Below are 109,911 nucleotides of genomic sequence, written 5' to 3'. Positions count from 1 at the left end.
TCCCCTTGCCCTTGAGGCGGAACTGGCGGCCGTTCTGGGTGCCCTCGGTCACTTTCACCTTGGTCTGGCTGCCGTCCAGCGTGGTCACCTCGAAGGAGCCGCCAAGGGCGGCCGTTGTCATCGAGATCGGCACCTTGCAGTAGAGGTCGGCGCCATCGCGCTGGAAGAATTCATGCGGTTTGACCGCCAGAAAAATATAGAGGTCGCCTGACGGGCCGCCGCGCAAGCCGGCCTCGCCCTCATTGGCAAGCCGGATCCGGGTGCCGTCCTCGATGCCGGCCGGGATGTTGACCGACAGCGAGCGTTCTTCGGTGACGCGGCCCTGGCCGGCGCATTTCGGGCACGGGTCCTTGATAGTCTGGCCGCGGCCCTGGCATTGCGGGCAGGTGCGCTCGATCGAGAAGAAGCCTTGCGTGGCGCGGACCTTGCCGTGGCCATGGCACATCGAGCAGGTCACCGGCTGGGTACCGGGCTTGGCGCCGGTCCCGGAGCATTCCGTGCATGAGATCGAGGCCGGCACGCGGATCTGCGCGGTCTTGCCGGTAAAGGCCTCTTCAAGAGAAATTTCCATGTTGTAGCGCAGATCGGCGCCGCGCTCGCGACCGCCCGACGAACGGCGCTGCCGCCCGCCCATCATGTCGCCGAATATGTCTTCGAAAATGTCGGCGAAACCACCGGCGCCGAAGCCGTGCGCGCCGCCATTCATGCCCTGTTCGAAGGCGGCATGACCGAAACGGTCATAGGCCGCGCGCTTCTGCGGGTCCTTCAGCGTCTCGTAGGCTTCGTTGATTTCCTTGAACTTGTGCTCGCAGGCATGGTCGCCTGGATTGCGGTCGGGATGGAACTGCATGGCGAGCTTGCGGAAAGCGCTCTTGAGCTCCTTCTCGTCGGCGCCCTTTTGTACGCCCAGCGTCTCGTAGAAATCAGCTTTCATCTTTTCCCGCAGTCCGGATGCTCAACGTCTTGATGCATGTTGCGTCGTTTGCCGGCACGTTGCCTCGATTTAGGAGCGGTGCTGCCCGGATGCTAGGGGCCGGCGCGGACTTGTTCGTGTTTTTCGGCGACTTTTTCGGCAGGACCCGCACTTTTTTCAGCGAGGGTTGCAAAAAAGCCCGGCTTTGCGCCGGGCTTTCAGCTTTATCTTGCCGTCAACCGGTTCAGGCCGACTTCTTCTTGTCGTCGTCTTCGTCGATTTCTTCGAAATCGGCGTCGACCACGTCGCTATCCTTGGCGGCGTCCGCCTTGGCGTCGGCTTCCGCTGCTTCCTTCTGCGAGGCCTCGTACATGGCCTGGCCGAGCTTCATCGAAGCTTCGGCAAGCGCCTGCGACTTGGCCTCGATGTCGGCGGCGTCATCGCCTTCGGCAGCAGCCTTCAGCGCCGCGATCGCATCCGATATCGCCGTGCGCTCGGTTTCCGAAACCTTGTCGCCATACTCCTTCAGCGACTTCTCCGAGGAATGCACCAGCGCCTCGGCCTGGTTGCGGGCCTCGACCACGGCGCGACGCTTCTTGTCGGCGTCGGCATTGGCCTCGGCGTCCTTGACCATCTTCTCGATGTCGGCGTCCGAAAGACCACCCGAAGCCTGGATGCGGATCTGGTGCTCCTTGCCGGTGCCCTTGTCCTTGGCCGAGACGTTGACGATGCCGTTGGCGTCGATGTCGAAGGTGACCTCGATCTGCGGCACGCCGCGCGGGGCCGGCGGAATGCCGACCAGGTCGAACTGGCCGAGCGCCTTGTTGTCGGCGGCCATTTCGCGCTCGCCCTGGAAGACGCGGATGGTCACGGCCGACTGGCTGTCCTCGGCGGTCGAGAACACCTGGCTCTTCTTGGTCGGGATCGTGGTGTTGCGCTCGATCAGGCGGGTGAACACGCCGCCCAGCGTCTCGATGCCGAGCGAAAGTGGCGTCACGTCGAGAAGCAGCACGTCCTTGACGTCGCCCTGCAGCACGCCGGCCTGGATGGCGGCGCCGAGAGCGACGACCTCATCCGGGTTGACGCCCTTGTGCGGCTCCTTGCCGAAGAACTGCTTCACGATTTCCTGGATCTTGGGCATGCGGGTCATGCCGCCGACCAGGACCACCTCGTCGATCTCGCCAGCCTTCAGGCCGGCATCCTTGAGCGCCGCCTTGCAGGGGTCGATGGTCCGCTGGACGAGGTCGTCAACCAGCTGCTCGAACTTGGCGCGCGTCAGCTTCAGCGTCAGGTGCTTCGGGCCGGTCGCGTCGGCGGTGATGAAGGGCAGATTGATTTCGGTCTGCGTCGTCGACGACAGCTCGATCTTGGCCTTTTCAGCCGCCTCCTTGAGGCGCTGCAAAGCGAGCTTGTCGTTCTTCAGGTCGATGCCCTGTTCCTTCTTGAACTCGGCCGCCAGGTACTCGACCAGGCGCATGTCGAAATCCTCGCCGCCGAGGAAGGTGTCGCCATTGGTCGACTTGACCTCGAAAACGCCGTCGCCGATTTCGAGCACCGAAATGTCGAACGTGCCGCCGCCAAGGTCATAGACGGCAATGGTCTTGCCATCCTTCTTGTCGAGGCCGTAGGCGAGCGCGGCTGCCGTCGGCTCGTTGATGATGCGCAGCACTTCGAGGCCTGCGATCTTGCCGGCATCCTTGGTGGCCTGGCGCTGGGCGTCGTTGAAATAGGCCGGAACGGTGATGACCGCCTTCTCGACCTTCTCGCCGAGATAGGCTTCCGCCGTTTCCTTCATCTTCTGCAGGATCATGGCCGAGATCTGGCTGGGCGACTGCTTCTTGCCGCCGGCCTCGACCCAGGCATCGCCATTGTCGCCCTTGACGATCTTGTAGGGGACAAGCTTCTTGTCCTTCTCCGTCACCGGATCGTCATAGCGGCGGCCGATCAGGCGCTTGACCGCGAAGATGGTGTTTTCTGGATTGGTGACCGCCTGGCGCTTGGCCGGCTGGCCGACGAGACGTTCGCCGTCGCCACTGATGGCGACGATGGAAGGCGTCGTGCGCGCGCCTTCCGCATTCTCAATCACCTTGGGTTCCTTGCCATCCATGATGGCGATGCAGGAGTTGGTGGTGCCGAGATCGATACCGATTACTTTTGCCATTTTTCTAGTCTCTCCGCTAAGCAGGCTCTCAGGACCCGTAAGGCGTTCCGACGAAAGCCCCTGTTCACAAGAAATCCCGTTTGGCGACCGGTGTTCCGCCGCCGCAGGGCTGGCGCGTATATAAGAACAGGCGGCATCGGGCGCAAGCATTCTGCGCATGGCGTCCACTATGCGCCAAATCGACCCCTTATAGGGGCGGAAGCGGCCGAGCGGACAGCATTGTGGACGAAAAGGCCGCTTCTCATCGTTTTTGCCGCGGCTATAGTGCCATATCGTTTGGGGACCTGGATGATGCGTTGGATTTTTGGGCGATTGCTCGCTCTTTTTGCCGTTGCCAGCCTCGCATGGGCAGCTTGCCCGCCGGCGCAGGCAGTCGAATTCAAGACCATCACCATCAAGGTCGGGTATGGCGCAGGCGGCGGCTACGACCAGACATCCAGGCTGATTGCCCGTCATCTCGGCCGGTTTCTGCCCGGAAATCCCAGCATCATCGTGCAGAATGTGCCGGGTGGCGGCAGTCTCAAGCTCACCAAGATGCTTGTCGGCAGCGAACCGGCCGACGGCAGCGTTATCGGCTCGGTCAGCGAAGCGATGTTCTACGCCCCGATCCTTGATCCCGAGAATGCCAGTTTCGACCCGCTCGCCCTGCAGTGGATCGGTTCGCTGGTCGACGACCCGGCCTATTGCCTGACCAGCAAGCAATCCGGCATCGACACGATGGAAAAGTTCCTGCAGGCGGATTTCCTGATCGGCGCGACAGGCAAGAACAGCACCACCTACATCTTCGCCGCACTGGCCAAGAATGGCATGAAGGCCAGATACAAGATCGTCACCGGCTTCGACGGCACCGCCGACATCGAACTGGCCATGCAGCGCGGCGAGATCGCCGGCATGTGCGGGGTATCGAGCTCCCTGCTCAGGAATGATCGCGCCGCGATCAATATCATCGGCACCTTCGGGCAGGGCGGTTTCGGCGCGACGCCGAGCATTTCGGCAACCATCGCCGACCCGACGGCACGTCAGGCGGCCGATCTCATCGAATCGGCGCTCCACATTCACCATCCGCTCGTCGCCCCGCCCGGCGTGCCGAAAGAGACCGTCGACGCGCTGCGCAAGGCCTATTCCGCGATGGTCGTGGACGCCGATTTTCTCGCCGATGCCACGAAGCTTGGCGACCTCACCCTCAACCCGACATCCGGCGAAGCGATCAGCCAGTTGGTCGCGCAACAGCTGAAAGCCGCGCCTGCGGTCTTCGCCGCTGCCCGGGAACTCGTGAAATAGGCCTCCAGTGGATCTGATCCTTGTCGCCATTGCGGAGATGGCGCAGCCATTCCGCATGCTCATGCTGGTTACCGGCGTGTTCGCCGGCCTCGTTGTCGGTGTCGTGCCGGGCATTGGCGGCCTGTTCGCCATGGCCCTGCTGATCCCGATGACCTACAATATGGACCCCTATTCCGCCTTCGCGCTGTTGCTCGGCATGGGCTCTGTCACCACCACATCGGACACCATTCCGGCGATCCTGTTCGGCGTTCCGGGCACGGTTGGTGCCGCGGCGACCGTGCTCGACGGCCACGCCATGGCCAAGAAGGGCGAAGCGGCGCGGGCCTTCGGCGCCTCCTATTCGGCCTCGATGATCGGCGGCGTGTTCGGCGCGCTGGTGCTGGCCGCGGCAATTCCGGTCATGCGCCCGCTGGTGCTCTACCTGAAGACGCCGGATTTCTTCGCCATTTGCGCCTTCGGCCTTTCGATCGTCGCCATTCTCGCCGGCAGCCAGCCCTTGAAGGGCTTGGCGGCGGCGATGCTCGGCATGCTCGCCTCCTTCATCGGCATCGACAGCATTGCCGGGGTCGAGCGCTGGAGTTTCGGCCAGGTCTACCTCTGGGACGGCTTGCCGATTTCGCTGGTCTTCCTCGGCCTGTTCGGGCTGCCCGAACTTGCCTCGCTGCTGCTGCGCGGCTCCATCCAGGGCAATGCCGAGCGGCCGACCTATGCCGGCATGTGGCAAGGCATCAGGGATACGCTGCGCGAATGGCCATTGGTGCTCCGCTGCAGCGCTATTGGCTCGCTGCTCGGCGCCGCGCCCGGAATCGGCATCGCCGTGCTCGACTGGATCGCCTACGGCCATGCCTCGCGCCGGCCGGGTTCGGGTCCGAAATTCGGCCAGGGCAATGTACGTGGCGTCATTGCACCGGAAAGTGCCAACAACGCCAAGGAAGGCGGCTCCCTCATCCCGACCATCGCCTTCGGCGTGCCGGGATCGGCTTCGATGAGCATCCTGCTCGGCGCCTTTGTCATCCACGGCCTTGTCCCCGGCCCCGACATGCTCGGCAAGAACGCCGCGATCACCGTTTCGATGGTGCTGTCAATCGCCGTCGCCAACATCGTCGGCGCCGTTACCTGCCTGCTGTTGACCAGGCAGCTGGCGCGTATCGCGCAAGTATCGGCAGCGATCCTTGTGCCGCTGGTGGTCACCTTTATCGTCGTCGGCGCTTACCAGACCAATATGAGCGCCTTCGACTTCCTGCTGGTGATGCTGGTCGGCGCGATCGGCATGGCGATGAAGGAGCTCAACTGGCCGCGCTCGGCCTTTTCGCTCGGCTTCGTGCTCGGCCCCAGCCTCGAAAACTACTTCTTCCTCGCCTACCAGATTTCCGGCTGGGCCTGGCTGAAGCAGCCTCTGGTGCTCATCCTGCTCGGCCTCGCCATTGCCGGCGTGGTCAGGCAGACCGTGTCCTGGATCAAGGCCCGCGGTGATGCCGGCGCCTTGCCGCCGGCGCTGCCCGATATCGCTGCCAGTGGCGCATTGACGCTGCTTGGCGCGGCGGCCCTGGTCACCGCACTCCTCGATTTCCCCTTCGAAGCCGCCGTCTTCCCGGCCATCACGGCCGGCCTTCTGACGCTGTTTTCTCTTCTGACAACCATCCAGACCGTGCTGCGCTGGCGAAGGCCAGCCTCTGCCTACAGAGCCGATATGACGTCGGCCGGCGAATGGCAGCCTTCCGATGGGCCGGCGATGAAGGGCAATCTCACCGTGCTTGGCCTCTGCCTGGCGCTCGCCTTTCTGGTCCTGCTGGCGGGCCATCTCGCCGCCACCTTCGTCTTTGTTGCCGGCGGCATCTGGATGCTGGGATCGCGGTCGCCGAAAATGGCGCTGGCTGTTGCCGCGGGCACGACGCTTTGCATTTATGCGGTGTTCGATCTCCTGGCGTCGCAGCCCTGGCCGACGCCCTGGCTGGCCGGTCCTTTCAAACCCTTCTGAGGAACAACCGCCGCTCATGCAGGTGGCGAAGCGGCGAGCCTTAACCTGTTGAAGCAAAAACGCTAAGGTTTGGCGGCGGCCGGCGACAGCGTTTCGACAAGGCGGCGGCGCAGCAGCTTGCCATTGTCGCTGTAGGGCAGCGACGTTACCAGCCTGACCTCGCGCGGCCGCCGGTCGGGCGAGATGTTGGCGCGCAGGAAGGCCTCGAATTCGGCAACACTTCCCTGGTCGGAGACGATGAAGGCGGCGATCTCCTGGCCCATCGTCGCATCGGGAAAGCCGGCGACCGCGACATCCCTGACCTTGGGATGGGCGCGGATCAGCTTTTCCAGTTCCTGCGGCGCGACATTGACGCCGCCGCGCACGATCATATCGGCCTCGCGGTCGACGATGGTCAGGAAGCCGTCCTCGTCGAGGAAGCCGATGTCGCCGGGAATGCCCCAGCCGTCGCCCATCACCTTGGGGTCGACAAACGGCTTGTTGCCGGCCGACACCACCGCCGAAACCATGGTCGACGTCCAGGCCTTGATCAGTCCGCTCTCGCCCTTGCCGAGCACGCGCCCGCCCGCATCGAGAATTTCGACACGCACATCGGCAAACGGACGCCCGGCGGTGCTGGGCTTGGCCAGCACGTCGGCGCCGGACAGCGTGGTGATGCCGCCGGTCAGGCTCGACGCATAATTGATGCGATATCCCGGCGAAAGATTGCGGTAGGCCGCCAGCTTGTCTTCGACGGTTGCCGGTCCGCCGATGCTGAAAAGCACCGCCAGGTCCGGCAGCAACCGGGTCGAGCGTTCGCCCACTTCGCGCACCAGCCGCGTAATCACCGGCGGCGGCAATGCCGATCCGCTGGCCTGGAACGACAGCAGACCCTCGATCAGTTCCGACGGCGTGAACAGCGGCGGAAAGAAGTTGATCGTCCCGCCATGGCGCAGATAGCTGAACACCTGATGGCGCGTCGCCGAATAGGACATCACCATCGGGGTTAGCAGGCGCATGACCGTCCCGTTCAGCCCACGCCGGTGCGACGTGGCGCGTCCGGCAAGCGCCTCATGCGATTGCAGATAGCCTTTTGGGTCACCGGTCGTGCCCGACGAGAACATCAGGAAGGCCGGGTTGGTGTCGTCGCCAACTGGACCGGCATACGGCACGGGCGAGGCGTGCTTCCAATCCTGCTGGAAAGCGACACCCGGATAGACATCGTCACCGGGTGGGCTGCGGCTTTCGAGGATCAGCGTCAGGACGAAGTCATGCGCAAACTGCGCCCGCTGGCTGCGCGGCGCGCGAAAGTCGGCAATCGAAACTGTGGCGCCGAGCTTCCAGCAGGCCAGGATCGACAGCACCACGTCTATGTTGCCGATCATGGCCAGGCCGACGCGCTCGCCGGAGCGAATACCGAGTGCGCTGAAATTGGCGGCGAGATGGTCGATCTGGATCAGGGCCTGCGCATAGGTGATCTGGTCGCGGCCACTGACCATTGCAACGCGGTCGCCATGGCCGGCGAAGGCGGCCAGTACGTCGCGGCCAAAACCCATCTAGCGGACCGGCATTGCGGCCGGCGCGCGCCTGGCGTCGAGGAAGGCGATGATGGCGGCGTCGATCGCATCCATGTTGGCGGCGCGGAACTTGTCATGCGTGCCCGGCATGACGACCGTCTCCACCCGCGTGTTCTCGCTCGCCCAGTCTTTGTACTGCTCGACCGTGGTGGCGCTCCATTCCGAGCTTGCGATGACCAGCATGTCGCACGGGTAGGACGACGGTGAAAAACCCGCAGCAGCGCGCACCAGCATGCTCTTGAAGGCTTTCTGCCTGGTGTGGCGCCCGAGCCTGGACTGCCCAAGCCCGACCGCCGCCAGGCCATCGCGCAACAGCCGCCAGTAGACGACCTTGCGGGTGATTTGGCGGCGCCTTTGCACGGTCATGCGGTTGTCCGCCATCGGCTTCAGCCAGGCCGAACCCAGCGGCGGCGGGTCGATCAGAAGCAAAGCCGGCCGCTGGCCGGTCGCCTCGAAGGTCAGCCGCCCGACTTCGATCGCCAGCAGCCCGCCAAGGCAGATGCCGCCGATGACGCGTGGGTGCTGGCCGGTGGCCGAGCTCAGCCCGTCGAAATAATTGGCGCCGATCTCTTCGACGCTGTCATACGGCGTCTCGCCGGGCTCAAGTCCCATGCCGCGCACAGCGATGACGGAATAGCGCTGCTTCAGCACCTTGCCGAAACGGTTGGCAAACAGCGCCGAACCGGAAATGCCATGGATCATGGCGATCGGCTCCTGGCCGTGGCTGCCGGAAACCTGCACCGCCAGCCGCCGCGCTGGATGCTCGGGCAGCTGTGCGGCAATCAGCCTGCCGAGTTCGCGCGGCGTCGGCGCTTCGAGCAGCACCGAGGTCTGCAGCTTCACGCCGAACCGGCTTTGCACCCCAAGAACAAGGGTTTCGGCGGCCAGCGAATCGCCGCCGAGATCAAAGAAATTGTCATCGAGGCCGACCGCGGCCAGCTGCAGCTCTTGCGCAAAGATGCCGGCGATCGCCTGCGCCGGCCCGCTGCCCAGCGCGGTTCGGTCTGCCCGGACGGCGTTATGCATGTTCATCGGTAAGCCCTTGAACCGATGGAATTGCCGTTTCCGGCAACAGGGCATCCTCCTGAATGCCTGTCCGCTTTTAACCCACAGCCTATGCGTTGAACAAGTAGCCTAGCCCTGCGTAATACCGGCAGGCGCCCGTCCGAAGGCCTGCGCGCACAGCGCCTGCAGCTTTGGAAAGACACGGCTACCGCCGGCAATCACCTGCGTGCCGTGGCTGAGCACCGTCCTGGGGTCCGGCTTCAGCACCGTGCCGCCGGCCTCTTCCACCAACAGCATGCCGGCCAGGCAGTCCCACGCATTCATGTGCTCCTCGACATAACCGAGCAGCCGCCCGGATGCCGCATAGGCCAGCATCAGCGCGCCCGAAGCATTGCGGAAGAAGACGCCGCCTTCTGCCATGATCAAGCCGACGAGCACCGCGACATGTCTGGTCTCGGCGCGGTTCGACAGCCCGGTCCCGACCGATCCATCGCTCAAGCCGGCCGTGCTGGCCTTGATCGGCCGGCCGTTGACGTAGGCGCCGCCGCCGCGGCGGCCGTGGAAGGTCTCGCCGGTCGACGGCTCGTGGATGACGCCGACGACGGCCTCGCCGTCCTTGGCGCAGGCGATCACCACGCACCAGGCCGGAATGCCACGCACGAAGTTGGCGGTGCCATCGATGGGGTCGATGACCCAGACATGGCCGGTCGATCCGGCTACCGCTTCATGTTCTTCGCCGACGATGCCGTCCTGCGGATAGGCGGCGGCGATCGCGGCGCGGATGAACAGCTCCACCTCGCGGTCGCCATCCGAAACCAGGTCCTGATGGCCCTTGCTCTCGATAGTCAGGTTTTCAAGGTCGCGAAAATATTTCAGCCCGAGCTCGCCGGCGCGGCGCGCCAGATCGATGGCAAAATGCATGCGCTGGTCGAGATCATGGGTCACGGCAGGGCTCTTGGCTGAGGAAGGCGTCTGCCCTTAGCAGACGCGCATCTCAGGCAAAAGCCTCGCGAGCAGCTCACGCCGCCTGCGACAGCGATTTATGCGCCTCGGCCAGGATCTCGAACGAGCGCACGCGGGCTGCATGGTCGAAAATCTGCGCCGTCACCATCAGTTCGTCGGCGCCGGTGCGGCGCACGAAGGCGTCGATGCCTTGCCGGACGGTTTCGGGCGAGCCGACGACGGCGCAGGACAGCGCCTGGCCGAGCATGGATTTCGCCATCGGCTCCAGCGTCTGGTCATAGCCCTCGACTGGCGGCGGCAAACGGCCCGGCCGCCCGGTGCGCAGATTGACGAAGGCCTGCTGCAGCGAGGTGAACAGCAGGTTTGCCTCGGCATCGGAGGGTGCTGCAAAGACGTTGAGGCCGAGCATGACATAGGGCTTGTCCAGCTGTTCCGAGGGCTGGAAGCGCGAGCGGTAGATCTCAAGCGCATGGTCGAGCTCGGCCGGCGCGAAATGCGAGGCAAACGCGTAAGGCAGGCCAAGCATGGCGGCGAGCTGCGCGCCATACAGGCTTGAGCCGAGAATCCAGACCGGCACCTTTTGGCCCTCGCCGGGCACCGCGTGGATGCGTTGGCCCTCTTCGGCCGGCCGGAAATAGCCCATCAGCTCGACGACATCCTGGGGGAAATTATCTGACGCCTCGAGATTGCGGCGCAGTGCGCGCGCCGTGCCCATGTCGGTGCCGGGCGCGCGGCCGAGGCCGAGATCGATGCGGCCGGGGTGCAGTGCCGCCAGCGTGCCGAACTGCTCGGCAATGACGAGCGGCGCATGGTTGGGCAGCATGATGCCGCCGGCGCCGACGCGGATGGTCTTGGTGCCGCCGGCGACATGGGCGATGACGACGGCGGTCGCCGCACTGGCGATGCCCGGCATGTTGTGATGCTCGGCCAACCAGTAGCGCTTGTAGCCCAGACGCTCGGCATGGCGGGCAAGGTCAAGCGAATTGGCCAGCGATTGCGAGGCGTTGCTGCCTTCGACGATCGGCGACAGGTCGAGTACGGAAAGAGCGGTCATGGGCCTCAAGCCTTTACGATGTTCAGCTGCCTGACCTTGGTTTCGAAGGCGGCGCGGTCGGGGATGATGATGTCGAGCTGGCTTTCCAGAATGTCGGCAAATTCGGTGGCCGTCTCGATCTCGCGGTGCTCCGTGCGGCCGCCCAGGTGATGCGTCGACAGGCGGTTGTTGCGCAACGCATAGCGCCGGTCGGGCATGGCCCGCGCCGCAACGACGGAGGACAGGAAGTGCGAACTCGGATTGGTCGACAAATAGTAGTTGGCGACTGCGTAATCGACGTCATAGGCCGGCTGCATGTCGAAGCGGTAGAGTGAGTGCCAGTCGCCGCCGATATTGGCCTGAACCCGGAAATTGTCGGATGTCTCGATGATCCGGAATGCTTCGTGCGGGGTCCGTTGTTCGAGGCCCGGCTCGAGCAACAGCGGCGCAGTCATCGTCAGCCCGCCAAAGCCGACATCGACAATGTAGGTCCGGCCGTCGAGCTCGATCCGCAGCAGCATGTGGCTGCGCGCGGTGATGGCATCGTCGGGCAAGCCCCGCAGAACCCGCGCGGCGAGGCCGCTGACCTCGAAGCCCAGCACCTGCAGCGCATGCATGAAAATCAGATTGTGTTCGAAGCAGTAGCCGCCACGGCGGCGCACGAGAATCTTGTCCTGCAGCGAAGCAGGATCGAGCTTCACCGCGATGCCCAGCAACGGATCCATGTTCTCGAACGGGATGGCTTGCGGGTGGAGGAGGTGCAGCGCCTTCAACGTATCCAGCGACGCATCCCGCGAACCGGCATAGCCGATGCGGTGGAAATAGGCATCGAGGTCGAAGGAGGCATCGGTCATGGCAGGGTCCGGCTTGACCGGCTCGATATAGGCACTCGATCGAAAGACGACAAACAAGACATGACAGGCAGACGCGACGAGCGATGTACTTGTCTTATGTCTTGCCGTTCTCCTCGACCGCTTCGTCCTCCACCACGACCGCCGTCTGCTGTGCGGCAAGGAAATTGCCGACATGGCTGAGACCTTCGAAGTGATCGCAGAACACCTTGACGACGACCAGCAGCGGCACCGCCATCAGCGCACCGACAAAGCCCCACAGCCAGGACCAGAAGGCGATGGCGATGAAGATCGCCACCGCGTTGATCTCCAGCCGCCGGCCGACCACCATCGGCGTCACGAACTGGCCCTCGACAATGTCGCACAACAGCACGAAGGCCGGCGCCAAAAGGGCGTAGGAGATCGAGTCAAAGCTGATCAGCGCGATGACGCTCACCAGCACGATGGTGATCAACGCGCCGACATAGGGCAGGAAATTGAGCAGCGCCGCCATCGTTCCCCAGACCAGCGGGTTGGGCATGCCGAGCCCCCACAGGCCGAGACCGATCACTGTGCCGAGGCCGGTATTGATGACGGCAACGGTGAGCAGATAGTGCGAGATTTCGCGCTCGACGTCATAGACGACGCGCAGCGCCCGCTTCTTTTCGCTGAGCCGGGCGAAGGACTGGATGATCTTTTCATAAAACATCGTGCCGGACGCCAGCAGAAACAGCGACAGCACGAAGATGATGGTGATGCTGGTGGCGGCCGACAGGATGTTGTCCGCGGCCGACGACAGCATGCCGGACTGCGCCACCGCAACCTTCTGCACATCGGCTTCCTGCGAGGTCTGGGTCAGCCCTTCCAGCTCATGCGCAATCTGCATGATCCTCTCGAACGGGCGGCGGAACTGCGCCAACCGCTCGCTCAGCTGCTGGCCGATGGCCGATGTGTTGTTGATGAGGTCAATAACCGGACCACTGAGCAGATAGCCGGCGGTGGCAAAGATACAGACAGAAAGCACCACCAGCAGCGTCGCCGACACCACTTCGGGCACGCCGTGCTTGCGCAGGAAGCGCACGATCGGCGTCAGCGTCAGCGTCAGCAGGAAGGCGAGTATGACCGGCATGAAGAAGGCGCGGGCAAAATAAAGCGCATAGATCGCCATGAACAGGAAGATGCCGATAAGCAGCGTCCGCATCAGGTGCGTATCCGCGCGGGCAACAGCGCGCGGATCTTCGCCGTCGACAGCACCAGCGCCCGAAGCGGCGGGTTCGGCTTTCATAGGGTTCCCTCGCCGGGCAAGCCGCAATTGGCGCAGCCCCTCAACGGAAACGTGCCGGTGGCGTCAAAGTTCCTTTGCCGGCGCGCCTCGCGCTTTTTGGGTTTCTACGGGACTGGCTGCCTCAAGCGGCCGGCGCAACGGCGGCGGCCTTCGCAGCCTCCTTGCGCACGATCGGCGCCACCTTGGTGCCGTAAAGCTCGATCGCCTTCATGATCTTGGCGTGCGGCATGGTGCCGATCGCCATCTGCAGCAGGAAGCGGTCGTTGTTGAAGATCTTGTGCTGGGCGACGATTTTTTCCACCACCTGCTCGGGGTTGCCGACGAACAGCGCGCCGTTCGGGCCGCGCGACTGGTCGAAATGCGCCCGCGAAGTTGGGCCCCAGCCGCGCTCGCGGCCGATGCGGTTCATCACTTCGGCCTGCGGACCGTAGAAATCGTCGGCCGCCTGTTCGGTCGTCTCGGCAATGAAGCCGTGCACGTTGATGCTGGTGGCGAGTGCCTTCGGGTCAGTGCCGGCTCGCTTGGCGGCCTCGCGATAAATGTCGAACAGCGGCGCGAAGCGCGCCGGCTCACCGCCGATGATGGCCAGCGCCAGCGGCAGGCCGAGCACACCGGCGCGGGCGGCAGACTGCGGCGTGCCGCCGATGGCGATCCAGATCGGCAGTTTGTCCTGCAGCGGCCGCGGATAGACGCCGCGGTCATTGATCGCCGCGCGCAGATTGCCGGACCAGGTGACCTTGACGCTGTCACGGATGGCCAGGAGAAGGTCGAGCTTCTCGCCGAACAATTCGTCATAGTCTTCGAGATTGTAGCCGAACAGCGGGAAGGATTCGATGAACGAGCCGCGCCCGGCCATGATCTCGGCCCGACCGCCCGACAGAAGGTCGAGCGTCGCGAACTGCTGGAAGACGCGCACCGGATCGTCGGAGGACAGCACGGTGACCGCGCTGGTCAGCTTGATGCGCTTGGTGCGTTCGGCGGCGGCCGCAAGCGCCACCACCGGCGCGGATGCGGCGTAGTCCGGGCGGTGATGTTCGCCGAGACCGAAGACGTCGAGGCCGACCTGGTCGGCCAGCTCGATCTCTTCGATCAGGTTGCGCAGCCGCTCGTGCGGCCCGACGGCGCCGGGGCCGGGCTCGGGGGTGACGTCCGCAAAGGTATAGAGGCCGAGTTCCATGATCTGTCATCCAATGGTTGGGTTTTGCGGCTAGAGGTAGCGACCAAGCCGCTCTGCCGCCAGAGGGGCGGATGGTGAACAGTGCACGTCGGTTTCAGCCTGCTCCTGTCGGCTTTGGTCAGCAGAAGCGCGTCTCTTGGCTGCAACAGCATAGAATTTCATGGCTGGCATACCGTTTTGGCGCTTGAACTCTCGGTTTTCGCGCGTATGTAAGCGTCGCGAATTGACTTCAGGGAAGTGGACTTGGCTATCTACAGGGAAAAAGACATTTTCGAGCGGCGCAACGCCGCGAACGAGGCAAAGAAGGCGCTTCTGGAGCGCTTCAAGTCAAAGCCGGCGGCTGATGATCCTGCGGTTCTGGCCAAACAGGCCGAACGCAAGGCGATTCTGGCGGCTCGCGAAATACGCGAGGCCGAAAAGGCCAGACTGAAGCAGGAAAAGCTGGCACGCGAAGCGGTCGAACGGGCCGAGCGCGAGGCAGCAGCCGAAGCGGCGCGTATTGCGGCCGAAGAGGCAGCGCAGGCTGAAGCGAAGATCAAGGAAGCCGAAGAAAACGAGCGCATCGCCCGTTTGCTGGCCGACGAAGCCGAACGCAAGGCCAAGCGCGACGCACGCTATGCGGCGCGCAAGCAGCGCACCGGCAGGACGCCTCCGGGCTTCTCCGCCCGCTAACCGCTTCGATCGGAACGATCGGACATCAGGGCCGCCTTCAGCGGCCCTGAACGTGTTTGTGCGCGTAAACAAAGAGGGTCAGGCGGCGAGCTTCAGCCCCATAATGCCGCAGACGATGAGCGCAATGCAGCCGAGCCTGATCGCGGTTGCCGGTTCGCCCAGCAGCCAGATGCCGAGCAGCGCTGTGCCGACCGTGCCGATGCCGGTCCACACAGCATAGGCCGTGCCGACGGGCAGCGTCTTCAGCGCCAGGCCGAGCAGGCCCAGGCTGACGATCATCGAGGCGACGGTAAGCACCGTCGGCAGCGGCTTCGAGAAGCCGTCAGTGTATTTGAGGCCGATCGCCCAGCCGATCTCGAACAGGCCGGCGAAAAACAGAAAAATCCACGACATCGGAATGCACTCCGTTCCACGAGGATGGCGGGTCGTCCCGGCCGGTTTTGGGGGAAGGCGCGAGGTCGTCCTCGCCGCCTCGATACAGGAGGCTTCGCCTGCCGATCAACAAAACACCGGCAGCATTGTTCATGCCGCCGGTGTCAAAATCTGCGCCGAAACGGTTTGCCCGGACTTCAATGGTCCAAGGCGGGCTTACCTGTCCTTGAGCCTTATGGCCTTGACGGGCGGCGCCTTGAGCGCCGGAGCAGCGGCAGGCTTCTTGGCGTCCTTCTTCGGCTTGCGGGCTTCCTTGCCTGCCTTCATCGCACCTTTAGCCATGATTCGGTCCTCCAATGGTGGGACACCAAGTGAAACAAGAGAAACGCCGGACTGCAAGGGGTCTGGCGCCTGTCGCCAGCGCCAGCAGTCTGCTTTCAACCGGTTTCTAATTTGCTCGTAAACCATGCCGGTCCATGCCATGGTTGTCTTCGCACTGCAGCATCGGCCATGCCTTCGCCCGGCGATGATCAGGCAGTCCGGTCAGGACGACAATGCGAATCCGCATCGGCAGCGAGATGAGTTTCGATTTTCCGCAGGAAACGCCGCTGATCGCGATGCTCAACGTCCACTATTCCCGAGCCTCCGATCTCGAGCGCCCGGACTTCCTCACCTCCAACCCGGCCGTTCCGATCCAGAGCTACCGCGACAGTTTCGGCAACTGGTGCAACCGCTTCGTCGCCCCGCCCGGCCGCTTTACCTTCGGCACCGATTCCGTGATCCGCGACCCCGGCACCTTCGAGATGGGCGACCTGATGGCCTGGCAGCACGAGGTGCGCGACCTGCCGTCGGAGACGCTGCTGTTTCTATTGCCCAGCCGCTTTTGCGAGAGCGATCTCCTGGCCAACGAAGCCTGGCGGCTGTTTGGGCACACGCCGCTCGGCATTGCCCGCGTCCAGGCGGTCTGCGACTTCGTCCACAACCACATCGTCTTCAGCTATGGCAATGCGCGGCCGACGCGCACGGCGGCCGAAGCCTATCGCGAGCAAAGCGGCGTCTGCCGCGACTTTGCCCACCTCGCCGTCACCTTCTGCCGTGCGCTCAACATCCCGACCCGCTACTGCACCGGCTACATCAGCGACATCGGCCTGCCCAAACCCTGGGCGAGCATGGATTTCGCGGCCTGGATGGAGGTCTATCTCGGCGGTCGCTGGCATGTCTTCGATCCGCGCAACAATTCCCCGCGCATCGGCCGCATCCTGATCGCCTCGGGCCGCGATGCCGCCGACGTGCCGCTGACCCATATCTTCGGTCCGGGCACGCTGGCCGGCTTCAAGGTGTGGACGGACGAGATCATCGAATAGGGCGTCTTTTCCGCGAGCGAGCTTCAAGAACCTGAACGACCGAGCGATTGGTGCGTTGTGATGCCTGTGGAGCTTCGGCTGCAGGGCCGTTACATTGGGTGGCTTGGAGGGCAAGACAGCATGGCAGCGCATGGCGGGTCGAAGACGGTCATCTACGCGGCGCTCGCCGGGAATCTCGCCATTGCACTGACCAAATTCGTCGCCGCCTTCTTCACCGGGAGCTCGGCGATGCTGTCGGAAGGTGTCCACTCGCTGGTCGACACCGGCAATGGCGGGCTGCTGCTCTACGGCATGCACCGCGCCGCCCGCCCGCCGGACCGCACGCACCCGCTCGGCCATGGCCGCGAACTGTATTTCTGGAGTTTCATTGTCGCCCTGCTGGTCTTTGCGCTCGGCGCCGGCGTGTCCTTCTACGAAGGCGTCGTCCACATCATGTCGCCCGAACCGGTCGCCAATCCCAGGATCAACTATATCGTGCTTGGGCTCTCGATGCTGTTCGAGGGCAGCTCGTGGTATGTGGCGCTGAAGGAGTTCCGCCGGGAGAAGGGCAAGCAGGGCTGGCTGCAGGCCGTGCAATCGAGCAAGGATCCGAGCGTCTACACGATCCTGTTCGAGGACAGCGCCGCCCTCCTCGGTCTCGTCGTCGCCTTTGCCGGTATCCTGGCGGCGGAACTCCTCGATATGCCCGAGCTCGACGGTGCCGCCTCGATCGGCATCGCGGTGATCCTCGGCGCCACCGCCATCTTCCTCGCTCGTGAAAGCAAGGGCCTGCTCATCGGCGAGCCGGCCTCGGCCGAAGTCCAGGCCAAGGTGCTGGCCATCGCCCAGCGGGATCCGGCGGTGCAACGCGCCAACGGCGTTCTCACCGTCCATCTCGGCCCGCAAGAGATCGTCGCCGGCCTCAGCATCGAGTTCGAGGACCATCTGACGGCGCCCGAGATCGAAGCCTGCGTCGAGCGCCTGGAGGCACTGCTGAAGAAAGACATGCCGGAGATCACCAGGCTGTTCGTCAAGCCGCAGACGACGGGAACCTGGGAACACCGGCGCAAGGCGGTCGAAGCTGCATCGAACTAGTGCTGGACCAGAAGTCCACCGTTGCCTCATCGCCTGGTCCCGCTAAGATCAGTCGACGGATTTCGGAGGAGCAGCCATGAGAATCGATGGTGGGTGTCATTGCGGCGCCATTACTTATGAAGCAGAGGTCGACCCGGAAAAGACCTCCATCTGTCATTGCACCGACTGCCAGCAACTGACCGGCACTGCCTTTCGTGTCACCGTTCCCGCGCCTGAGGATCACTACAGGATCACCAAGGGCACGCCGAAGGTCTATATCAAGACAGGATCCAGCGGCGCCAAGCGCGCCCAGGCCTTTTGCGGCGAGTGCGGTTCGCACCTTTACGCGACGTCGGTTGGCGACGGCCCCAAGGTTTATGGGATAAGGGCGGGGACCGCGCGGCAACGCGAGGATCTGGTTCCGACACAACAGAAATGGCACCGGTCGGCCCTGCACTGGCTTCCGGAATTCGAGGGCATAGGCATCGTAGAGGAGCAATAGCACCTGCCTGTCTGTCTAACGCGACCAAACCAGACGATTATGTGCTAGGCTCGCGGCCCATCAGACCGCTTGGCGGGTGAAAGCGATGCTGGAACCAGACAAGATTTTTGCCGGCTCGATTCCGGAAAATTACGACCGCTATATGGTGCCGTTGATTTTCGAGCCGTTCGCCGCCGATATGGCACGGCGGGCAGCGTCTTTGTCGCCCGGCGCCGTCCTGGAAGTCGCCGCCGGCACCGGGGTCGTCACCCGCGCATTGGCGCCAAAACTGTCTCCTGGCGCAAGCTATGTCGTGACCGATCTCAACCAGCCAATGCTCGACTTTGCCGCTTCGCGGCAAGCTCCCGACAGTCGCATCCAATGGCGTCAGGCGCATGCTCTGGCGTTGCCGTTTGAAGATGCGACCTTCGATCTTATTTGCTGCCAGTTCGGCGCGATGTTCTTTCCCGACCGCACCGCCGGTTATCGCGAAGCAAGGCGGGTCCTGAAGCCCGGAGGCCATTTCCTGTTCAACGTGTGGGATCGCATCGAGGAGAATGTATTTGCCAATGATGTGACGAACGCTCTTGCGGAGATCTTTCCGAACGATCCGCCGCGCTTTCTCGCCCGCACGCCACATGGCTACCATGACACGGCCCTGATCCGCAGCGAGCTGGAAGGCGCAGGTTTCTCCCGTGTGGCGATCGAGACGAGGGCCGAACAAAGCCGTGCATCGTCGCCGCGGCTTCCGGCGGTTGCCTATTGCCAGGGGACGGTTCTTCGCACCGAGATCGAGGCCAGGGATGCAGGAAAACTGCAAGCCGCAACCGACCATGCCGCAGCCGTGATTGCAGCCAGACATGGCAGCGGCGAGGTTGCGGCCAAAATTCAGGCGCACGTAATCGTGGCTACGGTCTAGAGCAGGCTCTAGAGTAATTCCAGGAAAAGTGTGTAGCGCTTTCCCTTGAGGAATTGCGCAAAAACAAAAGAGTTAGAGCGGGTCCGCGATTCCGTGAAACGCTGAACCGCTCTAATCGTCGCCTTCGACAACACGTAGCCTGAGCTGGCCCGTCTTGGAATCCGCCACCCGCACCCCGGCTTCGGCCTTGGCGGGTCCGCCGCCGCGCACTTCAGCTTCGCTTTCGCCAAACTCCAGCGCCTCGATCTTCTGGCCGCGCCTGGTCACTTTCGATGTCGACACCAGTATCTCGTCAATATCCTTGGCCGACTGGCCAAAGTGCGTCTGCAGCCGCCGCACGCGTTCGTCGACGCGCGCGACGTCTTCCATAAGCCGGATGACCTCGCCCTGGATAAGATGCGCCTGTTCGCGCATGCGGGCATCCTTGAGGATCGCCTGGATGACCTGGATCGACAGCATCAGCAACGACGGCGAAACGATGATGACCCGGGCGCGGTGCGCCTTCTGGATGAGGGCGTCGAAATTCTCGTGGATTTCGGCGAACACCGATTCCGACGGCACGAACATGAAGGCGGTGTCCTGCGTCTCGCCCTGAATCAAATATTTCTCCGAGATATCGCGGACATGGATCTCGATGTCGCGGCGGAAGGCCTGGGCGGCGACCTTTTGCAGTTCGGCGCCATCGGCGGCGCGAATGGCATTCCAGGCTTCCAGCGGAAACTTGGCGTCGATGGCGAGCGAGGGCGCGCCGTTGGGCATCCGCACCAGGCAGTCGGGCCGGCTGCCATTCGACAGCGTTGCCTGGAATTCATAGGCGCCCATCGGCAGGCCGTCGGCGACAATCGCTTCCATGCGCGACTGACCGAAGGCGCCGCGTGTCTGCTTGTTGGACAGGATCGCCTGCAACTGCACGACCTGGCCGGCCAGCGACTGGATGTTGCCTTGCGCGGTGTCGATGACGGCCAGCCTTTCCTGCAGTTTCGCCAGGCTTTCATGCGTCGATTTGGTCTGCTCTGTCATGGTCTGGCCGAGGCGGCCGGTCATGGCGTCGAGCCGCTGGCCGATCGACTGGTTGAGTTCGGCCTGCCTTGCGCCGAACACATCGGCGATGGCGCTCATGCGGCCCTGCATCTCGGCCTGGCTTTGCAATATGCCGGCCATCCGCGCCTCGGCGTCGCGGGCGTGGTCTGTGGCCTCAGCGGCAGCGATGGTCCGCGCCCTGGCCGACCGCCACAGGGCGACGACCAGCGCCAGAAAAAGGCCGAGAAACACGATCGCGCCGAGCGCCAGCGCATGGCCGAGCGTGATCGTCGTGGCGCCGAGCCGGGCGACGGGCTCGGAAAGGATGGTGCTCAGGTCGTTCATCCCTACAGCATAGCCGATTCGCCGCCCTGGCACAGATCAAAACGTGAACGGGCGCCAACCGCACCGGTTGACGCTTTTCCTGCGACGTTTTAGGTGAGACGCCATGTCGATCAAGCCGCTTATCATGCTCCCCGATCCCATCCTGCGCCAGGTTTCCAAGCCGCTCGAACGCGTCGATGCGCCTTTGCGCAAACTCGCCGACGATATGCTGGCCACGATGTATGAAGCGCCCGGCATCGGGCTGGCCGCAATCCAGATCGGCGAGCCGCTGCGCATGCTGGTCATCGACCTCGCCAAGGAAGACGAGGCGCCGGCGCCGCATGTCTTCATCAATCCCGAAGTCCTCGAAAGCGCCGACGCGCGCTCGGTCTACGAGGAAGGATGCCTGTCGATCCCGGACTACTACGCCGAGGTCGAGCGCCCGGCTTCGGTGCGGGTGAAATATCTCGACCGCGATGGCAAGCTGCAGGAGATCGAGGCCGAAGGCCTGATGGCGACCTGCCTGCAGCACGAGATCGACCACCTCAACGGCGTGCTGTTCATCGACCACATCTCGAAGCTGAAGCGCGACATGGTGGTGAAGAAGTTCAAGAAGCTCGCCAAGGACAAGGCGCCGGGCAAGCTGGTGGGATAGGGCATGGCCCTTCGCGTCATCTTCATGGGCACGCCGGAGTTTTCGCTGCCGGTGCTGCGTGCGATCGCCGAGGCCGGCCATGAGATAGCCGCCGTCTACACCCAGCCGCCGCGCGCTGCAGGCCGCCGCGGGATGGAGCTGACGCCGTCGCCGGTGCAGCGCGAGGCCGAGCGACTGGGCATCGATGTGCGCACGCCGACGTCGCTGAAAGGCGAGGCTGAGCAGGCTGCATTCGCCGCCTTGCAGGCGGATGTCGCCGTGGTCGTCGCCTATGGCCTGCTGTTGCCGAAGCCCGTTCTCGAGGCACCGCGGCTTGGCTGCCTTAACGGCCACGCCTCGCTTTTGCCGCGCTGGCGGGGCGCCGCTCCCATCCAGCGCGCCATCATGGCTGGCGACGTGGAAACCGGCATGATGGTGATGCGCATGGAAGAAGGCCTCGACACGGGTCCGGTGGGATTGGTTGAAAAATGCGCCATCGGACCCGATATGACGGCCGGCGACCTGCACGATCAGCTGATGCACATTGCTGCCACACTGATGGTGGAAGCGTTGTCCCGAATTGAGACGGCAACGCTGGCATTCACCTTGCAAGCTGTGGATGGGGTGACCTACGCCCGAAAAATCGACAAATCGGAGACCCGCGTGGACTGGACGCGGCCGGCTGTCGAGGTCCACAATCACCTTCGTGGCCTGTCGCCCTTTCCCGGGGCTTGGTCCGAGATTGAAATTGGCGGCCGTGCGGAGCGGCTGAAACTGCTTCGCTCGACGCCTTCTGAAGGCATGGGCGAGTCGGGAGGAATTCTCGATGATCGGCTGACGGTCGCCTGCGGGACAGGCGCCATCAGGCTGGTCGAAGTTCAACGGGCGGGCGGAAGGCCCGCTGCCGCGCAGGAGTTTCTGCGCGGGGCCAAGATCGAAAAAGGAATGAAATTCTCATGAGCATGATGTCGATACGCGCGGCAACGCCGCGGGATCGCGAGGCTATACGCCTCGTCGAGGAACACGCATTCGGCCAGCAGGCGGAGGCCGGTCTGGTCGACGCGCTGGTCACCGGCGGCGACGCCGTTGTCGAGCTGGTGGCGGAAGAAGACGGCCAGGTGGTCGGCCACATCCTGTTTTCCAGGCTGTTTGTCCAGAACGGCGGCAAGCAGTTTGCAGCCGTGGCGCTGGCGCCCTTGGCGGTGGAACCTTCGTTCCATGGCTCCGGCATTGGCGGTGCGCTGATTCGCGAGGCGCATATCCGCCTCAGGGATGCCGGCGAGACGCTCGCCGTGGTGCTGGGCGATCCGGCCTATTACGGCCGCTTCGGCTACAGCCATGCGCGCGCCGATAACTTCGAGAGCGAATACCAGGGTGAGGCGCTGCAGGCGCTGGCCTGGGGCGACGCACCCGAAAAAGGCAGACTGGTCTACGCCCAGGCCTTTACCGCACTCGCCGCCTGAACGGCGGATGTCGATCGCTTATGCCGCGTTTTCGTCTCGATATCGAATATGACGGCAGCCTCTTCGCCGGCTGGCAACACCAGGCGGATCAGCCATCGGTGCAGCAGGCGATAGAGCAGGCGATCGAGAAATTCAGCGGCGAGGCGGTGCGGTTGCGCGCCGCCGGCCGCACCGACGCCGGCGTGCATGCGACCGCGCAGGTAGCGCATGTCGACCTCAACAAGGCGTGGCCAAACGACAAGGTGCGCGACGCCATCAACGCGCATCTGCAGGCGGTGGGCGCGCACGTCGCCATCTTGCAGGCGAGGGTTGTCTCAGACGAGTTCGACGCCCGTTTCTCGGCCACCGGACGGCACTATCTCTACCGCATCCTCAACCGGCGCGCGCCGGCTGCGATGGAAAAGGGCAAGGTCTGGTGGGTGCCGAAGCGGCTCGATGCGGACGCCATGCACGAAGCGGCGAAAGTCCTGCTCGGCCGACATGATTTTACCACCTTCCGCTCGACGCAATGCCAAGCCAACAGTCCGGTGCGCACTTTGGAGCAGCTTGATGTGAGTCGCCAGGGCGACCTGATCGATATCAGGGCCTCGGCCCGCTCGTTTCTGCACAACCAGGTGCGCTCCATGGTCGGCTCGCTGAAACGCGTTGGCGATGGCGGCTGGACCGCTGCCGATCTCAAGGCAGCGCTCGATGCGCAGGACCGCGCCGCCTGCGGCCAGGTGGCGCCGCCGGATGGGCTGTTTCTCGTCGGTGTCGATTACCCCGATGGGTCCTAAGCCGGCGCGGCGGTCGGTAAAGTGATGCCGAGCAGCGCCACCAGGCCGAACAAGACGGCCAGAGACACCACCAACATGCCTGCGAACACGGCGCTGCCGACAGCCGCGCCCTTGCCGATCGCGGCGTTGGTCATCCGCCAGGTGAGTACCAGCGACAGCACCACCAGAACCAGCCACACCAATTCGGCAACTGGGTTGCCGGGCGGCAGGAAAAGCCGGATCAACGCCGATGGCAGCAGCATCCAGGCGGTGATGGCCGAAGCCCAGTTGCTGGCGACGACGTAGTGGACGAAGCGGTCGCCGATGCCGGCTCGCGACGCGACCAGGGCAAGCGCAACCAGCGGCAGCAGCCACGAACCGAGGTCGACGGTTGCCAGGCGGATCAACATGCCCAGACGCCCAGCGAACGCATTGGGGTCGCCGATCTCGTTGGCCGTGCCGACCCAGCCGACGATCATCGCCGGCGCGGCGACGACGATGGCGAAGAAGGAATTCCAGAAGCCGTCGGCCGACAGGTCGAGCAGCCGCAATCCGTCGGTCTTGCCGAGCATCAGCCGCCAGGCGCCGGTAAGCGATGAAGAGGTCTCGTCAACCGAAAGCATGATCAGCCCTGCTCGAACCAGTCGTCGATGAAGCGCTGGTAAATCTGGGTCAGCGTTTCGAGGTCGGCCAGTGCGACGCGTTCATCGACCATATGCATGGTCTTGCCGACCAGTCCGAACTCGACCACCGGGCAATAATCCTTGATGAAACGTGCGTCCGAGGTGCCGCCGGAGGTGGAGAGCGCCGGCTCCCTGCCGACCGCCGCCTTGATCGAGCCGCGCAGCGTGTCGATGAGCTTGTCGTCGCGTGTCAGGAAGACATGGCTCGGCCGGTCGCGCCAGACCAGCTCATAGTCGACCGGGGTCTTCTTGCCGGTCCGGTATTTCTTGCGCTTGGCCGCCTGGTCGAGGCGGTTGTGGATCTCGGCCTGCACGGTCTCGGCCGTCCAGCTGTCGTTGAAGCGGATGTTGAAGGTGGCTGTCGCCCTGGCCGGAATGACATTGGTCGCCGGGTTGCCGACATCGATCGAGGTCACCTCCAGATTGGTCGGCTGGAAATCCTTCGTGCCCTTGTCGAAAACGGGGTGGAGCAAGGCCTCGACCAGGCTCATCAGACCGCGCACCGGATTGTCGGCAAGCAAGGGATAGGCGACGTGGCCCTGGCGGCCATTGACGGTGACGCTGCCCGACATCGAGCCACGCCGGCCGATCTTGATCATGTCGCCGAGCGCGTCCGGGTTGGTCGGCTCGCCGACGATCGAGGCGTCCCATTTCTCGCCTTTGGCCGCCGCCCAGTCGAGCAGTTTTGTCGTGCCGTTGATGGCCGGGCCCTCTTCGTCGCCGGTGATCAGCAGCGAGACCGAGCCCTTCGGGCCGCCCTTGTTCTCCACATGGCGCGCCACCGCGGCGATGAAACAGGCGATGCCGCCCTTCATGTCGACGGCGCCGCGGCCGAACATCTCGCCCTTGGCGATTTCGGCGGCGAAGGGCGGATGTGTCCACGAGGCCTCGTCACCCACCGGCACCACGTCGGTATGGCCGGCAAACATCAGATGCGGCCCATTGCCGGAGCGGCGCGCGTAAAGGTTCTCGATATCGGGCGTGCCGTCTTCGGAAAACACCGGGCGCTCGACGGAAAAGCCGAGCGGCTTCAGCATGCCTTCCAGCGCAGCCAGCGCACCTCCCTCGGCGGGTGTTACGGAAGCGCAGCGTATGAGGGTCGCGAGGTTGGCGGCGGGATCGGTCGGCAGGTTCATGGGGCAAAGCGATAATCGAAAGCGAAAGGCCTGTCACGGCCAGAGATGATGACCGGTCCTGCCGCCGACATTATGGTTTTCATGTCGTATAGTGCAGGGCCAACACGGGATTGTGGCATGGCCAATGCCGAAAAGACCATCGTTATTGCCGGCGCCGGCAGCATCGGCTGCTATGTCGGCGGCTGCCTGGCGCTGGCTGGACGCAAGGTGGTGTTTCTGGCACGGCCGCGCATCGCGGAGGCCCTGCTGGGCGGTGGGCTGCGCGTCACCGACCTCGACGGCCGCGACCGATCCATCAAGCCGATGTCCGTCACTGCCGATCCGGCCGCCGCCCTGGCCAGCGCCGACGTGGTGCTGGTGACGGTCAAGAACGGCGCCACCGAGGAGATGACGGCGCTCATTGCCGCACACGCTCGCGGCGATGTCGTGGTGGTCAGCCTGCAGAACGGCGTCGGCAATGCCGACCGGTTGCGCGCCGGGCTGGGCTCTCGACCGGTGCTGGCCGGCATGGTTCCGTTCAATGTCGTCCAGTCGGCCGAAGGTAACGTGCCGCTTCACGTGCATCGCGCCAGCGATAGCAAGGTGCTGATCGAGGACGGTATGGCCGACCTTGCCGGCCTTCTCGATGTCGAAGGCCTTGCCGTCGAAACCCATGCCGACATCAAGGCAGTGCAGTGGGGCAAGCTGCTGATCAACCTCAACAATGCGCTCGTCGCGCTGTCCGGCCTGCCGCTGGCTAGCGAGCTTGCCGACCGCCGCTGGCGGCTGATCCTTGCCGGTCAGATCGACGAGGCGCTTGCGGCGATGAAGGCATCACACATCGCCCCGGCACGGATCGGCGGCCTGCGGCCCGGCCTGCTGCCGAAACTGCTCCGGCTGCCGGACTGGCTGTTCCGACTGGTGGCCCGGCGCATGCTCGCCATCGACCCGCAGGCGCGCTCATCCATGTGGGACGATCTCCAGCGCGGCCGGCCAACCGAAATCGGCGACCTGCAGGGAACGGTCCTGGGCCTCGCCGAAAAGGCCGGCACGCCAGCACCGTTGCTGAAGCGGGTCACAGCGTTGGTTCGGCAGGCCGAGCTCGAAAAGAGCGGGTCGCCCGGCCTGACGCCGGAAGCTGTCACCGGATAGGCTACTCGCCGTGAGCGTCAGGCCTTAGCCCGGAAAAGCAGGCGCGCCGGCACCGCCTCACGGCTTTGGTGCGCGCCTCGGAGCCGGGACTTTGCTCGCCGGGCCTGGCGCCGGCAGTGGCTGCGCCGCCGGATGGTTTTCGATCAGCGTGATCTTCTGCCAGATCTTGCGCGACAGGTTGGACGCCAGGTTCTCGACGTCGTTGACGCCGTCGATGACCACATCGTCATTGACCGACTGCGCGAACAGCGCCGCGATCTTGCCGGTGATCGACAGCATTTCCGAGCAATAGTCGAGGTAGCGCGCCAGGTCCGCAGCATTGGTGATGCGCGCCGGCGAATGCGCGGTCGGCTTGAAATTGGCAGACAATGCGGCCGGATCCTTGGTCAGCTGGTGCATGTCGATGACATGGATCAGCGACCTCAGCCCATGCAGCTGGCGAAACACCCGCTTGCGCTTGATGCGCTCCTCGGTGCGGATCAGCGCCAGCAGGCCGAGTACGGCAAGAATGATCATGTTGATCGTGGCTTCGATGCCTTGCACCGACTGCACCGCGTCGTCTGCCTGCGAGATATGGATGAGCGGCAGGATGGTGCCGACGAACAGGAAGATCAGCGCGCCGGCGGCGACGGCGGCGACGATGGCGCCGCGCAGCCACCAGATCGGCGCCTCGAGCGCCTGCGCCGCCTTGGCCAGGTCGCGCGACAGCGACACCAGTTCGGCGGCGACACCGCGCAGGCCGGCCTCGGGAAAACGCTCGGCGACGCGTCCTTCCAGCCGCTCGGCGGTGTCGATGATCAGTTTCGGATCAAGCGTGCGGTAGCGCATGGCGAGATATCCGGTCGCCCTCAGGATTGTGCGGGAGAATTGGTCTGCCGGCCGTAGCGATTGGGCCCGGGATCGCTGCTGAAACAAGCCAGAATGAGAAGAAGAATCGGGCCGATGATGAGAGAGATCAACGCGTAGTAAGTCGGCTTGCCGAAATCATGGAAGCGCTTTGCCGTCACCGCGAAGCTCGACCAGGTCGAAATCAGCAGCACGGTCCAGAACACAATGGCCCACACCTGGCTATTTGCGGTGCCGGGCTCCAGTCTGGCAAACTGGTAGAGCGGGAAAAACTGGGCAAGCAGCAAAAGCAGGCCGGCCAGCGCATACGCACTGGGGCTGACGCGGCCTGAGGTTTTGAAGAAAAGCCAAATGAGGTCTGTTTTTTCAGGCAAGCGGATCCGGTCCATATTGATTGGCGCCTCGAGTGCCTTCGAGGATGCCGCATTCTACGAGGAACCAGATCGCACCAATTAAAGGCACAAACAGGATCAGGGACCACCAACCCGACTTGTTGCGATCATGCCAACGCTTGGCATAAACCGCGAGAGCGAAATAGATCGACGCCAGCGAAACGATGATTCCGATAATACCGATTTCGCCGCCACCGCCGAGATCCATGCGTGTGCCCAGGATCGAATCCAGGATCAAGGCGATGATGCCGATCACGAAAAAAACACCGATCGCCGCCCAGAACTTGGCGCGATTGATGCGGCCGTCAAAGCTGGTCAGAAGGTATTTCCAGTCCATGTCACCCCTCCATGCTGAATCGGCGCGACGGAATGTCGCGCCGGCGGAAGGTGTGTCCGTTTGCAGAAAAGATCAATCGCGCAGCAATTCGTTGATCGAGGTCTTGGAGCGGGTCTTGGCGTCGACGCGCTTGACGATGACGGCGCAGTAGAGGCCGGGACCCGGCTCGTTGTTCGGGAAGGCCTTTCCTGGCATCGAGCCGGCGACGACGACGGAATTGGCCGGCACTTCGCCGTAAAACACCTCGCCGGTTGCGCGGTCGACGATCTTGGTCGACTGGCCGATGAAGACGCCCATGCCGAGCACCGAGCCCTCGCGCACGATGCAGCCCTCGACCACTTCCGAGCGCGCGCCGATGAAGCAATTGTCCTCGATGATGGTCGGGCCGGCCTGCATCGGCTCCAGCACGCCGCCAATGCCGACACCGCCCGACAGGTGCACGTTCTTGCCGATCTGGGCGCAGGAGCCGACCGAGGCCCAGGTGTCGACCATGGTGCCTGAATCGACATAGGCGCCGACATTGACGAAGGATGGCATCAGCACCGCGCCCGGCGCGACATAGGCCGAGCGGCGCACGATCGACGACGGCACGGCGCGGAAGCCGGCCTTCTCGAAATCGACCGCGCTCCAGCCGTCGAACTTCGATTGCACCTTGTCCCACCACACCGCCTGGCCGGGACCACCCTTGATGATCTCCATCGGATACAGGCGGAACGACAAGAGCACGGCCTTCTTCAGCCACTGGTTGACATGCCACTTGCCGTCGGCCTGGCGCTCGGCGACGCGCACCGTGCCGCGGTCGAGCAGGTCGAGTGAGGACTGGATGGCGTCGCGCGTTTCGCCGCGGGTCGCGGTCGAAATCGTGTCGCGCTCCTCGAAGGCCTTCTCGATGGCCCTTTCGAGGCTTGCCAGATCAGGCTTCGACATGATTTCGCTCCGTTACCACGCTGTTAAGGCCATCGCCTTAACCTTGTTTTGAAAATCGCGCGGACCCTATGTTAAGGCGTATTGGGGGTCAATCGCGCGTGCGCCATGGGACGGCGCAACTGAACTGTTGGGACGGGTAAAGCATATGACTCCTATGGAAAAGGCGGGGTGGACGCCACTGCCGCATTCGGACGAGGATCTGGAGCGCTCGAAAAGCGTGCCCGATACGCCGCAGACGCGCGCCGACACCTACCGTCTCGCCTGGAACGATCCCGATTTCATGACGCGTCGCGAATTGCGCGCGGTGCGCTTGCAGCTGGAACTCTTGAAGCCTGAAATGATCCTGGCCGAACGCGGCATCCGCTCGACGGTGATCCTGTTCGGCGGCGCACGCATTCCCGAACCCGGCGGCGAGGCCTGGGCGGCCAAGAACGAGACGCAGAAGAAGAACCTCGAGCAAAACAGCAAATATTACGAGGAGGCGCGCAAGTTCGCCCGCCTCTGCTCGCAGCAGTCGGCTACGTCCTATTACCGCGAATTCGTCGTCGTCACCGGCGGCGGGCCAGGCGTCATGGAAGCCGGCAATCGCGGCGCCGACGATGTCGGCGCGCCGTCGATCGGCCTCAACATCGTGCTGCCGCACGAGCAGGCGCCGAACGCTTATGTGACGCCGGAGCTGTGCTTCAACTTCCACTATTTCGCCATCCGCAAGATGCATTTCGTCATGCGCGCCAAGGCCGTCGCTGTGTTTCCGGGCGGCTTCGGCACCATGGACGAGTTTTTCGAGACGCTGACGCTGATCCAGACCGGGCGCATGGAGCGCGTTCCGGTGATCCTGTTCGGCAAGGCGTTCTGGAAAAGGGCGATCGATCTCGATTTCCTGGCGGAACAGGGCACCATCACGCCCGGTGACCAGGACATAATCGACTTTGTCGACACCGCCGACGAGGCCTGGGGCATCGTCAGCCGCTTCTACAACCTGTAAGAGCGGGGCCGTCCGCTGCCGGCGGATCGCCTCAGGCCGTAACTTCGACGATCGCGGTCAGGAATGTGGCGAGATCGTCGGTGACGAAATCGACGTCGTCCTCATTGGCCGGGTCGCGTTCCCAGATCTCGGCGAAGGTCGGCTCGAAATTGCGCGGCACCACCAGCACCGTGGTCATGCCAAGCGATTTCGGCACCGCCAGATTGCGGGCGAGATCCTCGAACATCACTGCATTGTGGCCGGTGACGGCGTGCAGTTCGGCAAACTTCTCGTAGGTCTGACGCGACGGCTTCGGCGTCAGCCCGGCGGCGACGATGTCGAATATGTCGTCGAAATGGTCGAGTATGCCGAGTTGGCGCGCGGTCCGCTCGGCATGCTTGCGATCGCCATTGGTAAAGATGAATTTGCGCCCGGGAAGCTGGCGGATGGCGGTTCCGAGCACCGGATCGGGCACCAGCCACGAATAGTCGATGTCGTGCACCTTTTCGAGGAAGTCGTCGGGGTCGATGCCGTGGCGAGTCATCAGCCCGTTCAGCGTCGTGCCATATTCCAGATAGAGTTCCTTCTGCAGCTTGCGGGCCTCGTCGCGCGGCAGCGTCAGCAATTCTCCGACATAGGCCGTCATCTTGACGTCGATCTGTGAAAACAGATTCGAATGGTGCGGATAAAGCGTGTTGTCGAGGTCGAACACCCAGTCGGTGACATGGGCGAAGCGGGCGGGATCGGGCGACGTGGTCATGGCGTCCTTATGGCACGAAATATCTGCCGTTCGAACCCCTTTCTGATGTCAGGCTTATCCACAACCTAGATGCATCTAGAGTTGTAAAAATGGGCTCTCCATTCAAATTTTAGCCATCCCCGAAAGGTGGCCTTCAGGGCTTGCTGGCACAGAGATGGTTCAGTGGGAGCCAGCGATGAGTCGCATAGTTTTGAAGTCCGCCGCCGTTGCATTCGGCTCGGTAGCCGTCTCGCTTTTGCTGACGCTGATTATCGTTCCCGCCATGGGTTTTCCGGTCAGTCGCACCATTTGGCTGACATCGACCGTGTGCCCGCTGGCGCTCGCCTGGATCGCCTGCGCCAGCTCCTTCTGGCAGAGCGACAGGTTGAAAGGCGCGCACCGCGACCTTGCCCGCGCGCATGCCCAGCTCGCCGCCGCGCACCGGCGCCTGTCGGAGAAGGCGAGCCGCGACGACATGACCGGGATGCTTAACCGCGAGAGCTTCTTTGCCGCGCTCGACGGTTCGCGGCGCAAATCCGATCGCGGCGCGCTGCTGATCATCGACGCCGACCATTTCAAGGCGATCAATGACAGTTTTGGCCATCTGACCGGCGACGACGCGCTGCTGCTGATCGCCAGCGCCATCGAACGCGGCGTGCGCAGCGGCGACGTGCTTGGCCGCATCGGCGGCGAGGAGTTCGGCGCCTTCCTGGTCGGCGCCACCGGCGCGGAGGCCAGGCGCGTCGCCGAGCGCATCCGCAGGGAAGTCGAGCTGATCCGCTTCCGCCCGGTCGACGAGCGGACGGTGCCGCTGACCGTCAGCATTGGCGGCATCACTTGCGATGAGGACGCCAATGTTTCGGAACTGATGCGCGCTGCCGACCTTCGGCTTTATGAGGCCAAGCACCGTGGCCGCAATTTGTCGATCCTGGACCGGGACATTTCCGAGGCCGCCTGAGCCTCCCGCCCATGCTTGCCAAGGATTTGCTGACATTGTTGCAGCGCAACCGCGCCGTTTACCCGGTTGTAAGCCGTTTACCGATAGGACTGGCACGGAAATGGCCTGTCTGGCTGGCACGTGTGCCGTTCAGGGAACGCCATGCGTGGATCGAAGCCCCCATCGAGAGACGTGTCATGAGCTTCTTCATCAAGAAAATATCGCGCCGCACCATCGTGCAGGCGCTGATTGCCATGCCGGCGTTGCAGCTTTTTCGCAAGCTGCCTGAAAGCGACCGCCCCCGTGCCGACCCTGACGAGATCGTCGAGGTCAATGGCTGGATCCTGAAGCGGAGCGACCTGGCATGATCTTCGACAGCTATGAGGCGTATCGCGCCTCGGAGTTCAAGCCGAAGGTCTGCATTCTCGGCTCCGGGCCTGCCGGCACCACCATTGCCAGGAAGCTTGGCGCCGCGGGCATCCCGGTCGTGGTGCTGGAAGCCGGCTCACGCGAATTCAGCGACGAGTCGCAGGACTTCTACCGCGGCACCACCGTCGGCGATCCCTATTTCGACCTCGACATCACCCGGTTGCGGTTCATGGGCGGGTCGTCGAACCACTGGGCCGGCTGGTGCCGGGTGCTCGACAAGCAGGATTTCGAGCCCAAGGCGTGGGCGCCGGACACGGGCTGGCCGATCAGCCGCGCCGACATCGAGCCCTATCTGTCCGAGGTTCATGACATACTCGACCTTCCGGACTTCCGGCCAGATGTGCCGATTTCGGACGACATACGCTGGATACAGCTGATCAAGAGCCCGGCCGTGCGCTTCGGCGAGAAATTTGCCGATGAGCTCGACAAGAGCAAGACCATCGCCGTCGTGCTCAACACCTATGCCACCGAACTTGCAGGTGACGGCAAGCGGGTGACTGGCGCCAGGCTGTGGTCGAACGGCCAGGATGCCGGCGCCTTCAGCGCCGATTATTTCATCGTCTGCACCGGCGGGCTGGAGAACTCACGACTGCTTCTATGGTCGAACCAGCGCTCGAACGGGGGCGTGGTGCCGAACGCCACGGCGCTTGGCCGTTACTGGATGGAACACCCGACCTTCGAGGGCGGCAATGCCATCCTGGCCGATTACAGCGAATTCGAGGTCGACGCCGTCAACGAGGCCTTCTTCTCGCCGACGCTTGCCGCCATGGAGCGGCTGCAGATCATGAATTTCGGCATACGCCTGATCGAGACGCCCTACGCCGGGGTCAAGAGCCTGATTGCCGACCTCGCCTGCACCGCGCCCGACGCTGCCGAGTGGGTAGCCTATCAGCTCAGCCAGAATCTGCGCTGTGCCGCCCAGCTCTATGTCGCCTGGGAACAGGCGCCGCTGGCTTCGAATCACATCGAATTGTCGAAGACCGATGTCGACCATGCCGGCGTGCCGCGCATCGAGTTGCACTGGAAGAAGTCGCCGCTGGAGCGCCGCACCATTCTTGAGGGGCTCAAACTGTTCGGCAGGACGTTGATCGAGAAGAACCTCGGCCGCGTCCGCATCATGGACTGGCTTGCCAATGGCCAGGACTACCCGACCGACGAGGAGCTGGCCGGCCACCACCATATGGGCGGCACGCGCATGGGCACGGATGTGACCAAGAGCGTGGTCGACGCCAACTGCAAGGTGCACGGCATGGACAATCTCTATGTCGGCGGCTCCTCGGTCTTCTGCACCTCCGGCGAGTGCAACCCGACGACGACGATCACAGCGCTGGCCTGCCGGCTTGGCGATCATTTGAGCAAGGTCGTCACAGTGTGACGCAGTCCCGGTTTGACCCAGTCACCACCGTCTGACCGCCAAAAGCGGACGGTGCCGGCAGGATTGCTGCCGGCACCGCCCTGGCGCGCCTTTGGGTGGATTCAGGTCTGGACCAGAGCGTGATTCCGAAACCGGTTTTCGGAAGGGTCCGCTCGGTGGAAGGTAAGCCTCATCCCGATTCCTCGGGATGGAACAGCCTCTAAAGGCCGTACACGGCGACGCGCACCAGCACAGCCGCGGCAGCCAGCGCCACCAGCAGGATGCCGAGGCCGATGGGCGAGCCCCAGCCATACCATTTCATCGCCATCTCGGCGTATTTGTACTCTTCCTCGTGGGAGACCGGCGCGCGTTGTTGAATTAAGCTCATTTTTCACTCCTTGTCGGCGGCAGGCCCTTGCTATGTCCGGACCGCAGCCGCATATTGATGCAATGGTCTAAATGTTAGACAGAGTGATAGTTAGATGATCGAAATAAATTCGTCAAGCCGGAATCGCGAGGACATGACGACGGCCATCGGCCTGGCCATCATGCAGTGGCAGGACGCCACACAGGCCTATGACGAAGCGGTGGGGGAAAGGCTCGGGCTGAACATGGCCGAACGCCATTGCATCGGGCTGCTCTATGGCGGTCCGCAATCGGCCGGCGCCGTTGCGATAGCGACCGGCCTGACGCCCGCTGCCGTGACCGCGCTGACCGACCGGCTGGAAGCGCGCGGGCTTTTGACGCGCACGCGCAGTCTCGAGGACAGGCGCAAGGTGGTGATCGAGGCAACCGAGGCGACACGCGAACTGTCGGCGCGTTACTACGGTGCCATCGCGCGGGAAGGAGAAAAGGTGATCGCCACTTTCAATGACGCCGAGCTCGCGACCATATCGCGCTTCGTCAACGCCGCCCTCGACCTGCAGCGCGCTCAGCTTGCGCGGCTGAAGGCCGAGGGGCCGGACCCCCTTGGGCGATAGAAGCGCTGCTGTGCTTGCGGCGTTCCGCTGATGTCGGCAGGACTATTTCGGCTGGACCCCATAAACAACCAGAAACGCTTCCACCGAGGCATCCGCGTGCCGTTCCAGTTCGGCCTTGGAGCGCCGGTTGCTTCCAGTGAACATGGCTTCATTCATGGGGATCCAAAGAAGCATCCCAAAAAGATGGCTGGCCGCCAGATAGGGATCGCTGGTTTGTATCAGTCCTCGACTGGTGAGCTTTTGAAAGCACGACGCCGTCGAGGCAAGCATGCGTTCAAAACCTTTCTCGTACCAACTGCGCCCAAGCTGCGGCATTCGATCCGCATTGGCGATAATCAAGCGCCGCAGCTTCAACAACTCTTCATCCATGAGAACCGCTATCAGACGTCGGGCAAGCTGCTGCAGCCCGCCTTCCATAAATTTCGCCTCGGAAAGCAGCGTCGTCACGGACTCGATGATGTCGTTGACCTGGCCAGCGGTTGACAGAACGACTTCGCCGAACAGCGTCTCCTTGTCGGTGAAATGCTTGTAGACGGTCTGCTTGGAAGCCCCTGCCCTGGTGGCGATTTCCTCCATGCTGGTTCCATCATAACCCTTGCCGATGAACGCTGCAGTGGCCGCCTGGATGATTTCACGGTCCTTGCGTGCCGATCTGGTTTCACCGTCAATTTCCATGGGTGCTCTCCTGACCAGTACTAGACGGTACCGTTCCCGTATGATAACCACAATCCCAGTACTAGACTGGCTAGTACCCGCCAACAAAGCAGGGCTTAAACTGATGAGCAAAATGATCTTCGTCAACCTACCGGTTCGCGATCTGCAGGCAGCGACAAACTTCTATCTCGCGATCGGGGTCACGCTAAACCCGCAGTTCTCGAGCGACCAGGCCAGCTCGATCATGTTCTCCGACTCGATTGGGGTCATGTTGCTGACGCACCAGCACTACAGCCAGTTCACAGCTCGGCAGATCGGCGACGCCAGGCGTGACAGCCAGATGCTGATCGCGCTCACCACTGGCAGCAAGGACGAGGTCAATGCCACAATCGATAAGGGTGTGGCGGCAGGCGGCCGCGCTGATCCCAATCCCGCGCAGGATCTCGGTTTCATGTTCAACCGCCACATCGAAGACCCAGACGGCAACGTGTGGGAGTTCCTGTGGATGAACCCCGCCGCCATGCAATAGCCTGTCGGGAACAAAAGCCTAAAGTACGTCGCGTTGAAGCGGATTCATGCGACGCGCTTTAGGCCTTTGTTCTATGCATGTCGTGTTTCCAAGATCACTTTTCGGCGACACGCATTAGACGGCCGCCGGGTCGAGCGCGGCCTGACCCTTGCGACGCGCCACGATCGCCTTGAAATCGGCGGTGCGGAACGCATCGCGCAGCACGTCGAAGGACGGCAGCACGAAATAGGCGCGCTGGAACTTGTCGATCTCGTAGCCGGTGCGCATCACCGTCTCCAGGTCGAAGGGCACGTGATGCGCGTCCTTGCTGTCGACGGCAATCTGCAATTCGGTGAAGGATGACATCAGCCCGGCGCCGAACGCCTTCAAGGGCTGGCCCTTCTCTTGCATCAGTCCGTATTCGGCGGTGTACCAGTAGAGGCGGGTGATCATCTCGTCGCCGCCCAGCGCAATCACGCTCTCGGCCTTCTCGCCATACATCTGCATGAAATCGGCGAACACCGGCTGCGTCAGAATGGGCACATGGCCGAAGAAGTCGTGGAACATGTCCGGCTCGACGATGTAGTCGAGCTCGTCCTTGGTGCGCAGCCAGTTGGTCACCGGAAAGCGCCGGTTGGCGAGATGGTCGAAGAAGGGCGCAGCTGGAATGAGGCCGGGAACGGCGACAATCTCCCAGCCGGTCAGCTTGCGCAGCCTGTCTGAGACCGCGCCGAAATCCGGGATCTTGTCGAGCAGGCCGAGCGTGGCGACGCCATCGAGATAGGAATGGTGGGCCAGTTTCTGCGTCAGCTTGGTCTGGCGGTCGCACAGCGTGCGCCACACCGCCTGCTCCTCGGCGCTGTAATCATAGCCTTGCGCCACGGTGAAATCGGAACGGCAAACCGAATAGTCGCCGCGCAACCCTTGCGCCGCGCAATCGCGGGCATAGTCGGCAACGCTCATCGTCGTCATGGCTCTTCTCCCTGCAAATCATCAACGGCTGACGTGCCTGAAGGCTAACCCGGTTTTCCGAGGCAAATTGGTTTTGATGATGGCTCAGGCAGACATTTAGAGGTAACATCCCCTCAATAGCCGTCTCAGAGGAGTGAAAATGCCTCAGTTCGATGATTTCGAGATCAAGATGCTGGATGTGCTGCAGCGTGACGGGCGCAAGCCCGTCTCCGAACTTGCGCAGGAGATCGGCCTGTCGACGACGCCTTGCGCGCGCCGCTTCGAGGCGCTGCAGGAGGCCGGCATCATCAAGGGATTCGCCGCCGTGCTCAGCCGCCGCGCCGTCGGCCTGATGGTGGAGGTGTTCATCGAGGTGCGGCTGGTCAGCCACAGCGATGGTTCGCCCGAAACCTTCATCGCCGCCGTGCAGCGCATGGACGAAGTCTCGTCCTGCTGGACGATGACCGGCGACCACGATTTCCTGCTGCATGTCATGGTGCCCTCGGTCGACGAACTCAACGCCTTCGTCATGCACCGTCTGATGCGGCTTTCGGGTGTGCGCGACGTCCACACACAACTGGTGCTTCAGAACATCAAGGGCCCGGGCCACGTGCCGCTCTCCCATCTCAGACGGTAGATGCACTTTCCGGCAGACGTATTTTCTGCCGAAAAGCTGCACGCAAATTGCTGAACGGAGCCCAATTGCCGATCTGAAACGCCGACTACGCCATGCGGACCACTGCTTTGAGGTCCGTCATGAACATCGTCCTGATCAATCCGCCGCATACAGCCATCGGCAGCCGCGTGCCCGACGACCATCTGCCGCCGCTCGGCCTGCTTGCACTCGGCGGGCCGCTCATCGATGCCGGCCATCAGGCGCGGCTGGTCGATGCCGAGTTCGGGCCGATGCCGCTGGATCAGCTGGTGCGCGATGCCCTGAGCGGCCAGCCCGACTGCATCCTAATCGGCCATTCCGGCTCGACCTCGGCGCATCCCACGGCACTCGCCATTGCCCGCATGGTCAAGACGCGCGAGCCGGCGACGCTGGTGATCTATGGCGGCGTGTTCCCGACCTATCATTGGCGCGACATACTGGCGGCAACGGATGTTTTCGACTTCATCGTGCGCGGCGAGGGCGAGGTGACCATTGTCTCTCTCATCGAGGCGCTGGATAATCGCCGCCCGCTGGCGGATGTCGCCGGCATCGCTTATCGCGACGATCTCGGCCGTCCCTTTGCAACGCGGCCGGCCGGCACCATCGCCACCCTCGAGGATTATCGCGTCGGCTGGGAGCTGATCGATCCCCGCCGCTACAGTTATTGGGGCGGAAAGCGTGCGGTGGTCATGCAGTTTTCACGCGGCTGCCCGCATCTGTGCAATTATTGCGGCCAGCGCGGCTTCTGGACCCGTTGGCGGCACCGCGACCCCAAGAAATTCGCGCAGGAAATCGCCTGGCTGCACCGCGAGCATGGCGTCGAACTGATCAACCTCGCCGACGAGAACCCGACGGTGTCGAAGAAAGCGTGGCGCGCCTTTCTCGACGCCATGATTGCCGAGGATGTGCCGGTGTTGATCGTGGGCTCGACCCGCGCCGACGACATCGTGCGCGACGCCGACATTTTGCACCTCTACCGCAAGGCGGGCGTCATCCGCTGGCTGCTCGGCATGGAGAATACCGACGAACAGACGCTTCAATTGATCCGCAAGGGCGGTAGCACCTCATCCGACCGCGAGGCGATCAGACTGCTGCGCCAGCACGGCATCCTGTCGATGGCGACCTGGGTGGCCGGCTTCGAGGACGAGACTCTTCGCGATTTGTGGCGCGGTTTCCGCCAGCTGCTTGCCTATGACCCCGACCAGATCCAGGCGCTTTACGTCACCCCGCACCGCTGGACGCCGTTCTTCCGCATCGCCCGGGATCGCAAGGTGATCCAGACCGACGCCCGGCTGTGGGACTACAAGCACCAAGTGCTGCAGATGACCCGCCTGAAACCGTGGATGCTGTTCTTCTCGGTCAAGCTGATCGAGGTCGCGGTGCAGTCCCGGCCCAAGGCATTGGCGCGCATTCTCTTTCACCCCGATCCCGAACAGCGCCATTCGATGCGCTGGTACACGCAGATGGGCCGCCGCGTCTGGTTCCGCGAGGTCTGGGGCTTTTTGGCCTGGGACCGGCGCCTGAAGGACGGTCCGACGCTGGCCGAATTCTGGGGCGCGCCGCAGGACGCCGAGGAAGAATCGATGGTCGCCGTGCGGCCGCCACGCAAGCCGGCCGAAACGGCCGCCGCGATCTCGCCCGGCGCCTGACGGTTCCGTTGCCATCACAAATATACGTTGCGTATGCGTATTGACATACGCGACGTATGAACCCATCTTGGACATACGGGGCGTATGTAAAAGGACGACGGCAGGCCGAAATCGTTGGGAACCTGCCTTGTCCAGATGGAGTAGAAATGACCAAACGTGACGCGATCTTCCCTGCCGGTCGGCAGGCTCTCTACGAGATCAACCGCTATTCGGCGGCGATCCGCTCGGGCGACCTCCTGTTCGTCTCGGGCCAGGTCGGCAGCCGCGAGGACGGCTCGCCTGAGCCGGTGTTTGAAAAGCAGGTCCAGCTTGCTTTCGACAATCTGGCCGCGGTGCTGAAAGCAGCCGGCTGCACGTTCGACGACATTGTCGACGTGACGAGCTTCCACACAGATCCGGCCGCGCAGTGGGGCGCCATCGATGCCGTCCGACTGAAGGTGTTTGGCGAACCGCCCTATACCAACTGGACCGCGGTCGGCGTCAATTGGTTAGCCGGCTTTGATTTCGAGATAAAGGTCATCGCGCGCTTGCCCGAGCCGGCCTGATCGAGGGGCAGCAGGCGGTCGGGTTCAGGGCACGATCAGCGTGCCGGCGCCGTGTTCGGTGAACAGCTCCAAGAGCACCGAATGCGGCGTCTTGCCGTTGAGGATGACGACACCTTCGACGCCGCGTTCGATCGCTTCGATGCAGGTCTCGACCTTGGGGATCATGCCGCCCGACACCGTGCCGTCCTTGATCAGCGCCTTGGCTTCGGCCACCGTCAGTTCGTCGATCAGCTTCTTGTTCTTGTCGAGCACGCCGGGCACATCGGTCAGGAACAAAAGGCGCGTCGCCTGGCAGGCGCCGGCAATGGCGCCGGCAAAAGTGTCGGCATTGATATTGTAGGTATGGCCGTCGCGGCCGGGCGCCACCGGCGCCAGCACCGGGATCATTTCCGAGCGCGCCAAAAGGTCGAGCAGCGTGCGGTCGACCTCGACCGGTTCGCCGACGAAGCCGAGGTCCAGCACCCGCTCGATGTTGGAGTCCGGATCGATCATGGTCTTGCGCGCCTTTTCGGCGAACACCATGTTGCCGTCCTTGCCGCACAGGCCGATCGCCCATTCGCCCTCGGCATTGATCAGCGCCACGATTTCCTTGTTGATCGAGCCGGCCAGCACCATCTCGACGATCTCGACCGTCTTCTGGTCGGTGACGCGCAACCCGCCTTCGAACTTCGATTCGATGCCCATCTTGGAGAGCATGGCGCCGATCTGCGGGCCGCCGCCGTGGACGACGATCGGGTTGACGCCGGATTGTTTCAACAGCGCGATGTCGCGGGCGAAGGCCTTGCCCAGTTCGATATCGCCCATGGCATGGCCGCCATATTTCACCACGACCGTCTTGTTCTCGTAGCGCTGCATGTAGGGCAGCGCCCGCGACAGCAGGGCGGCCTGCATTTCGGCGGTGGCGGTGATCTCCGTCATCGGTAGGTTCCCGGCTTGCTGGAAAGGACGGCGGCGTCTTAGCGGGAATTGGCGCAAGGGGCAAATGGTTCGACGCGACTTGGGCCCAGAGCGATCGAATTATTCCTCGATCCGTAGCCCGCCTGCGGTGATCAGCTCAAAGACATTCTCGATATCCGCCGAAGCCCAACCATAGTCATGCGGAAGCCCGAAATTGACTTCGTCGAGCGTGATTGAGCCGCGCCCCCGATACCGATCGATCAGGACCAGGATCGCGTTTCGAATGTGTTCTGGCAGGCCGGGATACTCGGTCATCCGCGCAAAGATTGGTCGGCATGGCCGGTTGTCAAGGCACTAACCTATTGGAGCACCTCAGCGGTGCCCGTCGCGTCAGCCACCCGAAATTTTTTCCATCTGTCCGGCGAGCGACAAGAGCGTCTCCTCGTCACCGGGCCTGCCGACGACCTGGATGCCGAGCGGCAGGCCGGCGTCGGTGACATGGACAGGTAGTGCGATCGACGGCTGGCCGCTGACGTTCTGGATCGCCGGCCAGTGGGTGAACCACAGGCTCTTGTCCATCAACTGCCCGAACAGCGGCTTCAGTTTCAGCAGCACGACAGATGATTCCTTGGCAACCGACTGACGATTACTGGCGGGGAGGCGCAGACATCGATTGCGTAGACAACAACATTTCCGCCTTTGCAAATAAATCGCAATCGCCTAGCTTGTCGGCATGACGCCGCAGGACATCTCCACCCTGATTGTCCGTACCTCGATGAAGGACCGGGCTGCGTTTGATCTGCTTTACCGACAAACCAGCGCGAAACTTTTCGGCGTTTGCCTTCGTGTATTGAGGGACCGGGGAGATGCGGAAGAAGCGCTGCAAGAGGTCTTCGTCAAAGTGTGGACGAAGGCGGATCGTTTCGCCGTTTCGGATCTCAGCCCAATCTCCTGGCTGGTGGCCATAGCCCGCAATCATGCGATTGATCGCATCCGATCACGGCGCAAGCCTGCTGCCGATATCGATGCCGCGCTTGACGTGGCTGACCCGGGTCCGGGTCCGGAGGCCATGGTTGTTGCGGGCGGTGAATCCGAGCGCATCTACCAGTGCCTCGAAGAGTTGGAACAAGACCGGGCGCAAGCCGTCCGGGGCGCTTATTTGAACGGCGAAAGTTACGCCGAACTGGCGGAGCGTCACAAGGTCCCGCTCAACACGATGCGGACGTGGCTGCGGCGCAGCCTGTTGAAACTTAGAGAATGTCTGGAAAGATGACCTTGGCAGAAGAAAATGGACCGGAACGTGGAGGCGACGACCTGCTCGCAGCCGAATACGTTCTCGGCGTTCTGCCGGCGGACGAACGCCAGATAGCCTCCGGACGCATCGACGCTGAGACCGGCTTTGCCCGTCTGGTCGATTCCTGGGAGGTTCACCTTTCGCCGATGGCCGGCGCCTATGCGGAAGTAGAGCCACCGGCCACGATCAAGCCGGCTATCGATCGCCGGTTGTTCTCCTCCACCGCAGCGTCGACTGCCGCGGCGCCGAGCGGCAGCCTTTGGGCGAGCCTTGCCTTCTGGCGCGGCCTCACCGCAGCGGCTCTCGCGGCGCTGGTGCTCTACGCTGCCGTCCCACTCTTCAGGGCTCCGCCGGTCGTCGTGCCGCAGGGGCGCCTGGTCGCCTCGCTGGCTGCCGATGGCAGCGATGTCAAATACCTCGTCGTCTACGACGCCGGACGCAAGGATGTCGGCCTGTCGCTGGTGTCGGGCGAACGCGCCGCCGGCAAGGACTTCGAACTGTGGATGATCGAAGGCAAGAATGCTCCGGTCTCGATGGGTGTCATTCCCGCCGGCCAGACCACGCACATCCCTGTTGCACCGGCCGTGCAGCAGAAGCTGGCGCAAGGCGCCGTGCTCGCCGTCAGCGTCGAGCCCACCGGCGGTTCGCCGACCGGACAGCCGACCGGACCCGTCGTTGCCGCGGGCGACCTGAAGGGTATCTGATAGTTCTCAATAGAGAATTGCTTAGTGAAGAACGGCGGAAGTTTAGCTTCCGCCGCTTTCGCGTTCAGATGCGCTGTCTTGAATCAAAAGATCGACCGTCAAAGGTTTAATTCACCGACAAAATAAAGAATAAATTTTCGCGGCTTGCGGAAACTCCAGCAGGTCCATCCCGTATCTCCATATGTTCCCGAGAGAGGAACAATAACCCGAGGAGTCCGAACACTATGCGTAAACTCGCCACCCTTTTGCTCGCCGGTACCATTGCCGTATCCGCCCTCGCCACTGCTGCCTATGCCGAGAATCCGATGGTTGGCGGCGCCGCCATGTTCGCCAACAAGAACATCGTCGAGAACGCCGTCAATTCGAAGGACCACACGACGCTGGTCGCGGCCGTGAAGGCTGCCGGCCTGGTCGAGACGCTGCAGGGCGCCGGTCCGTTCACCGTCTTCGCGCCGACCAACGACGCCTTTGCCGCCCTTCCGGCCGGTACGGTCGAGACGCTGCTCAAGCCCGAGAACAAGGACAAGCTCACCAAGATCCTGACCTGCCACGTCATCGGCGCAAAGGCGATGGGCGTTGATGTCGCCGCGATGGCCAAGGCCGACGGCGGCACCCACAAGGTCAAGACGGTCGGCGGCTGTGAGCTGTCGCTCAAGGCTGATGGCGGCAAGGTCACCGTCACCGACCAGAACGGCAATGTCGCCAATGTGACGATCGCCGATGTCGAGCAGTCCAACGGCGTCATCCATGTCATCGACAAGGTTCTGCTGCCGAAGATGTAACAAAGCGCCTGCCGCCGGCGAACTGCTGGTCAAGGCTCCCTGCAGATTGCGCGGCTCGCGCCCCCGTGGGCCGCGCAATCGACCGAGCGCTCCATCCCGTCCGCAGCAAGTGCGGAACCGGTGTGGAGCGTTCGTTTGCAGAGGCCACCGTCACCGGCTTTTGATTTTGCTGTGGCGGCCAAATTTGGCAAAACAACCTGCAGGAGGATTTCTATCATGAACCGTCGAGATTTGCTTTTGAGCGGCGTCGCCTTTGCGGCCGTTGCCGGCGCGGCGGCAACGCTGCGCATGGGCGGGCTTCAACCCGCCAGGGCTGCCGAAACCTTCGAGGTCACCAAGACCGACGCCGAATGGCACGCCATCCTGTCCGACGACGCCTTCAACGTGCTGCGCAAGGAAGGAACCGAATATCCCGGCACCAGCCCGCTGCTCAACGAACACCGCAAGGGCATCTTTGCCTGCGCCGGTTGCGACCTGCCGGTCTATCCCTCGGAGACCAAGTTCGATTCCGGCACCGGCTGGCCGAGCTTCTGGCAGGAGATTGCCAACGGCATCGGCAAAACCGAGGACCGCTCGCTGGGCATGACCCGCACCGAGGTCCACTGCCGCCGCTGCGGCGGCCATCTCGGCCATGTCTTCGATGACGGCCCAGCGCCGACCGGCCTGCGCCACTGCATCAACGGCGTCGCGCTGAAATTCAAGCCGGCGACTGCCTGACCGTCCAGCGTCTCTTGGCGATGTCGAGAACTTGGCAGGCGGCGTGGCCGCCGCCTCCTATCTCTTGAAATGGGGCGAAAACACTTAATTTCAAGAATTGGCAGACGGCTTTTTATGCGTAGATTCCGCAGCCCTTATCGAGAGGGCCAGAACCTATGCAACGAGTGCAAGAACACGCTCGCCAGGGCGAGCGCAAATCGACCGGTCATGCTGATGCCGACCGGCCGCAAATCTCCCATCCTGTGGTGATCGTCGGAGGTGGGCCGACCGGACTGATGTTGGCCGGCGAGCTTTCCTTGGCCGGTGTCGACGCCGCCATCGTCGAGCGGCGCGCTGGACAAGAGGTCGAAGGGCTGCGCTCCGGCGGCCTGCACGCACGAACCATCGAGATATTCGACCAGCGCGGCATTGCCGACCGGTTTCTGACGCAAGGGCGGACTGCCCAGGTCGCTGGCTTTGCCGGCGTTTCGCTCGATATCAGCGACTTTCCCACTCGCCACAATTACGGGCTCGCTTTGTGGCAGAAGCATATAGAGCGCATCCTTGCCGACTGGGTGGAGGAGCTTGGCGTCACGATCTACCGTCGCTGCGAGGTGACGGCTTTCGCCCAGGACGAGAGTAGTGTCGACGTCGCGCTCAGCGACGGCCGCTCGCTTCGCGCCGATTACCTCGTCGGCTGCGACGGCGGCAGAAGCCTCGTGCGCAAGGCATCGGGCATCGAGTTCCCGGGTTCGGATCCGACGACCAGCAACCTGATTGGTGAGGTCGAAATAACAGAGGAGCCGAACTGGGGCATCCACCGCGATGCAACGGGCATTCATGGTCTCAGCAAGCTGGACGACGGGACCGTGCGGGTGATGGTGACCGAACGCGAGGTCGGGGCTGTCGCGCCGCCCACGCTACGCGATCTGAGCGACGCGCTCGTTGCCGTCTTCGGCACCGATTATGGCGTCCACAATCCGGCATCGCTTTCCCGTTTCACCGATATGGTCCGGCAGGCAGCGTCATACCGCAAGGGGCGGGTGCTGCTGGCGGGCGACGCCGCCCACGTGCACCCGCCAGACGGCGGACAGGGCATGCAGCTTGGCGTGCAGGACGCGGTCAACCTTGGATGGAGGCTCGCCCAGGTGGTCAGAAAAACGGCGCCGGAAGGCCTGCTCGATACCTATCAGGCAGAGCGTCATCCGGTCGCTGCCAGGGTGTTGCAAAACACCATGGCGGCGGTCGTGCTGCGTCGTGAAGACGAGCGCATAAAGGCGCTGCGAGACTTGCTGTCGGGGCTTCTTGCCATGGAGGAGCCGCGCAAGCATTTTGCCGGCATGATGTCCGGCCTGGACATCCGCTACGACCTTGGCGAAGGCCACGAACTGCTGGGACGTCGCATGCCGGATCTCGACCTCGTCACCGATGCCGGCCGGCAACGGGTCTTTGCGCTGCTGCACGAGGCGCGACCGCTGCTGTTCAACTTCGGCCAGCCGGGCGCTTTCGACATCGGCCTATGGGCGGACCGGGTTCGGTCGGTCGACGCCAGCTACAATGGTGCATGGGAGCTTCCGGTGCTGGGTGCGGTCGAAGCTCCCGGCGCCGTGCTGGTCCGGCCCGACGGCCATGTGGCCTGGGTTGATGACGGGGGATCGGCTGGACTGGCCGACGCGTTGACCAGATGGTTCGGCCCACCGGCCACGACACAGAGCAATTGAACGCGATTGATGCTTAAGCATGACCCCGGAAATCGGGGGTGATTTCCGGGGTCATGTATGAGGGCGCCAGGCGGGGGGTCCGGCGCGCTCAATGGCCTCCGCCGCCACCGCCCGCAGGCGGCGCCGGCTTGGCGATGACGAGGGTGAACAGAGCCATCGTCGCGAAGAGCACGGTCAGCATGGTGAACACATCCATGAACGACAGCAGCGACGCCTGCTGCTGGACCATGCCAGACAGTTTGGAAATGGCCGCCTTGGTGGCGTCGAGGCCGGGGGTCTGCTGGAAATCGAGCGTCATGTTCTGCAGCTTCTGCTGCGCCGCTGCACTGCCCCATTCGACATGTTCGGCCAGCCTTGCATAGTGGAAGGCGTTGCGGTCGATCAGCACCGTGTTGATGATGGCAAGGCCGACCGCGCCGCCGAGGTTGCGGGTCAGGTTGAACAGGCCCGAGGCGTTCTTCAGCCGGTCCGGCGGCAAGGTGCCGAGCGCGATGTTGTTGATCGGCACCATGCACAGCATCATCGAGGAGCCGCGCAGGATCTGCGGGATCAGCAGTTCATAGAAATCCCAGTCTGCGGTCAGATGCGTCATCCACCAGGTGCCGGCGGCAAAGCCGAGCAGCCCGATCATCATCATGATGCGCAAATCCATCTTGCTCGACAGGATGCCGGAAATCGGCGCGGTGACGAACATCGCCAGGCCGCTGACGAACAGCGCCTCGCCGATCATCAAGGAATCGTAGCCGCGGATGCGCCCCAGGAACACCGGATAGAGATAGGTCAGGCCGTAGAGGCCGATGCCGATGACGAAGGAGAACATCGAACCGAAGGCGAAATTGACGTTGGTGAAGGCCCTGAGATCGACGATCGGCTCCTCGGCAGTAAAGGCGCGCCAGAAGAACAGCACCGCACCGACAACCATGATGATGGCGCAGATGAACACCGCCTGTTCCTGCAGCCAGTCATGGTTCGGGCCTTCCTCGAGCACATATTCCATGCAGCCGAGGAACGCCGCCATGCCCGCGAGTCCCCACCAGTCGAACTTGCTGAACAGGCCGAGATTGGGCTTGTCGAAATCGATCAGCGACCAGGTCGTCACCGTCACCAGAATGCCGGGCACGACATTGATCAGGAACAGCCAGTGCCACGACAGGGCATGGCTGATGTAGCCGCCGACGGTCGGGCCGATGGTCGGCGCCAGCGTCGCAACCAGGCCGATCATCGGCGACACCATGGCGCGGCGCGACGGCGGGAAGATGGTGAAGGCAGCGGCGAAAACGCTCGGGATCATGCCGCCGCCGATAAAGCCCTGGATGGCGCGGTAGACGATCATCTGGTCGATGTTGGTGGCGGTTGCCGCCAGCGCGCTGGCCGCCGTGAAGCCGGCCGCGGCGCCTGCAAACAGCACGCGCGTCGACAGCATCCGGCTGAGGAAGCCGGAGAGCGGGATCATCACCACCTCGGCGATCAGATAGGCGGTCTGCACCCACGGGATTTCATCTGAACTGGCGCTGAGGCCGGCTTGAATCTCGGCCAGCGAGGCCGAGACGATCTGGATGTCGAGGATCGCCATGAACATGCCGAACACCATCGCCAGGAAGGCGATGAGGCGGCGCGTCGAGATCGTGGTCGGCACCGCCGGCATGGCAGGCGCCGGCGCCGCTCCAGCTGTTATGGTTGCGGTTGCCATGGCTTTGCTCCTTGGCGTTCGCTCAGTTCGCCGCGGCCGGAGCCGTGCGGCTGTCGACGGCGACGACGACACTCAGGCCGGCGCGCAGCCTGCCTGCCTTCAACACATCGGCCGGCACTTCGATGCGAACCGGGACGCGCTGCACCACCTTGGTGAAGTTGCCGGTGGCGTTTTCCGGCGGCAGCAGCGAGAACACCGCGCCCGACGCCGGCGCCAGCGACGACACCGTTCCTTCGAAATCATGGCCGTCGGTGGCGTCGACCGAGATCCGGACCTTCTCGCCGGGCACCAGCTTGGCCAGCTGCGTCTCCTTGAAGTTGGCGACGATATAGAGCTTGTCCATCGGCACCACCACGGCGAGCTTCTGGCCGGGGCTGACGAGATCGCCCTGCTCGACCGAGCGGTTGCCGACGACGCCGTCATAAGGCGCCTTGAGCACGGTGAAGGACAGATCGCGCGCGGCCTTGTCGCGGCTAAGCTGCAGCGAGGCCAGCGTGCTGGCCGATTCGGCGCGCTGCGCTTCGTACACGCCGATATTGGCCTGCGCCGCGGCGATCTGCGCATCGGCGCCGACAAGGGCTGCATTGGCCTGGTCGAGAGCGGTCTGGGCGTCGTCGAGCTGCGCCTGCGTGCCAACACGAGTCTTGACCAGTTGCGTGGCGCGCTGCTGGGCACGGGCGGCGTTGGCGGCGGCTGCCTGATCGGCGACCTTCTGCGCTTGTGCCTGTTGCAGCGAAGCCTGCGCGGCCTTGGTCTGCGCGTCGATGCGGTCGAGCGTCTTGGCCAGCGTGGCGATCTGCGCCTCGGCCTGCGCAACGGCTATTCTGTAGTCGCCGTCATCGATGGTCAGCAGTGGGTCGCCGGCCTTGACCTGCTGGTTCTCCGAGACCTTGACCTGGTCGACATAGCCGGAAATCTTCGGCGACACGAACGACATGTCGGCCTGGACATAGGCGTCGTCGGTGGAGATCAGGAACCGGCCGTCGGTCCAGTAGTTATAGCCATACCAGGCGCCGGCGCCGAGCAGGGCGAGGCCGATGATCGGCAGCATCAGCGAGCGTGCCGACCGCTTCTTTTTCGCCGGCGTTTCGGCCAGGACTTCGGCGGCAGGCTTGGGAGGCGCTTCCGGGGCTTCGATGACCGGCGAGACCTTGGCGGTGGGAAAGGGCCGGACTTCGGCGGTCGTGTTTGGCGTGTTCGAGGACATGATATCTCGCTACTGTCGCTATATAAGGAAATCGTGTTATACTGAACCGTTCGGTTCGATGTGGACGTTGACATAGCGCTAAAAGGAGCCCATATCAAGAGCAATCGAACCGATCGGTTCGAATTATTTTGCGAGGTGTGACTTTGATGGCCGATACGCTACCCGATGCTGACATCGACCTGTGCGATGCGCTGGACAGTGCGCGTCGCGGCCGCCCGGCAGCGGGCCAGGATCCGGTCAAGCGCAGCCAGATCATCGAGGGCGCGCGTCGCGTCTTCATCGACAAGGGCTTCGAAGCGGCGTCGATGAACGATATCACCCGCGAGGCCGGCGTCTCGAAGGGCACGATCTATGTCTACTTCGCCAACAAGGAAGAGCTGTTCGAGGCGCTGATCGAGGAAGAGCGCGGCACCATCTTCAAGAACATGTACGACATGCTCGACCGCGCCGATGATTTGCGCCAGACGCTGGTGAAGTTCGGCAAGGTGCTGTCGATGAAGATCACCTCGGCCAAGGTGATCCAGGCGCAGCGCACGGTCATCGGCGCCTCCGACAGGATACCTGACATGGGCGCCCGCTTCTACGAACGCGGCCCCAAACGCGGCCACGACAAGGTGGCGGCGTTCCTCAATGCCGCCGTCGACCGCGGCCTGCTCAAGATCGACGATGTCGATCTTGCCGCCTATCAATTCACCGAGCTGTGCCTTGCCGGCCTGTTCCGCCAGTGCATCTTCGCCTACCGCACCAAGGCGCCCAGCCAGGATGAAATCGACCACATCGTCGGGTCGGGCGTCAGCCTGTTCCTGAAGTACTACGGCACCGAAAAGCTTGCCGAGGAAGAAAGCCACCAGCTGATCGCTCTGGAGGCCAAGGCCTAGTCGGCTCGCTCAGCCGCCATTGGCGGCCAGCACGATCGCCGCGCGTAATTCCTCAAGACCTTCGCCCTTTTCCGACGATGTGGCGAGCACGAACGGAAACGCCGCCGGCCGCTTCTTGATCTTTTGCAGCGTCTCTTCGATCAGCCGCGGCACGCCCGCAGCCTTGATCTTGTCGGTCTTGGTCAGCACGATCTGGTAGGACACCGCCGCCTTGTCGAGCAGCGACAGCACCTCGTCGTCCTTGGCTTTGATGCCGTGGCGGGCATCGATCAGCACATAGACCCGCTTCAGCGTCACGCGGCCCTTGAGATAGTCGAAGACCAGCTTGGTCCAGTCGTCGACCTTCTCCTTGGGCGCGCTGGCATAGCCGTAGCCCGGCATGTCGACCAGCGCCATTGGCGGCAGGTCGGCGCCTTCGCCGGAAAACCCGCCCGGCACGAAATAGTTGAGCTCCTGCGTGCGCCCCGGCGTGTTGGACGTGCGTGCCAGCCCATTATGGCCGACCAGCGCATTGATCAGCGATGACTTGCCGACGTTGGAGCGGCCGGCAAAGGCGATTTCCGGCGGCCCTTCCGGGGGCAGGAACTTCATCGCCGGCACGCCGCGGATGAAGATCCAGCCCTTGGTGAACAGCTCGACGCCGATAACCGTGTTGCCCAACGCGTTCAAACCGCTGCCTCCAGCCTGGAAATATCGGCGCCCCTGACGGCATTGAGGTTGCGGCCGATCTTGTCCACCGGCCAATTCCACCATGCCACGGAAAGCAGTCGCCGCACGGTCCTGTCGTCGAAGCGCATCTTCACCACCTTTGCCGCATTGCCGGCGACGATCGCATAAGCCGGAACGTCATGCGTCACCACCGATTTCGCCGCCACGATGGCGCCATGGCCGATCGACACGCCGGGCATGATCACCGCATCCATGCCGATCCATACATCATTGCCCACCACCGTGTCGCCACGCACTTCCTGCGACCACGTTTTCGGATCGAAGCCCTGTTCCCAGCCATGGCCGAAAATGTTGAACGGATAGGTCGAGAAGCCGGACATCGCATGGTTGGCGCCGTTCATGATGAAGCGCGCGCCCTCGGCGATGGCGCAGAATTTGCCGATGATGAGCTTGTCGCCGATGAAGGGGTAGTGATGCAGCACGCATCGCTCGGCGAATTTGTCCGGTCCGTCCGGATCGTCATAATAGGTGAAGTCGCCGATCTCGATATTCGGCGCAGTGACCAGCGGCTTCAGGAAGCCGACCCGGGTGTGCATCGGGATCGGGTGCTTGATGTCTGGGTTGGGTCCGTCCATGGCGAGGTCCGTTGAAGAGTGGCAGCCGGGCGCAAGCGAAACCTTGCCGCGTCGTTCAAAATAGACTGATCCGCCCTATAGCACCAATCGCCCGATGCGCGAGCCTTCGCTGTCAGCCTTGCTCGATGGAGTGAAGCGGCGGTTCCCGATCGGATCGGAACCGTGCGGGGATCCGGAGCGGTTCACCCGCTAAAACGAAACCGGGGCCCTGCGAAGGACAAGCAGGACCCCGGTCGTGTCGAAGGCGGCTTCCGCAACACATGGCACCTCGTCATGAGGCGGGATGGCAAGCCGAGAAAGCCGTCACGGACTTGCCGTCATCCCCTTTTTCCGGAAGCCGTTACTTCGGCAACAGCACTTTGTTGACGACGTGGATGACGCCGTTTGACTGGTTGACATCGGCGACCGTCACCTTGGCGGCACCGCCGGACTCGTCGACGATGTAGAGCGATCCGCCCTTGACCTCGGCGGTCAGCGTGTCACCGGAAACGGTCTTCATCTCATACTTGCCGCCCATCGCCTTGGCCTTGGTCATCATTTCCTCGGCCGAGATCTTGCCGGCAACGACATGCGCCGTCAGGATCTTGGTCAGCTTGTCCTTGTTCTCCGGCTTCACCAGCGTGGCGACGGTGCCGGCGGGCAGCTTCTTGAAGGCGGAATCGGTCGGCGCGAAGACGGTGAAGGGACCGGTGCTCTGCAGCGTGTCGACAAGGCCGGCGGCCTTGACGGCTGCCACCAGCGTCTTGTGGATCGGCGAGTTGACGGCATTCTCGACGATGTTCTTCGTGGTCGACATCGCGGCGCCGCCGACGGCGGGGTTGGCGAATGTGTAGACGGTCGTGGTGGTAAGGCTGGAAGCAGCGAGGACGGCCGAGATGCAGAGAGCTTTGAGGATGGACTGTACCATTGGAGAACCCTTTTGATGGAGGCAAAGGTTGATTCGATTGCCGCAAGAGTTACGCCAGGGAATCAGGATAGTTTCGGTTGCACTGGAAAAAAGAATAACAAAAGCAAACGGTTAGATGAAATTTCCCGCAGCCACGACAGCTATCCCCGTGACAGCGTCACGAGGATATCCGGCCGCGGCAGCAACCGTGTTCGAGCATCATACTGGCTATGTGAATAACGCCATTCCAATCGTCCTCCGGGAATGGCAACGCAGGCAGTAACGGCCCGGAGCACGCCGAAGTTTCGCCGCTCACCGAACCGTGATGCCTCGCGCCTCTGGAATGTTCGAGCGCAACAAAAAAGCCCCGCTGGCGGGGCTTTTCAGGTCTTCGAAAAGGGAGGCGCCTTCTACTCCGCCGGCGACGGTTTCTTTCGGAAGAGCGCGGCCAGATTGTCCCACAATTCGATCTTGGCGCCCTGGCGCTTCATGATCACGCCCTGCTGCAGGATCGACAGCGTGTTGTTCCAGGCCCAGTAGATGACAAGTCCGGCCGGGAAGCTGCCCATCATGAAGGTGAAGATCACCGGCATCCAGGTGAAGATTTGCGCCTGCGTCGGGTCCGGCGGCGTCGGGTTCATGCGCATCTGCAGGAACATGGTGATGCCCATGACCACCGCCCAGGCGCCCATATGCGGCAGGAATGCCGGCGGCGCGAAGGGCAGCAGGCCGAACAGGTTGAAGATCGAGGTCGGATCGGGCGCGGCCAGATCCTGGATCCAGCCGAAGAACGGCGCGTGCCGCATCTCGATGGTGATGTAGAGCACCTTGTAGAGCGAGAAGAACACCGGAATCTGCAGCGCCACCGGCCAGCAGCCGGCGAGTGGATTGATCTTCTCGGTCTTGTACAGCTCCATCATCGCCTGTTGCTGCTTCATCTTGTCATCCGCGTATTTCTCGCGGATCTCGAGCATCTTGGGCTGCACCTTCTTCATGTTCGCCATCGACGCGTAGGATTTGTTGGCGAGCGGGAAGAACAGCCCTTTGACGATGACCGTGGTGGCCAGGATGGCCAGGCCGAAATTGCCAAAGAATTTGTAGAGCGTATCGATCAGCCAGAACATCGGCTTGGTGATGAAATGGAACCAGCCCCAGTCGATAAGTAGGTCGAACCGTTTGATATGGCGTTCCTCGGCATAGGCGTTGATCTTGCCGACTTCCTTGGCGCCGGCGAAGATTTCCGATTCTATGGTCACCGACTTGCCGGCGTCGATGTTGATCGCGTCGGTCAGGAAGTCGGACTGCCAACGTGGTCGACCATCTTCGTAATAGCCGTAGCGCGGCTGGAAGGGCTGCTTCTCGGTCGGCACCAACGTCACAGCCCAATATTTGTCTGTTATGCCGAGCCAGCCATCCGTCGATTTGCCTGGCTGGATCTGCTTGTCCTTCTCGATCGCCGCGTATTTGTGTTCCTGCAGGCCCTCGGTGCCGGTGAAGCCGATCAGGCCCTCATGCAGCACATAGGTGCTGGCGACGGCCGGCTTTTCGAAGCGGGTTACGCGCCCGTAATTGGACAGCGAGACAGCGGCGCTCCCCGAGTTCTGCACCGTGTCCGTAACGGTGAACATATAATTGTTATCAACCGAGAAAGTGCGTTTGAAAGTCAGGCCCTTGTCATTGGTGTAAGTCAGTTCGACAGGCGCTGCCGGTGTCAGCGTCGCATTGCCGTTGACCGTCCAGATGGTGCCCGAGCTAGGCAAAGCACCCGTTTGCTCGGGATTACCACTGCTGTAGCCGATCTCGGCAAAATAGCCGTCCTTCAGCGGTTGCGGGTTGAGCAGGCTTATCTCAGGAGAGTTCTTGTCTACCGTCTCGGTATAGTGCTTGAGCTTGAGGTCATCGAGACGCGCGCCGGTCAGATTGATCGAGCCTTCCAGGCTCGGCGTGTCGATCTTGACGCGGCTGGTTGCCGCCAGCGCCCGCTCGCGGCTGGCCGGGCTCACAGTGTCGCCGCCGGGCGCGTTCGGAATGGCGCCGGGCGCCGCGGGGGCCGTCGTGCCGCCGGGATTTGCGGCCTCGGCTGCCTTCTTCTGCTCCGCCGCCCGTTGCTCTTCGATGCGCGTGGCTTCGGCTTGCCGCTCGCTGCGCGGCAGCACGTAGAAATATTGCCACAGCCCGAGGATCAGCACCGACAAGACGATGGTGATGTAGAAGTTCCGGTTGTTTTCCATCGAAAGCCCTTGGCCTATCGTGTTCCGCGCAGTCGGCGGGAGAGCTCGGCCTTCAACTGGCCGAACGGAATGGTAAGCACGTCTTCACGCCCGACGATGACATAGTCATTGCCGGGCGCCATGTCACTTGCGGCATGGGTGCGCACGGCTTCTTTCAGCCGCCGCCTGACGCGGTTACGCACGACAGCATTGCCGACTTTCTTGGTGACGGTGAAGCCGACGCGCGGCGACAGACCGTCATTGCGGTCGAGAACTTCAACGAGAAAAAGCCGCCCGCGCCGCTTTTCACCGCGGCGGACGGCCAAGAATTCCGCACGTTTCAGAAGCCGCTTGGGGTTTGGTCCCACTGGCTTGCCGGTTGCGGGCAACGATCTCGTCTTCCGTTCAGGCGCTGAGCCGCTTGCGGCCGCGGTTGCGGCGAGCTGCGACGACGCCGCGACCACCCTTGGTGGCCATGCGAGCACGGAAACCGTGCCGACGTTTGCGGACGAGTTTGGACGGTTGGTAGGTACGCTTCATTTGTTTTAATACCGCGGGGTGCGGCCCTTCTTGATTCTGTCACTGTGTAACAGGAGCTTTGCCGGGCCGGCTTTGGCGCGATCGAAACCGCGCCGGGACGAATGGCCCGAGCGTGAGCGGCTTATAGAAAGAAGGGTTTTGGGAGTCAATCCGGCGTGAACTAACAGTTCATCGCCGCGCGAACGACCAGTTCGTCACGGCGTGAACGAACAGTTCGTCACGGCGCGAACGATCAGTTCGATGCGTCTTTATTGCTGGTACCATCGTCCATCGAAGGATGAAATTGGCAAAAAAGCCGCAATCGCCTAATCTCAACCGATCAAGCGTTTGTGAAGACAGGCCTTAATGAGCGAACTTGCCTCAGCGGATGAAGGGAGCGGCCCGGCGAATGCCGATGCCGGCCCGGCGTCCGTTCGCCCCGTCCCAAGCCGCTCGGTATCCTTGGCGCGCGGCCTGTCGACCAAGCTGCTCTTGCTCACCATCGTCTTCGTGCTCCTGGCCGAAGTCCTCATTTTCCTGCCCTGGATCGCCAGCTACCGCCTGGCCTGGCTGAAGGAGCGGCTGAGCACCGCCGCCGCCGTCTCGATCGTGCTGGTGCAGGGTGAGCCCAATTCGCTCTCCCGCACCGCCCAGAACGACGTGCTGATGGCGATTGGCGCCAAGGCGATCGCGGTGCGCGACGGCGGCGTCTCGCGCCTTTTGGTGGTGGCCGAAATGCCGCCGCAGGTCGACGAGCATATCGACATCGCCAATGTCGGCATGATCAAGGGCATGACCGGGGCGCTGGATACGCTGTTCTTCGGCGGCAAGCGCATGCTCAGGGTCTTTGGCCCGGTCGGCGACAGCGACAAGGAATTCGAGCTGATCATGCCCGATTATTCCCTGCGCAACGCCATGCTGCGCTATTCGCGCAACGTCGCCTTCGTGTCGCTGCTGATCTCGCTGTTCACCGCCATGCTGGTCTATGCGGCGATCGACCTGATCATGATCGGCCCGATCCGCACCATGACGCGCTCGATGCTTTCCTTCTCCGAGGCGCCCGACGATCCCTCGCGCATCATCCACCCGGCCGCCCGCGCCGATGAAATCGGCGTTGCCGAACGTGAACTGTCGCAGATGCAGGAACGGCTGCAAAAGATGCTGGCCGAACAGAAGCATCTCGCCGATCTTGGCCTCGCCGTCTCCAAGATCAACCACGACATGCGCAACATCCTGGCCTCGGCCCAGCTGATGTCGGACCGCCTGCGCCTGGTCAAGGACCCGACCGTGCAGGCCTTCGCGCCAAAGCTGTTGCGCGCGCTCGACCGCGCCGTGTCCTATTCCGAAGGTGTGCTTCACTATGGCCGCACCCAGGAGCCGGCGCCCTCGCGCCGCCGCTTGCGGCTGCGTCAGCTGGTCGACGACGTCCACGGCCTGCTCGACATCGAGGACGGTATCGAATTCGTCAACGCCGTCGAGCTCGCTTTCGAGGTCGATGCCGATTCCGACCAGCTGTTTCGCGTGCTCACCAATCTGTGCCGCAACGCCGTGCAGGCGATGGCGGCCGATGCAGAGAGCGCGCTGGTGCGCCGGCTCGCCGTGTCGGCCGAGCGCATGGGCAGCGTCAGCCGCATCATCGTCACCGACACCGGTCCCGGCCTGCCGCCCAAGGCGCGCGAAAACCTGTTTGCGGCGTTTCGCGGTTCGGCCCGCAGCGGCGGCACCGGCCTTGGCCTGGCCATCGCTCACGAGCTGATCCGCGCCCATGGCGGCACGGTGGAGCTGGTCGAATCGATCGGCGGCCGCACCACCTTCGCCGTCACCATCCCCGACCAACCCGTCCGCCTCGACCAGGCCCGCAGCGGCCTGCGCCGCCCCGCCTGAGCCGAATCCCGCATAGCTCTATCTGCCTGCGACAAAACTTTTGCCGGATCGGCTTGCTTTTCGGAAATTCAGTCGTTAGGGAACACGTCTCGTCGCGGCCGGTCGCCAGGACCGGATCGCGGGGCTATGCAAAGCATGGCCTGTTGCGCGCCCGTAGCTCAGCTGGATAGAGCACCAGACTACGAATCTGGGGGTCAGGAGTTCGAATCTCTTCGGGCGCGCCACTCGTAACACGCCAATTTGGCGAAAGATTTTTCCCGGGTCTGGAACAAAACTGGGCATCCGCGTCTTCTTGTGGCCTGATGCGGGCATTCGACCAAGGCTCGGGCTATATTCCTTTGGCTTATCTGTTCTATGTTGTGGCGGGCGGCCCTGGTCGGGCTGAAATGCTGCGCTGGGGAAGGACAGCATGAGCGAGTCCCGAAAGCTGGCTGCGATCCTGGCGGCCGACGTCGTCGGCTACAGCCGACTCGCCGGCGCGGATGAGGATCGCATCCTGGCGCGCCTGCGGACCCTGCGCAGCGACCTGATCGATCCGACGATCGCCGTGCATCATGGTCGAGTGGTGAAGCGCACCGGCGACGGAGCCCTCGTCGAGTTCCGCAGCGTAGTTGATGCGGTGCGCTGTGCCATCGAAGTGCAGAACGCAATGGTCGAGCGCAATGCCGGCGTACCTCCCGATCGTCGAATCGAGTTTCGCGTCGGCATCCATGTCGGCGACGTGGTCGAGGAGAGCGACGGCGACCTGATGGGCGACAGCGTCAACATTGCGGCGCGCCTAGAGGCCATCGCTGCCCCCGGTGCCATCTGCCTTTCGGAGGATGCGTATCGACAGGTCAGGTCTAGGCTCGACGTTTTTGTCAGCGATCTCGGCCAAACTCAACTAAAGAACATCGCCGAGCCTATGCGGATCTATTCGCTTGAGGTTGGAGTCAGGACCAAGGCTAGCACCGTCGAGCCTGTGGCCGCACCCACCGCAAGCCCGACCGCCCCGGTAGAGTTCCCGCAAAAGCCTTCGATTGCCGTTCTGCCATTTACGAATATGAGTGGTGATCCCGAGCAAGAGTATTTTGGCGATGGCGTCACCGAGGACATCATTACCGAACTATCCCGTTTCCGCTCGCTGTTTGTGATCGCACGAAACTCATCGTTTCAGTTCCGGGACAAGGCAGCCGAAATGAAGCTGGTAGGCCGCGAACTCGGCGTTCAATACCTTGTCGAGGGAAGTATTCGTCGTTCGGGCGAAAAACTCCGAGTTGCCGCCCAATTGATCGAGACTGCGACAGGCACCCACATTTGGGCAGAGCGCTACGATCGCAACGTACGTGACATTTTTGATCTCCAGGACGAATTGGCTCACGCGGTCGCCGCCACCGTTGGCGGGCGAGTAGATATGGCTGGACGCGAGCGGTCGGCACGACTTAGCCCCGCTAGCCTCAAGGCCTATGATCTTCATTTACGAGCCAAAGCGAGCTACCTCGAGTTTACCAAAGCTGGCAACGAAAGAGCCCGAATTCTGGCTCAGGAAGCAATAGGACTGGACCCAACGAACGCGGTGATCACCGCTTACTACGCCCATTATTGCTTTCTAGACTACAATTTCGGTTGGGTCTTGGATGCCGATCAGTCTCTGAGATCCGCGCTTGAGTTCGGGAAGCAAGCGGTAACACTAGACGACGCTGACACCACCGCGCGGTGGGTTTTGTCACTAGTTTACCTGATGATGCGCAACTACGGAGAGGCGCGCGTCCATATCGAAAAGGCACTGGAACTCAACCCAAACGACACCGAGGCAAGAGGCATCTATGGCGATTTTCTGACGTACGTCGGAGAGCCCGAAAAGGGGCTGGCGCAATTCGAAATTGCCAAGCGCCATAATCCCTTCGATATGTCCTGGCTCCCTTGGGTGAAAGGCACGGCGTATTTTACCGCACGCCGATATGGCGAGGCCATTGATACGTTCAACCAGATCCACGAGCCGAACCACGAGATCAATTATTGGCTGGCGGCGAGTTACGCCCACGCGGGCCGCTTCGACGAGGCAAGGGCTAAACTGCGAGAGTTCCTGCGCATAGCGAAGCGCGATATGGCGCGGTTTCCTGACCGAAACTCACAAGCATGGATGAGCTTCTTCGACCGCTCGGTTCCGTATAGTGACCGGCGGTACCTGGATCACCTCTGTGAGGGTCTTCGAAAGGCAGGCCTCCCCATGTGAACGCGTAAGGTCTGCATGTCCGCTGAGCCCGCTATCGTAGTGGCATCCGCCACGTCCGCTATCGGAGCAAGCGGACTGCTCTCTTAGAAATCAATAGGCGTCACAATGACATAACGGTGCCCAGTTTCATCTCCTCCGGTGCGCCATTTTGGTTTGAAACTGCGAACGCCAGCAGCCGCCGATTCTACGCCACAGCGGCGACGAGTGTCCGCAGCAGCTCAGTTCTCACGGTCGTTGCTCCTTTTCAGTTCTCACGGTCGTTGCTCCTTTTGTGCTCGTGCCGCTATGGCCAGGTCAAATCGTTGCAACTGGCTGGTCAGTCCAAGGATTGCGCCGCGTGTCATTTCGGGGTCCGGGTGACGATCGGCCGTCACGATCATCCGAACTCGCCCAGCCTCGGCGTGGAGCTCGACCACAATGTCGTAGGGATACGACTCGACGCCAGGGACGAAGTCGATGTCGAAGCGAATGCGCAGTCGCCGGTGGCGCACCATCTCGACGAATCGACCGCTCACCCGCGCCGTCGTCGACATGTTGGCGTTCGCAAGGTAGGCGACTTGGTCGGCGCCCACCGCGGTCATCACGTGTTCGAACGCACCACCGACCCGCGGCTCGAGGCCCAGCACCTCGACGTGCATTCCCTCAGGCGCGTACCACTCCTCGAGCCCTTCTTTCGTGGTCCACAGCGCCCAGACGTCCTCGATCGATGCGTCGTAGACCCGCTCGAACCTGATGGTGCCCGCCTCCGGCTCGATGGCCATCACTTCTTCTCCTCGCCTTGCCGCACGCTGCTCCGTCGCGCCAGGGCTGCGTCGAAGCGATCGAGCCGGCTTTCCCAAAGCTTGCTATAGCTCCGCACCCAGTCGTCGATCGCCCGGAACGGCTCAGGTCGGAGCGAATAGAGACGCCGCGCCCCATCAGGCCTCATCGCGACGAAGCCAGCTTCGCCGAGGATCCGCAGGTGCCGCGAAACGCCGGATTGATCGATGTCGACGGCGCGAACCAAGTCACCCACGGCCTGCTCGCCGCCTGCCAGCGCTTCGACGATGCGAAGCCGCGTGGGGTCGGCCAATGTCTGGAACACGCTTTGTTGCATCATTATGCATATGTATCTGTATGCATATTCCGGGTCAAGCCGTTCGGCCGAGGTCTCCGCCTGACATCCGGTTTGAGCGGAGTAGATTGATGAACCTCGGGTATCTTCTGCGAGGTCCAAGGCAACGAAGCCGCCGTCGCCTTCCGCAATTAAGCGCCTGCTCAGTGGCTTGACGGTCCGTCGGTTGCTCCGCCAAGCAGCCTGACGTTGAGCCGGCCGCCGGTGAACAGCATGTCGTCCAGGGCCTCGGCGAGATCCTTGGAGGTCACGACCTCTCCGTCGCCCCGCATAATGCTCGTTTGCGCGCAACGACGCATAAGCTCCTTGATGAAGGCCGCGCTGACGCCTTTCGTCCGCGCCACGGCCTCGGCCATGATCTTGTTGGAAAGTTTCAGTCCGCCGCCATAAAGGTGCACCAGCTTTTCGCGGCAGTCGTCGTCTGGCAGCGGCACCTCGATGGCTTGGTCGATACGGCCCGGCCGCCCTGTCAGCGCAACTTCAAGCTGTTCCGGCCGGTTGGTGGTCAGGACGAACAGGATGTCGGCATTGTCCTTTAGTCCGTCCATTTCGTTGAGCAGCGTGTTGAGGAGGGATTCTTCGCACGGACCACCCATGTTCTCGCGGTCGCGGGCAATCAGATCCACGTCCTCGATCACCACGGTGGACGGCTGCAGCAGGCGTGCCAAGGTCATGTATTGCGACAATATACCCATCTGACCGGCCGTTATGATGAGCGTGGTATGGCCGGGGAGATTGGCAGCGAGGTAGCGAATGGTGTGTGTCTTGCCGGTGCCCGGGGGGCCGTAGAGCAAGATGCCCTTGCGCGTCGATTGTCCAAGCCGCCTCAGCGCGTCCCGGCTCTCGATGAACCGGATCACGTTGCGGTCGAGAAGCTTCAGGGTCTGTTCCGGCAGAATGATCGCTTCGCGCGGCACCGGCGGCAAGCGATGAACCATCACACCTTTGGACCGGCCTTGATAATCCCCTTCCGTTTCGAGGGAAAGAACCTTGCCGCGGTAAGATCGCGCAGCATTGATGGCCGCCTCAAGTTGCGAGAAGCAACGGTCCACAAGGGCAACGCCATCTTCGCCGGCCGGTACGGCGATCTCCACGCAGGTCCCGGACTCGCGACCGTACTCGCGGTGGAAGGACAGCACGACTGCATAGTGCAGGCCATCGTCCCGGTTGAGCCACAAACCGTTGTTGAGACACTTTATCGGCTCGATTTCGCCGATATCGACGTCCTGATATTGCGCAGCCGAGATGGTAACGGCGAACTGTCCTTCCTTCGTCAGCGCGGCATAAGTCAGCGTCTCGTAGCGATGCTGCTCGTAGAGGCCGAAGAAGCGAATGGGCGCGGCTGAGAACAGCTTGTTGAGCGCCACCTGCACGTCGGCTCGCATGTGGCCGGGGAACTGGCGGGAGGTCGCGATGATCTCGTCATGCGCCAGTCCGCCAAAATGCCAGGCAATCGCCTCGTGGGCATATTTGAACTTTTTGTCGCGCGGAGCTTGTGCGGAATGGCCGGCTATGGCCGCGCTTTCTGTTTCGCTGGGAGCGGCGGTGATGCGAAGCGGGTGGCCGGCCGCATTGATGCGCTGCTGCGCCGTATCCAGCATCGCCTTCGCAACCGCAAATGGGTAGCTGCCGCACACGGCCTTTCCCTCCTGCGACACGGTCGCGGCGAAGGTCTCGGCCTCCGCAGCCGATCGATCGAAGACCGAACGGACGAGATCGACGACAAACTCCCACGGGGTCTGATCGTCATTGTGAACGACAAGCTGCAAGATTGCTTCGGCGGGTGTATTGCGCAATGGAACGGCTCGCTTTCGGATTGCTGCAAAGCCACACTATCTTCGCCACGTTGCATGAATTGTTAACGACCCGCCGCCCCTGATGCGATAGATGGCCAGCTCGCTGCCGCTTGTTCAGGCTTACCGCGAAGCTGGTTCGATATAGGCGTCGAGGTATGCTACCTGCGCCTTGGGGCGGCGGCCTGCAAGCAAGATCTTTCCATGAATCCATTGGAACAGATGCAGCCGGCTACCGTTTTGCTTTCTTTCGCCATCTGAAAGGAGGTTCAGATGCCCACCCCCGCCGAACTCGAAGCCAAGTTCTGGAAATCGTTGAAATCCGACATGACAATGATGATCGGCCTCGATGGATCGAAGGTCATCCCGCGTCCGATGACCGCTCAGATTGAGAATCAAAACGGACCCATCTGGTTTTTCACGGCGACCGATACCGAACTTGTCCAGGGCCTGAAAGACTGCGCCAGCGCAACGGCTACCTTCACATCCAAGGGTCACGATCTGTTCGCCACGGTGCAAGGGAAGCTTTTTCTGAACAACAACCCGGTGGTCATCGACCGGCTCTGGAATCGCTTTGTCGCGGCTTGGTTCGAAGGCGGGAGGGACGACCCGAAGCTGGCACTGCTCCGTTTCGACCCAACCAACGCAGAGATTTGGCTCGATAGCTCAAGCGTGACGGCGGGCATCAAAATGCTGCTCGGGTTCGATCCGAAAGAGGAATACAAGGACAAGGTCGCCAAGGTGTCCCTCTAAGGCGACGCAAACCTGGCGATGCGGAGCGAGGGCCGTTGAGCGATGGACACCAAGTCCTCGTTGATCGATACCGAAGCGGCCAATCGTGCGTTGGCCACGTCGGAAACCAGCAAGGCCGCCATAAGGGCAGAGGATGGGGGCCGTGGTCGCGATGCGGCCTGGCCGTCACAGATTCCCGCACGCGGCTGGAAGGACATCTTCTGGCGGCTCTGGGAAGAGTTCAACAAGGACCGGGTTTTGCTGGTCGCGGCCGGCGCAACCTTCTATCTGCTGCTGGCGCTGTTTCCGGCGCTGGCCGCCTTCATCTCCATCTACGGTTTTGTCGCCGATCCTGTGACAGTCGCGGACCATGTCGCCTATCTCGGCGGATTGCTGCCGTCAGGGGGATTGGATATCATTCGCGGACAGTTGCAGGCTTTGGCCAGTCAGAAACCGGGAGCGCTCGGGACAGGTTTCTTCATCGGTCTCGGCATCGCACTGTGGAGCGCCAACAGCGGAATGAAGGCGCTCTTCGATGCAATGAACATCGCCTATGAGGAAAGCGAGAAGCGCAGCTTCATCACGCTGAACCTGATGTCGATCCTGTTCACGCTTGGGGCCCTGGTCATCGGCATCGTGCTGTTGCTGACCGTTGGCGTTGTCCCGGCCTTGTTGCGCTTCTTCTATCTTGACGCCTGGACAGAGACCCTTGTTGCGGTGTCTCGCTGGCCGATCCTGACAGGCTTCATGCTTACAGGTATTTCCCTGCTCTACCGTTTCGGGCCGAGCCGCGAACATGCCAAGTTGCGATGGTTGAGCTGGGGAACCTCGATTGCGACGGTTGTGTGGATCGCAGCATCGTGGCTGTTCTCGTTCTACCTGCAGCATTTTGCCAACTACAATGCCACCTATGGATCGCTGGGCGCTGTCGTTGGCTTGATGATGTGGACATGGATTTCCGTCATCATCCTCATCGCCGGCGCCGCAATCAATGCCGAGATGGAACACCAGACTGCAATCGACTCGACCACGGGTCCCGCTCTGCCAATGGGAGAGCGTGGCGCGGTGGTTGCGGACACTCTGGGCAAAACGGCTGACTAACTGACTGGATCGCTTATCCGGCAACGAGCCGGGACAGTGCGCGAGAGCACGTGGAGATCGACAGCCTGCTTTCGCCCTTTCCCGATCAGGAACCGGACTGCCAAATCGGCCTCGCCCCAGCCAGATAGCGCTCATTGTCGAACGGCTCGGCCCGGGTGCTGTCCGGGCTCCACATATGGCGGTCAATCTCCGTCAGATTGCCGAGATAGACATGCAGCGCGCCGGAGCGTGCGGCGCCCGTGTTGGCGACAGCATGCACAATGTCCGGGGTCATGTGCACGACGGCGGGTGCGGCAATGTCCTGCCGTTCCGGTGTATCGATCTCTGAGCCGTCGACGGGATAGATAAAGTTGGTCTCGCTGCCCTTGTAGATACCGATCAGCGCGTCCATCCGATGGTTGTGTGCGGGATACTGCAGGCCGGGCGACAGGGTTATGTGGTAGATCGTCAGATCCGGGCCAGCATGCAGGAGCACTTCGTCGTCGTCTTCCTCATGGGCGAGCACCCCGGAAGCATGGAAGCGATCCGTGTGTTCGCGCAGAACCGCCTTGACCCGTTCGAAGGCATCGGGACCTTTGGCTGCGTTGACGATATCGGCGGTTACGGCGTAGAGAGGCGATTTGGCGGCAAGAGGCATGTCAGTTATCCCCCTTAAGAAGCTTAATACCAATAACTGAGATGCTCAGGCTAGCGAATGCCGGAACCAGCGTCAACCGCATGGCCCCAGGAAGACCTGACATGATCGCCCCGAAATCCGCCCCCCCATCGACCGCCGACATATTGCGCAGCGAGGAGGCCTACGAGCAGCTGAAGAGCGACATCGTCGCCTGCGTGCTGCGCCCCGGTGAAAGCCTCACCGAAAAGCAGATCGGTGATCGCTACCAGATCCGGAAGGCGACGATCCGCTCCGCACTCGCCCGGTTGACGCAGGAAGGGCTGATCAAGAGCGAACCGCGCCGCGGCTATGTCGTGACGCCGCTAAGCCTGCGTGACGTCAACGAGATCTTTGACGTCCGCAGCCTGATCGAGCCGGAAGTGTTCCGGGTGGCGGCCGCCAACCTCACCGAGCGCGGGCTCGAGGACATCAGGCTGGCGGCGCAAAAGGTGCTGAAGCCTGAGACGCTGCGCAGCCACGTCGCCTTCCTCGCCGCCGATCGCGCCTTTCGCCTGGCACTGGCCGAGCTGTCGGGCAATCTACGCCTGGCCCGCCTGCTCGACCAGATCCTCGACCAGTCGGAGCGCGTCCTCCATCTCGGCTTCAAATCGCGCGACTTCACGGACGTGATCATCGGCCAGCAGAAGGAGCTCGTCCTTGCCTGCGAGGTGGCCGAGGTCTCGGCCATTGCAAAGCTTGCCCGTTCGCAATGCCTGCTGCTCAAGAAACAGGTGCTCGAAGCGTTGCTCGCCGGCTCCAAACTGCAGGACGCCAACCTCCAGAGCTTTGCCTGAAGCGACTGGCCGTCCGCGCTCATTCGCTGATGACGCGGATCTCCGCATCGGCAAGGCAATAGGGCGCATAGAGGAAATCTCTGATCTGGCTGACCTTTCCGTCCTGCCAGTCGACCAGCATGAAGCCACGCACGGCATCGTCCCCCGCCAGCGGGTTGCGGATCAGGATGGCCGGCCTGCCGTCGACGAAGCCGAGCGACAGCGCCCAGTCGCTGACGCGGTCGTAATTGCCGAAATAGTTGGAAACCTGCGCCTTGCCGCGCATGCGGGTGCGGTTGACGACTTCGAGCTGGATATCCTCGGCGATCAGCGCGCGCACGGCATCGAAGTCGCGCGCGTTGAACAGGTCGACATAGCGGCGCAGGCGTTGCTCGTCGTCGGCGTCGAGTTTTGGGGCGGGCGTCTGTTCGTCCTGCGCCGCCAACAGCCGCAGCTGCGCCCGCCCGCGATGCAGCGCCGCCTTGGTTGCCGCCAGCGTAGCGCCTGACACTTCGCAGGTCTCGTGCAGGCTGAGGCCAAGCACGTCGACCAGGATCACGGCGCTGCGTTGCGCCGTCGCCAGCTGCATGAAGCTGCGCAGGCTGGCGGCCGCGGCGAGCCTGGCATCGGCGCTTGCGGCGGGGTCTTCGATCGTCGTCATGTCGGTCTCGCTCATGCGCGCCTGCTCCCGCTGGCGTCGGCGCAGATGATCCTGCGCGGCATTGTGGGCGATGCGGAACAGCCATTGCTCGGGCCGCTCGACAGAGGCGTCGCCGTCAATGGCCTGCAGCGCCTTGATCAGTGTCTCCTGGACGATGTCCTCGCCATCGATCACCGAGCCGGCCATGCGGGCGCAGTAGCGGTGCAACTTCGGCCGCAAGGAGCCAAGCATCGCCTCCAGGGCCACGCGGTCGAGTTTTGCCGTGTTCATCCTGTCCATTCCCCAAACGCCGGTCTTTGCAATCAGGCCGGCACGACCTCGCCGGCCAGCATACGGTAATTGCCGGCGATCTTTGCCGGCGATCTGGCAAGCGGCGTCGAGCGCCGCCCGGCATGATCGGCGCTGAAAGCCTTGAAGGCGGCGAGCCCGGTCAGGCCGTCGCCGTCCTGGCTGACAAGATGGACGAACTCGCCATTCTCCAGTTCCAGCACGAGGTAGCGCACGGATTGCGGCTTGGTCTCGTCGAGCGCCTCGAACACCTTTGCAACCAGCATACGGTTCTCGGCGATGCTTTCATCCTTCACGCCGTAGCGGATGAGATTGTAGCCCATGTGTCGTCTCCTGTTTTTCAAGTCTGCATGGAGAAGACGTTTCGCGACCTCGAAAAGATTCTTCGCCGCCGCGAATCTTTTCGATCGCCCGGATCGTCTTTCCCCCGTGGACGGCTGCGCGGCAGCCAGCAGGAGCAGGAGAGACCCTCATGCACATTCAGTTTGCCGAGTTGCCGGTGTTTGACCAGGACCGCGCCAAGGCGTTCTACACCGAACACCTTGCCTGCCAGGTCGCTTCCGACCAAGCGATGGGCGATAGCGGCTGGCGCTGGATCGAGCTGACATTTCCGGGCGCCGTCACCAACCTGCATTTCGTCAGGCGGGTCGACGATGCCCCAAGCGCGGAGCCGGTGCTGGTTCTGGTCGACTGGAACGTCGAAGCGACCATCGCGACTTTGAAGTCGCGCGGCGTCGAGATCGTCACCGAGCCACAGGAGGCGCCCTGGCAAAGGGGCCGCACGGTCGCCGAGTTCCGCGACAGCGAGGGCAACCGCATGGTGGTTGCCAGCCGATAATCTGGCGGCGGCATGCCCTCACATCGTGTCGTCGGATCTCGAGTCAACCACGCCCGCCGCGACGCGCCCGAAGTCGCTACGCAAGGGAGTCATCCGCGTTGTTAACCCCCAAGCTGCTGCAGCTTACGACAGGCACGCATCCTGCCTTCTCGGCAGTTTTGGCGACATCTCTCCTTGTTGCCATCCCTGCATCGTCCAACGGCTTCCGGTTTGGCAGGCGCGGTCGTTTCCGCTGAACGATTGGCAGAAGGCTCGTTGATAGGCGGCGAGGCTTGCGGCTTACGACTGACTTTCTTTGGCAGGATTTTTTTGCGTGGCGGCGCGGGCGCCTCGAGCTTGGCAATTCGGCTCTTTGCAATTTGGATGAATGTACCATTCGGAAATGCCGCCAGATAAGCACGATACATCGAGACATCGGATGTATCCTTGATCGATTTCCAAAATTCGAGTTCTGTCTCCGTATTGATGTCCGGCTGATGGAGTTCTGATGGAGAGGGGTTCGATGCGGCATCTGGGTTGAATGAGAACCCCGGCTCCACCAAGGACGAGTTGCTCCAGGGAACCTGCCTCCCAGAAGTCGCGTTCATAACGTCCAACCGGACGCGACGCATAAGAATTTCAATGTCGATTGAAGGGGTCTTCAAGCGCTTCACGAGAGAGTCTGCAAAAGGGCTATGATTGGCGGCTCCATCGAGAGCGACATTGCCGGGCTGTGTTGCAAAGCCGATAAAGACTCCCCTGCCAGCATCCAAGGCTCCCAGCCCCTTTCCTATTGCAAGGCCGCGACTCTGACTCTGCCCACTTAATTGCTTAACGAAAGGATTGTCCCGACAGGCATCGAGAAGGACGATGGCTGTATTTTCCTCTGCCGTCATGGCTGCGATAATATCCTGCAAGCGCTCAGCCTCTAGAGCCAAGTCCGCAGGTCGTTGAAGGGCGGCATCAACTGGCAAGAGGTAGTTTTCTCCGTTCGCTTGGAGCCCGTGTCCTGCGTAGTAAAAAAGGGAGACGTCCCCCGGCTGCAAGTTTCGCCTGAATTTCCCAATAAGGTTCCTAAACGTAGACGCGTCAGCATCCAGGCCAAGGGTGACCTCAAATCCCATCTCCTCCAACACTCGAGCGATCGCATTCGCATCATTCACCCCGTTGGTGAGCGATGGCGCATAGCGGTAGGCAGAGTTGCCGATAACAAGTGCATATCTGTGGCTGCGTTGACCGATTTCGACCTCAGATGATGCGGGTATCGACAAGCCTGCCAGAAAAAGAAGGCACGCGCACAACAAGCAAATCTTGGACATTGCGACGTTCCCGAGCAATGAAGAACATTAGCATCTGTTAAAGCGCGTGGGTACCCGCCGTATGGGACGGTCTTGCTTAGGAAAGCATCCAAACTTGCCGTCAGCGGCTCGTTGTGAGTCTCCGGGCATCGTGACACTTTTTCGGGTATCGACTTCGAGGAATAATCAATCGCTGGAATGATGCCGCAGATGAGGTGGTCGCGACTTCGCGAGCTTGCGGCAACACCGTTCGGTCGTTCAGACCACCGCACCATTGCCGCCGCCGCGCTCGGCCCAGCCAACCACCGGAAAGAACTTTAGGCCGCGCTGCATCAGCCACGAGCGTTTCTCGCCGGCGGCAAAGCCGACATACGCCTCGGCCCAGCGGCGCGGCCAAAGATCTTCCGGGCGATCGAAGGCGGCGGTGCCCAGCCAGTCCTCGAGCGCCAGATCATAGGAATCGCGAATGCGCATGCGCCGCTGTTCAGGCGAGTCGCCGAGGAAAATTACGCCGAAGGACCAGAACGCCTGGCCGCCAAGCGACTGCTCCGGTTCCTGGTCGACGATGATGATTTTCTTGCCGGCCTCGGCCAGCTCGGCCGCGGCAACCAGCCCGGCGAGGCCGGCGCCGACAATGATCACATCCGCATTGTCAGCCATCCTTTTGCTCCCCCGGGCTTTGATAAAGTGGTCAGACGGTTTCCCAGCCGTCCTTTCCGCCGGCGCGGAAGATGGCGTCGATGACCTTCTGGTTGAGCACGGATTCCTCCAGCGTGAAGACGCGTTCTTTGCCGCCCTCGGCCGCCCTGGCAAAGGTCTCGACCTCGCGCCGGTATTGCTGCGTGCCGGGAAAGCGGAACACCTGTGCCTCGGTGTGGTTCTGGTTGTGCAGTTCGATGCGGTGGTGGTCGTAGAGCCCGGCATTGAACGGCGAAAACACCTCGATGAAACCCTTCTCGCCGTGGAACACCATCACCTGCCGCGCCGCCATCTGCGTCGACAGGTAGAAGGACAGTTCGAAATCGCCGAAATCGGCGCGGATCGAGGAGTAGATGTCGGTGCCGAATTTTTTGTCGCGCTCGATGGTCGCCTGCACTCGGCTTGGCTCCTTACCGGTCGAAAACCGTGTCGAGACGGTCGGGTAGACGCCGATATCGGGCAGCGCGCCGCCGCCGAGATCAAGCTGGTTGCGCATGTTTGTCGGGTCGACATTGTAATAGGAGAACGCGCCCTGGACATGGCGCAGCCGGCCGATGGCGCCGTCGGCGATGAGGTCGCGCACCTTGATCCATTGCGGATGGTAGATGACCATGAAGGCTTCGCAGACCAGCACCTTCTTCTGGTCGCGCAGCTTGATCAGCGGCGCGATGTCCTTGGCATCGAGCGCCAGCGGCTTTTCCACCAGCACATGCTTGCCCGCTTCGATGGCTTTCGCCGTCCATTCGACATGCTGCGAGGTCGGCAGCGGGATGTAGACGCCGTCGACCTCTTTCGAAGCGAGCAGTTCCTCATAGGAGCCGAAGGCATGGCGGGCACCGAAACGCTCGCCTAAAGCCTTGGCCTTCGACAGGTCGCGGCTGGCGATGGCCGACAGAACGCCATTCTCGGCCTCGACGATTGCCGGCAACAATTGCTCGCGGCCGATCTTGGCCGTCGACAAAACACCCCATCGGAACATCTGGCTTCTCCTATCGATCTTACAGGCGAGGAGGTTTGCCCGAATTTAGGGGAAAAGCCAATTGATGATGGCGCCAGTTGCTCTCCCCCGCTTTGCGGGGCGAGGAAAAGCCGCTCAGCCCTTCTTCCCCGTCAGCGTCATGTCGAAATCGACGATGTTGGAATAGATCGGCGTGCCGACATCCATGCCGTAGCGGGAGCGCAGCACCTTGCCGGTGACATGGAATTTGATCGTGCCGCCCTTCAGCCCGCCGAGCTCGGCGGTGAACTTTTCCGCAAACGTCTTGCCGCGCGCCGTCAGCCGGCCGCTGACCAGCGCCGTGGTGTCGCTGGTGCGCGTCACGCTGGTCGAGCGGAACTGGATTTCCGGATTGTTGGCGGCATCGAACACCGCGTCGGATCGAAGGAAGGCGTCAATGCGGCCCTGCCCGGTGCCGACGCTTTCGGGATAGATGGTGAAATTGACCTGGGAACGTCCGACATCGCGGTTGTCGATGCGGATCGAGCCCTTGAACCGGCCAAAGGCGCCGTCCAGCCCGCCGCCGCCGACCTTGCCGATGGAAAAGCGGATGCTGGAGCTGGCCGGGTTCACCGTGTAGCTGCCGGCGGCGTCGTTGAGGTCCACTGCGGCCAAGACTGGCATGGCAAGGCAAGCGGCGACAGCCGCCAATCCGAAGATGCGCGCATACATGGTTTTTGTCCTTCTGGGGCAGGCAAAGTCCTGCGCCTTTCCTCCATGAACGAATACGTGGCGCGCCCTATTCCACATCGCCATCTGACGAAGGCGTGATCATGCGCGTGAGCACGCTGTCGCGCAGCCAGAAATGATGGCGCAGCGCCGCCAGCGCATGCAGCGCGACCAGCGCAATGCCGGCATAGGCGAGATACCAGTGCGTTGCTGCCCAGAAGCCTTCCGCCGCGTCGGACAGGCCGAGCGGCAGGTTCGGCATCACGAACAGGTTGAACGGCATGCTGGGTATCTCCAGCATCGACACCGAAACCAGCGCCCAGCCGGACAGCGGCAGCGCGAGCTGGAAGGCATAGAGCGCAAGATGCGCCAGCGGCGCGGTGCGACGCTCCAGCGCTCCGGTCGATGCCGGCAGAGCCGGCGCCGCATTGCCGAGCCGCCAGGCGATGCGCAGGATGATGAGACCGAGCAGCAGGAAACCGAAGGATTTGTGCAGCTGGATGAGCTCGAAGGCGGTGCGCTGGCTGGTCAACCGCACCATGATGAAGCCAAGTGCGAACTGGCCAATGAAGATGATGCCGATCAGCCAGTGAAGGATGATCGCCACCCAACCGTAGCGGGTCGTGCTGTTTGTGATCGATGCCGGCATGGCAAATAAACGAACGGCGGGTCCGCTTTCTTCCACCTCCTGGGGTGGAGCAGCCGGTTCGCCGCAGTTATCAGCCCGGCCCTTCACAGGCTCAGGCGTCCGCTACGCGAACCACTTCTCACCCCACCTTGAAGAAATCCACAAAAGCCCGCAGCGCCGGGCGCATCTGGCGGCGGCTGGGATAGTAGACGAAGAAGCCGTCGAAGCGCGGGCACCAGTCGTCCAGCACGCGGATCAGCCGGCCGTCGGCGAGCGGTGCGCGCACATAATCGTCGAACACGAAGGCGAGGCCAGCGCCGTCGACCGCTGCCTGGGCGATCAGATGGTCCTCGTCGAGGATCAGTGGCCCTTGAGCGGCGAATTCGATCTCTTCGCCGTCCTTTTCGAATTCCCAGCGGTAGAGGATGCCGCTGGAAAAACGGAAGCGGATGCAGCGGTGATCGGCAAGATCGCGCGGATGCTGCGGTCTGGGCATGGTCGCGAAATAGGACGGCGCGCCGACGACGGCGCCGCGAAGGTCTGGTCCTATGCGCACCGCGATCATATCGCGCTGCAGGCTTTCGCCGAGGCGCACGCCGGCATCGAAACCGCCTTCGACGACATCGGTGAAGCGGTCCTCGATGACGATTTCCAGCACGATGTCGGGATAGGCCGATGCAAAGGCGCCGAGTCTGGGCGTCAGCGTAAGGTGGGCCGCGGTGCGCGGCACGGTCAGCCGCAGATTGCCGGCCGGCCGGTCGCGCGCCTCGATCGCTGTTTCCAGCGCCAGGTCGATCTCCGACAGTGCCGGCCGCAGCCGCTCCAGCAACTGCGCCCCTGCCTCGGTCGGCGCAACGCTGCGTGTGCTGCGCGCCAGCAGCCGCACGCCAAGCCGCGCCTCCAGGCTGGACACCGCATGGCTGACGGCCGAGGGCGCAATGGCCAGCTCCCTGGCGGCGCCGCGAAAGCTGCCGCATTGGGCGACGGTGGCCAGCACCGCCAGTTGCGAAAGGTGAGCGCGATTCATTGATCTATCTCTTGGAACAGCCTGTACGAATAAGAGATGATTATCGAACATGGTTCAAGGCATTACCTCAACCGCATCACAACAAGGAGACACGTGATGCAAACCCGCAAGCTAGGAACTGAACTCGAAGTCTTCCCCGTCGGCCTCGGCTGCATGGGCATGAGCTTCGCCTATGGCGGTCAGGCAGAGGCAGAAGCGATTATCACCTTGCGTCGCGCCGTCGACATTGGCGTCACCTTCTTCGACACGGCCGAGGTCTACGGTCCCTATGAGAACGAAATCCTGCTCGGCAAGGCGCTGAAGCCGGTGCGCGACAAGGTCACGATCGCCACCAAATTCGGCTTCAAGATTTCCGAGGAAGGCTCAGGCATCGAGCGCATGGTCGGCGTCGACAGTCGCCCGGAACACGTCAAGGCGGTGGCGGAAGCCTCGCTGAAGCGGCTCGATACCGATGTCATCGACCTCTACTACCAGCACCGTGTCGATCCCAATGTGCCGATCGAGGATACGGTTGGCGCCATGGCCGAGCTGGTGCGCGAGGGCAAGGTGCGGGCGCTGGGCCTGTCGGAGGTCAGTGCCGCCACCATCCGCCGGGCGCACGCCGTGCATCCGATCGCGGCCGTCCAGAGCGAATATTCGCTGTGGAGCCGTGATCCGGAAGACGAGGTGTTCGACGTCTGCCGCGAACTCGGCATCGGCTTCGTCCCTTACAGCCCGCTCGGCCGAGGCCTGCTCACCGGCACCATCGCCAAGCCCGAAACCTTGAGCGACGACGACTGGCGCCGCACCTTGCCGCGCTTCCAGGCCGATGCCATGGCGGCCAATGCCAAGGTCATTGCGACGCTGGAGAAACTGGCGGCGCAAAAGGGCGTGACCTCGGCGCAGCTGGCGCTGGCCTGGGTGCTGCACCAGGGCGATTTCATCGTGCCGATCCCCGGCGCAAGAAAAATCCACCATCTCGAGCAGAACACGGCGGCGGCCGGGATCGAGCTGAGCGCGGCCGAAGTGGCGGCGATTGGCGATGCGCTGTCGCCGGACAAGGTGGTCGGCAAGCGCTATCCGGAGGAATTGCTGGCACTGGTGAATGGGTAGAGATGGAAAGGGCGCTTCGTCGCCCTTTCTATTGAGAGGCTTGGCGCGAGGCACCCCCCTCTGGCCTGCCGGCCATCTCCCCCGCAAGGGGGGAGATCAGCAGTTCCGGCGCCTCGCTCCTCCTGCAACGTTGGTGATTGGCGAAACCCGCGGCGACATCTGATCTCCCCCCTTGCGGGGGAGATGCCCGGCAGGGCAGAGGGGGGTGCCTCGCGCCGACATCTCCATTTCCTCACCACGGCACCACCGTAATCTCCGGCCAGCACTCCTTCGCCCTCGCCCCCTTCGCCTCATGCGTGCGCTGGTTATCCGTCACCCTATTCGGCGTGATGCGGAACGAGAAAAGATCGTCCAGCCCGAACGGCGCCACCAGCTCCTGCTGTCCGTCAGCATCGAACCGCACGCCCACCGCATGCGTCTTCGAGGCAAAATGGCTGACGGACTCGGCTGAACTCGTATAGCGGGGCACGGCCGCCCGAACTTTTGCGGATACCACAGATGCACCCGCGCCTGGTTGCGCACCTCGACCGGTAGCGTCATCCCCTCGAAATGTTTCGCCGCCCGGCGAATCACCACATCCTCGGCCTCGTAGGACAGGTCGCTGTCATCGAAGTAGAAGAGATCGACGTCCTTTATGCCGTAACCCGACGGCTTGCCGGTAAGATGGTTCCAGACGGAATTATAGAGCGCTCCTGAAACCACCAGCCAGTCCGGCAGATCGAGCGCGCCTACGCGTTCCAGCGCCTCGCGGACGAGCGGATCCGCCGACACAATCGCAAAGAACGCCGCTCGCTGAGCTTCGAACGCCAGGCCGGAATAGCGCAGATAGTCCATCGCCCTTTGGAGAGCGATTCGCCATCTGACCGCAATCCCCTCACGTCCTCAGCACGCCGCCCGTCTGCTTGCCGACATTGTCGACGATGCGCTTGGCCAGCGCTTCGAAATCCTCGTCGGTCAGCGTCTTTTCGACCGGCTGGATCGAGACTTCGATGGCGATCGACTTCTTGGCGGCGCCCAGCGAAGCGCCCTCGAAGACGTCGAACACCGAAACGCCTGACACCAGCTTCTTGTCGGCGGCAAGGGCCGCGCGCACCAGCGTGCCGGCCTCGACCGACTTGTCGACGACGAAAGCGAAATCGCGCTTCACCGCCTGGAAAGCGGACAGCTCCAGCTTCGGCTTGGTTTTCGTCGGCTTGGCCTTCGGCTCGGGCACGGCGTCGATATAGACCTCGAAGCCGCAGATCGGGCCGGAAGCGTCGAGCGCCTCCAGCGTCTTCGGGTGGAATTCGCCGAATGTGCCGAGCACCGTCTTCGGGCCGAGCTTGATCGTGCCGGAGCGGCCGGGATGATACCAGGCCGGGCCGCCGGGCTCGATCTGCAGCCGGTCGACCGGCGCGCCGCAGGCTTCAAGGGCCGCGATCGCATCGGCCTTGGCGTCGAACACACCAACCGCGCCGGAATTGCCGGCCCAGTTGCGGCCGGAGCCCTCGAGCTTAGCCGTGCCGCGCCGCACGCCGGCGGCAACACGCCGCTGCTGGTCCGGCTGATCGCCCTCATAGGTGCCGGACACCTCGAACAGCGCGACATCGCCAATGCCCTTGTCGGCATTGCGCTGTGCCGCCGTAATCAGCCCCGGCAGCAGCGACGGCCGCATATCCGACATGTCGGCAGCGATCGGGTTGGCGAGCTTCAGCGCCGTCTGGCCGCCGCCGAACAGTTCGGCGTGCCTGGCCGGAATGAACGACCAGGTGACGGCCTCCATCATGCCCCGCACGGCAAGCGAGCGCTTCGCCGTCCGGGTGCGCACCTGCAGTGTGGTCAGGATCCTGGAATTCACCGCATCATGCGCGCCCAGCGGCTGCGGTGCGATGTTGTCGACGCCGTGGATACGCATCACCTCTTCGACCAGGTCAGCCTTGCCGTCGACATCCGGGCGCCAGGACGGCACCGCCACATCAACGATATCGCCCGAGCCCTGCGGCCTGAAGCCGAGGCGCGATAGTATGTCGAGGCTTTCGGCTTTCGGTACCTCGATGCCGGTCAGCCGCTTCACTTCCGACAGCGGGAAGGAGACGATCTTGGGTGTGTGGCCGGCATAGCCGGCCACTTCGATCTCCGTCGGCGTACCGCCGCAGAAATCAAGCACCAGCCTGGTCGCCAGCTCGACGCCCGGAACCATGAATTCAGGGTCGACGCCGCGCTCGAACCGATAGCGCGCATCTGTGATGATCCCGAGCGAGCGTCCGGTACGCGCCGTGGTGATCGGGTCCCAAAGGGCGGATTCGATCAACACGTCGGTGGTGTTCTCGTCGCAGCCGGAATGCTCACCGCCCATGATACCGGCGATCGATTCGACGCCATTGTCGTCGGCAATGACGCACATGTCCGGCGTCAACGTGTATTCGCGCCCGTCGAGCGCCATGACCTTTTCGCCATTGCGCGCGCGGCGCACGACGAGGTTGCCGGCGACCTTGGCGGCGTCGAACACATGCAGCGGCCGGCCACGATCGAAGGTGACGTAATTGGTGATGTCGACCAGCGCGCTGATCGGCCTCAAGCCAATGGCGATGAGCCGCTGCTGCAGCCATTTCGGCGACGGGCCGTTCTTCACGCCCTTGACCAGCCGAAGCGCGAAGCCGGGGCAGAGCTCCGGCGCCTCGATCGTCACCTTCACCGGGCACATGCCGCTGCCGGCATGCGGCATGATGGCGCCGCCGACGAGGCGGCCAAGCCCGCTCGCCGCCAGGTCGCGGGCAATGCCGTAAATGCTGGTCGCGTCGGGACGGTTCGGCGTCAGATTGATCTCGATCACCGGATCGTCGAGGTGAGCGTAGGCGGCGAAGCTGGTACCGACCGGCGCGTCGGCGGGCAGGTCGATGATGCCGTTGTGCTCGTCCGACAGCTCCAGCTCCCGCTCCGAGCACATCATGCCATGGCTTTCGACGCCCCGGATCTTGCCGACCGTCAGCGTCACGTCGATGCCGGGCACATAGGTGCCGGGTGCGGCGAAGGCGCCGATCAGGCCGGCGCGGGCATTCGGCGCGCCGCACACCACCTGAATGGGCGCTGCGCCGTTGCCGGTGTCGACCGTCAGCACCCGCAGCCGGTCGGCGTCGGGATGCTGCACGGCTGTCAGCACCTTGGCGATGACGAACGGCTTCAGGCTGGCCTTGTCGTCGACATGCTCGACTTCGAGGCCGATCGAGGTCAGCCGCTCGACAATCTCGTTGAGCGGGGCGTCGGTTTCCAGATGATCCTTGAGCCAGGAGAGGGTGAGCTTCATCACAGTGTTCCGTTTTGTCTGTACCCGTCCGGTCTCTGTCCATCAGGCCGGGGTACGCTTGTCTTCAAATGGCGCGGCAGGTCGTCGGGCATATGCAGGAAAGGCAGCTGCTCGCGCACATAGGCATGGTGCGTCGGCCGGAAATAGGCCGGCATGTCCATGGCCCGAGCATGAAATAGATGTGGTCTTGCAGCCGCTCGTCGACATAGGCGATCGGCGAGCCGCAAATGCCGCAGAACGAGCGCGTGACCGGCCCGTTCTCGTACATTTTCAGCGCCTTGCCGGTGAAAGCCACCTGCTCGGTCAGAAAGCCGACAAAGGCCGACACCGGCGCGCCGCTGGCGCGCCGGCAGTCGCCGCAATGGCAATAGCTGACATGGTGCGGTTCGGCCGAAGCCTCGAACCGCACCGCACCGCAGCGGCATCCCCCTGGATGGGGAGCAGTCATGCAGAAAGCCCTCCGAACAGCGTCGGCATGTCCAGCGGCCGGAAGCCGTAGTGCGACAGCCAGCGCACGTCGGCGTCGAAGAAGGCACGCAGGTCCGGCATGCCGTATTTCAGCATGGCGATGCGGTCGATGCCCATGCCCCAGGCAAAGCCCTGATATTCGTCGGGATCGAGCCCGCCGGCGCGCAGCACATTGGGATGCACCATGCCGCAGCCGAGGATCTCCATCCAGTCGGAGCCTTCGCCGAAGCGCACTTCGCCCGGCTTCGAGCGGTCGCACTGGATGTCGACCTCGAGGCTCGGCTCGGTGAACGGGAAGTAGGACGGCCGGAAGCGCATCTTGACCTGCGGCACCTCGAAGAACGCTTTGCAGAACTCTTCCAGCACCCACTTCATGTTGGCGACATTGGCCGACTTGTCGATCACCAGCCCCTCGACCTGATGGAACATCGGCGAGTGGGTGGCGTCCGAATCCTGCCGGTAGGTCTTTCCCGGAATGACGATGCGGATCGGCGGCTTCTGCTTCTCCATGGTGCGGATCTGCACGGGCGAGGTGTGCGTGCGCAACAGCTTGCGCTCACCCTTTTGGTCCGGCTGGAAGAAGAAGGTGTCGTGCATTTCGCGCGCCGGATGCCCTTCGGGGAAATTCAGCGCGGTGAAATTGTAATAGTCGCTCTCGACATCGGGGCCTTCGGCGATGGCGAAGCCGAGATCGCCGAAGATCGCCGCGATCTCGTCGATGACCTGGCTGATCGGATGGATGCGTCCGCGCTCGGCCGGCGACTGCCGCACCGGCAGCGTGACGTCGACCGTCTCGGCCGCGAGCCGGGCAGTGACTGCCACATCCTTCAGCTCTGCCTTGCGCTGGGTCAGCGCCTCGGTGACGCGGTTCTTCAGCCCGTTGATCGCCGGGCCCTTGACTTGGCGCTCCTCGGCGCTCATCGCGCCCAGCGTCTTCAGCATTTCGGAGACCGAGCCCTTCTTGCCCAGCGCCGAGACACGCACGGCCTCGATCGCGGTTTCATCCGAGGCCGCCGCGATTTCGGCGAGCAACGAACCTTCCAGGGCATCAAGATTTCCAGCGGTGGCGTTCACGGCGAAACTCTCTTGGTCGGGTGGCCACCGTGGTTCGGTGCGTCACCATTTTGGTTACAGCGGGCATAAGAAAAACCCGCGCCAGCCGTGCCAGCGCGGGTTCCCCAAATCAGTATTGCGAATGCTTGGGAAGCGCTGGCTTAGGCGACAGCGCTTTCAAAAGCATTCGGCGTCGTGTTCTTCAGATATTCGAGCGCGACCTTGGCCTTGGCCACCAGCGCGGCGAACGCCTGCGGCTCATGGATGGCCATGTCGGACAGGATCTTGCGATCGATCTCGATGCCGGCCTTGTTGAGGCCGTCGATGAAGCGGCCATAGGTCAGGCCATGCTCGTGGGTCGCGGCGTTGATGCGCTGGATCCACAGCGCGCGGAACGAGCGCTTGCGGTTCTTGCGGTCGCGGTAAGCGTACTGCAGCGACTTTTCCACCGCCTGCTTGGCGATGCGGATGGTGTTCTTGCGGCGGCCGTAGAAGCCTTTCGCGGCTTTCAGGACCTTCTTGTGCTTGGCGTGAGCGGTGACGCCTCTTTTTACGCGTGCCATGTCATGATCTCCTTAAACGCTGTTCCTGAAACCGAATGCTCAGAGGCCGTTCGGCAGAAAATTCTTGATGACCTTCTTGCCATCCGGTTCAGCCAGAACCATCGTGCCGCGGGCATTTCGAATGAACTTGTTGGAACGCTTGATCATGCCGTGACGCTTGCCGGCCGCAGCCGACAGAACTTTACCCGTACCTGTGATCTTGAACCGCTTCTTGGCGGCCGATTTGGTCTTCATCTTGGGCATTTTGCTACTCCGTATTGGTGGCGCACAATCGCGCTTCTTGTTCGCTTCGGGCGGACCAAAAGCCCGAAAAGCAAATGAAACCGCCACGGCATGCCCTGCCGGGCGGTTTTTTGGAACGCGGTCCTATACGTCAAAGCAGGCGCGCGCGCAACACCCCAAGGGCTGCGACGCTCTGTCCGGGATCAGGGCAGCCGGAACAACACGGGCAGAATGCCCGATTGCTGGGCGCCGTCGATGGACTCGAACACCGGCAACGCCACCAGGAACACCAGCCCATCGAGCAAGGTGGTCAGCAAAAGCCGCGGCTTGAAGCTGCCGGTATCGCCTTCCTGGTAGAGCGACAGATTGGGAAAGAAACGCGGCACCCGCGCCAGATAGGCCTGGTAAGGGGCGCCGAGCAGTTCCTTGAGGTACTTCTCTTCGCGCAGGATGACGATGTGGAAGGCGCCGGCGCACAACAGCGCGAAGAGGATTATGCCGGTGAACGAGCCGATCTGGGCGCCGACGCCGGCGGCGGCAATGGTCGAAAAGACATAGAGCGGGTTGCGGGTGATCGAATAGGGTCCGCCGATCACCACTTCGGAGGATTTGCGGCCGCCGATGTAAAGGGTCGACCACAGACGGCCAACGACACCGAGGAAAATCAACAGCACGCCGACCATCTCGATCGTCTCGTGCACCGGCGTGTCCGGTGGAAAGGTCGACTGACCGAACAGGAGTGCGGCAAACAGCACCACCACCAGCACGGCAAGCACCATGCGACGCATGTGCTGATAGCCGCCAAGGCCCTTTTCGGCTTCACGGTTGGCCATAGCGGAATCCATTCGAGGCGTTTGGGGCAAAGAAATACGTCCTTGGCGGTGCGGAACTGCCGGGCAAGAAAACAGGCGTCCCGTCGATCACCGGGACGCCTTGGAACTGGATTCAGGCGGATTTAAGCGCTGTCACCACGCCTGAGCCGATAATCGCATTACCTAAAGACACCTAGCGCGGCGCCAGCACCATCATCATCTGGCGGCCTTCGAGCTTCGGTTCTGCTTCGACCTTGGCGATGGTCGACACTTCCTCGCGCACCTTGTTCAGGAGCTGCATGCCGAGTTCCATATGCGCCATTTCGCGGCCGCGGAAGCGCAGCGTCAGCTTGACCTTGTCGCCTTCCTCGAAGAAGCGCCGCACGGCCTTCATCTTGGTCTCGTAGTCATGGCTGTCGATGTTCGGGCGCATCTTGATCTCCTTGATCTCGATGACCTTCTGGTTCTTGCGCGCCTCGGCCGCCTTCTTCTGGTTGGCGTATTTCAACTTGCCGAGATCGAGGATTTTTACGACGGGCGGCACCGCATTGGGCGATATCTCGACCAGATCGAGCCCGGCCTCTTCGGCGAGCAGCAATGCGTCGTTGATGGAGACATCGCCTCGGTTCTGGCCTTCGGCGTCGATGAGCTGGACCCGGGGAACCCGGATATCACGGTTGGAGCGCGGGCCATCCTTGGTGGGCGCCGCTGCTTTGAAAGGTCTGCGAATGGTCGTGGTCTCCTTGGCCGTTTCGTTCAGGGTTTCAAATCTAGAAATATTCAGGACGCGCCAATGTGGTGAGCGCGCGGGCGGAGTCAATAGCACAGCGCTAACGGAAAATCACCCTGAACGCAGGCCTGCACCAAACAAAGGATATAGCGGGCACTTTCCGCCTCGCCTTTGCCTGTGCCAAAAGACCGGTCAGCAAAATCAGGACTGACAGACCGCCATGACCGCGACCACCCCAATCCTTCTGGATGTCCAGGGAATCAGCATCGCGGTGCGCCATTCCTCGGGCGCGACGCCCGGCATCGTCTGGCTCGGCGGCTACAAATCCGACATGCTGGGAACGAAGGCTGAAACGCTGTCTGATTGGGCAGCCCGCGAAGGCCGAGCTTTCCTGCGTCATGACTATTCCGGACATGGCGAATCCGGCGGCGCCTTTGCCGACGGCACCATCTCGAAATGGCTCGGCGAGAGCCTCGCCGTCTTCCGGCGTTTCACCAAGGGAAAGCAGGTGCTGGTCGGCTCCTCGATGGGAGCCTGGATTGCGCTGCGCATGGTACAGGAGTTGCGCAAGGCCGGCGACGGCAATGTCGTTGGCCTGGTGCTGCTCGCGCCGGCGCCGGATTTCACCACCGAGCTGGTCGAGCCGGCGCTGACCGCGGCACAGAAGCGCGACCTCAAGAAGAAGGGCTTTTTTGAGGAGCCATCGGACTATTCCGCCGACCCTTACATCTACACAAGCGCGCTGATCGAGGACGGCAGGGCGAACCGGGTCATGACCGGCCCGATCGACACCCATTGCCCCGTCCATATCCTGCAGGGGCTGGCCGACGCCGACGTGCCGGCAAGCCATGCGCTGAAGCTGGTCTCCCTGCTGCCGGCCGACGACGTCACTTTGTCGCTCATCCCTGACGGCGATCACCGCCTGTCGCGGCCGCAGGACCTCGACATGCTGCTCAGGGCCGTGGGCGACATGGTCGAGCGGGCAAGCTAGGCAAGAATGCGCATTTCCATCCCGATATCCGCCTTTGTCGCGGCAATCGTCGGCTTCGGCGGCACGCTGGCCGTCGTCATTGCCGCCGCCAAGGCGGTTGGCGCCACCCAGGCCGAAACCGCGAGCTGGGTGACGGCGCTGTGCCTGGCGATGGCGATCGAGTGCCTGTGGCTGTCCTGGCGCACGAAAATGCCCGTCATCACCGCCTGGTCGACACCCGGCCTGGCGCTGATGGCGGCGTCAAGCGGCTTTACCATGGCCGATGCGGTCGGCGCCTTCATCGTCACCGGCATCCTGCTGATCGCCACCGGCCTGTTCAAGCCTCTGACCCAACTGATATCGAGGATACCGGCGTCGGTCGCGTCCGGCATGCTGGCCGGCATCGTCGTCACCTTCGCGCTCAATGCCGTCAAGACCATTCCCGTCGACCCCTGGTTGATCCTGCCGCTGATCGCGGCCTTCTTCGTCATCCGCCTGTTCAACCCGGCGCTGTCGGTGCTGGCGGTGCTGATCGGCGGCGGCACTGCCGCCTTCCTCACCGGCCGCGTCGGCGGCCTGCCGGCGCCGGAACTGTCGACGCTGACGCTGATAGCGCCGCATTTCAGCGCCGCCGCCATTATCGGCCTGGCGCTGCCGCTCTATCTCGTCACCATGGCCTCGCAGAACCTGTCGGGCCTCGCTGTGCTGCGCGCCGCCGGCTAACACCCCGAACCCGGCCCGCTGATCGGCGTCACCGGCCTGTTCTCGCTGCTGTCAGCACCGTTTGGCGGCTCGACCACCAATCTGGCTGCGATTTCGGCGGCGATCTGCACCGGGCCGGACGTCCATCCCGATCCCGCCGAGCGCTGGAAGACCGGACCCTTCTATGCGCTCGCCTATCTCGTCTTCGCGATTTTCGGCGCCTCGCTGGTGGCGATCTTCGCCGTGCTGCCGCAGAGCCTTATCGTGCTGGTCGCCGGTCTGGCGCTGATGGGGTCGCTCGCCAACGCGCTGTCGATCGCGCTCAAGGACGAGGACCAGCGCATGGCCGCCACGGTCACCTTCGTGGTCACCGCTTCAGGGTTGACGCTGTTCGGTGTCGGCGCTGCATTCTGGGGCCTGGTCGCCGGGCTGGTCGTGCTTTTCCTCGAAGCGCTCAAAAAGAAATAATCATTTCAAACCCTTGTCCGGTTTTGGCCGGTATTGTCTTGAATCGTCGTTTTTCCCATCCCATTTCGAATCCACGCAGCCGGACCCGGCTGCCTCCAACTGAAGGACTGGGAGAAAATGAACACATCCGCATTGATCCGCCCGGCCTGGACGCCGGCGACCATCGCGCTGATGGTCATCGGCTTCATGGTGTTCTGGCCGCTCGGCTTCGCCATGCTTGCCTACATCATCTGGGGCGACCGGCTTGACGGCTTCAAGCGCGACGTCAATCGCGCCACCGATGGCATCTTCGCCGGCTGTCGCCGCGGTTCCGACAAGGCCGCGCGCTGGGGCCATGGTTCAGCTCGCACCGGCAACGTCGCATTCGACGACTGGCGCGAGAAGGAACTCGAGCGCCTCGCCGAAGAGCGCCGCAAGCTCGACGAGATGCTGAGCGAGTTCGACGACTATGCCCGCGAATTGCGCCGCGCCAAGGACCAGGACGAGTTCGACCGCTTCATGGCCAACCGCCACAAGTCGACTGCCCCGACCACAACCGGGACAACTGAATCGACCAAGCCGGCAACCCCCAAGCGCAAGGGCTCGAACCTGCTCGACGACTGAGGCCGCGCGACAGGCCAAGGTATGATGACGGCGTCGCGCAAGCGGCGCCGTTTCTTTTTTGTTCTCTTTTGGCGTTCCCTCTACTGGTCGTTTTCCTCGAATCGCGTATCGTTCAGCCATGTCCTTCGGCTTCTTTCGCAACCTGACCAAGCCCAAGCCCTCGCCTGTCGAAGAGCGAGAGCATGTCGTTGCCGGCCGCACGCTGCCGCTCAGGATCGTCGAGAGCGCCCGGGCACGGCGGCTCACACTTCGCATCGATTCCGGTGGCCAGGGCCTGCGCATCACCGTGCCGCCGGGCCTGCGCCGCGGCGAGGTGGAAAAGTTCCTGCACCGCCACCAGGACTGGCTGGAGCAGCGGTTGGCCAAGGTGCCGACACGGCCGCAGGTGCGCCCAGGCATCAAGATCCCGATCCGCGGCGTGGCGCATCGCATCGTCCATGAACCGTCGAAGCGCGGCACTGTTTCCGTGTCGCGCGACGAGCGCGGCCCGCTGCTGATCGTGAATGGCGAGCGCATTCATCTGCCGCGCCGCATAGCCGATTTCCTCAAGCGCGAGGCCAAGAAGGAGATCGAGAAGCTGGTGATCAAACACACCGAGGCGCTCGGCAAGCGCGCCAAGGCGATCCGCTTCAAGGACACGTCGAGCCGTTGGGGCTCCTGCACCTCCGACGGCAACCTGTCCTTCTCCTGGCGCATCATGATGGCGCCGACGCCTGTCATAAACTACCTCGTCGCGCATGAGGTGGCGCATCTCAAGGAGATGAACCACGGTCCGAAATTCTGGAAACTGTGCGAGCAGCTCTGCCCCGACACTGACCGCTGCAAGGACTGGCTGAAGCGCAATGGCGGCGCGCTGCAGGCGATCGTGTTTGATTAGGGCACACGTCGGGCGAGAGCAGCGTTCCCCCTTCGCTTCGTGATGATCTGCGCTGTGACGCTACGCTCCTTGCTGCGCCCGTGGATGACGAAATCGCGGTTGACGGCCCGAGGCCTCCTCAATCATCATTCGCCGCATTCAGTTCCTCCGGCCGCAGTCCCTCATTTCCATGATGCGGCCAGGGCAGGAAATCCTTCTCGAAGGCGTCGCTGCCGAAATAATCCAGCGCCCGATGCGCTTCCGCCCCGTCGAAGGCGGCCTTGTCCATCAGATGCGCGATGACCTCGCGCGCCTGCGCGATCTTCTGCCTGAGTTCGGCTACGGTCCGGTCGGCCATGTCGTCTGCTCCCGCCTTGGCTTGTCCTTCATAGGTAGCGCTCTTGGCGCTGCCGGCAAACAGCATGCTTTTTCTCGACTCTTGCGGCTTTTCGTGCCAATCCCCGCGCCATGGCGCTCGACATCAAGATCTGCGGGTTGAAGACCGATGAGGCAATGGCTGCGGCATTGGCCGGCGGCGCCAGCCATGTCGGCTTCATCTTCTTCGCCAAGAGCCCGCGCTATGTTGAACCGGCGGAAGCGGGCCGCCTGCGCCAGGCGGCAATCGGCAAGGCCAGGGCGGTTGCCGTGACGGTCGATGCCGATGACGCCTTCCTGGACGAGATCGTCGCCAAAATGCATCCCGATATGCTGCAGCTGCACGGCGCGGAAACGCCGGAGCGGGTGGCCGAGGTGAAAGCCCGTTACGGCCTGCCGGTGATAAAAGTGTTCTCCGTCAGCGAGGCCGCCGACCTCGAGCGGCTAAAGCCCTTTGTCGGCATTGCCGATCGGTTCATGTTCGATGCCAAGCCGCCGAAAGGCTCGCAACTGCCGGGCGGCAATGGCGTCGCCTTCGACTGGCGCATTCTGGCCGGCCTTGACGCAGGCGTCGATTACATGCTTTCCGGTGGGCTCAACGCCGCCAACATCGGCGACGCCCTGAGGTCAGCCAATCCGCTCGCAATAGACATTTCGTCGGGGGTGGAAAGCGCTCCGGGGGTCAAGGACCCGGCGCTGATCGAGCAGTTTTTCCGGGCCGTCAGGGCCGCGCGCGACGACCGCGCCGCCTGAATAATTCTTTCGAACCCGAGCATGTTCCGGAAAAGTGGGACCGGTTTTCCGACAAGGACATGCTCAGAAACCAAGACTTAGGAGATCGGCGATGGACCAGCCGGCGACACCCAATTCCTTCCGCACCGGACCCGACGAGCAGGGCATGTTCGGCATCTTCGGCGGCCGTTTCGTCGCCGAGACGCTGATGCCGCTGATCCTCGACCTCGAACGGCACTGGAACGAGGTCAAGAACGATCCGGACTTCAAGGCCGAGCTGACCGATCTGTCGACGCACTATGCCGGGCGGCCCTCAAAACTGTATTTCGCCGAAGGGCTGACGAAACATCTTCGTGAGGTTTCCTCGGCGAAGGGCCTCGGGGGCGGCGCCAAGGTCTATTTCAAGCGCGAGGACCTGAACCACACCGGTTCGCACAAGATCAACAATTGCCTCGGCCAGATCCTGCTGGCCAAACGCATGGGCAAGAAGCGCATTATCGCCGAGACCGGCGCCGGCCAGCACGGCGTCGCGGCAGCCACGGTCGCGGCGCGCTTCGGCTTCCCCTGCGTCGTCTATATGGGCGCCACCGACGTTGCTCGGCAGAGCCCCAATGTCTTCCGCATGAAGCTGCTCGGCGCCGAAGTGCGCCCGGTCACCGCCGGCCACGGCACGCTGAAGGACGCCATGAACGAGGCGTTGCGCGACTGGGTGACCAATGTCGAGGAGACTTATTACCTGATCGGCACCGCCGCCGGCCCGCATCCCTATCCGGAGCTCGTGCGCGACTTCCAGTCGGTGATCGGCACTGAGGCACGCGCCCAGATCCTCGAACAGGAAGGCCGGCTGCCAGACAGCATCATTGCCGCCGTCGGTGGCGGCTCCAACGCCATCGGCCTGTTCCATCCCTTCCTTGACGACAGGCAAGTCCGCATCATCGGCATCGAAGCCGGCGGGCGCGGCCTTGACGGCATCGAGCACTGCGCCTCGATGAATGCCGGCGCGCCCGGCGTCCTGCACGGCAACCGCACCTATCTGCTGCAGAATGCCGACGGCCAGATCCTGGACGGCCATTCGATCTCGGCCGGCCTCGACTATCCCGGCGTCGGCCCCGAGCACTCCTGGCTGCGCGATTCCGGCCGCGTGGACTATGTGCCGATCCTCGACGACGAGGCGCTCGAAGCCTTCAAGCTGACGACGCGCGTCGAAGGCATCATCCCGGCGCTGGAATCCGCGCACGCGATCGCCCATGCGGTGAAAATCGTGCCTGATATGGACAAGGACCAGATCGTCATCGTCAACCTGTCGGGACGTGGCGACAAGGATGTGCACACGGTGGCTTCGATGCTGGGCATGGAGATCTGATCATGGTGACCCGCATCGACCGCCGCATGGCGAAGCTGAAAGCCGAGGGCCGTCCGGCGCTCGTCACCTATTTCATGAGTGGCGACCCGGACTATGCCACCGCTTTGTCGATCATGAAGGCGCTGCCCAAGGCTGGCGCCGACGTCATTGAAATGGGCATGCCGTTTTCCGATCCGATGGCCGATGGCCCGGCGATCCAGGCAGCGGGCCTGCGGGCGCTGAAAGGTGGCCAGACGTTGGTCAAGACCTTGCAGATGGCGGCGGACTTCCGCGCTGGCGATAACGAGACGCCGATCGTGCTGATGGGCTATTACAACCCGATCTACATCTACGGCGTCGACCGTTTCCTGAAGGATGCGGTCGCCAGCGGTATTGACGGGCTGATCGTCGTCGACCTGCCGCCGGAGATGGACGAGGAGCTTTGCATTCCGGCGCTGAAGGCGGGCATCAACTTCATCCGCCTGGCGACGCCGACCACCGACGACAAGCGCTTGCCCAAAGTGCTGCAGAACACGTCGGGCTTCGTCTATTACGTGTCGATGACGGGCATCACCGGCTCGGCTCTGGCCGACACCGGCAAGGTTGCAGCGGCGGTCAAGCGCATCAAGGGTCACACCGACTTGCCGGTCTGCGTCGGTTTCGGCGTCAAGACCGCCGAGCAGGCGCGCATCATCGGCGCCAACGCAGACGGCGTCGTCGTCGGCACCGCGATCGTCAATGCAGTGGCCAATGTGCTGGGGCCGAAGGGCGAAAAGACCGCCGACCCGGCCGAGGCCGTCGCCACTTTGGTCAGCGGCCTGTCGCAAGGGGTGCGTTCGGCCCGCCTTGCTGCTGCCGAATAGTTTCCCTACGTCTTTAGCCAACTCTTCGTCAGGACAGGAGCCGAAGCGATGAACTGGATCACCAACTACGTTCGCCCGAGGATCAATTCGATGCTCGGCCGGCGCACCGATATGCCCGAGAATCTCTGGATCAAGGATCCCGAGACCGGCGAGATGGTGTTCCACAAGGACCTGGAATCCAACCAGTTCGTCATTCCGTCATCGGGCCATCACATGAAGATCTCGGCCAAGGAGCGGCTCAAGTTCTTCTTCGACGACGGCAAATACGAGCAGCTTGAGAACCCCAAGGTCATGCAGGACCCGCTCAAGTTCCGCGACGAGAAGCGCTATACCGACCGCCTCAAGGACGCCAAGGCCAAGACCGGCCTGGAAGACGCCATCGTCAACGCGCTGGGCACGGTCGAAGGCCTGCCGGTGGTGGTGACGGTGCAGGACTTCGCCTTTATGGGTGGCTCGCTCGGCATGGCCGCCGGTGACGCCATCGTGCACGCTTTCGAGGTCGCCTTGCAGCGCAAGCGGCCGCTGATCCTGTTCGCGGCCTCCGGTGGCGCCCGCATGCAGGAAGGCATCCTGTCGCTCATGCAATTGCCGCGCACCACGGTCGGCCTCGATCGGCTGAAGGAAGCCGGTCTGCCCTACATCGTCGTCTTGACCAACCCGACCACTGGCGGCGTCACCGCCTCCTACGCCATGCTGGGCGACGTCCATATCGCCGAACCCGGCGCGCTGATCGGTTTTGCCGGCCCGCGCGTCATTGAGCAGACCATCCGGGAAAAACTGCCGGACGGGTTCCAGCGCTCCGAATATCTGATGGAGCACGGCATGGTCGACATGGTGGTGTCGCGGCTGGAACTGCGCGGAACGATTGCGCGGCTGTTGAAGATGCTGCTCAAGGTTCCCGAGCAAAAGCCGCTGGAGCCGGAAATCCTGCCGCCGGCCATCCTCCCGACGGAAGCCAGGCCGCAGGCCTGACGCGACGTTTCTGGCCGCTATCAGTGATTGCGTGCGCCTGCGCGCATGCTTAGGATTCTCGCATGACAACGCTTGCCGCAGACCGCGAAATCGACGCCTTGATGGCGCTGCATCCGAAAGGCTTCGACCTTTCGCTCGACCGCATCACCCGGCTGCTCGAACGTCTCGGCAATCCGCAGGACCGGCTGCCGCCGGTCATCCACATCGCCGGCACCAACGGCAAGGGTTCGTGCGCGGCCTTTTCGCGCGCGCTGCTCGAAGCCGGCGGCCATCTCGTCCATGTCCACACTTCGCCGCATCTGGTGAACTGGGCCGAGCGCTACCGGCTGGCGGCCGAAGGCGGCGGCAGGCTGGTCGACGATGAGACCTTCGCCGAAGCCATTGCCCGCGTCGCCCAGGCCAATGAAGGCCAGAAGATCACCGTCTTCGAGATACTCACCGCCGTCACCTTCATCCTGTTTTCCGAGCATCCGGCCGCTGCCTCCATCATCGAGGTCGGCCTTGGCGGCCGCTTCGACGCAACCAATGTCGTCTCCCGGCCGGCCGTGTCGGTGATCATGCCGGTGTCGATGGACCACGAAGCCTATCTCGGCGACCGGGTCGAGTTGATCGCCGCCGAAAAGGCCGGCATCATGAAGCGCGGCTGCCCGGTGGTGATCGGCGCGCAGGAGAGCGAAACGGCGTTGCAGGTGCTGATCGAAACCGCCGAGCGGCTCGATTGCCCGACCTTCGTCTATGGCCAGGATTTCCTCGCCTTCGAGGAAAACGGCCGCATGGTCTACCAGGACGAGGACGGGCTGATGGACCTGCCGCCGCCGCGCCTGCCCGGACGCCACCAGTTCGCCAATGCGGCGGCAGCCATTGCCGCGGTCAAGGCCGCCGGCTTCGAGATCAGCCACCGCGCCACGGAAAAGGCGATGACCACCGTCGCCTGGCCAGGCCGCATGCAGAAGCTGGCACAGGGCAAGCTGGCGGAACTGGCGCCCAAGGGGGCCGACATCTGGCTCGACGGCGGCCACAATCCCGGCGCCGGCTTGGTCATTGCCGAAGCTTTGGCCGAGCAGGAAGAGAAGAACTCGCGGCCGCTGTTTTTGATTGCCGGCATGATCAACACTAAGGACCAGAGCGGCTATTTTCGCGCCTTCAAGGGTCTGGCACGGCATGTCTACACGGTGCCGGTGAGCATGAGCGATGCCGGTGTGCCGAATGACGAGCTGGCGGTCCGCGCGACGGAAGCCGGGCTGACCGCCGAGCCGGTCAGCTCCGTCGCCAGCGCGCTGATGCTGCTGCGCGACACCTGGGATGGCCCGGCGCCACGCATCCTGATCGGTGGTTCCTTGTATCTCGCGGGCGCAGTGCTGGCAGAAAACGGCACGCCGCCGACTTGAAGCCGTTCACTGCGAGGAGCCGGTCATGATTAAGGTCAAGCAGCTCGCCCATGTCTGCATTTTCGCGCATGATCTGGATGCGACGCGAAGCTTCTATGGTGACGTGCTCGGCCTCGACACCCAGTTCAATTTCCTGCGCGACGGCAAGGTGTTCGGCTTCTACCTCAATTGCGGCGGCCGCAGCCATGTCGAGGTGTTCCAGAAGGACGGCACCGAATACAGCGAGCAGAACCAGATCAACCACTTTTGCCTTGAGGTGGAAAACATCGACGCGGCGATCGCTGTGACGACACGTTTCAAGCCTGGATCCGCGACCCCAACGGCGTGAAGATCGAGCTGTTTGAATACACTGCAAAAAGCGCGCAATTCACCGGCGGCGACCGCATCGCCGACTGGTGATGGCGACGCAAGCTTGATGCGACCCTACTGAGCTAGTCGGCTTTCGCTTCGACTGATCCAAGCGGCCGCTCAGAAATCCCACGGTGAGATCAGCTCAAGATTGGTGGTGCCAAAGTCGTCGAGATTGCGCGTAGCCAGCCGGCCGCCGTTCACGCGCGCGATCGCCGCAATCATGCCGTCGGGAGCCGACATGCCGCGGCCTTGGCGTCTGGCGGTTCCCATGATGTCGCCGTAAGCCAGGGCAGCCTCCTCCGTCAGCCCGAAAATCCGGTCTGCGAAGCGATGACGCCATTGAGAAAAACCCTGCTCCAGCCGATCCGCACGCTCATCAGGTCGAATTTTCTGAATGCCAAAGGCAATTTCAGCTATCGTCACTGTCGGAAGCGCCAATTCAGCATCGTGTCGGACAAGCCAGGCCAGAACGGCCTCGTCGGGTGCCTTCTTCAGGGTTTCTGAAATCACGTTGGTATCGACAAAAATCAAAGCTCAGGCCCTTTGTGGACCTGCCGGCCTTCATGGATGATGGTCTCAAGGTCGATGTCAGCCCCGTGGCTTGCCGCCAGTCGAGCATAGAAGGTCGAGGCCGGCTCGCGGCCCGCCTCACGAATCTCATAGGATTCAAGCGCACGCTCGACGACATCTGCTATCGAGCGATTTTCGCGACGAGCCAGTCGATGCGCCAAATCGCGCGCTTTTGCACTTCGGACTGATAGCTGTGGTTCAGCCATTTCAACTCCAGTTTGGAAATGAAATATAGGACAATTGACATCCGCCATCAAGATGGCAATGGATGGCAAGCCATCAAGCGGAGCCTACTTCAGCTCGATCTCGATGAAAGCGTATTCGCCCTCATTGGCGCTGATGACGTCGTGCTCGACGCCCTCCTTGCGGAAGTAGGGTGCACCCTTCTTCATCTCGGCGAAACTCTCGCCGTCGTTGGTCACCAGCTTCACCTTGCCGTCCATCAGCGGCACCACGACATAGTCGTGGCCATGCCGGTGCCAGCCGGTGTTGTCGCCGGGCTGGAAGCGGTACTCGGTGACGATGACGCGCTCATTGTCGATGAAGACGGTGGCCTTGGCGGATCCGGTCATTTGTCCCTCCTGTACTGCCTCAAGCAGATGACATGGAGTACGCAGATGCCAGCGCCAGAGGTGGGCGGGCTATGACGCCAAAGAAAAAGCCCGGTGCGAGGCCGGGCTTCGAATATCGGTAATGCTTAAGCGATCAGGCGAGGCTACCGTTGATCCAGTGCGAAAGGGCGGTCTTCGGCGCCGCACCGACCTTCATGTCGGCCACTTCGCCGCCCTTGAAGATCATCAGCGTCGGGATCGAGCGCACGCCGAACTGGGCCGCAAGCTCGGGATTCTCATCGATGTTCAGCTTGGCAATTTTAATCTTGTCGCCGAGCTCATTGGCGATCTCTTCCAGCGACGGACCGATCATTTTGCAGGGGCCGCACCATTCCGCCCAGAAATCCACCACGACGGGCTGCGAGGCGTTGAGCACATCGGCCTGAAAATTGCTCTTGTCGACCTTGACGGTGGCCATGCGAAAATCCTTTCGAAATTTATGTCGCACCAAATGTGGTGGTTGAGCAGCCCTTCTTCAAGCAGAACTTGTGTCACGCTCCCGTGAGTCGGGCAAGGGCATCGTCCATAGCCTGCGCCGGCAGTTCGATCAGCCTCGGCGCCTCGGTAAACAGCAGCGCTGCCGTCACGTCGCGGCCGGGATAAAGCGGCTGGAGCAGCGCGCGATAGAGCGCCAGCTGCAGCATATAGGCCGGTGGCACCTGGGCGAGTGTGGCCGGTGCCGGCCGGTTGGTCTTGTAGTCGACGATCGAAACGCGCTCCGGCGTCACCGCCAGCCGGTCGATCTTGCCGGAGATCGAACGCAATCTGCCTTTGACCTCGAGACTGCCCATAACAGCGACTTCGGCACGCGAGGTGGGCGAAAACAGCTCGGCAAAACGCGGATCCCTGAGGATCGCCATCACCGAGGCCAGCGCCGCGCTGCGTTCGGCTTCAGTCCAGTCGGCGCCGGCCCGGCTTAGATACTGTTCCGCCGCGCCTTGCCGTTCGCCCTCGGGGAAGCCCGGCAGCATCTGCAGCAGCTTGTGCATCGTCAGCCCGCGCATGACCGCAAAACCGGGCTCCGCTTCCGAGTCGAGTACCGGCGAGCGCGTGTCGACGACAGCCTCCATGCCCTCGTCGACTAAGGCCGAGGCGCCGGAGGGCGACAGCGGGCGCGGCAGCTCCTCATAAGGCGGCAAGGCCCGGAACAGGCTCGCCGGCAAGAATGGCAGGACCAGTTGCGGCAGCCGCGTCTCGTCTGCCGCCGCCTGCGCCACCGGCGGCAGCTTGGTCATGACAAAGCGGTGCACCGGTTCGCCGCCGGCGGGATGGCGGCGCTCGGTGCTTTCGGGCGCACCTGTCAGCGCGCGGCTGACGATCGAATGCCAGGTGCCGGTGCTCGGTGCGCGCTTGCCGTGATAGCCGCAGACGATCAGCCGGTCCTCGGCGCGCGTCATGCCGACATAGAGCAGCCGGCGGTATTCGTCGTCGGCCAGCTCTCGCGCCCGGGCCGAGGCAGCGTTGGAAAAGCCGTTGGTGACGTCAGCGGCCGAGCGCCAGAGGTAGCCCTTGCCGTCAAAGTTGCGGCCGGAGCCGTCGAATGGCATCAACCGCGGCAAATGCTGGTCGCTGAACGGCGCCGACCCGCCGTCGACCAGGAAGACGACAGGCGCTTCCAGACCCTTGGCGGCGTGCACGGTCATGACGCGGACCTCGTCGCGCGTCTGGTCCATTTCCCGCTTGATCTCCGGGCCGGTGTTCTCCAGCGTTGCCAGGAAGGCCTCCAGCCCTGGCAGGCCAGTGCGTTCCTCGGCCAGGCAGAAGCTCAGGAATTCGTCGAGAATATCGCCGGCCTCCGGTCCGAGCCGGGCAATCATCTTCTTGCGCAGGCCGTCGCGCGCCAGCAGGCCGGCATAGAATTCGAACACCGGCCGGAACGCCGCCTCATTGGCCCAGCCGTCGAGTCGGGCGACGATAGCGGCCAGCGCCGCATTGTTGCCGGTGTGCCGCCGCAGCGATGCGATCAGCGACATTCCGGCCTGCCTCCCCGCGCCAAGCGTAAAAAGCGTCTCTTCCGACACGTCGAAGATCGGGCTGCGCAGCACGGCGGCAAGCGACAGATCATCCTGCGGCTGGATAAGGAAATGGCCGAGCGCAATGAGGTCCTTCACGGCGATATGGCCGGGCAGGCTCAGCCGGTCGGCGCCGGCGACCGGGATGTCGCGGTCCTTCAGCGCCCGCGACAGCGCATGCACGAACCGGTCGCGCTTGCGCACCAGCACAAGAATGTCGCCGGCTCTCAACCGGCGCCCCTTGCCCTCGATGGTCTCGCGGTCCTTGAGCCAGGCCTGGATCGTTGCCGCCACATGTTCGGCAACCCGCACCGCCGGCGCGCTGGCATGGTTGACCGGCAGCGTCCAGTCGTCGGGTTCCTCGACGGCGTCGGCGCCGAGCGACGGCCAGACCTCGACATAGCCCGGCGCATCGTTGCGGATCGCCTTGTGGTCGAGCGGATCGGGGTCATGGCTGATGCCGCGCCGCACGCCCGGATCGGCAAAGACGCGGTCGACGGCGGCCAGCACGTCGTCGGTCGAACGGAACGACCAGGTCAGCTTGAGGTCGGCAAACGAAGCCTCGGCATCGCGCACGCGTCCGGCAAACAATAGCCGGCTGTCGGCAAAGGAATCCGGCGCCGCGCCCTGGAACGAATAGATCGACTGCTTTTCGTCGCCGACGGCAAACACCGTGCGGTTGGCCGTACCGCGCTGGCCATGGCCGGCAAAGAACTCTTCCGCCAGCCGCTTCACAACCTCCCACTGGTCAGGGCTGGTGTCCTGGGCTTCGTCGAGCAGGATATGATCGATGCCCTGGTCGAGCTTGTACTGCACCCAGGGACCGGCATCGGGCCGCGCCAGAAGATTGACCGTGCGCGTGATGAGGTCGTTGAAGTCGAGGAAGCTTCGGCCGCGCTTCAGGCGCTCGTAACGCACGATCAGCCAGTCGGCGATAGTCAGCGCTGCAACCGTGCCTTCCAGCATCCTGAACAGCGCCAGCCGGTCGGAGACCTCGACGATCGCCTTGACGGCCGCCAGATAGCGATCGGGAAGGTCGGGCAGCCGGTCGAGCAGCGCTTTCTTGAAGGTCTTTGCCGGATCGTAGGGGTCGCCATCGGCCTTGAGGAAGGCCCTGCCAAGCATCTGCAGCCGGCGGATCGGGTCGGTCTCGGCAAAGGCGGGAATGGCGTAAGGCAGCAGATTGCTCAGCACCCTGCCGGCATCGGCCGCTTCCGCCGCACGGGCAAAGCCGGCAAAATACTCCGGCGGAAAGCCCGGCAGCGGCCAGACCGAGGCTGCGATGTCTTCGGCACTCTGTCCCGGGCGGAAATGGAATTCGTCGAACAGAGCCTGAAAGCCGGCGCCGTCGCGACGAACCGCATCGATGAAGCCGCGCAACCCGTCGCGCTTGCGCACGATCTCAGTCAGCAGCGCGTCGAGCCCGTGTTCGCCGCCGCGCTCCAGCACGGTGGCAAAGGCTTCGGCCAGTCCGGCGTCACCGGCTGACGTGCCCGAAATCATGTCGCGGCGGGCGGCGGCGAACAGCGAGGCCTCCATCTGCGGGTCGAGCAATTCGAAATGCGCCGGAATGTTTGCTTCGAGCGGGAATTGGTGCAGCACCGATTCACAGAAGGCATGGATGGTTTGGATCTTCAGGCCGCCCGGCGTCTCCAGAGCTTCTGCAAACAGCCGCCGTGCCCGGCGCATCGTGTCGCGGTCGGGCCGGCGGTCGTCCAGCGCTGTGATGCGTCCCGCCAGTTCGGCATCGCCAAGCGCTGTCCATTCCGACAGGGTCGAGAAGACGCGGTTCGACATGTTGGCGGCAGCGGCCCGCGTATAGGTCAGGCACAGGATCTTCGACGGATCGGTGCCGTTGAGCAGCAGCCGGATGACGCGCTGCGCCAGCACATGCGTCTTGCCCGAGCCGGCATTGGCCGACACCCAGGCCGAGTTCTTCGGGTCGGAGGCGCGCGCCTGGCTGGCGGCGGTCTCACTGGGGATGGGATAGGTTTTTTTCATGCCTCCCCGCCCTCATCGTCGTTGTCGCCGCCGGCCGACCATTCGAGCACGCGCGCCAGATGGTCGTAATCGCCGTCGCTTTCGCCCTCGCGAAACGGCAGCGCTCGCGACAGATAGCCGGTCGTCGGATCGGCATAGTGGATCAATAGTTTTTCCAGCCGCGCCCAGGCCTCTTCGGCAAGGCCTTCGGCGGTTCTGGGCTGTCGGTTGTAGTCGAGAATGGATTCCTCGAACACTTCGCCATTCGGCTTCAACCTGATGAAAGCAAGTTGCGAGGGTTCGCGCGCGCCAAGCCCCTTGAAGGCGCCGCGCCGCAGAAGCGCGCCTTCCAGCGCCAGCTGCGGCGCCAGCAGCGTGTGCGCCTGGGCCTTGGAGGGCGAGGAACCCGTCTTGTAGTCGAGAATGTCAGCCATGCCGCCGGCCAGCAGGTCGACGCGGTCGGCATAGCCGGACAGCGTCACGCCGGTGCGGGCGACAGCGGTCTTTTCGGCCCGCTCCTCGGCATGCCGTCGCGCGACGGCGGGAGCCCGGCCACGCTCCCATTCGATGATGTTGGCGGCAAGTTTTTCGAAACGCGGCCACCACACGGCCTCGACATCGGCGGGAAGGGCTAGATCGGCAAAGCATCTGCGGCCGGCCGAAATGAGCCTCTCGAGAGCTTCCGGCGCGCGCGGGTCCGCCACCTCTGTCGAGAACAGATGCAGGATGTCATGAAACAGCGTGCCGCGCTCCGCGGCACCGGGATCGCGGATCACCGGCTCGAGCGGCAGAAGGCTCAGAATGCGTCGGGCATAGATCGCATAGGGATCTCGGCGCAGCGTCTCGATCTCGGTGACCGAGAAATGCTGCGGCCGGACAGAGAGCGGCGGTTTCGGCTGTGGTCGAGGCGCGAAATGCTGCCGCTCGCCGGCATCGAGGGTTCGGGCCCAGGCCAGCAATTCATCGCCGCGCTGGCGCAGCGCGGTGGCGGGATCCTTGCCGATGAAGGTGAGGATGCGCTGCAGCCAGCGCGACGGCACCGCCGGTGCATCGCCGGCGCGGGCGGAGCGCGTCAGCACCACCTTCTTCGCGCCCATCGCCATCTGGAAATCATGGGCGGCAAGGCCGATGCGGCGTTCGGGCGGCTCGAGGTCGATACCGGTCTTCATCAGCCGCGACATAAAGCGGTCGCTCTCCGGTTTGCGCGGCCACACGCCTTCGTTCAGCCCGCCAATGACCAGCGTGTCGACGCTCTGCAGCCGCGCCTCCAGCGCGCCCCAGATGGCGATGTTGCGATCCGTGCCTTGCCCCGGCTTGACCGTCTCGGGCGCAATCAGCGCATCCATCACATCAGGCCATTCGTCGGCGGCGAAGTCGAAGGATGCCGAAGCGGCGACCACGCCGCGTAGCAGCTCGGCGAGTTTTTCGCCGGCGTCGCCGGCATAAAGTTCGGCAAGACTGCCATCGGCCGTGCGGCCGAGGTTCTCCAGCGCGGCGACGCTTGCCTTGGTCAGCGCGACCAGGTCGGCATTCTCTCCACCACGAAAGGCTGTGAGTGGCGCGAGCGCCATTGTAAGCCGGCTCAGCAACTCACGCGCCTCCTCGATGCCGCGCACGGTCAGCCGCGAAAACCAGAAGGGTTGGCGCTTGTCGCCGCTCAACCCGGCAAGACGCTCCTCGAACAGCGCCGGCAAAGAGGCGATGTCGGGGCGTCCGGTGCCGCCGCGCAGCGCCACCAGTTCGATGAGCTCGGCGGCATGGCGCACGCCGGCGCGCTCCAGGCTAAGACCAAGCAGCGGATGCTTGAGCAGCGACAAGAGGCCAACCGGATCGCCGGGCCGGAACACGGCCTGCAGCGTCAGCCGGAGCAGGCTGGCCGCCGGCGTGTTGGCAAGCGGCGTGCCGCCGGAATCGTCGGCGGTGACCCCGAACCGCAACAGCTCGGCCGAGACGCGCCGCGCCAGCGCACGGTCGCCGGTGACGAGTGCTGCTCGCTGTCCCGGCAGCTCGACGGCGGTCTTGAGCGCGATGGCGATCGCCACAGCCTCGTCGCGTTCGCTGGCGGCTTCGACCAGCGTCACATTGGCAAAAGCCTCGGCGATGTCGCCGGCGTTGAAGCGGATGCGTGTCTCTGCCCACAGTTCGGTGGTCTCGGCCGGCCGCAGCGCCTCGCCAACGAGCGCGGCACGCAGCGCCAGCGCGGGTTCTGCTGTCACTACCTCCTCGACATCGCCGCGCAGCACGCCGATCTTGCCGATCAGTTTGGCCATGCCGTATTGCGGGTGGCCGAGCAAAGCCGGCCGCGCGCCAGGCGCCGCAATCGCCGCGAAGGACGGCTCGTCCAGCAGCCCATCGAGACCGGGCAGCACCACGGCGCCGTTGGGCAGGCCGGCGACCGCGGCAAGCAGTTCCGCCGTGGCGGGAATAGAGCCCGTCGAACCGGCAGCGATCACCGGGCCTTTGGGCGGATTGCGTTCAAGCCGCTTTGCCTCGCGGCGGATCAGCGCGTTGCGGTGCGCCGCGGGGTTGGAGCGGTCGCGCTCCTCCAGCAATTTCGGCCAGGCATCGGTGACGATGCGGAGGAAATCGAGCGTCACCAGCCACCAACCGGCAAGATTGCCGGTTACCAGATCGGCGAGCCTGGCCCAGTCGGTGCCTTCGGTCTCGATTTCGTCCATCAGTCGGGCAAGGTCGCGCGCCAGCCAGATCGCATCGGCGGCGGAAGCCGGCACGACGATCTCCTCATCGAACATCGCCAGCACATGTGCCGGCAAGGTGCGCTTCCAGGCCCGCACCAGCGGCGCCAGCAGCAGCAGCCGTTCGATGGCCGCGATCGGGGGCGCCATTTCAAGCTCGGCTGGAGTGTCTGCGCTGAAGGCGGCCTCGTCCTCGTCGAATTCGCCGAGCGGGCGGATTACCGGCAGGATGGCCGAACGGCCGCCCAAATGATCGACGAAGGCGCCACGCAAGGCGCGGGCCGCGCGCCGCGTCGGCACATAGATGGTGACATCGGCGAGCGCCAGCGGGTCGCCCTCATACCGGAATCCGGGCACCAGTTTGCCTGCCAGCAAGGCTTGCGCCAGAGTCGGCAGGAATGGCGCTCCGGGCGGGATCGAGAGAACGCGGCGCGAGCCGCTCATACTGCCCTTTTGCGGGCGCCAGCGACCGCGGCTTCCGCGGGGGCAATGGCCTCAGGCGTGCCGACGGTGATCCAGCTTCCGCGCATCTGCATGCCATACAGGCGGCCGGCGGCAATCGCCTTGTCGAAATAGGCGTTGAGCGAATGCGCCCCGGCCGGCGCATTCCTGAAGATGGCGGGATTAACGATCGCCGCGCCGGCATAGATCAACCCGGCCGGGTCGCCTTTCGAGCGCCGCAGGGTGCCGTCAGACGCCATCAGGAAATCCGTGCCGACACTGTGGCCGGTCGCCGAGTCGAGATCGGTAAGCATCAGCAGAATATCCATTTTCGCGCCGTCCCATGCAAGGGCAAGGCGCTCGAGGCTGGGCTCTCCGCTATCGATCCAGAACGTGTCGGCATTGATGGTGTAGAAGGGTTCGGTACCCAGCAGCGGCAAAGCCTTGACGATGCCTCCGGCCGAATTCAGCAGCGCGTCGCGCTCGTCGGAAATGACGATCGTCGGCGCACGTCTCCCGGCTACATGGGCGACGATCTGATCCGGCAGATAGTGCACATTGACGATGGCCTTGGTGACACCGGCTGCTTGCAAACTGTCCAGCCCCCAGTCGAGCAGGGTCTTGCCGGCGATCCTCACCAGCGGCTTCGGTATGGTGTCCGTGATCGGCTGCATGCGCTTGCCGAGACCCGCCGCCAGCACCATTGCAGTCTTGGGACCAGCCGTCACGGCGATCGTTCCTCCAGCAGCCCATGGGCGACATAGAAATCGTGTAACCCCTTCAGGGCCGGGTGCGCCAGCGCCCGCCTGAGATAGTCGCGGATGCGTGGCAGGTGTTTCAGATAATAGGGCTTGCCGTCGCGCTTTTCGAGCCGCACGAAAATGCCGAGGATCTTCGAATTGCGCTGCGCCGCCATGATCGCATAGGCCTCGCGGAAGGCTGCCTCGCCGAAGCCGCCGGCGGCATGGCGCGCCGCGACATAGGCTTCGACGGTGCTCCGTTCGATGTCAGGCGAAACGGTGACGCGGGCATCCATGGCCAGCGACGCGACGTCATAGGCGGCCGGACCGATCAGCGCATCCTGGACATCGACGATGCCGAGACGGTCATGGCCGGTACGGTCGTCGCGCCAGATGATGTTGGGCGAATGAAAATCGCGCAGCATCAGCGTGTCGTCGCGTTCGTCCAACCGGTCGAGAACCGCGGTCCATTCCTTGTGATAGCCGGCGCGCAAGGCGTCGCTTGCCGGCCCGCCGGTCACCATCGGCACATACCAGTCTACCAGAAGGTCGGCTTCGATCAGCATGGCGTCGCGATCGAAAGGCGGCACGTCGTGCAAAACGCCCGGCACCGCCTCCATGCGCTTCGGCCAGGTCTTGCCATGCATCATCGCCAGCAATTCGGCGGCGGCCGCATAACGTTCGGCCACTGGCTCGCCCTGGCCGTCGAGAAAGCCTTCCGAGCCCAGATGCTCCAGCAGCAGAAAGCCCTGCTCAATATCCTCGGCATGAATTTCTGGAACGCTGACGCCCTGCGCCAGCAGCGCCTTGTCGATGGCGACGAAAGCGGCGACCGATTGCGCGGAATGGGCAATCACCGCATAGGGCTTGCCGTCGCGCACCGGCGGTCCCAACACCAGCCGTGGCGAGTTCATCAGCACGCGCGGCGCAAAGCCGGCGAGCGAGACGATCTCATAGGAACGCGCCGAAGCGTCGCCGACGAAATGCCGGCGCGCGGCCTCGTCCCAGCCAGCCTTTTCAAGGAAATCGCGCATCGCCAGCGATCGCGCCACGCGCTCGAAGGCGGCACCTTCGCCCGACAATTTCGCCAATCGGCCTTCACCCTGATGGACGAGTTCGATCCAGATCGACGTCCTGGGCAGCGCGGCCTCGGCCCGTTCCGGCCATTCGACAAGGGCAGTGCCCTGCAGCAGCGCTTCGTCGAAACCCAGTTCGTCGATCTCACTGGGCGAGGACAGCCGATAGAGATCGAAATGATGGACCGGGATGCGGGTGTCGTAGCTCTGCACCAACGTGAAAGTGGGGCTCGGCACATCGAGACCGGTATCGTCGGCCAGTGCCCTTATCAGCGCGCGCGCCAGGGTTGATTTGCCGGCGCCGAGGTCGCCCTTGAGCGCCAGCACGTCGCCCGGCCGCAGCGCCATGGCCAAATCTTCGCCGAGCCTTGTGGTCGCAGCCTCGTCGGCGAGAAAACGCTCCAGCACCACAGTCGCCATCGATCGCTCTACTCGGCCGCGGCGCGGACGCCCGACGGTGCATCGGGGAAGGTGCAGATGACGGTGGTGCCCTTGTCCTTGCCGGTCTCGATACGCACCGAGCCGCCATGCAGCTCGACAAAGCTCTTGACGATCGACAGGCCAAGCCCCGCACCGCGCCGGCGTCCGCCATTGGTGCGCGGCTCGAAGCGGCGGAACACCGAATCGAGCAGGTCCGGCGGCATGCCGGGGCCGTCATCATGGACGGAGAACTCCACACCTTGTTCCAAATGGCGGCAGGCCAGCGTGATCGTGCTCGCCTCCGGCGCGTAATTGGCGGCGTTGCTCAACAGATTGTAGAGGATCTGGCGTACCCGGGTCTCGTCGCCATGGAAGCTCTTCGGCGCTGACACGGCGTCTATCTTGAGCTTGATCGCATGCTCGTCCAGCCGGTCGGCGACCAGTTCGGCGGCCGCCTGGATGGTGCGCTCGACGCTTACCTCCGAAATGTCGAGCTGCATGATGCCGGCGTCGACGGTGGCGAGGTCGAGTATGTCGTTGACGATGGTCAGCAGCACCGAGGACGACGAGCCGACATGCTCGACATATTCGCGCTGCTTCGTGGTCAGCGGCCCGGTCGTCGGCAGAGACAACAGCTCGGTGAAGCCGATAATGTTGGTCAGCGGCGAGCGCAGCTCATAGGACACGTGCTGCACGAACTCGTTCTTCAGCTGGTCGGATTTCTGCAGCGCCTCGTTCTTGTCCTTCAGCGCCCGCTCGACATTGACGCTGTCGGTGACGTCGACAAAGGTCATCATCACCTGCCCATTGGGCAGAGGGATGACGGCGTAGCTGAGCACGGTGCCGTTCTTCAGCTCGGTCTGGCCGTGGCGCTCGCGGCGCTCGTCGTCGAAGCCGGTGATGGCGGCAACGAACCCGCCCCACGGGCTGTCGACGGCGCGCTGGTCGCTGAGATCGCGGATCGCCTGGACATGCACGTTGGGCTTGACCACATCCTGGCTCAGCCCCCACAGCGCGACAAAGGCCGGGTTTGACAGGCGCAGCCGCCCATCCGGGCCGAACACCGCCACGCCTTCGGCCAGATTGTCGAGCGTCTCGCCCTGCACCCGCACCGCGGTCTGGTAGCGGCTTTCCAGATCCATCTTCTCGGTCAGGTTTTCGAACACCCAGGTCACGCCGCCCTTCGGCTGCGGGTTGGCCACCACCCGGATGGTCTTGCCATCAGGCAGATGCCACCAGTGCTCCTGCGATTCCACCGCGCGGTAGGCGCCAAGCAGGCCTTCCTTCCAGCGCCGCCATTCCGGCTGTTCGGCGATCTTGCCTTCGCTGCGCAGCCGGTCGAGCAAAAGCGCATTGTCCGGCGCGCTGTGCAGGAAGCCAGAGTCCAGCCCCCACAGTTTCTGGAATGCCTGGTTGAAGAAGCGCAGCTTCTCGTCGGTATCGAAGATCGCCACCGCCGTGTTCAGCTGGTCGAGCGTGTCGGCGTGGCTGCGCACGGTGCGCTCATATTCGCCGCGGATCGTCTCGGTGGCGCTGGTGTCGCAGGCAAGGCCTGCCGAGCCGTCGGTACCGGCGAAGTCGGTGACGGCAAAGACGCGGCGGTCGCCCTCGATCACCGTCGACAGCGTCTGCTCGAACACCGGGCGCGATTTGTGCAGTTCGGCGATCTGTTCGCGCGCCTGGCCGCCAAGAAATTCCTTGGCCTCGCGCACGGCAGCTTCGGCGCTCGGTGCCTCGACCGCTCCGGCATAGGCGCGGTTGACCCATTTCAGCCGCCCGTCGGTGGCGCGCAGCCATGCCGGCATCGGCAAGGCGTCGAGCAGGCCGATGATGGTGTCGTAATCGGCGGCAAGCCTCTGGTTCTCAATCTTGAGCCTGGCCTGGCTTCGCTGCGTTTCCGACAACGAGACGAAGCGCACCAGCACATGCGCGGCGCTCTTGCGGCCGTGCACTTCGAGCGGCGCGCCCGCCTGCGATTCGATGACCAGATCGAACGGCTTCGCTTTCTCGCGCAGACCCGCGACGGCATTTTCGAGCGCGGCCGCCGAACGCGGCATCAGCCAGCGGCCGAAGGCCAGGAATGCTGCACGGTCTTCCGGCGCGCCGCTTTCGAGCGGCAAGGTTCCGATCAGCTCGGGCTTCTTGTTTTCCGAAGCCCAGACGATGATGCGCTGGTCGCGCAGATTGAGCAGCGCTTCCGAACGCTGCAGGGCTGCGTTGACGTCGGCGATGCGGGCCCTGAGCTCGACATTTTGCGCCGAGGTGCGGGCTCTTTCGCGGATGAGGAAGATGGCCGAGACCAGAGCGGCGCCCATGACGCCGACGAACATGGCGAGCTGGATGACCTCGACCGCGCTGACCGACAGCCCGGCTTTCTGCGCAATGGATGGCTCGGCATGCGCGGCAAACGAGGTGAGCGGGGCAAGCGCGGAGGTGGCGAGAAAGGTTCCCAGGCGGGCGCCGGCGCGGTTCTTCAGGCCGCCGCCTGCCATGGCGGAGCCAGTGATATCGGAATCGTCGTGGCCGCCGGAAACGGCCCATCCCGCGCGAGGCGGGTTTTCCCCCGGCATGTCTTGGTCCTCTTCGCCGCCTGAATGCAAGACCGCCCAGATCAGGATGACGTCGGCAGAACGCCCTCCTGATCTAACTCTTTTTTGAAGAGCATGATCTTTTCCGAAAACCGGTTCCCACTTTTCGGGATCATACCCTCGATGCGTGCGCCGGCCCTCGTCCCCGGCCCGCGAATCACCACAATAGCGCGTGCTGGAATCGGCGTGAAGAATCATTCAGCGCAAAAAAGAAGCCGGGCGAAATGTCAATCGCCCGGCTTCAATATCTAGTGGTAACTTGCGCTATGCTTAATAGCGGTAGTGTTCCGGCTTGAACGGACCCTGTGGGGTCACGCCGATATAGGCGGCTTGTTCGCCGGACAGTTCGGTCAGGCGGGCGCCAAGTTTGTCGAGATGCAGGCGCGCCACCTTCTCGTCGAGGTGCTTGGGCAGCACATAGACCTGGTTCTGGTACTGGCCGGGCTTGGTGTAGAGCTCGATCTGCGCCAGCACCTGGTTGGTGAACGAGGCCGACATCACGAAGCTCGGATGGCCGGTGGCGTTGCCGAGGTTGAGCAGGCGTCCCTCCGACAAAAGGATCATGCGCTTGCCGTCCGGGAAGGTGATCATGTCGACCTGCGGCTTGACGTTGGTCCACTTCAAATTGCGCAGCGACGCCACCTGGATCTCATTGTCGAAGTGGCCGATATTGCCGACGATCACCATGTCCTTCATCGAGCGCATGTGGTCGAGGGTGACGACATCCTTGTTGCCGGTGGTGGTGATGACGATGTCGGCGGTGGGTGCCGCATCTTCCAGCGTGACGACTTCAAACCCGTCCATCGCCGCCTGCAGCGCGCAAATCGGATCGACTTCGGTGACCTTGACGCGGGCGCCGGCGCCCTTGAGCGAAGCCGACGAACCCTTGCCGACGTCGCCATAGCCGCAGACGACCGCAACCTTGCCGGCCATCATCGTGTCGGTGCCCCGGCGGATGCCGTCGACCAGCGATTCCTTGCAGCCGTATTTGTTGTCGAACTTCGACTTGGTGACCGAATCGTTGACGTTGATCGCCGGGAACGGCAGCAGGCCCTTCTTCTGCAGCTGGTAGAGCCGGTTGACGCCCGTGGTCGTCTCTTCGGTGACGCCGCGGATCGCTTCCTTCTGCTTGGTGAAGAAGCCCGGCGAAGCCTTGAGACGCTTCTTGATCTGGGCGACGAAGTATTCCTCTTCCTCGCTCTGCGGGTTGGACAGCACGTCCTCGCCGGCTTCGGCGCGGGCGCCGACCAGAATATACATGGTGGCGTCGCCGCCATCGTCGAGGATCATGTTGGAGAGGCCGCCATCGGCCCACTGGAAGATCTTGTCGGTGTAGTCCCAGTATTCCTCCAGCGACTCGCCCTTGACGGCGAACACCGGGATGCCGGCTTCGGCGATCGCCGCGGCGGCATGGTCCTGGGTCGAGAAGATGTTGCAGGAAGCCCAGCGGATATCGGCGCCGAGCGCCTTCAGCGTCTCGATCAGCACCGCCGTCTGGATGGTCATGTGCAGCGAGCCGGTGATGCGCGCGCCTTTCAGCGGCTTCTTGGGGCCGAATTCCTCGCGGCAGGCCATCAGGCCCGGCATTTCGGTTTCGGCGATATCGAGTTCCTTGCGGCCCCAGCCGGCAAGCGAGATGTCGGCGACCACATAGTCCTTGCTACCTGTCATGGCAGTGCTCCGGTGCGATTTGTCTTCAGGTGCGCCTGCGCCAACACGGCGTGTCGAAGGGCGCGGGAATGCCGGCCTGACTAGCAGATCGCCGGCTGAACGACAATGGGATATAAAGAAATCTTTATGCGCGTATGTGTTTGGCGGGTCAGCACTCTTCGCCGAAGCGCGAGGCGACCAGCTCCTCCAGCGCGTCCATCGCCGCCACGGCTTCAGCGCCGCTGGCGGTCACGCGGATCGAATAGCCGGGGCTGGCTGCCAGCATCATCAGCCCCATGATCGAGGTACCGCCGACCTTGAGGCCGTCCTTCTCGACATGGACGGTGGCGTCGAAGCCGCTGGCGACCTGGACGAACTTGGCCGAAGCACGCGCATGCAGGCCGCGCTGGTTGATGATCGGAAACTCCCTGGTGATCGAATCTTTGGCTATCTGGTCCTTTTCCGATGCCATGCTCATTTGCTGCTCAGGAGCTGGCTGGCGACGTTGATGTATTTGCGCCCCGCGGCCTGCGCCTCGTCGAGCGCGGTCGCCATGTTGTCACCCTTGCGGATCGACGACAGCTTGATCAGCATCGGCAGGTTCATGCCGGCGATGACCTCGGTGCGGCCGGACTCCATCACCGAGATGGCGAGGTTGGAGGGCGTGCCGCCGAACATGTCGGTCAGGACGATGACGCCCGCTCCTGTGTCGACGCGGCCGACGGCGTCGACGATATCGCGCCTGCGCTGCTCCATATCGTCATCGGCGCCGATCGCCACGGTTTCGAAATTGTCTTGTGGCCCCACGACATGTTCCACGGCATGGCGGAACTCGGCGGCCAGTTGACCGTGCGTTACAAGCACGAGTCCGATCATTCGTTGGTGGCTCCCGTCATCGCCGCTTCACAGGCGCTTTTTATGCTCGCCGGCCATCCCAGGCGGCGGGAGCGCTATCTTGTCGACGCGCGGCGCGTTGACAAGCCCAAAATTGCGCCGGCCATGGCCATTTTGACGCATTGCAGCAAAAAACCGGGGGCGGATCATACGAAAGGCGCAATCGCCAGCCGCGCCATCACCGCCGGCAAAGCCGCAGTGACGTTGCGCTCGGCGAGGTCGATGCGCGGCACAGTGCAGCCCGCGATCATCTCGCCCAACTCGTCCTGGAAACGTGCCATTTCCTCTGCGGCAATCAGCTGGATCGCCAGGTCGATCACCGCCCCGGGTTCGTACAAAAGCGGCTTCGGGCCAAGCCCGGGCACTTCCGTGAGGCTGGCGATGCTGGCCGGCGCACGGCAGACCAGCCGCCCGAAATGCGCCTGGACAAACAGCTGATCGTCGCCGATCAGTCGCGCAAACAGCCCGCGCCGGCCAAAATGATCGATCAGCGCCAGCGCCAGCGTCGTCTTGCCCGAGCCGGACGGTCCGGTGATCAGGATGCCGCGCTCGCCGATCAGGATCGCGGTGGCGTGGATGTTTTCAGGTTTCTTGATGGGCATACGCGGCTGCAATCAGCCTTCGGCCGGCAGCGTCACGACGAAGCGGGCGCCTTTGATGTCGCCGGGCTTGGTGCCGGGGATGTTCTCGGCGGTCAGCGTGCCGCCATGGGCTTCGACGATCTGCCTGGAGATCGACAGGCCGAGGCCGGAATTCTGGCCGAACGCCTCGCCGGCCGGCCGGTCGGTGTAGAAGCGCTCGAAGATGCGGTCGATGGCGTCAGCGCGGATGCCGGGGCCGTTGTCGTCGACGGTGACGATGTTGACCTTGCCGGAGCGTGCCAGGGAAATGGCGATATGGCCGTGATCCTCCGGCACGAAGGAGCGGGCATTCTCGACCAGATTGGTGATGACCTGGCCGATCCTGAGATCATGGCCGGTGACGAAATAGCCTTTGACGCCCTGCGGCAGCTTGGCGGCCTTGAACTCGATCTCGACGGCTTTCTTGTTGCGCGTCGCCTCGCGCGACACGGCAACGAGATCGGTGATGAATTTCTTCAGGTCGACAATTGCCGCGTCTTCGCGCGCCAGTTCGGCGTCGAGGCGCGAAGCATCGGAAATGTCGGTGATCAGCCGGTCGAGCCGCCGGACATCATGCTGGATGATCTCCATCAGACGCGCGCGCGAATTGTCGTTCTTGGCCAGCGGCAAGGTTTCCACCGCGCTGCGCAGCGAGGTCAACGGGTTCTTCAACTCGTGCGAAACGTCGGCGGCAAAGCTTTCGATCGCCTCGATGCGGGCATAGAGGGCATTGGTCATGTCGCGCACCGCGATCGACAAATTGCCGATCTCGTCCTGGCGATCGGAAAAGTCGGGGATTTCCTCGCGGCTCTTGACGCCGCGCCGCACCCGCACCGCCGCCGCCGACAGCCGGCGCAGCGGATTGGCGATGGTGGACGCCAGCAGCATCGACAGGATGGCGGTCACCAGGGCGGCAATGCCGAACACGCGCAAAATCGCCTTGCGTTCGGCGGCGACGATCTTGTCGATGTCGCCGCCTTCGGTCGACAGCATCAGCACGCCGAGAACGGCGCGGAAGCGCTGGATCGGCACCGCCACCGAGACGATCTGCTCGCCCTGTTCGCTCACCCGCACGATCGTCGACGGGCTGCCGGTCAGCGCCTTGACCACTTCCGGGAAGGCGGCGCCATTGCCGCCGGGCTGCTCGTGATAGACGGGCAGGTCCTTGTTGCGGAAGACGTCGAAGACGAATTTCTGCACCCGCTCCAGCATATCCGGCTGCTCGTCCTCAACCGGCGGCAGGTCGTAGCGCAGGATCTGGCCGCGCGAATAGAGATGGCGCGAATCGAGCAGCAGATTGGCGTCGCGGTCATAGATGCGGGCGCGCGTACGCGTCGGCGAGATCAGCCGCCGCAGCACCGGCGCGACGCGCTCGGGATTGATCGGGAAATCGAGGTTATCGAGCTGGTCGGAGCCCGGCCCCAGGCTTTCGCCGGCCTGCAGCTCGAGCAGCTTTTCCGGATCGATGCTGATCGAATCCGTTTCGACCGTCGCCGACGCCGCGATCGCGCCGGCGATGATCTCGCCCTGCGTCATCAGGCTTTCGACGCGGGCGTCGATCAGCCCGTCGCGGAAAGTGTTGAGATAAAGGATGCCGGTGACCAGCACGGCGAGGCCAGCCAGGTTGAGGAACAGGATGCGCCGGGTCAGGCTGGAAAAGATGTGATGGCCGAGGAAGCGGCGCATCGGCACCGTGATCCTCGACAGGAATGCGGGCAGAATCCTGGACGGCCGCCTGCCGACGCCCGCCCGTCTGCCTCGCTCTACGTCCACTGCCATCGAATAGCAGCTCCCGGGTCCGTTCTCAGGCTTCGCGGAACCGGTACCCGACTCCGTAAAGCGTTTCGATCATTTCAAAGTCATCGTCGACGGCCTTGAACTTCTTGCGCAGCCGCTTGATGTGGCTGTCGATGGTGCGGTCGTCGACATAGACCTGCTCATCATAGGCCGAATCCATCAGCGCATCACGGCTTTTTACCACGCCGGGGCGCTGCGCCAACGAGTGCAGGATGAGAAATTCGGTGACCGTCAGCGTCACCGGCTCGCCCTTCCAGGTGCAGGTGTGGCGTTCCTGGTCCATCACCAGCTGGCCGCGCTCGAGCGAACGGGCCTGCTGGCTGGGCGCCTTTGCCGCAGCCTCGCGAGTGCTGGCGCGGCGCAGCACGGCGCGCACCCGCTCGACCAGCAGGCGCTGCGAGAACGGTTTGCGGATGAAATCGTCGGCGCCCATCTTGAGGCCGAAAAGCTCATCGATCTCGTCGTCCTTCGAGGTCAGGAAAATCACCGGCAGATCGGACTTCTGGCGCATTCGGCGCAGCAGCTCCATGCCGTCCATGCGCGGCATCTTGATGTCGAGGATGGCGAGATTCGGCGGACGCGCCGCCAGGCCTTCCAGCGCCGACGCCCCGTCCGTGTAGGTCTCGACACGATAGCCCTCGGATTCGAGGGCAATCGAGACCGACGTCAGAATGTTGCGATCGTCATCGACAAGCGCGATTGTTGCCATTTCAAGCGGCTCCCTCATGAGCTGTCCCTCCTATCTTAGAGAAGGGGCTTTTGCAGGACAAATTAGGTACAAAATGTGGCACAGGCTCCATCCGTTGTCGCGGACGGCTTGCCGGCGGCCCCAATCGCACCTCTATACGGATTGGACGAACACTGTGTGCCAATCCTTTGGGCAACCACTGTGATTTTTTGCACATATAAACGATTTAAACAACTTTCAAATTTTTTAAATCGATTAATGATTTGATATCATTCGAGTTTTCTGGTTCTGACCGTCTCAGCCCCCATCGCGGGCATGCCGGAAATGCGCCGGCAAAGTGCGGCGATCCAGGAGAAGGGACCCTTGATGTCGGAAGTCGGCAAACGCAATTCTGCCTGCGCGATCGATCGTATCGGCCTGAAAACCACCGGCACGGTGCATTATAATTTTGGTGCGGCCGCCCTTTACGAAGACGCGATCCGCCGTGGCGAGGCCAGGTTGACCGCGGGTGGCGCGCTGCTTGCCGAGACCGGCCAGCACACCGGCCGCTCGCCCAAGGACAAGTTTGTCGTGCGCGACGGCGCCACCGACCCCCACATCTGGTGGGACAACAACAAGGCGATTTCGCCGGCTCAGTTCGAAACGCTGCTCGCCGATTTCCGCGCCCATGCGGCGGACAAGGACCTCTATGTGCAGGACCTCATCGGCGGCGCCGATGCCGATCTGAAGCTGCCGACGCGGGTTATCACCGAATTCGCCTGGCACTCGCTGTTCATCCGCAACCTTTTGATCCGCCCGCAGACCGCCGAGCTCGAGCAATTCGTGCCGGAGATGACGATCATCGACCTGCCGTCCTTCCGTGCCGATCCGGCCCGCCACGGCAGCCGCACCGAAACCGTGATTGCGGTCGATCTGACCCGCAAGATCGTGCTGATCGGCGGCACCTCCTATGCCGGCGAAATGAAGAAGTCCGTGTTCACCATGCTGAACTATCTGCTGCCGGAAAAGGGCGTCATGCCGATGCACTGTTCGGCCAATGAGGGGCCGGCCGGCGACGCGGCGATCTTCTTCGGGCTGTCCGGAACGGGCAAGACGACGCTGTCGGCCGACCCGTCGCGCACGCTCATCGGCGACGACGAGCATGGCTGGGGGCCGCACGGCATCTTCAATTTCGAAGGCGGCTGCTACGCCAAGACGATCCGGCTGTCGGCCGAAGCCGAGCCGGAAATCTTCGCCACCACGCAGCGTTTCGGCACGGTGCTGGAAAATGTCGTGCTCGATGCAAACCGCGTGCCGGATTTCAACGACGGCCGGCTTACCGAAAACACACGCTGCGCCTATCCGCTGGACTTCATCCCCAATGCCTCGAAGACCGGACGGGCCAGCCATCCGAAAAATATCATCATGCTGACGGCCGATGCTTTCGGCGTCATGCCGCCGATCGCACGGCTGACCCCGGCGCAGGCGATGTATCACTTCCTCTCCGGCTACACGGCCAAGGTGGCTGGCACCGAAAAGGGCGTGATCGAGCCGGAAGCGACGTTCTCGACCTGCTTCGGCGCCCCGTTCATGCCGCGCCATCCCAAGGAATACGGCAATCTGCTGCGCGAGCTGATCGCCCGCCACGACGCCGATTGCTGGCTGGTCAACACCGGCTGGACCGGCGGCGCCTACGGCACTGGCAAGCGCATGCCGATCAAGGCGACGCGCGCCTTGCTGGCCGCGGCGCTCGACGGTTCGTTGAAGGCGGCCGGGTTCCGCACCGATGCCAATTTCGGCTTCGAGGTGCCGGTGGCCGTTCCGGGTGTCGACAGCGCCATTCTCGACCCGCGCTCGACCTGGGCCGACAAGGCTGCCTATGACCGCCAGGCGGCGCGGCTGGTCGGCATGTTCGCAGTCAACTTCGAGAAATTCGAGAGCCATGTCGACGCCGTCGTGCTCGGTGCAGCACCCCGCCTGCAGGAAGCTGCCGAATAGTCGAGGCATCGTTCCCGCCGCATCCTTGAAAGGCCCGGTCCCGATGAACTGACCCCGTAGAGTTGGACGGTTCATTGAGTTGGTAGGTTTAAGGGCTGGTTCCTGTATTGC

The 109,911-nt window shown here is 63.2% G+C and carries 110 protein-coding genes, 1 tRNA gene and 5 pseudogenes (1 of these 116 only partly in view); 46 read left to right on the top strand and 70 right to left on the bottom strand.

The window, feature by feature from the left end:
- Together dnaJ and dnaK are read right to left on the bottom strand one after the other, a co-directional pair.
- A protein-coding gene (gene dnaJ, locus ACWTU9_RS24440; RefSeq protein ID WP_454575446.1) for a molecular chaperone DnaJ crosses the window boundary here: on the bottom strand, window positions 1–934 show its 5' portion. The gene continues 194 nt to the left of window position 1, outside the view; only the first 934 of its 1,128 coding nucleotides appear in the window; its start codon is at window positions 932–934; its stop codon lies beyond the left edge, outside the window.
- Between the two features lie 223 nt (window positions 935–1,157).
- Window positions 1,158–3,074, bottom strand: a complete 1,917-nt coding sequence (dnaK, locus tag ACWTU9_RS24435; protein ID WP_454575445.1) for a molecular chaperone DnaK — start codon at window positions 3,072–3,074, stop codon at window positions 1,158–1,160.
- Between the two features lie 288 nt (window positions 3,075–3,362).
- On the opposite strand from dnaK, the gene ACWTU9_RS24430 reads away from it, so the two are divergent.
- Together ACWTU9_RS24430 and ACWTU9_RS24425 are read left to right on the top strand one after the other, a co-directional pair.
- On the top strand, window positions 3,363–4,355 hold the full coding sequence (locus ACWTU9_RS24430; RefSeq protein WP_455860524.1) for a Bug family tripartite tricarboxylate transporter substrate binding protein: 993 nt from the start codon (window positions 3,363–3,365) through the stop codon (window positions 4,353–4,355).
- A 7-nt stretch (window positions 4,356–4,362) separates the two neighbouring features.
- The gene (locus ACWTU9_RS24425) at window positions 4,363–6,333 is read left to right on the top strand and encodes a tripartite tricarboxylate transporter permease (protein WP_455860523.1); all 1,971 of its coding nucleotides are present in this window, start codon (window positions 4,363–4,365) and stop codon (window positions 6,331–6,333) included.
- Window positions 6,334–6,395: 62 nt separating this feature from the next.
- Here ACWTU9_RS24425 and ACWTU9_RS24420 read toward each other — a convergent pair whose 3' ends face one another.
- The 7 genes from ACWTU9_RS24420 to ACWTU9_RS24390 all read right to left on the bottom strand — a co-directional run bounded on the left by ACWTU9_RS24420 (window position 6,396) and on the right by ACWTU9_RS24390 (window position 14,182).
- Entirely contained in the window at window positions 6,396–7,868 is a 1,473-nt protein-coding gene (locus ACWTU9_RS24420; protein ID WP_455860522.1) for a class I adenylate-forming enzyme family protein, read from the bottom strand.
- Entirely contained in the window at window positions 7,869–8,921 is a 1,053-nt protein-coding gene (locus tag ACWTU9_RS24415) for a thioesterase domain-containing protein (protein WP_455860521.1), read from the bottom strand.
- Window positions 8,922–9,023: 102 nt separating this feature from the next.
- Window positions 9,024–9,839 (bottom strand): inositol monophosphatase family protein, encoded by an 816-nt coding sequence (locus tag ACWTU9_RS24410; RefSeq protein WP_455860520.1) that lies wholly within the window; start codon window positions 9,837–9,839, stop codon window positions 9,024–9,026.
- Between the two features lie 73 nt (window positions 9,840–9,912).
- The gene (locus tag ACWTU9_RS24405; RefSeq protein WP_455860519.1) at window positions 9,913–10,911 is read right to left on the bottom strand and encodes an LLM class flavin-dependent oxidoreductase; all 999 of its coding nucleotides are present in this window, start codon (window positions 10,909–10,911) and stop codon (window positions 9,913–9,915) included.
- Window positions 10,912–10,916: 5 nt separating this feature from the next.
- Complete coding sequence (locus ACWTU9_RS24400) at window positions 10,917–11,744, bottom strand: arylamine N-acetyltransferase family protein (protein WP_455860518.1); 828 nt, start codon at window positions 11,742–11,744, stop codon at window positions 10,917–10,919.
- Window positions 11,745–11,838: 94 nt separating this feature from the next.
- Window positions 11,839–13,005, bottom strand: coding sequence for an AI-2E family transporter (locus ACWTU9_RS24395; protein WP_455860517.1), 1,167 nt, complete (start codon window positions 13,003–13,005; stop codon window positions 11,839–11,841).
- A 121-nt stretch (window positions 13,006–13,126) separates the two neighbouring features.
- Window positions 13,127–14,182, bottom strand: a complete 1,056-nt coding sequence (locus ACWTU9_RS24390) for an LLM class flavin-dependent oxidoreductase (RefSeq protein WP_455860516.1) — start codon at window positions 14,180–14,182, stop codon at window positions 13,127–13,129.
- Window positions 14,183–14,425: 243 nt separating this feature from the next.
- Here ACWTU9_RS24390 and ACWTU9_RS24385 point away from each other — a divergent pair, with 243 nt between their 5' ends.
- A complete protein-coding gene (locus tag ACWTU9_RS24385; protein ID WP_455860515.1) occupies window positions 14,426–14,854 on the top strand; it encodes a DUF6481 family protein in 429 nt (142 codons plus the stop codon).
- A 78-nt stretch (window positions 14,855–14,932) separates the two neighbouring features.
- Here the strand turns inward: ACWTU9_RS24385 and sugE are convergent, their stop codons facing one another.
- Both sugE and ACWTU9_RS24375 read right to left on the bottom strand, forming a co-directional pair.
- Window positions 14,933–15,247 carry a quaternary ammonium compound efflux SMR transporter SugE gene (sugE, locus tag ACWTU9_RS24380; protein ID WP_181059856.1) on the bottom strand — a complete coding sequence of 105 codons (315 nt, stop codon included), beginning with the start codon at window positions 15,245–15,247 and terminating at the stop codon, window positions 14,933–14,935.
- Window positions 15,248–15,442: 195 nt separating this feature from the next.
- Window positions 15,443–15,568, bottom strand: a complete 126-nt coding sequence (locus ACWTU9_RS24375; RefSeq protein ID WP_455860514.1) for a hypothetical protein — start codon at window positions 15,566–15,568, stop codon at window positions 15,443–15,445.
- A 212-nt stretch (window positions 15,569–15,780) separates the two neighbouring features.
- Between ACWTU9_RS24375 and ACWTU9_RS24370 the strand changes: the two genes are divergently transcribed.
- The 4 genes from ACWTU9_RS24370 (at window position 15,781) to ACWTU9_RS24355 (ending at window position 19,043) form a co-directional block, all read left to right on the top strand.
- Entirely contained in the window at window positions 15,781–16,590 is an 810-nt protein-coding gene (locus tag ACWTU9_RS24370; RefSeq protein ID WP_455860513.1) for a transglutaminase-like domain-containing protein, read from the top strand.
- 120 nt (window positions 16,591–16,710) lie between these two features.
- Window positions 16,711–17,664, top strand: a complete 954-nt coding sequence (locus ACWTU9_RS24365) for a cation diffusion facilitator family transporter (protein ID WP_454589550.1) — start codon at window positions 16,711–16,713, stop codon at window positions 17,662–17,664.
- 76 nt (window positions 17,665–17,740) lie between these two features.
- Complete coding sequence (locus ACWTU9_RS24360; RefSeq protein WP_454589551.1) at window positions 17,741–18,145, top strand: GFA family protein; 405 nt, start codon at window positions 17,741–17,743, stop codon at window positions 18,143–18,145.
- Window positions 18,146–18,230: 85 nt separating this feature from the next.
- Entirely contained in the window at window positions 18,231–19,043 is an 813-nt protein-coding gene (locus ACWTU9_RS24355; RefSeq protein WP_455860512.1) for a class I SAM-dependent methyltransferase, read from the top strand.
- A gap of 111 nt (window positions 19,044–19,154) precedes the next feature.
- Here the strand turns inward: ACWTU9_RS24355 and ACWTU9_RS24350 are convergent, their stop codons facing one another.
- Window positions 19,155–20,408, bottom strand: coding sequence for a DNA recombination protein RmuC (locus ACWTU9_RS24350; RefSeq protein WP_455860511.1), 1,254 nt, complete (start codon window positions 20,406–20,408; stop codon window positions 19,155–19,157).
- Window positions 20,409–20,511: 103 nt separating this feature from the next.
- Between ACWTU9_RS24350 and def the strand changes: the two genes are divergently transcribed.
- From def to truA, 4 genes are read left to right on the top strand one after another with little or no spacing between them, the layout of a single operon-like run.
- Window positions 20,512–21,042: a peptide deformylase gene (gene def / locus ACWTU9_RS24345; RefSeq protein ID WP_455860510.1), complete on the top strand. Its 531-nt coding sequence runs from the start codon at window positions 20,512–20,514 to the stop codon at window positions 21,040–21,042.
- A gap of 3 nt (window positions 21,043–21,045) precedes the next feature.
- Window positions 21,046–21,981: a methionyl-tRNA formyltransferase gene (fmt, locus tag ACWTU9_RS24340; protein ID WP_455860509.1), complete on the top strand. Its 936-nt coding sequence runs from the start codon at window positions 21,046–21,048 to the stop codon at window positions 21,979–21,981.
- The gene (locus ACWTU9_RS24335; RefSeq protein ID WP_455860508.1) at window positions 21,978–22,484 is read left to right on the top strand and encodes a GNAT family N-acetyltransferase; all 507 of its coding nucleotides are present in this window, start codon (window positions 21,978–21,980) and stop codon (window positions 22,482–22,484) included. Before fmt ends, ACWTU9_RS24335 begins: the two co-directional genes overlap by 4 nt.
- Window positions 22,485–22,504: 20 nt before the next feature.
- Window positions 22,505–23,260: a tRNA pseudouridine(38-40) synthase TruA gene (truA, locus tag ACWTU9_RS24330; protein WP_455860507.1), complete on the top strand. Its 756-nt coding sequence runs from the start codon at window positions 22,505–22,507 to the stop codon at window positions 23,258–23,260.
- Here the strand turns inward: truA and ACWTU9_RS24325 are convergent.
- Both ACWTU9_RS24325 and dapE read right to left on the bottom strand, forming a co-directional pair.
- Window positions 23,257–23,862, bottom strand: coding sequence for a transporter (locus ACWTU9_RS24325; protein WP_454589556.1), 606 nt, complete (start codon window positions 23,860–23,862; stop codon window positions 23,257–23,259). The two genes, truA and ACWTU9_RS24325, sit on opposite strands and share 4 nt — an antisense overlap.
- A 2-nt stretch (window positions 23,863–23,864) precedes the next feature.
- A complete protein-coding gene (dapE, locus tag ACWTU9_RS24320; protein ID WP_455860506.1) occupies window positions 23,865–25,058 on the bottom strand; it encodes a succinyl-diaminopimelate desuccinylase in 1,194 nt (397 codons plus the stop codon).
- A gap of 117 nt (window positions 25,059–25,175) precedes the next feature.
- Between dapE and ACWTU9_RS24315 the strand changes: the two genes are divergently transcribed.
- Window positions 25,176–26,189 (top strand): 2-dehydropantoate 2-reductase, encoded by a 1,014-nt coding sequence (locus tag ACWTU9_RS24315; protein ID WP_455860505.1) that lies wholly within the window; start codon window positions 25,176–25,178, stop codon window positions 26,187–26,189.
- Window positions 26,190–26,246: 57 nt separating this feature from the next.
- Here the strand turns inward: ACWTU9_RS24315 and ACWTU9_RS24310 are convergent, their stop codons facing one another.
- The 4 genes from ACWTU9_RS24310 to dapD form a co-directional block, all read right to left on the bottom strand.
- A complete protein-coding gene (locus tag ACWTU9_RS24310; protein ID WP_454589559.1) occupies window positions 26,247–27,017 on the bottom strand; it encodes a hypothetical protein in 771 nt (256 codons plus the stop codon).
- A 20-nt stretch (window positions 27,018–27,037) separates the two neighbouring features.
- Complete coding sequence (locus ACWTU9_RS24305) at window positions 27,038–27,424, bottom strand: DUF805 domain-containing protein (protein WP_455860504.1); 387 nt, start codon at window positions 27,422–27,424, stop codon at window positions 27,038–27,040.
- Window positions 27,402–27,764, bottom strand: a complete 363-nt coding sequence (locus ACWTU9_RS24300) for a DUF805 domain-containing protein (RefSeq protein ID WP_454575418.1) — start codon at window positions 27,762–27,764, stop codon at window positions 27,402–27,404. Before ACWTU9_RS24300 ends, ACWTU9_RS24305 begins: the two co-directional genes overlap by 23 nt.
- Window positions 27,765–27,836: 72 nt before the next feature.
- A complete protein-coding gene (gene dapD, locus ACWTU9_RS24295) occupies window positions 27,837–28,691 on the bottom strand; it encodes a 2,3,4,5-tetrahydropyridine-2,6-dicarboxylate N-succinyltransferase (protein ID WP_455860503.1) in 855 nt (284 codons plus the stop codon).
- A gap of 145 nt (window positions 28,692–28,836) precedes the next feature.
- On the opposite strand from dapD, the gene ACWTU9_RS24290 reads away from it, so the two are divergent.
- Window positions 28,837–29,676, top strand: a complete 840-nt coding sequence (locus ACWTU9_RS24290; protein ID WP_454589563.1) for an LOG family protein — start codon at window positions 28,837–28,839, stop codon at window positions 29,674–29,676.
- 31 nt (window positions 29,677–29,707) lie between these two features.
- Here the strand turns inward: ACWTU9_RS24290 and ACWTU9_RS24285 are convergent, their stop codons facing one another.
- Window positions 29,708–30,415, bottom strand: coding sequence for a pyrimidine 5'-nucleotidase (locus ACWTU9_RS24285; RefSeq protein WP_454575415.1), 708 nt, complete (start codon window positions 30,413–30,415; stop codon window positions 29,708–29,710).
- Between the two features lie 175 nt (window positions 30,416–30,590).
- On the opposite strand from ACWTU9_RS24285, the gene ACWTU9_RS24280 reads away from it, so the two are divergent.
- From ACWTU9_RS24280 to ACWTU9_RS24270, 3 genes are read left to right on the top strand one after another with little or no spacing between them, the layout of a single operon-like run.
- Entirely contained in the window at window positions 30,591–31,352 is a 762-nt protein-coding gene (locus ACWTU9_RS24280) for a GGDEF domain-containing protein (RefSeq protein WP_454589564.1), read from the top strand.
- An 11-nt stretch (window positions 31,353–31,363) separates the two neighbouring features.
- Window positions 31,364–31,699 carry a hypothetical protein gene (locus ACWTU9_RS24275; protein ID WP_455860502.1) on the top strand — a complete coding sequence of 112 codons (336 nt, stop codon included), beginning with the start codon at window positions 31,364–31,366 and terminating at the stop codon, window positions 31,697–31,699.
- On the top strand, window positions 31,696–33,135 hold the full coding sequence (locus ACWTU9_RS24270) for a GMC oxidoreductase (protein WP_455860501.1): 1,440 nt from the start codon (window positions 31,696–31,698) through the stop codon (window positions 33,133–33,135). The genes ACWTU9_RS24275 and ACWTU9_RS24270 overlap by 4 nt, the downstream gene beginning before the upstream one ends.
- Before the next feature lie 199 nt (window positions 33,136–33,334).
- Here the strand turns inward: ACWTU9_RS24270 and ACWTU9_RS24265 are convergent, their stop codons facing one another.
- The gene (locus ACWTU9_RS24265; protein ID WP_455860500.1) at window positions 33,335–33,502 is read right to left on the bottom strand and encodes a hypothetical protein; all 168 of its coding nucleotides are present in this window, start codon (window positions 33,500–33,502) and stop codon (window positions 33,335–33,337) included.
- 94 nt (window positions 33,503–33,596) lie between these two features.
- Between ACWTU9_RS24265 and ACWTU9_RS24260 the strand changes: the two genes are divergently transcribed.
- Window positions 33,597–34,094, top strand: a complete 498-nt coding sequence (locus ACWTU9_RS24260; RefSeq protein ID WP_455860499.1) for a MarR family winged helix-turn-helix transcriptional regulator — start codon at window positions 33,597–33,599, stop codon at window positions 34,092–34,094.
- A gap of 42 nt (window positions 34,095–34,136) precedes the next feature.
- Here ACWTU9_RS24260 and ACWTU9_RS24255 read toward each other — a convergent pair whose 3' ends face one another.
- Window positions 34,137–34,769: a TetR/AcrR family transcriptional regulator gene (locus ACWTU9_RS24255; RefSeq protein ID WP_454589569.1), complete on the bottom strand. Its 633-nt coding sequence runs from the start codon at window positions 34,767–34,769 to the stop codon at window positions 34,137–34,139.
- 103 nt (window positions 34,770–34,872) lie between these two features.
- Here ACWTU9_RS24255 and ACWTU9_RS24250 point away from each other — a divergent pair, with 103 nt between their 5' ends.
- Window positions 34,873–35,277 (top strand): VOC family protein, encoded by a 405-nt coding sequence (locus ACWTU9_RS24250; RefSeq protein ID WP_455860498.1) that lies wholly within the window; start codon window positions 34,873–34,875, stop codon window positions 35,275–35,277.
- A 114-nt stretch (window positions 35,278–35,391) separates the two neighbouring features.
- Here the strand turns inward: ACWTU9_RS24250 and phhA are convergent, their stop codons facing one another.
- Window positions 35,392–36,228, bottom strand: coding sequence for a phenylalanine 4-monooxygenase (gene phhA / locus ACWTU9_RS24245; RefSeq protein WP_455860497.1), 837 nt, complete (start codon window positions 36,226–36,228; stop codon window positions 35,392–35,394).
- Window positions 36,229–36,367: 139 nt separating this feature from the next.
- Here phhA and ACWTU9_RS24240 point away from each other — a divergent pair, with 139 nt between their 5' ends.
- From ACWTU9_RS24240 to ACWTU9_RS24230, 3 genes are all read left to right on the top strand, one after another.
- Window positions 36,368–36,844 carry an Lrp/AsnC family transcriptional regulator gene (locus tag ACWTU9_RS24240; RefSeq protein ID WP_455860496.1) on the top strand — a complete coding sequence of 159 codons (477 nt, stop codon included), beginning with the start codon at window positions 36,368–36,370 and terminating at the stop codon, window positions 36,842–36,844.
- A gap of 119 nt (window positions 36,845–36,963) precedes the next feature.
- Window positions 36,964–38,511: a magnesium-protoporphyrin IX monomethyl ester anaerobic oxidative cyclase gene (gene bchE / locus ACWTU9_RS24235; RefSeq protein ID WP_455860495.1), complete on the top strand. Its 1,548-nt coding sequence runs from the start codon at window positions 36,964–36,966 to the stop codon at window positions 38,509–38,511.
- A 146-nt stretch (window positions 38,512–38,657) separates the two neighbouring features.
- Entirely contained in the window at window positions 38,658–39,056 is a 399-nt protein-coding gene (locus ACWTU9_RS24230; RefSeq protein ID WP_455860494.1) for a RidA family protein, read from the top strand.
- Between the two features lie 24 nt (window positions 39,057–39,080).
- On the opposite strand, the gene argB is transcribed toward ACWTU9_RS24230, so the two are convergent.
- From argB to ACWTU9_RS24215, 3 genes are all read right to left on the bottom strand, one after another.
- A complete protein-coding gene (argB, locus tag ACWTU9_RS24225; RefSeq protein WP_455860493.1) occupies window positions 39,081–39,974 on the bottom strand; it encodes an acetylglutamate kinase in 894 nt (297 codons plus the stop codon).
- Window positions 39,975–40,073: 99 nt separating this feature from the next.
- Window positions 40,074–40,268 carry a hypothetical protein gene (locus ACWTU9_RS24220; protein WP_455860492.1) on the bottom strand — a complete coding sequence of 65 codons (195 nt, stop codon included), beginning with the start codon at window positions 40,266–40,268 and terminating at the stop codon, window positions 40,074–40,076.
- 75 nt (window positions 40,269–40,343) lie between these two features.
- Window positions 40,344–40,568, bottom strand: a complete 225-nt coding sequence (locus ACWTU9_RS24215; RefSeq protein ID WP_455860491.1) for an amidase family protein — start codon at window positions 40,566–40,568, stop codon at window positions 40,344–40,346.
- 118 nt (window positions 40,569–40,686) lie between these two features.
- Here ACWTU9_RS24215 and ACWTU9_RS24210 point away from each other — a divergent pair, with 118 nt between their 5' ends.
- The 5 genes from ACWTU9_RS24210 (at window position 40,687) to ACWTU9_RS24190 (ending at window position 45,150) form a co-directional block, all read left to right on the top strand.
- Entirely contained in the window at window positions 40,687–41,226 is a 540-nt protein-coding gene (locus tag ACWTU9_RS24210; RefSeq protein ID WP_455860490.1) for a sigma-70 family RNA polymerase sigma factor, read from the top strand.
- On the top strand, window positions 41,223–41,951 hold the full coding sequence (locus ACWTU9_RS24205; RefSeq protein ID WP_455860489.1) for an anti-sigma factor: 729 nt from the start codon (window positions 41,223–41,225) through the stop codon (window positions 41,949–41,951). Before ACWTU9_RS24210 ends, ACWTU9_RS24205 begins: the two co-directional genes overlap by 4 nt.
- Window positions 41,952–42,175: 224 nt before the next feature.
- A complete protein-coding gene (locus ACWTU9_RS24200; protein ID WP_455860488.1) occupies window positions 42,176–42,733 on the top strand; it encodes a fasciclin domain-containing protein in 558 nt (185 codons plus the stop codon).
- Between the two features lie 216 nt (window positions 42,734–42,949).
- Window positions 42,950–43,450: a peptide-methionine (R)-S-oxide reductase MsrB gene (msrB, locus tag ACWTU9_RS24195; protein ID WP_455860487.1), complete on the top strand. Its 501-nt coding sequence runs from the start codon at window positions 42,950–42,952 to the stop codon at window positions 43,448–43,450.
- A gap of 155 nt (window positions 43,451–43,605) precedes the next feature.
- Window positions 43,606–45,150, top strand: coding sequence for an FAD-dependent monooxygenase (locus tag ACWTU9_RS24190; protein ID WP_455860486.1), 1,545 nt, complete (start codon window positions 43,606–43,608; stop codon window positions 45,148–45,150).
- Window positions 45,151–45,238: 88 nt separating this feature from the next.
- Here the strand turns inward: ACWTU9_RS24190 and ACWTU9_RS24185 are convergent, their stop codons facing one another.
- Entirely contained in the window at window positions 45,239–46,840 is a 1,602-nt protein-coding gene (locus ACWTU9_RS24185; RefSeq protein WP_455860485.1) for a DHA2 family efflux MFS transporter permease subunit, read from the bottom strand.
- Between the two features lie 22 nt (window positions 46,841–46,862).
- On the bottom strand, window positions 46,863–48,047 hold the full coding sequence (locus ACWTU9_RS24180; protein ID WP_455860484.1) for an HlyD family secretion protein: 1,185 nt from the start codon (window positions 48,045–48,047) through the stop codon (window positions 46,863–46,865).
- Between the two features lie 146 nt (window positions 48,048–48,193).
- Here ACWTU9_RS24180 and ACWTU9_RS24175 point away from each other — a divergent pair, with 146 nt between their 5' ends.
- The gene (locus ACWTU9_RS24175; RefSeq protein ID WP_455860483.1) at window positions 48,194–48,925 is read left to right on the top strand and encodes a TetR/AcrR family transcriptional regulator; all 732 of its coding nucleotides are present in this window, start codon (window positions 48,194–48,196) and stop codon (window positions 48,923–48,925) included.
- 9 nt (window positions 48,926–48,934) lie between these two features.
- Here the strand turns inward: ACWTU9_RS24175 and yihA are convergent, their stop codons facing one another.
- The 6 genes from yihA to rpmH all read right to left on the bottom strand — a co-directional run bounded on the left by yihA (window position 48,935) and on the right by rpmH (window position 53,865).
- Complete coding sequence (gene yihA / locus ACWTU9_RS24170) at window positions 48,935–49,594, bottom strand: ribosome biogenesis GTP-binding protein YihA/YsxC (RefSeq protein ID WP_455860482.1); 660 nt, start codon at window positions 49,592–49,594, stop codon at window positions 48,935–48,937.
- Window positions 49,591–50,229 (bottom strand): CatB-related O-acetyltransferase, encoded by a 639-nt coding sequence (locus ACWTU9_RS24165; RefSeq protein WP_455860481.1) that lies wholly within the window; start codon window positions 50,227–50,229, stop codon window positions 49,591–49,593. The genes yihA and ACWTU9_RS24165 overlap by 4 nt, the downstream gene beginning before the upstream one ends.
- A gap of 340 nt (window positions 50,230–50,569) precedes the next feature.
- Window positions 50,570–51,136, bottom strand: a complete 567-nt coding sequence (locus tag ACWTU9_RS24160) for a fasciclin domain-containing protein (RefSeq protein WP_455860480.1) — start codon at window positions 51,134–51,136, stop codon at window positions 50,570–50,572.
- 389 nt (window positions 51,137–51,525) lie between these two features.
- Window positions 51,526–53,346 (bottom strand): membrane protein insertase YidC, encoded by a 1,821-nt coding sequence (gene yidC / locus ACWTU9_RS24155; protein ID WP_455860479.1) that lies wholly within the window; start codon window positions 53,344–53,346, stop codon window positions 51,526–51,528.
- Between the two features lie 14 nt (window positions 53,347–53,360).
- Window positions 53,361–53,714 (bottom strand): ribonuclease P protein component, encoded by a 354-nt coding sequence (gene rnpA, locus ACWTU9_RS24150; protein WP_112392939.1) that lies wholly within the window; start codon window positions 53,712–53,714, stop codon window positions 53,361–53,363.
- Window positions 53,715–53,730: 16 nt separating this feature from the next.
- Window positions 53,731–53,865: a 50S ribosomal protein L34 gene (gene rpmH, locus ACWTU9_RS24145; protein ID WP_008833937.1), complete on the bottom strand. Its 135-nt coding sequence runs from the start codon at window positions 53,863–53,865 to the stop codon at window positions 53,731–53,733.
- Window positions 53,866–54,210: 345 nt separating this feature from the next.
- Between rpmH and ACWTU9_RS24140 the strand changes: the two genes are divergently transcribed.
- The 3 genes from ACWTU9_RS24140 (at window position 54,211) to ACWTU9_RS24130 (ending at window position 57,943) form a co-directional block, all read left to right on the top strand.
- On the top strand, window positions 54,211–55,728 hold the full coding sequence (locus ACWTU9_RS24140; protein ID WP_455860478.1) for an ATP-binding protein: 1,518 nt from the start codon (window positions 54,211–54,213) through the stop codon (window positions 55,726–55,728).
- 147 nt (window positions 55,729–55,875) lie between these two features.
- Window positions 55,876–55,952, top strand: a tRNA-Arg gene (locus ACWTU9_RS24135).
- A gap of 185 nt (window positions 55,953–56,137) precedes the next feature.
- Window positions 56,138–57,943 (top strand): adenylate/guanylate cyclase domain-containing protein, encoded by a 1,806-nt coding sequence (locus ACWTU9_RS24130; protein ID WP_455860477.1) that lies wholly within the window; start codon window positions 56,138–56,140, stop codon window positions 57,941–57,943.
- A gap of 251 nt (window positions 57,944–58,194) precedes the next feature.
- Here ACWTU9_RS24130 and ACWTU9_RS24125 read toward each other — a convergent pair whose 3' ends face one another.
- The 4 genes and pseudogenes from ACWTU9_RS24125 to ACWTU9_RS24110 form a co-directional block, all read right to left on the bottom strand.
- Window positions 58,195–58,704, bottom strand: coding sequence for an SRPBCC family protein (locus tag ACWTU9_RS24125; RefSeq protein WP_455860476.1), 510 nt, complete (start codon window positions 58,702–58,704; stop codon window positions 58,195–58,197).
- On the bottom strand, window positions 58,704–59,027 hold the full coding sequence (locus ACWTU9_RS24120; RefSeq protein WP_455860475.1) for an ArsR/SmtB family transcription factor: 324 nt from the start codon (window positions 59,025–59,027) through the stop codon (window positions 58,704–58,706). The genes ACWTU9_RS24125 and ACWTU9_RS24120 overlap by 1 nt, the downstream gene beginning before the upstream one ends.
- 173 nt (window positions 59,028–59,200) lie before the next feature.
- Complete coding sequence (locus tag ACWTU9_RS24115) at window positions 59,201–60,430, bottom strand: AAA family ATPase (RefSeq protein ID WP_455860580.1); 1,230 nt, start codon at window positions 60,428–60,430, stop codon at window positions 59,201–59,203.
- A 231-nt stretch (window positions 60,431–60,661) separates the two neighbouring features.
- Window positions 60,662–60,826 (bottom strand): annotated as a pseudogene (locus ACWTU9_RS24110) (ATP-dependent Clp protease adaptor ClpS); the annotation flags it as partial.
- 297 nt (window positions 60,827–61,123) lie between these two features.
- Between ACWTU9_RS24110 and ACWTU9_RS24105 the strand changes: the two are divergent.
- Entirely contained in the window at window positions 61,124–61,603 is a 480-nt protein-coding gene (locus ACWTU9_RS24105) for a pyridoxamine 5'-phosphate oxidase family protein (protein WP_455860474.1), read from the top strand.
- 42 nt (window positions 61,604–61,645) lie between these two features.
- The gene (locus tag ACWTU9_RS24100) at window positions 61,646–62,683 is read left to right on the top strand and encodes a YihY/virulence factor BrkB family protein (RefSeq protein WP_455860473.1); all 1,038 of its coding nucleotides are present in this window, start codon (window positions 61,646–61,648) and stop codon (window positions 62,681–62,683) included.
- An 85-nt stretch (window positions 62,684–62,768) separates the two neighbouring features.
- Here the strand turns inward: ACWTU9_RS24100 and ACWTU9_RS24095 are convergent, their stop codons facing one another.
- On the bottom strand, window positions 62,769–63,320 hold the full coding sequence (locus ACWTU9_RS24095; RefSeq protein WP_455860472.1) for an autotransporter: 552 nt from the start codon (window positions 63,318–63,320) through the stop codon (window positions 62,769–62,771).
- Window positions 63,321–63,421: 101 nt separating this feature from the next.
- On the opposite strand from ACWTU9_RS24095, the gene ACWTU9_RS24090 reads away from it, so the two are divergent.
- Entirely contained in the window at window positions 63,422–64,132 is a 711-nt protein-coding gene (locus ACWTU9_RS24090) for a GntR family transcriptional regulator (RefSeq protein ID WP_455860471.1), read from the top strand.
- Between the two features lie 19 nt (window positions 64,133–64,151).
- Here the strand turns inward: ACWTU9_RS24090 and ACWTU9_RS24085 are convergent, their stop codons facing one another.
- Both ACWTU9_RS24085 and ACWTU9_RS24080 read right to left on the bottom strand, forming a co-directional pair.
- A complete protein-coding gene (locus ACWTU9_RS24085; protein WP_455860470.1) occupies window positions 64,152–65,042 on the bottom strand; it encodes a sigma-70 family RNA polymerase sigma factor in 891 nt (296 codons plus the stop codon).
- A gap of 32 nt (window positions 65,043–65,074) precedes the next feature.
- Window positions 65,075–65,383, bottom strand: coding sequence for a hypothetical protein (locus tag ACWTU9_RS24080; protein WP_455860469.1), 309 nt, complete (start codon window positions 65,381–65,383; stop codon window positions 65,075–65,077).
- A 149-nt stretch (window positions 65,384–65,532) separates the two neighbouring features.
- Between ACWTU9_RS24080 and ACWTU9_RS24075 the strand changes: the two genes are divergently transcribed.
- Entirely contained in the window at window positions 65,533–65,898 is a 366-nt protein-coding gene (locus ACWTU9_RS24075; protein ID WP_455860468.1) for a VOC family protein, read from the top strand.
- A 101-nt stretch (window positions 65,899–65,999) separates the two neighbouring features.
- Here ACWTU9_RS24075 and ACWTU9_RS24070 read toward each other — a convergent pair whose 3' ends face one another.
- From ACWTU9_RS24070 to ACWTU9_RS24045, 6 genes and pseudogenes are all read right to left on the bottom strand, one after another.
- On the bottom strand, window positions 66,000–67,196 hold the full coding sequence (locus ACWTU9_RS24070; RefSeq protein WP_455860467.1) for a caspase family protein: 1,197 nt from the start codon (window positions 67,194–67,196) through the stop codon (window positions 66,000–66,002).
- 252 nt (window positions 67,197–67,448) lie between these two features.
- Window positions 67,449–67,835, bottom strand: a pseudogene (locus ACWTU9_RS24065) (FAD-dependent oxidoreductase); the annotation flags it as partial.
- Between the two features lie 31 nt (window positions 67,836–67,866).
- Window positions 67,867–68,853, bottom strand: coding sequence for a Gfo/Idh/MocA family protein (locus ACWTU9_RS24060; protein ID WP_455860466.1), 987 nt, complete (start codon window positions 68,851–68,853; stop codon window positions 67,867–67,869).
- 114 nt (window positions 68,854–68,967) lie between these two features.
- Window positions 68,968–69,543 (bottom strand): YceI family protein, encoded by a 576-nt coding sequence (locus ACWTU9_RS24055; RefSeq protein ID WP_455860465.1) that lies wholly within the window; start codon window positions 69,541–69,543, stop codon window positions 68,968–68,970.
- A gap of 67 nt (window positions 69,544–69,610) precedes the next feature.
- Window positions 69,611–70,189 carry a cytochrome b gene (locus ACWTU9_RS24050; RefSeq protein ID WP_455860464.1) on the bottom strand — a complete coding sequence of 193 codons (579 nt, stop codon included), beginning with the start codon at window positions 70,187–70,189 and terminating at the stop codon, window positions 69,611–69,613.
- Between the two features lie 118 nt (window positions 70,190–70,307).
- Complete coding sequence (locus ACWTU9_RS24045; protein ID WP_455860463.1) at window positions 70,308–71,195, bottom strand: LysR substrate-binding domain-containing protein; 888 nt, start codon at window positions 71,193–71,195, stop codon at window positions 70,308–70,310.
- Between the two features lie 96 nt (window positions 71,196–71,291).
- Here ACWTU9_RS24045 and ACWTU9_RS24040 point away from each other — a divergent pair, with 96 nt between their 5' ends.
- Complete coding sequence (locus ACWTU9_RS24040; protein WP_455860462.1) at window positions 71,292–72,287, top strand: aldo/keto reductase; 996 nt, start codon at window positions 71,292–71,294, stop codon at window positions 72,285–72,287.
- 232 nt (window positions 72,288–72,519) lie between these two features.
- Here ACWTU9_RS24040 and ACWTU9_RS24035 read toward each other — a convergent pair.
- The 8 genes and pseudogenes from ACWTU9_RS24035 to infC form a co-directional block, all read right to left on the bottom strand.
- Window positions 72,520–73,121: pseudogene (locus tag ACWTU9_RS24035) on the bottom strand (nucleotidyltransferase family protein).
- Window positions 73,122–73,161: 40 nt separating this feature from the next.
- Window positions 73,162–75,570: a phenylalanine--tRNA ligase subunit beta gene (pheT, locus tag ACWTU9_RS24030; RefSeq protein ID WP_455860461.1), complete on the bottom strand. Its 2,409-nt coding sequence runs from the start codon at window positions 75,568–75,570 to the stop codon at window positions 73,162–73,164.
- Window positions 75,570–76,018: pseudogene (locus ACWTU9_RS24025) on the bottom strand (GFA family protein). Before ACWTU9_RS24025 ends, pheT begins: the two are co-directional and overlap by 1 nt.
- The gene (pheS, locus tag ACWTU9_RS24020; RefSeq protein WP_455860460.1) at window positions 76,015–77,112 is read right to left on the bottom strand and encodes a phenylalanine--tRNA ligase subunit alpha; all 1,098 of its coding nucleotides are present in this window, start codon (window positions 77,110–77,112) and stop codon (window positions 76,015–76,017) included. Before pheS ends, ACWTU9_RS24025 begins: the two are co-directional and overlap by 4 nt.
- A gap of 140 nt (window positions 77,113–77,252) precedes the next feature.
- Complete coding sequence (gene rplT / locus ACWTU9_RS24015; protein ID WP_027053776.1) at window positions 77,253–77,654, bottom strand: 50S ribosomal protein L20; 402 nt, start codon at window positions 77,652–77,654, stop codon at window positions 77,253–77,255.
- 39 nt (window positions 77,655–77,693) lie between these two features.
- Window positions 77,694–77,897, bottom strand: a complete 204-nt coding sequence (gene rpmI / locus ACWTU9_RS24010) for a 50S ribosomal protein L35 (protein WP_006201248.1) — start codon at window positions 77,895–77,897, stop codon at window positions 77,694–77,696.
- A gap of 182 nt (window positions 77,898–78,079) precedes the next feature.
- A complete protein-coding gene (locus ACWTU9_RS24005) occupies window positions 78,080–78,709 on the bottom strand; it encodes a methyltransferase family protein (protein ID WP_455860459.1) in 630 nt (209 codons plus the stop codon).
- 172 nt (window positions 78,710–78,881) lie between these two features.
- Entirely contained in the window at window positions 78,882–79,418 is a 537-nt protein-coding gene (gene infC, locus ACWTU9_RS24000; protein ID WP_112559872.1) for a translation initiation factor IF-3, read from the bottom strand.
- A gap of 220 nt (window positions 79,419–79,638) precedes the next feature.
- On the opposite strand from infC, the gene ACWTU9_RS23995 reads away from it, so the two are divergent.
- The 4 genes and pseudogenes from ACWTU9_RS23995 (at window position 79,639) to ACWTU9_RS23980 (ending at window position 83,038) form a co-directional block, all read left to right on the top strand.
- The gene (locus ACWTU9_RS23995) at window positions 79,639–80,409 is read left to right on the top strand and encodes an alpha/beta hydrolase (protein ID WP_455860458.1); all 771 of its coding nucleotides are present in this window, start codon (window positions 79,639–79,641) and stop codon (window positions 80,407–80,409) included.
- Window positions 80,410–80,415: 6 nt separating this feature from the next.
- Window positions 80,416–81,558, top strand: a pseudogene (locus ACWTU9_RS23990) (benzoate/H(+) symporter BenE family transporter).
- Between the two features lie 117 nt (window positions 81,559–81,675).
- A complete protein-coding gene (locus tag ACWTU9_RS23985; protein ID WP_455860457.1) occupies window positions 81,676–82,161 on the top strand; it encodes a DUF2852 domain-containing protein in 486 nt (161 codons plus the stop codon).
- A 118-nt stretch (window positions 82,162–82,279) separates the two neighbouring features.
- Window positions 82,280–83,038 carry a M48 family metallopeptidase gene (locus tag ACWTU9_RS23980; protein ID WP_455860456.1) on the top strand — a complete coding sequence of 253 codons (759 nt, stop codon included), beginning with the start codon at window positions 82,280–82,282 and terminating at the stop codon, window positions 83,036–83,038.
- A 118-nt stretch (window positions 83,039–83,156) separates the two neighbouring features.
- On the opposite strand, the gene ACWTU9_RS23975 is transcribed toward ACWTU9_RS23980, so the two are convergent.
- Window positions 83,157–83,441, bottom strand: coding sequence for a hypothetical protein (locus ACWTU9_RS23975; RefSeq protein ID WP_455860455.1), 285 nt, complete (start codon window positions 83,439–83,441; stop codon window positions 83,157–83,159).
- A gap of 44 nt (window positions 83,442–83,485) precedes the next feature.
- Between ACWTU9_RS23975 and ACWTU9_RS23970 the strand changes: the two genes are divergently transcribed.
- The 6 genes from ACWTU9_RS23970 (at window position 83,486) to ACWTU9_RS23945 (ending at window position 89,017) form a co-directional block, all read left to right on the top strand.
- Window positions 83,486–84,145 (top strand): phosphoribosylanthranilate isomerase, encoded by a 660-nt coding sequence (locus tag ACWTU9_RS23970; RefSeq protein ID WP_455860454.1) that lies wholly within the window; start codon window positions 83,486–83,488, stop codon window positions 84,143–84,145.
- Between the two features lie 91 nt (window positions 84,146–84,236).
- On the top strand, window positions 84,237–85,487 hold the full coding sequence (trpB, locus tag ACWTU9_RS23965; RefSeq protein ID WP_455860453.1) for a tryptophan synthase subunit beta: 1,251 nt from the start codon (window positions 84,237–84,239) through the stop codon (window positions 85,485–85,487).
- Window positions 85,488–85,489: 2 nt separating this feature from the next.
- Entirely contained in the window at window positions 85,490–86,329 is an 840-nt protein-coding gene (trpA, locus tag ACWTU9_RS23960; protein WP_455860452.1) for a tryptophan synthase subunit alpha, read from the top strand.
- A 48-nt stretch (window positions 86,330–86,377) separates the two neighbouring features.
- On the top strand, window positions 86,378–87,301 hold the full coding sequence (accD, locus tag ACWTU9_RS23955) for an acetyl-CoA carboxylase, carboxyltransferase subunit beta (RefSeq protein WP_454589618.1): 924 nt from the start codon (window positions 86,378–86,380) through the stop codon (window positions 87,299–87,301).
- A 62-nt stretch (window positions 87,302–87,363) separates the two neighbouring features.
- Window positions 87,364–88,689 carry a bifunctional folylpolyglutamate synthase/dihydrofolate synthase gene (locus ACWTU9_RS23950; RefSeq protein WP_455860451.1) on the top strand — a complete coding sequence of 442 codons (1,326 nt, stop codon included), beginning with the start codon at window positions 87,364–87,366 and terminating at the stop codon, window positions 88,687–88,689.
- A gap of 25 nt (window positions 88,690–88,714) precedes the next feature.
- Window positions 88,715–89,017 carry a VOC family protein gene (locus tag ACWTU9_RS23945; protein WP_455860450.1) on the top strand — a complete coding sequence of 101 codons (303 nt, stop codon included), beginning with the start codon at window positions 88,715–88,717 and terminating at the stop codon, window positions 89,015–89,017.
- 140 nt (window positions 89,018–89,157) lie between these two features.
- Here ACWTU9_RS23945 and ACWTU9_RS23940 read toward each other — a convergent pair whose 3' ends face one another.
- From ACWTU9_RS23940 to ACWTU9_RS23870, 15 genes are all read right to left on the bottom strand, one after another.
- The gene (locus ACWTU9_RS23940) at window positions 89,158–89,571 is read right to left on the bottom strand and encodes a PIN domain-containing protein (RefSeq protein WP_455860449.1); all 414 of its coding nucleotides are present in this window, start codon (window positions 89,569–89,571) and stop codon (window positions 89,158–89,160) included.
- Complete coding sequence (locus tag ACWTU9_RS23935) at window positions 89,568–89,816, bottom strand: type II toxin-antitoxin system VapB family antitoxin (protein WP_455860579.1); 249 nt, start codon at window positions 89,814–89,816, stop codon at window positions 89,568–89,570. Before ACWTU9_RS23935 ends, ACWTU9_RS23940 begins: the two co-directional genes overlap by 4 nt.
- 84 nt (window positions 89,817–89,900) lie before the next feature.
- Entirely contained in the window at window positions 89,901–90,182 is a 282-nt protein-coding gene (locus ACWTU9_RS23930; RefSeq protein WP_455860448.1) for a cupin domain-containing protein, read from the bottom strand.
- A gap of 133 nt (window positions 90,183–90,315) precedes the next feature.
- On the bottom strand, window positions 90,316–90,639 hold the full coding sequence (gene trxA, locus ACWTU9_RS23925; protein WP_023672297.1) for a thioredoxin: 324 nt from the start codon (window positions 90,637–90,639) through the stop codon (window positions 90,316–90,318).
- Between the two features lie 73 nt (window positions 90,640–90,712).
- Complete coding sequence (gene addA, locus ACWTU9_RS23920; protein ID WP_455860447.1) at window positions 90,713–94,234, bottom strand: double-strand break repair helicase AddA; 3,522 nt, start codon at window positions 94,232–94,234, stop codon at window positions 90,713–90,715.
- Window positions 94,231–97,353 (bottom strand): double-strand break repair protein AddB, encoded by a 3,123-nt coding sequence (addB, locus tag ACWTU9_RS23915; RefSeq protein ID WP_455860446.1) that lies wholly within the window; start codon window positions 97,351–97,353, stop codon window positions 94,231–94,233. The genes addA and addB overlap by 4 nt, the downstream gene beginning before the upstream one ends.
- The gene (locus ACWTU9_RS23910; protein WP_455860445.1) at window positions 97,350–98,078 is read right to left on the bottom strand and encodes a nucleotidyltransferase family protein; all 729 of its coding nucleotides are present in this window, start codon (window positions 98,076–98,078) and stop codon (window positions 97,350–97,352) included. Before ACWTU9_RS23910 ends, addB begins: the two co-directional genes overlap by 4 nt.
- On the bottom strand, window positions 98,075–99,586 hold the full coding sequence (tsaE, locus tag ACWTU9_RS23905; protein WP_455860444.1) for a tRNA (adenosine(37)-N6)-threonylcarbamoyltransferase complex ATPase subunit type 1 TsaE: 1,512 nt from the start codon (window positions 99,584–99,586) through the stop codon (window positions 98,075–98,077). The genes ACWTU9_RS23910 and tsaE overlap by 4 nt, the downstream gene beginning before the upstream one ends.
- 8 nt (window positions 99,587–99,594) lie before the next feature.
- Window positions 99,595–102,156: an ATP-binding protein gene (locus ACWTU9_RS23900; RefSeq protein WP_455860443.1), complete on the bottom strand. Its 2,562-nt coding sequence runs from the start codon at window positions 102,154–102,156 to the stop codon at window positions 99,595–99,597.
- A gap of 288 nt (window positions 102,157–102,444) precedes the next feature.
- Entirely contained in the window at window positions 102,445–103,845 is a 1,401-nt protein-coding gene (ahcY, locus tag ACWTU9_RS23895; protein ID WP_455860442.1) for an adenosylhomocysteinase, read from the bottom strand.
- Window positions 103,846–103,993: 148 nt separating this feature from the next.
- Complete coding sequence (locus ACWTU9_RS23890; protein WP_455860578.1) at window positions 103,994–104,296, bottom strand: HPr family phosphocarrier protein; 303 nt, start codon at window positions 104,294–104,296, stop codon at window positions 103,994–103,996.
- A 2-nt stretch (window positions 104,297–104,298) separates the two neighbouring features.
- Window positions 104,299–104,700 carry a PTS sugar transporter subunit IIA gene (locus tag ACWTU9_RS23885; protein WP_112392978.1) on the bottom strand — a complete coding sequence of 134 codons (402 nt, stop codon included), beginning with the start codon at window positions 104,698–104,700 and terminating at the stop codon, window positions 104,299–104,301.
- 164 nt (window positions 104,701–104,864) lie between these two features.
- Window positions 104,865–105,320: an HPr kinase/phosphorylase gene (locus ACWTU9_RS23880; protein WP_455860441.1), complete on the bottom strand. Its 456-nt coding sequence runs from the start codon at window positions 105,318–105,320 to the stop codon at window positions 104,865–104,867.
- Between the two features lie 12 nt (window positions 105,321–105,332).
- On the bottom strand, window positions 105,333–107,117 hold the full coding sequence (locus ACWTU9_RS23875) for a stimulus-sensing domain-containing protein (protein ID WP_455860440.1): 1,785 nt from the start codon (window positions 107,115–107,117) through the stop codon (window positions 105,333–105,335).
- Window positions 107,118–107,142: 25 nt separating this feature from the next.
- A complete protein-coding gene (locus ACWTU9_RS23870; RefSeq protein ID WP_143975642.1) occupies window positions 107,143–107,844 on the bottom strand; it encodes a response regulator transcription factor in 702 nt (233 codons plus the stop codon).
- Window positions 107,845–108,189: 345 nt separating this feature from the next.
- Here ACWTU9_RS23870 and ACWTU9_RS23865 point away from each other — a divergent pair, with 345 nt between their 5' ends.
- Window positions 108,190–109,800: a phosphoenolpyruvate carboxykinase gene (locus ACWTU9_RS23865; protein WP_455860439.1), complete on the top strand. Its 1,611-nt coding sequence runs from the start codon at window positions 108,190–108,192 to the stop codon at window positions 109,798–109,800.
- Window positions 109,801–109,911 lie beyond the last annotated feature (111 nt).

The sequence above is a fragment of the Mesorhizobium sp. 128a genome, assembly GCF_053848025.1.
Note: the sequence above shows the minus strand (reverse complement) of the source record. Positions and strands in the feature narration are given on the sequence as shown.

Bases quoted from the DNA above. Each gene is read 5' to 3' on its own strand.
- dnaK (WP_454575445.1), bottom strand. From the start codon at position 3,074: ATGGCAAAAGTAATCGGTATCGATCTCGGCACCACCAACTCCTGCATC.
- ACWTU9_RS24430 (WP_455860524.1), top strand. From the start codon at position 3,363: ATGATGCGTTGGATTTTTGGGCGATTGCTCGCTCTTTTTGCCGTTGCC.
- ACWTU9_RS24420 (WP_455860522.1), bottom strand. From the start codon at position 7,868: ATGGGTTTTGGCCGCGACGTACTGGCCGCCTTCGCCGGCCATGGCGAC.
- ACWTU9_RS24415 (WP_455860521.1), bottom strand. From the start codon at position 8,921: ATGAACATGCATAACGCCGTCCGGGCAGACCGAACCGCGCTGGGCAGC.
- ACWTU9_RS24405 (WP_455860519.1), bottom strand. From the start codon at position 10,911: ATGACCGCTCTTTCCGTACTCGACCTGTCGCCGATCGTCGAAGGCAGC.
- ACWTU9_RS24400 (WP_455860518.1), bottom strand. From the start codon at position 11,744: ATGACCGATGCCTCCTTCGACCTCGATGCCTATTTCCACCGCATCGGC.
- ACWTU9_RS24395 (WP_455860517.1), bottom strand. From the start codon at position 13,005: ATGAAAGCCGAACCCGCCGCTTCGGGCGCTGGTGCTGTCGACGGCGAA.
- ACWTU9_RS24390 (WP_455860516.1), bottom strand. From the start codon at position 14,182: ATGGAACTCGGCCTCTATACCTTTGCGGACGTCACCCCCGAGCCCGGC.
- sugE (WP_181059856.1), bottom strand. From the start codon at position 15,247: ATGTCGTGGATTTTTCTGTTTTTCGCCGGCCTGTTCGAGATCGGCTGG.
- ACWTU9_RS24375 (WP_455860514.1), bottom strand. From the start codon at position 15,568: ATGGCTAAAGGTGCGATGAAGGCAGGCAAGGAAGCCCGCAAGCCGAAG.
- ACWTU9_RS24370 (WP_455860513.1), top strand. From the start codon at position 15,781: ATGCGAATCCGCATCGGCAGCGAGATGAGTTTCGATTTTCCGCAGGAA.
- ACWTU9_RS24365 (WP_454589550.1), top strand. From the start codon at position 16,711: ATGGCAGCGCATGGCGGGTCGAAGACGGTCATCTACGCGGCGCTCGCC.
- ACWTU9_RS24360 (WP_454589551.1), top strand. From the start codon at position 17,741: ATGAGAATCGATGGTGGGTGTCATTGCGGCGCCATTACTTATGAAGCA.
- ACWTU9_RS24355 (WP_455860512.1), top strand. From the start codon at position 18,231: ATGCTGGAACCAGACAAGATTTTTGCCGGCTCGATTCCGGAAAATTAC.
- ACWTU9_RS24350 (WP_455860511.1), bottom strand. From the start codon at position 20,408: ATGAACGACCTGAGCACCATCCTTTCCGAGCCCGTCGCCCGGCTCGGC.
- def (WP_455860510.1), top strand. From the start codon at position 20,512: ATGTCGATCAAGCCGCTTATCATGCTCCCCGATCCCATCCTGCGCCAG.
- fmt (WP_455860509.1), top strand. From the start codon at position 21,046: ATGGCCCTTCGCGTCATCTTCATGGGCACGCCGGAGTTTTCGCTGCCG.
- ACWTU9_RS24335 (WP_455860508.1), top strand. From the start codon at position 21,978: ATGAGCATGATGTCGATACGCGCGGCAACGCCGCGGGATCGCGAGGCT.
- truA (WP_455860507.1), top strand. From the start codon at position 22,505: ATGCCGCGTTTTCGTCTCGATATCGAATATGACGGCAGCCTCTTCGCC.
- ACWTU9_RS24325 (WP_454589556.1), bottom strand. From the start codon at position 23,862: ATGCTTTCGGTTGACGAGACCTCTTCATCGCTTACCGGCGCCTGGCGG.
- dapE (WP_455860506.1), bottom strand. From the start codon at position 25,058: ATGAACCTGCCGACCGATCCCGCCGCCAACCTCGCGACCCTCATACGC.
- ACWTU9_RS24315 (WP_455860505.1), top strand. From the start codon at position 25,176: ATGGCCAATGCCGAAAAGACCATCGTTATTGCCGGCGCCGGCAGCATC.
- ACWTU9_RS24310 (WP_454589559.1), bottom strand. From the start codon at position 27,017: ATGCGCTACCGCACGCTTGATCCGAAACTGATCATCGACACCGCCGAG.
- ACWTU9_RS24305 (WP_455860504.1), bottom strand. From the start codon at position 27,424: ATGGACCGGATCCGCTTGCCTGAAAAAACAGACCTCATTTGGCTTTTC.
- ACWTU9_RS24300 (WP_454575418.1), bottom strand. From the start codon at position 27,764: ATGGACTGGAAATACCTTCTGACCAGCTTTGACGGCCGCATCAATCGC.
- dapD (WP_455860503.1), bottom strand. From the start codon at position 28,691: ATGTCGAAGCCTGATCTGGCAAGCCTCGAAAGGGCCATCGAGAAGGCC.
- ACWTU9_RS24290 (WP_454589563.1), top strand. From the start codon at position 28,837: ATGACTCCTATGGAAAAGGCGGGGTGGACGCCACTGCCGCATTCGGAC.
- ACWTU9_RS24285 (WP_454575415.1), bottom strand. From the start codon at position 30,415: ATGACCACGTCGCCCGATCCCGCCCGCTTCGCCCATGTCACCGACTGG.
- ACWTU9_RS24280 (WP_454589564.1), top strand. From the start codon at position 30,591: ATGAGTCGCATAGTTTTGAAGTCCGCCGCCGTTGCATTCGGCTCGGTA.
- ACWTU9_RS24275 (WP_455860502.1), top strand. From the start codon at position 31,364: ATGCTTGCCAAGGATTTGCTGACATTGTTGCAGCGCAACCGCGCCGTT.
- ACWTU9_RS24270 (WP_455860501.1), top strand. From the start codon at position 31,696: ATGATCTTCGACAGCTATGAGGCGTATCGCGCCTCGGAGTTCAAGCCG.
- ACWTU9_RS24265 (WP_455860500.1), bottom strand. From the start codon at position 33,502: ATGAGCTTAATTCAACAACGCGCGCCGGTCTCCCACGAGGAAGAGTAC.
- ACWTU9_RS24260 (WP_455860499.1), top strand. From the start codon at position 33,597: ATGATCGAAATAAATTCGTCAAGCCGGAATCGCGAGGACATGACGACG.
- ACWTU9_RS24255 (WP_454589569.1), bottom strand. From the start codon at position 34,769: ATGGAAATTGACGGTGAAACCAGATCGGCACGCAAGGACCGTGAAATC.
- ACWTU9_RS24250 (WP_455860498.1), top strand. From the start codon at position 34,873: ATGAGCAAAATGATCTTCGTCAACCTACCGGTTCGCGATCTGCAGGCA.
- phhA (WP_455860497.1), bottom strand. From the start codon at position 36,228: ATGACGACGATGAGCGTTGCCGACTATGCCCGCGATTGCGCGGCGCAA.
- ACWTU9_RS24240 (WP_455860496.1), top strand. From the start codon at position 36,368: ATGCCTCAGTTCGATGATTTCGAGATCAAGATGCTGGATGTGCTGCAG.
- bchE (WP_455860495.1), top strand. From the start codon at position 36,964: ATGAACATCGTCCTGATCAATCCGCCGCATACAGCCATCGGCAGCCGC.
- ACWTU9_RS24230 (WP_455860494.1), top strand. From the start codon at position 38,658: ATGACCAAACGTGACGCGATCTTCCCTGCCGGTCGGCAGGCTCTCTAC.
- argB (WP_455860493.1), bottom strand. From the start codon at position 39,974: ATGACGGAGATCACCGCCACCGCCGAAATGCAGGCCGCCCTGCTGTCG.
- ACWTU9_RS24220 (WP_455860492.1), bottom strand. From the start codon at position 40,268: ATGACCGAGTATCCCGGCCTGCCAGAACACATTCGAAACGCGATCCTG.
- ACWTU9_RS24210 (WP_455860490.1), top strand. From the start codon at position 40,687: ATGACGCCGCAGGACATCTCCACCCTGATTGTCCGTACCTCGATGAAG.
- ACWTU9_RS24205 (WP_455860489.1), top strand. From the start codon at position 41,223: ATGACCTTGGCAGAAGAAAATGGACCGGAACGTGGAGGCGACGACCTG.
- ACWTU9_RS24200 (WP_455860488.1), top strand. From the start codon at position 42,176: ATGCGTAAACTCGCCACCCTTTTGCTCGCCGGTACCATTGCCGTATCC.
- msrB (WP_455860487.1), top strand. From the start codon at position 42,950: ATGAACCGTCGAGATTTGCTTTTGAGCGGCGTCGCCTTTGCGGCCGTT.
- ACWTU9_RS24190 (WP_455860486.1), top strand. From the start codon at position 43,606: ATGCAACGAGTGCAAGAACACGCTCGCCAGGGCGAGCGCAAATCGACC.
- ACWTU9_RS24185 (WP_455860485.1), bottom strand. From the start codon at position 46,840: ATGGCAACCGCAACCATAACAGCTGGAGCGGCGCCGGCGCCTGCCATG.
- ACWTU9_RS24180 (WP_455860484.1), bottom strand. From the start codon at position 48,047: ATGTCCTCGAACACGCCAAACACGACCGCCGAAGTCCGGCCCTTTCCC.
- ACWTU9_RS24175 (WP_455860483.1), top strand. From the start codon at position 48,194: ATGGCCGATACGCTACCCGATGCTGACATCGACCTGTGCGATGCGCTG.
- ACWTU9_RS24165 (WP_455860481.1), bottom strand. From the start codon at position 50,229: ATGGACGGACCCAACCCAGACATCAAGCACCCGATCCCGATGCACACC.
- ACWTU9_RS24160 (WP_455860480.1), bottom strand. From the start codon at position 51,136: ATGGTACAGTCCATCCTCAAAGCTCTCTGCATCTCGGCCGTCCTCGCT.
- yidC (WP_455860479.1), bottom strand. From the start codon at position 53,346: ATGGAAAACAACCGGAACTTCTACATCACCATCGTCTTGTCGGTGCTG.
- rpmH (WP_008833937.1), bottom strand. From the start codon at position 53,865: ATGAAGCGTACCTACCAACCGTCCAAACTCGTCCGCAAACGTCGGCAC.
- ACWTU9_RS24140 (WP_455860478.1), top strand. From the start codon at position 54,211: ATGAGCGAACTTGCCTCAGCGGATGAAGGGAGCGGCCCGGCGAATGCC.
- ACWTU9_RS24130 (WP_455860477.1), top strand. From the start codon at position 56,138: ATGAGCGAGTCCCGAAAGCTGGCTGCGATCCTGGCGGCCGACGTCGTC.
- ACWTU9_RS24125 (WP_455860476.1), bottom strand. From the start codon at position 58,704: ATGGCCATCGAGCCGGAGGCGGGCACCATCAGGTTCGAGCGGGTCTAC.
- ACWTU9_RS24105 (WP_455860474.1), top strand. From the start codon at position 61,124: ATGCCCACCCCCGCCGAACTCGAAGCCAAGTTCTGGAAATCGTTGAAA.
- ACWTU9_RS24100 (WP_455860473.1), top strand. From the start codon at position 61,646: ATGGACACCAAGTCCTCGTTGATCGATACCGAAGCGGCCAATCGTGCG.
- ACWTU9_RS24095 (WP_455860472.1), bottom strand. From the start codon at position 63,320: ATGCCTCTTGCCGCCAAATCGCCTCTCTACGCCGTAACCGCCGATATC.
- ACWTU9_RS24090 (WP_455860471.1), top strand. From the start codon at position 63,422: ATGATCGCCCCGAAATCCGCCCCCCCATCGACCGCCGACATATTGCGC.
- ACWTU9_RS24085 (WP_455860470.1), bottom strand. From the start codon at position 65,042: ATGAACACGGCAAAACTCGACCGCGTGGCCCTGGAGGCGATGCTTGGC.
- ACWTU9_RS24080 (WP_455860469.1), bottom strand. From the start codon at position 65,383: ATGGGCTACAATCTCATCCGCTACGGCGTGAAGGATGAAAGCATCGCC.
- ACWTU9_RS24075 (WP_455860468.1), top strand. From the start codon at position 65,533: ATGCACATTCAGTTTGCCGAGTTGCCGGTGTTTGACCAGGACCGCGCC.
- ACWTU9_RS24070 (WP_455860467.1), bottom strand. From the start codon at position 67,196: ATGTCCAAGATTTGCTTGTTGTGCGCGTGCCTTCTTTTTCTGGCAGGC.
- ACWTU9_RS24060 (WP_455860466.1), bottom strand. From the start codon at position 68,853: ATGTTCCGATGGGGTGTTTTGTCGACGGCCAAGATCGGCCGCGAGCAA.
- ACWTU9_RS24055 (WP_455860465.1), bottom strand. From the start codon at position 69,543: ATGTATGCGCGCATCTTCGGATTGGCGGCTGTCGCCGCTTGCCTTGCC.
- ACWTU9_RS24050 (WP_455860464.1), bottom strand. From the start codon at position 70,189: ATGCCGGCATCGATCACAAACAGCACGACCCGCTACGGTTGGGTGGCG.
- ACWTU9_RS24045 (WP_455860463.1), bottom strand. From the start codon at position 71,195: ATGAATCGCGCTCACCTTTCGCAACTGGCGGTGCTGGCCACCGTCGCC.
- ACWTU9_RS24040 (WP_455860462.1), top strand. From the start codon at position 71,292: ATGCAAACCCGCAAGCTAGGAACTGAACTCGAAGTCTTCCCCGTCGGC.
- pheT (WP_455860461.1), bottom strand. From the start codon at position 75,570: ATGAAGCTCACCCTCTCCTGGCTCAAGGATCATCTGGAAACCGACGCC.
- rplT (WP_027053776.1), bottom strand. From the start codon at position 77,654: ATGGCACGCGTAAAAAGAGGCGTCACCGCTCACGCCAAGCACAAGAAG.
- rpmI (WP_006201248.1), bottom strand. From the start codon at position 77,897: ATGCCCAAGATGAAGACCAAATCGGCCGCCAAGAAGCGGTTCAAGATC.
- ACWTU9_RS24005 (WP_455860459.1), bottom strand. From the start codon at position 78,709: ATGGCCAACCGTGAAGCCGAAAAGGGCCTTGGCGGCTATCAGCACATG.
- ACWTU9_RS23995 (WP_455860458.1), top strand. From the start codon at position 79,639: ATGACCGCGACCACCCCAATCCTTCTGGATGTCCAGGGAATCAGCATC.
- ACWTU9_RS23985 (WP_455860457.1), top strand. From the start codon at position 81,676: ATGAACACATCCGCATTGATCCGCCCGGCCTGGACGCCGGCGACCATC.
- ACWTU9_RS23980 (WP_455860456.1), top strand. From the start codon at position 82,280: ATGTCCTTCGGCTTCTTTCGCAACCTGACCAAGCCCAAGCCCTCGCCT.
- ACWTU9_RS23975 (WP_455860455.1), bottom strand. From the start codon at position 83,441: ATGCTGTTTGCCGGCAGCGCCAAGAGCGCTACCTATGAAGGACAAGCC.
- ACWTU9_RS23970 (WP_455860454.1), top strand. From the start codon at position 83,486: ATGGCGCTCGACATCAAGATCTGCGGGTTGAAGACCGATGAGGCAATG.
- trpB (WP_455860453.1), top strand. From the start codon at position 84,237: ATGGACCAGCCGGCGACACCCAATTCCTTCCGCACCGGACCCGACGAG.
- trpA (WP_455860452.1), top strand. From the start codon at position 85,490: ATGGTGACCCGCATCGACCGCCGCATGGCGAAGCTGAAAGCCGAGGGC.
- accD (WP_454589618.1), top strand. From the start codon at position 86,378: ATGAACTGGATCACCAACTACGTTCGCCCGAGGATCAATTCGATGCTC.
- ACWTU9_RS23950 (WP_455860451.1), top strand. From the start codon at position 87,364: ATGACAACGCTTGCCGCAGACCGCGAAATCGACGCCTTGATGGCGCTG.
- ACWTU9_RS23945 (WP_455860450.1), top strand. From the start codon at position 88,715: ATGATTAAGGTCAAGCAGCTCGCCCATGTCTGCATTTTCGCGCATGAT.
- ACWTU9_RS23935 (WP_455860579.1), bottom strand. From the start codon at position 89,816: ATGGCTGAACCACAGCTATCAGTCCGAAGTGCAAAAGCGCGCGATTTG.
- ACWTU9_RS23930 (WP_455860448.1), bottom strand. From the start codon at position 90,182: ATGACCGGATCCGCCAAGGCCACCGTCTTCATCGACAATGAGCGCGTC.
- trxA (WP_023672297.1), bottom strand. From the start codon at position 90,639: ATGGCCACCGTCAAGGTCGACAAGAGCAATTTTCAGGCCGATGTGCTC.
- addA (WP_455860447.1), bottom strand. From the start codon at position 94,234: ATGAAAAAAACCTATCCCATCCCCAGTGAGACCGCCGCCAGCCAGGCG.
- addB (WP_455860446.1), bottom strand. From the start codon at position 97,353: ATGAGCGGCTCGCGCCGCGTTCTCTCGATCCCGCCCGGAGCGCCATTC.
- tsaE (WP_455860444.1), bottom strand. From the start codon at position 99,586: ATGGCGACTGTGGTGCTGGAGCGTTTTCTCGCCGACGAGGCTGCGACC.
- ACWTU9_RS23900 (WP_455860443.1), bottom strand. From the start codon at position 102,156: ATGCCGGGGGAAAACCCGCCTCGCGCGGGATGGGCCGTTTCCGGCGGC.
- ahcY (WP_455860442.1), bottom strand. From the start codon at position 103,845: ATGACAGGTAGCAAGGACTATGTGGTCGCCGACATCTCGCTTGCCGGC.
- ACWTU9_RS23890 (WP_455860578.1), bottom strand. From the start codon at position 104,296: ATGGCATCGGAAAAGGACCAGATAGCCAAAGATTCGATCACCAGGGAG.
- ACWTU9_RS23885 (WP_112392978.1), bottom strand. From the start codon at position 104,700: ATGATCGGACTCGTGCTTGTAACGCACGGTCAACTGGCCGCCGAGTTC.
- ACWTU9_RS23880 (WP_455860441.1), bottom strand. From the start codon at position 105,320: ATGCCCATCAAGAAACCTGAAAACATCCACGCCACCGCGATCCTGATC.
- ACWTU9_RS23875 (WP_455860440.1), bottom strand. From the start codon at position 107,117: ATGGCAGTGGACGTAGAGCGAGGCAGACGGGCGGGCGTCGGCAGGCGG.
- ACWTU9_RS23870 (WP_143975642.1), bottom strand. From the start codon at position 107,844: ATGGCAACAATCGCGCTTGTCGATGACGATCGCAACATTCTGACGTCG.
- ACWTU9_RS23865 (WP_455860439.1), top strand. From the start codon at position 108,190: ATGTCGGAAGTCGGCAAACGCAATTCTGCCTGCGCGATCGATCGTATC.